Origin of the sequence: Virgibacillus sp. CM-4, assembly GCF_000445495.1 — a bacterium.
GTDB classification, from domain to species: Bacteria; Bacillota; Bacilli; order Bacillales; family Amphibacillaceae; genus Virgibacillus; species Virgibacillus salexigens.
The window spans coordinates 1,095,759-1,211,101 of record NZ_AUQA01000002.1; the positions used below are offsets into that span (position 1 = coordinate 1,095,759).

Below are 115,343 nucleotides of genomic sequence, written 5' to 3' on the forward strand. Positions count from 1 at the left end.
GCTTTCATCAAGGTAATGCATTCTGACCCGTTCCTCTGAATGTCCAATTAACAACCACGTTACCTTTGGGTGAAATGTAATTAACAATAAACTTCCCTCCCCTTTCTATAGTCTATGATATAACTTTCCGGTTGAAACAAGTCTAGCTAATAAATCAATCTAACTAGCACATAGACAGCAGCCCATTCATACAGTATTACATAAATGAAAAAGGAGGGTTTAAGTTGAAAGAAGGTCATTCTCGTAACCAATTTCCATCTGAAGAGGAATTACGTGATATACGAGCGTATCAGAAATGGTTTGAGGAAAACAAACAAACAGACCCCTATCCGCTCTATCCTAATTATGGAAAAATCACTCGCTATGAAGACATACCTTTAAGTAATCCAGAACAACGCCAATTAAGTCAGCCAGGGCATGAAGACTTCATGGTACCAAAACCAATCATTGAAAATCCACATTATCAAGGGAGTAATAAATTAAAGGATAAAGTTGCTTTAATTACTGGTGGAGATAGTGGTATAGGGGCTTCGGCTGCAATTGCCTTTGCAAAAGAGGGAGCAAATGTAGCAATTGCTTACTTAGATGAACAGAAAGATGCAGAACGAACGAAAAAACGAATTGAAGCTCATGATCAGAAATGTTTGTTAATACCAGGTGATTTAACAGAAAGACAACATTGTAAATTAATCGTAGATAAAACCATCGATGCTTTTGGGAGATTAGACATACTTTGTAATAATGTTGGTATTCAATTTCAGCAAAATGATTTATTAGATATTACAGATGAACAATTTGATACAACATTTAAGATAAATATTTACTCGCATTTCTATACAACAAAAGCAGCCTTACCCTATTTAAAACCAGGAAGCTCAATTATTGGGACTACATCCGTAGTTACATATGCAGGGGAACCGTTATTAATTGATTACACTGCCACCAAAGGCGCTATTGTAGGCTGGACTAGATCCCTTGCAAAAAATGTGGCAAGCCAAGGTATTCGTGTGAATGCTGTAGCTCCGGGAAGAATTTGGACGCCACTAATACCAGCAAGCTTTTCATCTGACATGAATGCCCTGCATGGCACAAACTTATTTAATCGGATTGGTCAGCCATTTGAACTAGCACCTACTTATGTTTACCTTGCATCAGATGACTCAAGACTAGTTACAGGGCAGGTCCTGCATGTGGATGGTGGGGAATCTACAAATTCATAACCATTTTTCTAGGGTGTTTTTTGTCCTCATTTTTTCAATCATTTAAACATATTTCCCTTCGTCATTACATACATATACTAGTGCAACCAGATTGGACAGAAATGAGGAATGCTAATGGCCGTTGTCAAACATACAGATAAGGATGTAGCACTCCTTGCAAGATTAATGCGTGCAGAGGCAGAAGGGGACGGAAACTTAGGTATGCTAATGGTTGGAAATACCGGAATTAATCGTGTCATTTCCGACTGCCTTGATTTCACTGATATTCGCACCATTAATGATATGGTATATCAAAGTCCTGGCGGATTTGAGGCAACCCAAAAAGGGTATTTTTATCAACGCGCTCGAGAGTCTGAGAAACGTTTGGCAAGAAGGGTGATTCAAGGAGAACGGCAGCACCCTGCTACCAACTCCTTATGGTTTTTCATGCCAGCAGGGGCATGCCCTGCTCAATGGTATGGTCAATCAAATGTTGGTAGATTCAAGTCCCACTGTTTTTTTGCACCAACAGCGGAAGAATGCCCAAGTGTCTTCCGTTAGTTCAAAAATTCAAAAAGATGTACAGGAGGTTTTTAAATGAGTGATAACCAGGAAAACAACAACCAGCAGGCAAATGCCTATCAACAACCTTATCCATATTACTATTACCCAGCGACATCTCCAGCCTATTACCCTGTTTACAATATGAGGCAATCAACCCAACCACCAATGCAACAATCTATGCAACAGGCACAGCCATACCCAACAAGTGGTGGTAACGGTCAAGGAATGATGCTACCTGAACAAGAATCGTATATTGAAAACATCCTTCGATTAAACAGAGGAAAAGAAGCGACGGTCTACATGACATTTGAGAATAATGAGCAGTGGAATGCCAAAGTTTTTAGAGGAATTATCGAAGCTGCTGGAAGAGACCATATCGTTTTAAGTGACCCTCAAACAGGAAAGCGATATTTACTATTAATGGTGTACTTAGATTATGTAACCTTTGATGAAGAATTAAATTACTCCTATCCTTATGGAAATACATCCTATTCTCCAAGATAATTATAGCTAAGAAAGTAATTGGAATGATATTTCTTCTAAGAAAGAGGGATGACACTTCATTCTATTGTGTCATCCCTCTATTTGTACCATTAGAAAGGTGTAGAGAGGTTGATTATATGAAACGACCTTATGAAAAATTTATCTTAATAGAGCTCATCTCTCTAATTGGTGCTGCAGTTATTGGGTTAATCGCGATGATTAAAGCATACACTGTACTTATTTTCTTCTGTATCTTACTTGTTATTGTAAGTCTTGCTTGTGATGCGTGGATAGATTGGAATACCTACAAATCACAACATGCATTAAAACAAGCTGCACGTGCATTATTGATATTGCTGTTTTCAATATTTTTTGTTTTCCAACTATAAGGATTGCTTTCTATAATACTATAAGTGTTTTACCACGAAGGTTCCCAAAAGTATCCAACCTATTAAAAACGCAACTCCTCCAATTGGTGTAATCATAGCAAATGTTTTAATAGCCGTTGTTGAATAAATATACAAACTTCCCGAGAATAAAATTATCCCAAAGAAAAACATCCACCCAGCCCACATGATACCTGCTGAATTTGCTTTCATCATTAAAATACCTGTTACTAATAAAGCCATCGTGTGGAACATTTGATAGTTCACAGCTTTTTCCCAGGTTGCGATCGCACTTTTAGAGATTTTACCTTCCAATCCATGAGCTCCGAATGCGCCTAATGCCACAGCTAAAAACCCATTGATAATACCCAATAATAAGAATAGCTTCATGTTATTTTACACCTCTTTATTTAAAATTCAAATAGTGATTCACCATTCGCTCCATCATGATCGGCGGTAGATTTGTAAATTGATTCGGCATGCGTTTTTGCTTTCATCTCGCCAAGCATAGCCTTCATCTCCGCAGCAGAGATATCATTTATAGCTGTTTTAGTTGGTTTAGAATTTTCTTCTATATCTTCTTCAAGGAATAAATCACATAATAAACGAACATTACTAATATGTTTATACATTTCCTTTGAATGTTCCTCTACCTGCTTTGCAGATTGTAGTTCATTTATCATTTTTTGAATGATAGTGGAGTTTGCTACTGCCATCTTTTTATGTACCCCTTCCTTGTTTTTCTTCTTCTATTATAAAAGGATTTATATCTATAAACAAACAGTTTACTTCCCATTGTTTCTGTCCGTTAATTCCATGAATAACCCCTGGTACAATTTATACTTTTAGGCAATAAAAAAGCCCTGTTCGACAGGACCTTGTTACTGGTTTTCATTTTTATCAACTCGATACCTATCATATGAGACCCTATTATCCATATCCATTACCCTAAGTATTCCAATACACTTTTAGGTTGTTCCTCTATATAGCGTTTATACACCCATTGCAAAAACTGTATTTCCTTCTCCTGCAATTTCCTGCCAAGCTTCTTCTCTGTATCATCACATACCTGTAAAAAGCTAACCATACGCTTAAGATTCCCCCTACTAATACCGAGTTAATATGCTATTACATTGTACCGCTGTTTATGGCTATAATCAACTACAATATAAAAAATAGGCAGAATTTACAGATAACTACTGTTTTTGACAAAATGGAAGAAATATAACCTGACACCATTCCTTGTAAGTATACTTTTTTCACCCTAATTAGAGATATGGTAAATATACCAACAAAATGATGAAAACCCAAACGACATCAACAAAATGCCAGTAATACGAGAAAATGATTTGTTTTTCCATATACAAGGAATAGGATACCTTAGGTCGATAGTAATGAAGGAATAATACAATCATCCAGCCAATGCCAAAGGCAACATGCGCAGCATGCAGACCTACGAGAACATAGAAAGATGCTAAGAATATGCTGGTAGTTATACCATACCCTTCCTGTACAAATGTATAAAACTCATGAATTTCTAATCCAAGAAAAGCGAAAGCGCATAATAAGGTAGCACCTAGCCCGACGATCACCTTTGTTTGATTCTTCTTTTCTATTCCCTTTTCAGCTATAAGCAACGTCCCACTACTAGATAAAAGAAAAAACGATGAAAGCAAAACCGTCCTCGCTTCAAACACTTCCGTAGGATAGGGTCCTTTAGCTGCTGGTGTAAAAATAAAATATGTCGCAAACAAAACAGCAAACATAATTGCTTCCACACCCAAATATATAAAGAAGCCAATCTTCTTATCTTGAAATAACGCTGCTTCTTGACTATTCATACGGATCTTCCTTCCCATAGAAACTTTCTCGTTCATCTGTAAAGGATCGTACAATGAGTAGCGAAAATAATAGTACTGCCCCAGCTATCGTCAACCAATACCATGTAAATGTTAGTCCTGTACATATTACTAGCAATGCCATGGCAATGAAAAATGGTTGAATCGTTTCTTGCTCCAATGGCTTTATTCTAACTGCTAAAGTAGTTGCTAGCGATCTGTTTTCAATTTTCGCAAACCAGAAAACGTCTATTTCATCGACAATTGGCATTGGTTCAAATGTATGTTCCGGGGCAGGTGAAGCTTCGGTCCATTCTAATGTACGACCATTCCATGGATCATTCCCAACTTTTTCACCTTTTTTATGTGTTATATACACATTCCAAACAGCAAATAGCATGCTTATTCCCATTAAAAAAGCACCCACTGTACTTGCAGCGTTTAGAAGAAAAATACCGTCTGCTTGGGTATATGTGTAGACACGACGTGGCATTCCCTCCAATCCCGTAATATGCATGGGGAAAAAAGTTAAATGAAATCCAATGAGAAATGTCCAAAAATGCCATTTGCCTAACTTTTCGTCTAAAATATAGCCAGTGATCTTAGGGTACCAATAATACAATCCAGCAAATACACCTAATATCGTAGAAGCAATAATCACATAGTGAAAATGAGCGACCACAAAGTGTGTATCGTGGAATTGAAAATCTGCAGCAGATACAGAAAGCATTACCCCTGTTACTCCACCCATTACAAAGGAAGGAATAAAACCTAACGCAAATAGCATTGGTGTTGTAAAATGAATAACCCCACCACGCATTGTAAATAGCCAATTAAAAACCTTGATTCCTGTAGGGACAGCAATTGCCATGGTGGTAATCGCAAAAAATGTATTTGCCATTGGTCCAAGTCCTACCGTAAACATGTGATGCGACCAAACCATAAACCCTAAAAATCCAATTAAAGTAATAGATACGACCATAACTGGATAGCCAAAAATACGCTTTCGAGAAAACGTAGCAATAATATCAGAGAAGATGCCAAAAGCTGGCAATGCCAGAATATACACTTCAGGATGTCCAAAAATCCAGAATAAATGCTGCCAAAAAATTGGATCGCCTTCTTCTCCAGAGAAGAACCCCGTTCCAAATAATCTGTCAAACATGAGAAGATATAGGGCAATTGCCAATACCGTAAAAGCGATTAAAATTAGAAAGGAAGTGATTAAGGTTGCCCAAGCAAACAAGGGCATTCTTGTATACTTCATTCCTGGTGCTCGATGACGCATAATCGTAACAATTAAGTTAAGTGCTGTAAAAATGGTACCTAACCCGGATATTTGCAAACCAAAAACATAAAACTCTGTTCCTGCACCAGGTGTATATTCAGCCCTTGATAACGGTGTATAGCCTGTCCAACCAACTTCTGGAGTCATATTTATAAAAAATGCTATATTAAAGAAAAGGGAACCAGCGAAAAACAGCCAAAACCCTAGTGCATTTAAAAATGGAAATGCTAAATCTCTTGCACCAATTTGCAAAGGAACCGCAATATTCATGAGTCCCAACAATAGTGGCATGGCAACAAAAAAGATCATTAATGTACCATGTGTTGTAAATACTTCGTTATATTTTTCGCCTTGGAAGACCCAAAAATCATTATTTGGTATTGCTAATTGAGCTCGAATAAACAATGCATCTAATCCAGCCCTAAAAAAGTAGATAATACCAAACAATATATACATGATTCCTATTCTTCGATGATTCATCGTTCTTAGATACTTCCAAATCATGCTAAACTTCCGCTTCTTTATGATGAAGAATCCAATGATAATAGCTAATAGGATAGAAGTAATCCATGCAGCTATAACATCAGAAGGAATCATTACATTTTGTCCAAATAAGGATAGCTTCATAAACGTTCACCTCATACTTATTGCGATTCCTGTATTAGATATTCCTGATAATCTTCTTTAGCTACTACCTTTGTTTTAAAGGTCATATTAGCATGAGCAAGTCCACAATATTCCGCACACTTCCCTTGATAAGATCCTTTTTCTGGTTTTTTTATTTCATAAGTTATTTCTTTTCCAGGCATAACATCGACTTTGCCACCTAATTTAGGAGCCCAAAAGGAGTGAATGACATCTTCAGAGGTCAAATGAAAAATAATTGGTTCTCCTTCTGGGATCACCAGTCGATTCATTTCTTTTTTGCCATTTTCATGTTGAAATGTCCAACTGAACTGCTTACCTATTACATCAATATGTACTCCGTTCTTCTTTCTATCTTGCGGTGCTTTGGCTGATTGTTCATAAGTAATGGCAATTGTTGGTACAGCTAAAACAATGAGTAATAGAATAGGCAACACAATCCATGTAATTTCTAACTTCCGATTTCCTTTTACATCTTCTGGTAGATCGTCCTTCCTTTTTTCCGTAAATCGATATTTATATACAAAACGAATAAATAAAGTAAAAACCGTAACCACAACAATCATCATGAGCCAAAAACTAAAATTAATTAAGAATGCTTGTTCACTAGCTGTCTCACTTTTGGGCTGCAGTACGGTAATATTACATCCAGCTAAGAAAATCAACATAAAAAGCCATACTATTTTTTTCATGATACATCCAACCTTTTCAGGGAATGAATACTTCATGTACCGTTACCCCAAAGATACGACATCAAAACTTTATCTTCACCCGCCCATTGCAAATGGCGCGAGCGCTGATCAATAATGTTGGCTTTCATCACGAAGCGATGAAGTTTCTTTTCCATAATATAAGTATTTCTTATCGTAAAAAATTCTCATTTCTTATAAAAAACGAGCGACACCAATGTATGGCCGCTCGCTTTTGTCCTTGCTTATTCTTCTTCTAATTTACTTTCCAATTCTGTAATTCTTGCTCTTAGTTCGTTGATATCTTCCTTCGTAGCTAATCCAAATTCTTTAGCTAATTTTTGTGTTTGCTCGTATTGTTGAGAGTTCCATTCGTCCTTCTTCATTTCACCTTTATCCACGAAGTTTTGCAGCACTGTTCTCGCTTGTTCTTGAGTAAGTTCATTTTTATCAACCAGCTGTTTTACTTTACTTTCAAACTTTTCTTTACTTGTTACAGCTGCACCTAACCCTAATAGAAATCCTTTTTTTAGAACATCATTCACGTTAACACCCCCTTACATTTTATCTCGAATGACGTTGTAATGTTTATATAATAATCCCACTAGCAGAATGGAGAATAACCCGATTCCCCAAAGTGCTATATGGGTAACGAGTTGCAGCTGAACATAATAGCCTACAAAACTACAACCGATACTCACAAGCAGCAGGATAAAATGAATGATTTCTAAAAAAATAAAATAGTGATGCTTTAAGTTTTTTTGCTGTTTTTGATTATCCCACTGTCTATCTTTTTCCCCATTTTCCAACCAGTTTAACATTGCTTTTGGATAAGATAAAACTGGTTTGACTGTATCTTTCACATATTGTTTATAAATGGATTCGGCTAAGTTCCGTCCGCCGAACCATTTTTTTATTTTTGGTTTTGCCCATTTTTGAATATCCACATCAGGATAAATAGCTAATAATATACCAAGTACAATGGAAATAGCTCTTCCTAAATAAGCATATTCAGCGGATAACTGAATTGGTTGATCCTTAATAAGTAACCGAATATCTTCTTTTAATTGTTCCATTGTATTCATATCAACCATATGAAATGCGCCATTTTGATAAAGCTCAATCGTATCTCGGATCAGCCGTTTCAATTTTCTGCGATCCGCGTTTGGAAGAAGGAAATCCATTTCATCTAGAATTTCAATTACTCGATCATAATCATCCATGATAATATTTTGAATGAGGCGCTTAAAATAGTGTGTGTCTTGTTTACGCACTTCACCAACCATACCAAAGTCAATGATAACAACAGTTCCATTTGGCTGGATTAATAAATTCCCTGCATGCGGATCAGCGTGGAATTTACCAGGATTGAGAAACTGCTCTAAATAAAAGTCAAATATGGTTCTTGCAATATGCTCCGTTGATAGTTGATGTCGATACATATAATTAGTATCTGTAATTTTAGCTCCATCTACCCACTCTATAACAAGCACTTTTTTTGTACAAAGATTTTCCATATAGTATGGGATATGGATAGCTTCATTATCCTCAAATCGATCTTGAAAATAATGAGCGTGATTCAATTCCTGATCAAAATCAAGTTCCTTATTCATGACGGTAACTAGTTCACGATATAATGCTGGTAAATCTGCTTTCTTACCAAAAGAAGTAAATACAGAAATCAACCAAAAAACGATTCGCAAGGCTTTGAAATCTTTATGAAATATTTCTCTAACACGATAACGCTGCACTTTAATTGCTACTTCTGTGCCGCTATCTTTTAATTTGGCATGATAAACTTCCCCAATCGACGCAGATGCTACCGATGCAAATTGAATTTCATCTAAATAATGATATATATCCTCGCCCCATTCTTCCTCTAATAGCTTTCTTGCATATGTAAACGGCATAGGTGGAACCCGGTCGACCAATCCGCTTAATTCTTTGATAAACGCATCTGGCATAAAATCTGTTCTAGTACTAAGGAATTGTCCTACTTTAATTAGCACGCCGCCCAGATGTATTGCCTTCTCCCGATATTCTTTAGCCATAGTAGTAACTAAAGCATTCCACTTTTGTAACGTCCGCTCATCCCATACACGGTTTTTAAAATAAAAGAAATAAATTTTAAAAATAAATTTAATTGTCATCCATACCATTACACTAGAGCGATAGCTCAACTTATATTTTAAACCCTTATTCACCCAGAACACCTCATTATTATTTACCCTAACCTGAATCTCCTCTAAACATCGTCTCCGTTAATTTTTAGTTGGACATCAGCTATATTTCCCTTATAATAAAGAAGAATACGGAACGCTGGGGGTTCTTATGAAAAACAATAATTATTCCATAACAGATCACTTGAAATTTATTATACCATCCCTAATCGGTATCTTCTTATTTATGTCTCCAATGCAGACGGACGAAGGATTAACGATTCCTATAGCGATCCTTGCTGGTTATGTCCAAGATTTGTTAGCCGATCAATTATCAGCTATTATGATGATTATTATCGTTATTACTGCAGTCATGAGTGTGCTCGCTAAAATAATAGGACGGGATCGATTAAATCGTACACCTTTCTTTCAACAGCTATTTCATGTTAGTAGCTTTTGGACAATTACGCGTGTACTAGCGGCTATTTTTGCGATTATGGTCTATTTTCGACTAGGGCCAGCATTCATTCATGGTGAAGCAACAGGACAATTATTACTTGATGATCTTTTACATGTGCTGTTTGCTGTGTTTCTTTTCGCTGGCCTATTCCTCCCTTTACTTATGAACTTCGGATTACTTGAGTTATTTGGGACGTTAATGACAAAAATTATGCGTCCGCTCTTTCGTTTACCAGGACGTGGGTCCATCGATTCCTTAGCCTCTTGGGTTGGAGATGGCACAATTGGTGTCTTACTTACTAGTAAACAGTATGAAGAAGGTTATTATACGAAAAGAGAAGCAGCAGTAATCGGAACAACCTTTTCGGTCGTATCCATTACCTTCTCACTCGTTATCATTTCTGAAGTGAATCTTGGCGATATGTTCCTCCCATTTTATGGAACAGTATTAGTTGCTGGATTCGTAGCTGCTCTAATTATGCCGCGTATTCCACCACTTTCTCGAAAAGCAGATACATATGTTAACGAGAACGCTGATGGAATAACAGAAGAAATACCCGATGGAGACAATGTTCTAACTTTTGGTTATAAAAAAGCCTTAACTCGTGCACAAAAAGAAAAAAGCATCTATCAATTCATAAAAGAGGGCGGCCAAAATATCCTCGACATGTGGATGGGTGTTGCTCCAGTTGTCATGGCATTTGGACTTATTGCTTTAATAATTGCTGAAAACACACCTGTATTTCAGTGGTTAGGTGTGCCATTCATTCCATTATTGGAACTTCTACAAATCCCATCTGCCCAAGCTGCCTCTGAAACAATATTAATTGGATTTGCGGATATGTTCTTACCAGCAATTTTTGCCTCCTCTATTGAAGAGGAAATCACTAGATTTATTATTGCAGCTTTATCTGTTACTCAGTTAATTTATATGTCAGAAGTAGGTGGTTTATTATTAGGTTCCAAAGTACCAGTTTCGTTTAAAGACCTAGTTATAATCTTCCTATTACGTACAATTATTACACTACCAATTATTACATTAATCGCTCATATTATTTTCTAATGAAAAAACAGTTTTGTGCTGAAATAACCCAACCGTAGCTTGTAGAGAAACCCCGTGTTTTTCTACAAGCTTTTTTGATAAGTAGCGCCTTTTCTCTGTTCCACTTAGGATCTAAATGGTTCCCTTTTCCCTGATCGAAACCAAATCATCATCGTCTCTAGAAATTCAATCTTAAGAATAAGGCTGTCGAGTAAAATGTGGAAATAAGCCTCAAGCATTTTGTTCTATACTCAAAGTGCTATGGCCGTTTTTTCCTTTTTGAATCTTCGTAGATATATTCATCTATGGCTTTTGAAAGATTCTCACATGTGCCATATTTTTGCGTATAGAAAAACTCCCCTTTAGATAAAACAGATTGTATTTTTTATCTGTTTACCTTAAGGGGAGATACCACGTTCTCAACCATCTTATATTACGTTTTTTGTTGTTTCATTAATTCTTTTATTTTTTCGGTGTGCAAGGAAGTGTTTTTAGGGATTTCTTGATCAACCTCTTCTTCTTCACTAGCTTTTTCCACAAAACCAGGGTCAAATCCTAATTGTTCTGCTGTTAACCCCATAAATTCATAAAAGCTTTTTGGTTCTGTAGATCCGGCATTAAACACTCCTACTATATCATTACTCACCATTTCTACAATCACTTCTGCAAGATCTTCTACATGACAAAATGTCCGAAACAAATCATCTCGAAAATGAATGGCCTTTCCCGCCCGTAAATGATAGGATAATCGATCGGTTCGTTCATCCATTTTCCCGATTTGATTTTCACCAAAAACCGGACCAACTCGCACTATTACATAATTGGTTAACTCATTTGCAATAAACCGCTCTGCTTTTACTTTGCCATTGGCATAGTTACTTAATTTATGTTCATCAGGTAATGTCGTAACCGGATCTGTCTCTGAATAAGGACCTTTACCCGCACTGTAGACATAGTCAGATGATATATAGACAAGTTTCGTTTCAGGGGTAATGTGTGTTAATAAATGCATTAACCCTTGTTCGGTTAACTGTTGTTCTTGTGGACCGCTCATTACAGACCATACAATTACATCTGGCTGTTCCGCTTTATAAAAGTCCGAGAATGATTCTGGTTCATTTATATCTAACCTAGTTAAATCGTCAAATAACGGTGGCTCATCCAAATAGGTACCACTTACACTTACTTTGGGGATTTCTTTTAATCGTTTGTAGACAGAACTTCCAACATAACCACTTGCTCCAAACACACAAACTTTCATGAATATCTTTCCCCTTTCCTAGCCGTTTTTTTAGGATTCCGTTTTTGGATGATGCTTAAACTTATGATTAAATGCTTGCTTCATTATCGATGCCTTTCCTTCGATAAAAGGCTGCCAAATACCCAATACAGGACGACTTGACAAGACAAGAACAATCAATAATGATAGTGCGGCAAGACCGATAAAGTCAATGACGCCATTAATTTCGAATAACTCTGCTTGACGGAAAAACTGGATAAAAAATCCGTGTAATAAATAAACATACAGTGTCCGAGCTCCTAATGCTGTCCACCTAAACTTCCTTGTCGGTATCCATGCTAGAACACTAATTACCATTAATCCAGCAGTTAAATAAACGAGTAATCGGGCAAGCCCCCCAAATTCGGCCAAACCTAGATCTCCATAGGATTTTGAAGCTAGCAGCCAACCTGAATTAAAGTCCGGTAAATAATAAATAGCTGCTGCAATTCCAATCATGACGATTAAGGATGCAAGCTTCACTCCTTTATTTTTCAAGAGCATCATTTGTTTTTCTGTAACCAAATATCCAATCAAGAAAAACGGGAAGAATACGAACGTACGAGATAAGCTGAATGTGTGTCCTATTTCGCCGAAGTACCCCACAATAAGACCTAATTGAACAGCAATTACAACGCTCAATACAGGTGGAAGCTTTTTAAACCAATATAAGAGCATATGCCAACAGAATAAACTAAATAAAAACCACAATGCCCAATGTGGACTAAATAAATCCGTTTGCCACCCTGATTTTCCAATTAAATAGTAATAACCAGAGTATAAAATTTGAAAAATCACATATGGAATTAATAATTTTTTTATTAAGTTAAAGATATATTTTATATTCCCGGATCCTTTTGCAAAAAAACCTGAGAGCAAAATAAACGCAGGCATATGGAAGGTATATATCCACATATAAAGTGTGTTAATGGTTGTAGATTGGTCTGTGAATGGTTGAATCATATGTCCAAAGACAACCAGAACAATTAATATTACTTTCGCATTATCAAAAAAGGCGTTTCTTTCCATCCATGCTCATCCTTTTTTAAATGAAATCATTCAATTAAATAAAATTATTGTGCACTATCCACTTTACCCTTTTTTTATGAGAAGTATATAGGTTCATTGACGATTTCATAGACTTGTTAGAAGTTTGTAAACTAGTTGCAAAATTACCACCAAAATTACCATTTGTGTTTATGAAAAATCTGAAAACAAAAAGTGCCTCCATTCATAGGAGGCAACCCTTTTAAGAACCAGTCTTTTTCTTTTTGGTTGTCTTTGTTTTTTGTTTCGGTTTCGTTGGTTGTTTAGGTTTAGGCTTATCTTGCTTGGCACGATCTAATGACGCTTGTAGTGCATCCATTAAATTTGTAGCTGCTTCAGGTGAAGGTTTATCCGCAGCTGTAGCCGTTTGGTCATCATTCTTTTTCTGCTCGATTAATTCCAGCAATGCATTCCTGTATTCATCTTCATATTTTGTTGGGTCAAACTCACTTGTAAGTTGATCAATAAGCATTTTAGCTGTATCAAGTTCACTCTTGTCTGTTTCTACTTCATCAGGAACATTTGGAACATCTTGTACGTTTCTTACTTCATCTGGAAAATGTATCGTTTCAACTACTAGTGTATTCTTGTAAACACGAATAACGGCAAGTTGTTCTTTGGAGCGAATAATCATTTTAGCAATACCGATCTTTTTCGTATCTTTTAATGCATTACGGAGTAAACCATATGCTTTGGAACCACCTTCATTTGGTGATAAATAATAACTCTTCTCGAAATAAATTGGATCGATCTCCTCTAGTTGAACAAAATCAACGATTTCTACAGCTTTGTCTTCCTGCTCTTTTTTTAAAGCTTCCAAATCTTCTTCGTCTAGTACAACAAACTTGTTTTTTGCATATTCATAAGCCTTAACAATTTCATTATTTTCAACTGGCCGATCGCATACTGGACACGTCCGTTCGTATTTTATTGGCGATTGGCACTCCTTATGGAGCTGTCGTAGCTTTACATCTTTATTCTCCGTTGCAGCATGCATTTTCACTGGTATATTTACTAAGCCGAAGCTGATTGTTCCTTTCCACATTGTATGCATGAAAAAACCTCCCTTTTTTATAGTTTGTCGGGAAAATAAAAATTTATCCCATTGTTTAAGAACCACGTACGGAGTTAAAACTACGGGTAGCAATATCAGGAGGGAGGGAACAAACAAATGATGAAACCTATTGCCAGCAAAGCTATCCCAAAAGGGAAAGAATGGCTCTATGAAGTGAAATATGATGGATTCCGCTGTACATTACAGTGGGATCAGGCGTCGATCCAATTAATAAGTAAAAACAATAAAGATTTAACAAATAAATTCCCTGAAATTATAGCAGACTGTCGCTCACAACAAGAGGGGTTGATAAAGTACCTACCTCTTCAACTAGACGGTGAATTGGTAATAATGAACAACAACATACAAGCAAACTTCGGTTGGGTACAAAAACGAGGAAGGATGAAAACAAAAGAAGTGATTGAAGAAGCAGCACGAAACCGACCAGCAAGCTTGCAACTATTCGATATCACAAAAATACAAGGAAAACCTTTAGAACAACAGACGTTAACTCAAAGAAAACGATTTCTTACGCAGCTATTTAAAGAAGTGAAATTCTCAAGGCTGCATAATGTTCCATGCGAGGAAAACTCCCACTTTCTCTGGGATCGTGTCTTTATGAATAAGGGCGAAGGTATTATTGCAAAGCGAAAGAGTAGTGCATATAAATTAGGAAAAAATCATCAAGACTGGTTCAAAATTAAAAATTGGAGAAAGCTACACGGTTTTTTAACAGCTTTTCATACAGCTAATAGTTACTTTACGGTGGGTGTGTTTGATGGAAATAATGTCCTTGAGATCGGTAAATGCAAACACGGCTTAGAATCAAAAACATTTCAAACCTTAACAGACATATTCCGATCAAAAGGAGAGAAGCAAGGAGACAAGTATATACTGCCACCGGCTATTTGTGCAGAAATTCATAGTTTAGATTTATATGAACAAGAGCTGCGTGAACCTGAATTCGTTGCTATACTACCCGATATGAATGCACAAGACGTTACGTTAGAGCAGTTACGCATAGATATGGCAATGTTGCCTGAGAAGATTGATTTGACTAACACAACGAAAACGTTTTGGCCAGAACCTGATTACACGAAAGGCGATTTACTAACTTACATACGTGAAATTACGCCATATCTGCTTCCTCATGTTCGTAATCGCGCATTAACCGTTATTCGTGCACCAGATGGAGTTGAAGCTGAGCACTTCTTTCAAAAACATTTGCCAAATTACGCTCCAGCCTTTATTCCCAGACAAATGAATAAGGAAAGCAGCCTCATTTTATGTAATACATTGGATTCGCTCATTTGGTTTGCTAACCATGGAGCAGTTGAATTTCACGTTCCCTTTCAAACAATCAACCGCGAAATGCCGCAAGAAATTGTATTTGATTTGGATCCACCTCATCGAGATAGTTTTCCGCTTGCAGTGAAGGCGGCACAAATTATGAAACCACTACTAGATGATTTAGATTTAATCAGCTTTGTAAAAACGTCAGGTAATAAAGGATTGCAGATCTATATTCCAATTCCTCCAAACAGTATGACTTATGAACAAACAGCCTTATTTACACAATCGATTGCTTGGACAATGGAAAATGCTTATCCTGATCTATTCACAACCGAACGAATGAAAAATAAACGGAAGAACCGTTTGTATATTGACTATGTGCAACATGGAAAGAACAAAACTATTATTGCTCCCTACTCACCTAGATTAGCACCCGAAGGAACGGTTGCCACGCCATTATTTTGGGAAGAAATAAACGCTGAACTAACACCTTCATTATTTACAATTAGCAATGTGGTTGATCGTGTTAAATCTTTAGGCTGCCCGTTTTCTTCCTATGAAGATGCCAAAAAGAAACAAAACCTGGAAAAAATCTTACAATTATTAACAAGATAGAACGTGACTGGGACATAAGTAAGTATAACTTCCGTGCTTCTCGAGCATGCTTATCTGTTTGGATTTTCAACCATAACTGTCACCAAAGAAGACTCCATTTCTCTGTTTGAATAACTTGATTTAATTATTATATAAACAACAAAACCCGAATCTGTCTGGTATTCGGGTTTATTTAAATGGTTTAGCTAAATAACTCTTATTGCACGTATTATGGAACTTAAGCGATAATATTCTTGTAAGACGATTCATCACAAATAATAAATAAGGTTGCATTATCTGGAATGGGTTGTTTTAGCTGATGAATCACAGATAAATCGCTTCCGTTTGAAAGTAGCATTGCTCCATGATTAGCTAAATCTTTCCGAGCATCTTCATAGGTTTGCCATGTAGTCTTTTTATCAATTGAGTAAAGGTCATACCCTGTATTACTTGTTAACTGCCTAATTATTTCACTGGAGCCGTTATATAAAATGGACCGAGCAGCCAAGTGAGCTGTTGTATCATTAGCAGTTATAAATTCCTCGACGGAAACATGTTGGAAAGCTTGAATATGTCTAGACTCTAACACCTCACAAATGGTATATATATTCTTATCATACGCTTTGCCAATCCCCTCAATAATCGTTGCAATTAATAGGGTTTGCCCGTCAGCCTGCGAAGTTGCCACTGTATCTTCTGATGAAAACACCATTACCGATTGACTTTCTATCAGATTTGCTTGCAAGAGTACCTCTTTATTTGCAGGATTTCCATGAACAAACTCAACCTGTTCGTGTAACAGAGGTGTTTTAGTCAGTTTCTCATCAATAATAACAATCGCTATATCATCAAAAGTCTTCAGCAATTCTTCAAGTGTAATACTTGCTTTCTTCGTCCAATTTACTAAGATTATATGGTCTTTTGTTGCTATCTTCAATTTACCTTCCTCCTTTAACCGTTTGCGAACACTTAAGAAATCAACTGCCTTTCCAATGAAGATGGTCATTATACCAATACCAATAATATATAAAAACATGGCAAATATTTTCCCAAGCACCGTTGTTGGTGAGACATCCCCATATCCCACAGTAGTGACCGTTGTCATTGTCCACCAAAGTCCTTCAAACGGACTTTCAAACGTTGCAGGCTCTAAAAAGTAAATAAAATAGCTACTCACTAACACCAATGTTATTGTCGAAAGCAGCAGAAACCAATTATTTAAGCGAATAACTTTTACAAATAATTGTTTAAAGAAAATCACTCTATCCCCCCTTTTTACCTATTAAGATAGTAACATAAATTCCGAAGAAAGGCTTGGAATGTTTGGATCAGATTAACTTACAAACGACTAAGCTTACCTTCAAATAATACCAGAACTGCTTTCCCTTTACGTCCATGTAAAAAAGCCGCCCTATACCTTAGGACGACTCTCTATTTTCACCTTTATAAAGATGTAGTTTCTTCAATAGCGGTTTTATCGTTATACGTTTTTACATTCATTTTATTTAGTATTCGAGATGTTAATGTACCACTAACCATAGATCCATTAACATTTAAGGCTGTGCGCCCCATATCAATAAACGCTTCAATTGAAATTAACAACCCAGCTAAGGCAACTGGTAAATTCATGGAAGATAATACAATCAATGCAGCAAATGTTGCTCCTCCACCTACCCCAGCTATTCCAAATGAACTAATTCCTATAATGAGCACAAGTTGTATGATAAATGCAGGTGATAATGGATCAATTCCAACTGTCGGTGCAATCATAACTGCTAACATTGCAGGGTATATTCCTGCACACCCATTCTGCCCCATCGTTGCCCCAAATGAAGCAGACATATTTGCTACACCTTGATCAACACCTAGAGAATTTCGCTGTGCTTGAATATTCAATGGAATGGTACCAGCACTGGAACGTGACGTAAAAGCAAATCCTAATACCGGAATTACTTTACGTAAATAAGTAAATGGATTGAGCCCAAATAAACTCACCAATATCAAGTGGATAACAAACATTACCAACAAGGCTGCATACGAGGCAAGCACAAATTTTCCTAATTCCAGAATACCTGCAAAATCAGTGGTTGCGACCGTATTTGCCATTAGCGCTAGTATTCCATAAGGGGTAAGACGTAGAATTAATGTTACAATCCGCATAACGACAGCATAGAAAGAATTTACAATTTTTGTAAACATTTCGGCCTGCTCTGGATTTTTTCGCCGTACACCTAACACAGCTATTCCAACGATAACGGAGAATATAACAACAGCAATGACAGACGTTGACCGTTCCCCTGTCATATCTAAGAAAATGTTAGATGGAATAAAGTTAAGGATTTTCTGCGGTGCAGATTGTTCCTCCACTTCCCCTAACGTTGTTTCAAGCATGTTCCCTCGCTCATCTTCCGCTTGCCCTGCTTCTATCTGCTCTGCACTCAAATCAAATACAGTTGCAGAGACAATACCAATTAGAGCTGCAATCATTGTTGTTGAGATTAAAATCCCGATAATCCATGCAGACATCTTTCCTAATTCCGCTGTCTTCTCTAAATTGATAATGGATTGAATGATGGACACCATCACAAGCGGAACAACAATCATCATTAGAAAACGAATATATCCACTCCCAACAATACTATACCATTCGGCTGTTTCTGCTAGGACATTGGAACCTGCTCCGTAAATCAGCTGTAAGATAGCTCCTAGAACAATCCCAGCCCCTAGTCCAGTAAAAACACGTTTAGTAAATGAAAAATGTTTTTTCTGCATCCAAATAAGTAAACCAATTAAAATTAATAAGACCGCAATATTTATAACCGTATAAAGTATATCCATGATTCGAACCTCCCTTTTATTATTACAGATATGTTGTGCATATAAAGCTGAATTTATCATATGCGTATCTATTTTTATCGTTCCTGCTAATAAACAATTAATCCGATAAAAATAGTAAGACTTATTTAAAATACAATGGTTTAGCTATTGTGTCAAGGAAATGATTTACACTAAAAAAACTACTGTACAATATGTACAGTAGTTAACCAATGATTGGAATTAATTCAATTTCTACATTCCCTTTGATCGCACGGGAAATCATACAGCTCTGTTCTGCTTTTTCTACTAATTTACGAAGTCGACTATACTGTTGATGCAAAGCTTGCTCTTCCAATTTTACTTTCGGCCGATGGATAATCTTTTTATAAGTAAATACACCTCTAGTTACATCCACAATTCCTTCTGAATCTAAAGACATCTCTTTTAATGGTAAATCTGCTCGTTCAATCATCGCAGCTAGCGTAATAATATAACAGGTTGCAGCTGCCCCTAGCAACATTTCATCGGGGTTTGTACCTATTCCTGGACCATCCATTTCAGGTGGGATAGATATCGCGGTTTTCAAGTTTTCTGCTTCAATATAACCTTGACTATCTCTGCCGCCAGGCCACTCTGCTCGTAAATGAAATTGATGTTCTGCCATATTTAATCACCTCTACTTTAGCGTATCAAATCGTTTAATATTATTAGAATATTTATGCCTGAATTATATAACATTTTCAGATACAAAGGGAACGTTTTTTCATTAAGGCTAACCATTCACATAACAAAGCCTTATACATAAATGATAAGTGCCACCGCTTCCCTCTTTATGATATCATGTTGGCTAATTCAAAAGAAACTGTTAGAGGTTAGGTTTCTTGTCACTCGTTAGGTGGTAATGTATACTATTAATGGGAATGCAATATGATGTGGATTCCTCTATATAAAGGATGATTGAACTAGTGGAAACAAGAACAATGGAGTCATCAATAGCCAGTGCAGCTGGCAAACTATTACGTGATCATTTTGGTAAGGGTCCTGGATCTTTATTTGTTACGGTAGAGAAGCCCTTTATTACGATATATTTAAAGAATTTTCTCGCTCCGATGGAGAACGTCTTATTAGAGCAAAATAATGCACTAAAGGTTCAGGAAACAAGAGATCTATTAATGAGTAAAATAAAACCCGATTTACAAGTATTACTTTCAGCGGAGACGAATCACTCCGTAGGGACTATTCGCTATGATTGGAATTTAGAAAAAAGGACAGGGATTCTTTTTGCCGAATTACAAACCAATCCAAACGAATTTGAAACGGATCGGCTTGACTACAAAGCCAAAAAAGAAATACATGAGGAAATTGAACGATTTACGAAGAAGGCGCAAAAATCTCCTCGCAATATCAAATCATTTAAGCTAAATGATCGTACAATTATTTCAAAGCGAGAGGATATTCTTGTATGTATTGAAAATGAATTAATCAATACTGGTTTTGAAGAGCAATTAAGGCTGTCGAAACGGAAATTGGAGAAGCACTTAATTCAAACAACTTATCTTGAAACTGTTTTAGAACAAGCTATTGAAGATGTATTTGTAGATTGGGATTTTGATAGTGATACAGGTTATGTAATATTCATATTACATGCTCCAAATAAATAAGGTGGGAATGTCTAGACAATAGCGCTAAGACATAAGCCGAAAAGGATAATTACCTTTTCGGCTTTTTTTATTGAATTGTAACAACAGATAAGGAGTGGAGAGATACGATGTATAAAATAATAGCAATTGGAACAAACAATGTACGTGCTAAACTTGCCATCGATGAAGAAGAAATGATATTTGAAACGTATGAAGAAGCTGAACAATTTCTCCAAGAAACGGATAAAGCGAATATTTTACCTGATAATTATCAACTAGTAATTGAAGAGCAATAATTCGATCTTAAAAAAATCGCCCCCTATTAATTTATAAGGAGGCGATAGGTATGAAATGAAATTTAATCCTGCATCTGTGCTTTAGAACCTTTATCAGAATTACCCGATTTAAACCAGCCAATAACAGCGATAGCCACTAATACGACATAGAAAATGGTTTTCCATAGCGTAGAATGTGGAAAGTCATGTGGGATGAGAGCAATATCTTCATGCGCAAGTACGATTAAAGCAAGCTTAACACCAACCCAGCCGACAATAACAAACGCTGCAATTTCTAAACCTGGACGCTTGTTTAACAATCCGACAAAAATGTTTGCCGCAAAACGCATGATGATTAAACCTATCATTCCTCCAGCAAAAACAACGAAGAATTGCCCAGTATCCAGACTTCCAATTTCACCTAGACCTGTCGGCGGTAACGCCACTGCCAAGGCAACTGCAGCCAATATAGAGTCCACTGCAAAGGCAAGGTCTGCGAATTCAACTTTGAGAACAGTCATCCAAAAACTACTGCCCTTTGACTCTTGGGCTTTTTCTTCTAGTTCGTCTCCTTCATCCTTAGATGACTTAAACTTATCATATAAATTCTTAAACGCGATAAATAATAAGTAAATTGCTCCTAATGCTTGCACCTGCCAAACATCTACTAGGAACGAAATAATAAATAATGATCCAAATCGAAGTATAAAAGCTCCAGCTAATCCATAAAACAATGCTTTTTTTCGTTGTTCCTCCGGAAGGTGCTTAACCATGATGGCTAATACGAGCGCATTGTCTGCTGCCAATAATCCTTCAAGACCAATAAGAACGACTAATACCCAAAGGTATTCGATTAATAAATCGGCACCCATCTCAATTCTCTCCTTTCAACGTCACCAATAACGATGACTTCTGCTGCAGGTGTGATTACCCTACTATTACCTTTAGTAACTTAGTGAAAACAAAAAAGTTCCTACCAATAGGTAAGAACCAATAAAAAAGACCCTTACCTTATATTGGTAAAGGTCTCGCTAACAACGATCGTTGCCAATTCAGCCGGAGAATGTTCTCGTAATGACGACTAAAATTGTACAGCTACTCCCCTTTAAACAGGAATATTTCATTACTTCTTATTAAACCGTTAAAAGCAATAAATGTCAAATGAATCAATTGCCATCATTCACAGTTTCATCGCTTGGTAGATAAGTTCAACTGCTCATCCATTTCTTTCTGTAAAGCTGTCAGCTTATCTTTACTATCTTGTACATTTTTACCGCAAACCCCATAATAGCATTTGATTTTCGGTTCTGTACCAGATGGACGTAAGCAAACCCAGCTATCCTGTTCTAAAATGAATTTCATCATGTTTTCATTTGGCAGTTCGATTTCTTCTACTTTTTCTTTTTCATCTACGATTATACGTTCTCCAGTCAAATAATCTTCTATTTTTTCTACTTGAAAATCAGCGATAGACTCCATAGGATGTTGACGAATCGAATCCATAATGGCAGAAATTTGTTCCGATCCTTCTTTCCCTTTAAATGTCAGGGAAGTCATCCCTTCTAGATAAAAACCATGCTTCTCATACAGACCATGGAGCACATCCAGTAACGTCTTATCTTGCTTTTTCCAATAATATGCCATTTCACATGCCATCATTGCTGCTTGTACTGCATCTTTGTCTCGAGCGAAACTACTAATTAAATAACCATAACTCTCTTCATAACCAAATACAAACGATTCCCCAGTGGCATCAAATTCGTGTATTTTTTCACCGATATACTTAAAACCTGTTAATGTATTAATTGTCTTAATGCCATAACTATCTGCGATTGCTCTTCCTAGTTCAGATGTGACTACTGTTTTTAACATTCTTCCACTTTTTAAGAGTGCCTTATCGCTATGGGATAAAATATAATCTAATAGTAATGCTCCAAGTTGGTTTCCAGTTAATACTTGGTAATCACCTGTATGTTTCTTCACAGCGACACCTAATCGATCAGCATCTGGATCTGTTGCTAATAAGATTTCTGCATCTATGGTTTTCCCTAACTCCATTGCCATACTAAACGCCTGATGTTCCTCGGGATTTGGTGATGTTACCGTGGAAAATTCTGGATCTGGCAGAGCCTGTTCCCCTACAATATGAACATTGTTGAAATTCAGCTGTTTTAATCCACTTGTAACCAACTCATAAGCGGTTCCATGTAATGGTGTAAAGACGAATGGCATCTGCTTTGCCTCAGCTATCTCATCTGAGTGTAATTTAGAGATTTGTACAAGACGCTCTAAATAAGCATTGTCAATTTCGTCTTTAACCCAATTTAGCAGCTCTTTTTCCTCCAATTGATCCTGCTCTAAATAAGGTACCAATAACTCATCCTGCGTTTCCCCAATATAGGATATTATCTTAGAGGCTTGATCTGGTGTAATTTGTCCACCATCCTCATTATATACTTTAAATCCGTTATATTCCGGTGGATTATGACTAGCAGTAATCATTACCCCAGATACAGCACCTAAATAACGAACTGCAAATGATAATAGCGGAGTAGGTCGTAAAGATGTGAATACGTAAGCAGTAATTCCATAGGCACCGAGCACTTTCGCTGTTTCTAAAGCAAACTCTCTTGACATATGTCTAGAATCATAGGAAATAACCACTCCTCGATCTTTCACATTGACCGTATGCTCTAATAAGTAGTTTGCTAGACCGTTGACAGCTTTTCGAATCGTATATACGTTCATACGGTTTATCCCAGCCCCTATTACACCACGCATTCCACCTGTACCAAAAGATAATTCTTTATAGAAAGCATCTTCCAATGCTGTTTGATCTCCTTCCAACTGATCCAATTCTTCTTTCAGACTTGGTTCAAGTTGTTGAAATGAATTCCACTTCTCATAAACACGTTCCCAACTGGTCATTACTTTGTCCTCCAACTAGTTTAATCTATACGAATTTTAGCATATTTTGTTGAATTATTCTATGTTTCCACAAACTTCGTTTACACCCTCCTAAAAACGGTTATCATGAAATCATAGAGAAGCTTCATTAAGTACTGCGATGTATATTAATTAATCATGAAGGATTTACTTTCTATTATTCTTGGAACAAGGTAAAATAAAGCATATATGAATTGGGAAAGTTGGGATACGATTGGTAAATAAACGATGGTTTCAATTTTTAGTGTTTTTTATATTAGTATTTTCTTTAATCTTGCTTATTTCCGTGACGGATTTTATCTTTAGCCCTTTTGTTAAAATTATTGGTGCAGTTGCTGTTCCAATAATTGGTGCCGGTATTCTGTACTACCTAACGAAGCCGATTATGTACTTTCTTGAACGATTGAAAATAAATCGAATCCTATCCATTGTTCTTGTATTTCTTTTGTTAATCCTTATTGGTTTCTTTGTATATATGTACATCGCACCAATTGCACAGCAGCAATTTAGAAATTTAATTGACAATATACCGACAATGGTTAATTGGGCACAAGACTTGATTTCATTATGGCAGTCTAATCAAACTGCGATACCAAAAGAAATAGACAAGGCGATTAATGACTTCACCAATAATTTGCAATCTCATATTGATAGCACGTTAAACTATCTCTTCGGATTCATTGGGCAACTAATTGGTTTTATTACAGCACTTGTACTTGTTCCATTCTTTTTATTTTTTATGTTAAAGGACGGAGAAAAGCTAGTACCATTTATTACGCAAATCTTCTCTCAGAAAAAGGCAGCAAACATTCGGTCACTGCTTTCTAAAATAGATAGTACGTTAACTTCTTTTATTCAAGGGCAATTGATCGTTAGTTTTGCAGTAGGTGTGCTTCTTTTTATTGGTTATTTAATTATCGATCTCAAATATGCCCTTACATTGGCTTTATTCGCTATGGTGATGAATGTCATTCCATTTGCTGGTCCATTTATTGCTGTTATTCCAGCCTTGATTGTGGGGGCATTCCAGGATCCTATGAATCTTTTCTGGGTTTCTATTGTTATGATTGTTGCCCAGCAAATTGAGAGTAATTTAATTTCACCAAATGTGATGGGGCATGCTTTGGATTTGCATCCATTAACTGTTATTACCGTAATTCTTGCTGCAGGCAGTATCGCCGGATTCCTAGGTATATTATTCGCCGTACCGTTTTATTCGGTCGTCAAAACCATTATTATACATTTCTACGAAACCTATGTAGATTCTAAGAAAAATAGAGAAGATGCATTGATTTAATTAGGGATAATCCTAACGTAAACAGTAACCGATAGCATAAAAATCCATTTTTCACATCGTAATCTGAAATAGATTAGAATGCGTTCAACTAAATCGACTAAGCGAAATCCGCTTAGTCGATTTAGTCTATGGACTTGAGTAGTTTTTGTACCCCCTGCCTATGGTAATTAACGAGGCCAGCTAAGAAACGATTAAAAAACGGAATCCTAGCTGGATATAACATTTGCATAATCGGTTCATCGTTCGGATATTTTTTTATATGTTCCTGTTGCTTATACCTCATCCTGTTTCACATTCATAAACGATAGCTGAGCCAATTTCCTTATAACCGATCCTCTTGTAGATGCGATTGGATGTTGGATTACGCTTATCTGTAAATAGACAACAGAACTGAAAGCCTTGATCGAGGAACTTATAGCTAAGTGCCGTGACAATACTCGTTGCGAAACCGTTTCGTTTAAACTCGTCTGGTGTGTAGACAGCATTTATTGTCGCACCATGTTTGGTTTGCCTTGATTTATTCGCCATGGATACTTTTTGATTATCGACTTGCCAAAAGTATGCAGATTGATTGCGAATGAACTCTGTCGCTAATGTTTTGGCTCGAGATTGGGTGATTTTCTCATTTGCTTCTTTTCCAAAGGCAACCAACCAATGATAAAGCAGTGTATAATCATCTTCTTTTGCCAGAATAAGCTGTCCACTTGTTGGAAGTGGTAGTTGCACTTGATCCAATTGATAAATTAATTCTTTCATATGGATGACAACTCTATCGCCTGTTCGTTTTTCCCATTCCTTTGCAAACGCTGTGGCATACTTATCAGGTCCCAATACTCCTGGTACATCCAAATTACGCTTACCCAATTCACCAACAATTAAATGAATAACATCTAAGTCGATCGATGCTACAGCTGGTAATATCCAATTATGTGGCGGTGTACGTAAATATGCATAGATTGCTTCACCGTCTTCTTCCACCCAACCCAGCTGGCATTCCGTTCGATAAGTCTTCAAACGATGTAAAATACCAAGCATTAAATTATTGCATGCTTCCTGCTTTAACAATAATCTTTCTGTTTTTTGGATAAATAATTCTATTGAAGCAGTCATTACATTCTTCATCTAATCTCCCCTATCATTCTTTTAATTATTCGATATAAATCAAGGTTTTCCCTGTTTTATAAGTAGAAAATTCGCTACACTGGAATTAGAGGTGATATGCGATGTCAAAAAAACAATTACAAGCCAAGCTAGATGAACTAAAATCTGATTATGTCCGGATTCAAGGAGATCTAGATAAGCTAGAATACGTACGTGGAAGAGTATCGTCGGCAGAAGAACAACTCATTCGTTTAGAAAAGGAAATTGCTGAAGTGAATAGACAGCTTCGTGAATGGAATGATTGAATGATATAAATAGGAATATAAGAGTGAGCAATGTTGCTTCACTCTCAGCTTGTAGAGAATTTTTCTACAAGCTTTATTTCTGCCACCAGGAGCAAAGTCTGTGCTCAGTGATCTTGGCTCACTCATTCTTCCCCGGAGTGGAATGGGTCTTCTCTCCTCGGAAGGTGAAGGGCATTTTCTTCATGTTCTGGCAGACTGCTGTTATCAACATTTGTTCCTTGCTTTCTTTTTACTCAAGCGCATCAATGGTTACCATTTTTCGACCTTTAAATCATAAAACAACAGTCGAGAATAACAATTGAGTAGATTGAATTTCGGAAAAATGTCAAAAAACAAGACTGTCGAGAACTTCTCGACAGTCTTAAGAATGTGAAATGTTGCTTCACTCAACTTTCATGTTGGTGCCATTATTACGTTGGTTATCTAATTTTGCTTTAATTTTTGCCTTCTCCTTATTTGGTGGGGTAAGACTTACAATGGTATCGCCAACAGCTGGAACTGTACGCATTTCTTCAGAATAAAATTTCAGTTGGCCAGAAGGCTTAATCAAATAAAGAAATACGGTAGATTCATCTTTATCTGCCATATACTGTTTATAATTGTATTGTGACGTTAATGTCGTTTGTCTGAATACATAATGATTATCTAATTTATCCATTAAATCTTCCAACGTAAACTTCTTATCAAATAGTATCCTTCCACCCACTTTTGAAACGACATCTGTCGTATCTCCGCTCATGTGATCAATTGGACTAATTTTAAAGACATTTGTTCTGCCATACTCAGGCATAAACGTTGTACATACTAAGGAATTAAAAGCGTGATTTTCTGTTATAGTTAACAAATATTCATACGGAATCGTATCTAAATTATACTCCGTTTGTTCTGATAAAATATTCCCATGATAGAAATTAATGCCTGCTTCACGTACAGGTCGTAGCCTTTCCCAAGATGAATCCACAATAATAACCGGGAAGTTTGCCTTTGACAATGATTTTGCTAATTCGATCGTAAAGCGATTGGCACCGTTTATCAATGCGCCTGGTTTTCCTTCCATCGACAAATGTAATTTCTTCGAGAGCCAACCAATTGAAAAACCATGTGCCACAACCGTAAAAATCACAAGTCCGAATGTTAAAGTGGTTAATATCTGCGCATCTTCAAATCCTTGTTCGGTTAGCACCGAAGCAAAATAACCAGATACTGTTAACGCCACAATTCCTCTTGGTGCTATCCAACCAACAAGGGCTTTTTCATTAAAGGTTAGACTTGTACCAATCGTTGATAGGAAAATGGATAACGGACGAACGACAAACATCATTAATAATACATAACCAATAATATTGGGACTAAAGATGTGAAGTAAGGTTTCTAATTGTAAAGATGCGGTTAACATGATGAAAATGGTTGATATGAGTAAGATGGAAATATTTTCTTTAAAATGGCGCATGTCGGAAATAGAACTAATTCCCATATTGGCTAAAGTAATACCCATTGCAGTTACTGAAAGAAGTCCTGTTTCATGCATGATTTCATCTGCACCAGTGAAGCAAAGAATAACCACAATAACGACGGCAGGAGATTTCAAAAACTCAGGAATATGTCCTGTTTCAAACATCCAACCAATTCCTTTACCACATGCCCAACCAAAAACAGCGGCAAATAAGGAAGCTGCAAAGAAGAGCATTAATTTTGCCCCATCCGGTTCAGTTGCTGTCAAAAACGTAATAATTTCAAAGGCAAAGACAGCTAGCAGTGCACCTATCGGATCAACAATAATACCTTCCCACTTTAAGATTTTTGCAGGCCTTGGTTTCAATTTTGATTGTCGCAATAAAGGCATAATAACAGTAGGACCAGTAACAATAAATAATCCACCGATCACAAAAGCAACGGTCCAAGACAAGCCTGCAATATAGTGTGCAGTTAGTGATCCTAAGATCCAAGCGATAAAAGCCCCTACGGTTGATATTCGAAAGATCGGCTTACCTAGACCACGTAATTCTTTAAAACTTAGATTAAGACTCCCTTCAAATAAAATGATAGCTACTGCTACCGATATAATCGGGCTATATAAACTGCCAAAGTCTTCCTCCGGATTAATTAATCCTAAAATTGGTCCTGCTAGTAAACCAGTAATGGACATGACCACAATCGCTGGCATGCGATAACGCCACGCAATCCATTGTGAACCAATTCCCAAAAGACCGATTAGCATGATTTCAAATAATAAAGACGGAACCATGTCGTACCCCCCTATTTCAATATACATATGAGAAATAAATCTAACATATTTTTTCTTTCTAATCACTTTTTTTATACTACGTATTACAAGCGGGATAGAAAGTGTAACATACACATAGCCACAGGGCGCGGCAATATGTTTCGTCTAATATACGTTTTCGTGAGATAAAAACATTTTAAATGTGTATCGTAAGAATGTAAACAATTTTAATTTATTCCTTCGTGAAGTAATATTATTGAAAACATTTCCATTTTTATAACTTGTCATTGACATTTTAAAGAACAACCTGTTAATATTATGTCTGCTTTGCTGTATTTTCAGAAAACAAACTGAAAAATTACGTCAGTTATTGTCAGACTATATTGAAAATGGAGTTTATACAACTCCCTCTATTTATTTTCAATAATAGAAGGGATTCCTATATGATGAGTAAAGATATGTTTATCATTGGATTTATGTTATTTGCTTTATTTTTTGGAGCAGGAAATTTAATATACCCTCCTGTACTCGGAGCTGAGGCAGGCACTTCGTTTGTTGCTGCAATGACAGGGTTTATTATAACTGGAATTGGATTACCGATTATAGCGGTTACTGCTATTTCGTATGTAAAGAATGATGCAAGAGAATTAGGTAACCATGTACATCCACTATTTGGACTCTTATTTACTTGCCTTGTTTACCTTGCTATTGGACCATTTTTTGGTATTCCTAGGGCAGCTACCGTTGGATATGAAATGAGCGTAAAACCATTCCTTACGGATACCTCTACACAAGGGTTATGGCTATTTACTACCATTTTCTTTTTAGCTACTTTTCTTGTAAGTTTAAACCCTTCAAAATTAGTAGATCGAATTGGACAATATTTAACACCCATTCTTTTTCTAGCTATAACTATATTAGTAATTGGAGGATTCGCCTTCTTCGATCAACCATTAGCGAATCCGACAGGTGGCTACCAAGATACCCCATTTTTCACTGGTTTTATTGAGGGATATTTAACAATGGATGCTATTGCAGCACTAGCCTTCGGTATTATAGTGGTAAATACGTTTAAGGAAAAAGGCATTACTTCAAGAAATGCGGTTATCCTGTCCACATTAAAAGCTGGATTAGTTGCTGGTATTGGATTAATCGCCGTTTATGCCTCCATCGGTTGGCTGGGCGCAAAATTCACCGAAGGAGAAGCATATACCAATGGTGGCGAGATCCTAGCCCAAGCTGCATCAACCTTGTTTGGCACAACAGGAACATTATTACTGGGCGTCATTGTTACGTTGGCTTGTTTTACAACTTCAGTTGGGTTAGTTGTAGCTACTGCTCAATTTTTTTCAAAAATCATTCCATTGGCTTATCCATGGATCGCTAGTATAATCACATTAATCAGTTACCTAATAGCCAATCAAGGACTAGATTCGATTATTCGCTTTTCCGTTCCTGTATTAATTTTCCTTTACCCAATAGCTATTGTTCTCATTTTATTAACCTTTATACACCCTTTGTTCAAAGGTAGAAAAGCCGTATATAGAGGAGCAATCATTTTTACATCTATATTCAGTTTAAATGATGGATTAAATGAACTAAGTGTATCGCTCCCGTATATCTCAAACTATATAACCCTTCTACCTTTATTCGATCATGGTTTAGGCTGGGTACTTCCAGCCTGTGTTGGTGGGTGCATTGGTTATTTGGTATCTATTACTTTCTCGCGTTCCTATTCGTAATTCCCATTATCCATTTAAAAATAAGACTGTGTAACATAGACCATTAAACGAACGAGCCTTATTTTCTAAAACTTTTTTCTATGTTTATATGTTAGGATTAAAAATGGAAGAGGAGGATATACGAATGGGAATACGCGAAGAAGAATTATTACAGACATACTTTGGTTATGAAACCTTCCGTCCAGGCCAGGCAGAAGCAATCGATGCGATCATAAAAGGACAAAATATTCTTGCCGTTATGCCCACAGGTGGCGGGAAATCATTATGCTACCAAATCCCAGGGTTGGCTTTAGAAGGAACAGCAATCATAGTATCCCCACTTATATCACTTATGAAAGATCAAGTTGATGCCCTGCAGTCACTTGGGATTGTAGCAACTTATATAAATAGCTCATTATCCACAATGGAGCAACAAGATAGACTACGAGATATTGGTAAAGGTCGGTATACCTTTGTATATGTAGCACCGGAAAGATTTGAATCAACTATGTTTATGCGTGCTCTCAAGGGAATGAACATATCATTAATTGCATTTGACGAGGCCCATTGTATTTCTCAATGGGGACATGATTTTAGACCAAGCTATCGTTCCATTATTCCATATTTAAGACAATTAAATGATTTACCAACCGTTATGGCTTTAACTGCGACGGCTACGGAAGAGGTCATTGAAGATATTCAGCAACAACTACATATTCATCATGTTGTTAATACAGGGTTCAAACGGGAGAATTTATCGTTTCATGTCATTAAAGGGAAAAATAAATCCACTTATATCCAGTCTTTCTTGAAGGAAAGGAAGCATGAATCCGGAATTATATATACAGCGACGCGCAAACAGGCTGATGCTCTCCATGATCAACTAGAGAAGCGTGGTTACCAAGTTGGTAAATACCATGCTGGACTATCAGAGCAGGAACGGAAAGCTACACAGGCAGCATTTATCCACGATGAAAAATCACTAATGATTGCTACAAACGCATTTGGAATGGGAATTGATAAATCTAATGTACGCTTTGTGATTCATTATGCGATGCCAATGAATATTGAATCTTATTATCAAGAGGCTGGCAGGGCAGGAAGAGATGGTGAACCTAGTGATTGTATCTTATTGTTTTCACCACAGGATATACAACTCCAAAAGTTTTTAATTGAACAGTCTATGATGGATGATGTTACCAAGCAGGGTGAATACCGCAAGTTACAAGCAATGATTAATTATTGTCATACACATAGTTGTTTAACGACGTTCATCTTAAATTATTTTGAAGATATAAACCAACAAAAGATATGCGGCCGTTGCAGCAATTGTATGGAACGTCAAGAAAAGGTGGACATTACAGAAGAAGCCCAAAAAATCTTATCCTGTATAAAACGTATGGGAGAACGATTTGGTGTAGGGATGACGGCCAAAGTATTGAAAGGATCAAAGGACAAAAAAATTAGAGAAATGCAACTTACCAGCTTATCCACATATGGGATTCTTTCCGCTTATACAGAAAAAGAGTTAACGGAATACATTCATTTCTTAATTGCTGAACAAATCATTGCAACAGAGGAAGGAAAATATCCGATTTTAAAATTAAATCATCAATCGGTAGAAGTATTAAAAGGGAAAAAAACCGTTTGGATGTATACGGCGCCGATTCCCAACACAGAACCGACAGATTTCCAGGAAGACTTGTTTGCAGAACTACGTGAGTTACGTAAACAAATGGCAGATGAAAAAGATGTACCTCCCTATATATTATTTTCGGATGCAACGTTAAAAGAATTAAGCAGATACTTTCCAGTAACGAAAGAAGAAATGCTTGAAATTAAGGGTATCGGAGGAAAAAAATACGATCAATATGGAGAACCTTTTCTTACTTTAATTCAAAACTGGAGACATCGTCATCCCGATACGAAACAAGTAATTCGAATCAGTGATGGCCCAAAACCAAAGAAGCGGCAGGAGACCGACGATCAACCAAGTCACCTAGTTAGTTATCAGATGTTCCAAAATGGGAAGTCCTTAAAAGATATTGCTGTAATTCGCGATGTTTCTCAACAAACGGTAGAAGCGCATCTTTTCAAAGCTTTTAAAGATGGATACCCCATCTCATGGGAGATATTTTTTAACGAAGATGATGAAAGAACCGTTCTTGCAGCTCGCGCAACACTTGACGAAGTGAAATTGAAGCCATTAAAAGAAACGCTTCCAGATACCTATGACTATACGAAAATAAAAGCGGTACTCACAAAACATGGATATATGTAACAAGACCGAGTCAGAAGTAGCTTATTCTATAATAAACCGAACGGGTTCGAATGAACCTGTTCGGTTTATTTGTTTACCTATTTCAGTTGTGTCCCGGCCCTTTTTCACTGTGATTTACAAGGACGCGTATTACTTGTAACTATGTTATTATTCCCCTTTTACATTTAGTGCCCAGGTACCATTTCGAAATACTGCTTCTGTTGTGCCATCCGAGAACACACCATCGATATCCAGCTTTTCAGACCCAATCATAAAATCAACATGGCTTAAGCTATCATTTACTCCATGCTTATCCAATTGATCTTCATCCATCGCGGCTCCACCTTCTAAATTTGTAGGATAGGCTTTGCCAAGTGCAATATGGCAAGAAGCATTTTCATCAAATAATGTATTATAAAAAATCAATCCGGATTGAGACACTGGAGATTCATGTGGAACTAGTGCTACCTCCCCCAGTCGTTTCGAGCCTTCATCCGTCTTAAGTAATTGTTCTAATGTCCCTTCCCCTTGCTCCGCTTTATAATCCACTACTTTTCCGTCTTTAAACGTTAAAGAGAAATTATCAATCAGACTGCCTCCATAGTTAAGTGGTTTTGTGCTTGATACCGTGCCATTCACCCCATACTTATGTGGTAAGGAAAATACCTCTTCTGTTGGCATATTGGGATTGAAAGTAGTACCTCCTTCCGTTTTAGCTGACCCCCCTTTCCAAATATGTCCTTCTGGAAGCTCCATTTCCAACGCTGTTCCTGGTGCTTTAAAAATTAATTTTTTATAGTTTTTCCTATTCAATATCTCTCGAGCAGTTCGTAATGTATCATTATGCGCTTCCCATGCTGTAATCGGGTCCTCTTGATCCACGCGGACAATCTTCACAATTGCATCCCATAGGCTTTCAATAGCGTCTTCACGAGATTTCTCAGGAAAAACCTTTTGTGCCCAATCACCAGTTGGAATGGAGATAATTGACCATGCAATAATATCGTTCATGGTATATTTTCGGAAATTCTTCATTGCTTCGGCAGATGCTTTATTCGCTTTGGCCACTTTCGATGGATCAATATCCTTTAGTAAATCTGGATTCGTAGAACGAATATTTAACACAGCTGCACCATCTTCTGCAAATTCATCATGTAGTTGTACCTTCCAATCTGGGTAACTAGCGATTACCTCATCTGGAGCATATTCGTACTTCAATAAGGTTAATTCGTCATCAACCCAATTTATATGTACATTCTTTGCTCCTAACTCATATGCCTTACGCGCCACCTTTCGTGTGAAATCAGCACCTTCAATTGGCGCATTAATCATTAAAGCCTGTCCTTTTTGTAAATTTACACCTGTACGTAAAGCTAACGCTGCATACTTCTCTTGTACTCCTTGACTAACCATAGATTAACCTCCACATTAAATGTTTTCGTATATCTTATTATTTCATAAATTCAATTAAATTACCAAATAAAGTTGGACTATACAGTGCTCCTACATAATCCTACCAATGATTGGCATTTACACTTGTTAATCGCCAAAATTATGGTAATGATTGGATAGTTGAATACTCCCTACCCCTTACCTATTTACGCCATATCAAGAATATGTTATTCTAATAATAGGTTACTTTTCGTAATAACTGTTATTGTATGTAACGATAAATATAATCCTACCAACTGAGGTGATGATCATGGAGAACCTTTGTCCTCGCTTCGAAAAAGCTATGGGTCTTCTCAGCACTCGCTGGGTAGGACTTATTCTATTTGAATTATTAAAAGGTACAAAACGTTTCTCTGAAATGGAAGCAGATTTGCCTATCAGCGGGCGGTTGCTCTCTGATCGACTAAAAATGTTAGAAAAAGAAGGAATTGTAACACGTGATATTTATTCTGAATTTCCCGTACGAATTGAATACTCCCTTTCTGAAAAAGGGAAAGCATTAGAACCAGTTATTAAAGAAATTCAATGTTGGGCAGATCATCATGTGACACTAGAGGAAACGCAACAAGATAATGCTTAATATGTTCACTATCTATAAACAAAAGACCAAATCGTCATAGCGATTTGGTCTTTTGTTTGGTTTATTCTTTGTCTGTTGTTTGCTCTCTTCCCCAGAATTCAATTCCATTCTGATTATCAAGTGTATCACGATAAAAGATTGGATCCTTTCCCTGTTTTCGTTGATATCGATAATCCTGCAACACTTTATTAGCAATCTTAAACAGCCTTGTAATAGCGTAAAGGTTAATAAGCGCCATGATTGCCATGGTCAAGTCTGCCAATGCCCAAACAAAATCAAAGGAGGCAACAGCTCCAAAGAATACCATAGCTAAGGCTGCTAAACGATAAATAAACAATCCTGTTTTACTATCACGAATATATGAAATATTATTTTCCCCATAATAGTAATTGCCTAAAATAGAGCTGTATGCAAATAGGAGGATAGCTATTGCAATAAATCCACTTGCCCAATCTCCAATATGGAAGGCAAATGCATCTTGCGTTAGCTGGATGCCATCTGCTTCACTTCCTTCGTAACCACCAGCAGTAATTAGAATAAATGCGGTTGCACTACAAATTAATAACGTATCAAAAAATACTCCTAAAGCCTGGATAAAGCCCTGCTTTGCTGGATGAGAAACTTCAGCAGTTGCCGCTGCATTGGGAGCACTACCCATCCCTGCTTCATTGGAGAATAAGCCACGCTTAATCCCCATCATAATGGCTGCACCAAACCCTCCACCAGCTACTTCACGAATACCAAAAGCATTTGCGAAGATAATTGAAAACATATCTGGAATCGCCGTAAAATTCGTAATTAAAATGAATAATGATATAACAATATACAATATCGCCATAATTGGAACAATAACTTGGGTAACATTTGCAATACTCCGTAATCCACCAAAAATTACAATCGCTGTGAGAATAAATAAGATAATACCAATTATGTTTTGATTTAAATCAAATTGACCTTCAAATGCAAGACTAATTGTGTTTGATTGTACCGAATTAAACACAAGACCATATGTAAATGTAATGGTAATCGCGAATAAAACAGCGAGCCAACGACTATTCAACCCTTTTTCCATATAATAGGCTGGACCACCACGATATTGTTTATTATCCGGTACTTTGTATACTTGCGCCAAGGTGCTTTCAACAAATGCTGATGCAGAACCAAGTAATGCGATCAACCACATCCAAAATACTGCCCCTGGCCCACCAGCAGCAACTGCTGTAGCTACACCAGCCATATTCCCTGTACCTACTCGTGAAGCAGCACTAATTGCAAAAGCTTGGAACGATGAGGTCCCTTTTTTACCTGAAGCACTAATCGTTCGTTTATCAAATAGTACACGGAACATCTCCGGTATGTTTCTGAATTGAACAAACCCTGTCCTAATTGTAAACCAAAGTCCTAATCCAATTAATACAATAATTAATACATACGTCCATAACACATCGTTGACGGAACCAACGATACCCTCTATAATCCCCATATTACTTCCTCCTTATCTTTCATCATGTTGGTTTCAGGATGTACATTTACTGGAAAAGCATAACTATTTCAGTAAATCAGATTATCCTCTGTTCCAAGGATAATCTGTTCCGAAGATATGGGCAAATTCCTTTGATTGCTCTCGACGCTGTTTTCGCTGCTCCGCCCGATCTGCAGCTAAATGATGCAGTTTTTTCTCATGTTCCGATTCTGGGATAACCCCAGGCACAGGAGTAGGCTTTCCATTCTCATCAATTGCTACAAAGGTTAAAAAGGCTGTAGTACAAACGCTTCGTTCACCAGTCAGTAAATCCTCTGTCACCGCTTTAACAAATACTTCCATCGATGTATGATGCGTCCATGTAACAAACGCCTCCACACAAATGGAATGACCTTCTTTTACTGGAGCAAGAAAATCAACAGAATCAGTAGAAGCAGTTACTACCGGCTTCCTCGCATGTCTAGATGCGGAAATCGCTGCCACATCATCGATGTGAGCCATTAATTTCCCACCAAATAATGTCCCGAAGGAATTGGTATCTGGAGGCAGTACATGCGATGTTTTGACAGCTAATGAATTAGAACAGGCTTTTTTTTCCATCTTATCCTTCCTTTCTATGTTGCATATTATAATACCGGGGAGATCAACCTTGAAATCGACTCTTTAAATCGTATTCCCAAGGAACGTTGCTGATATAACTTTTTGGTCATCTGCGTTGAATGCTGGATATCATCTTCATATTCTGCGACTAATCGTTGAGTTAGATCCTTATCATATAAAAATGCATTAATCTCAAAGTTTAACCGGAAACTACGGACATCAATATTAGCAGTTCCTACGGAAGCGATTTTCCCATCTACGATAATGGTCTTCGCATGAAGGAAACCATTTTGGTAGATATAAACCTCTGCGCCAGCATCCAACAAATCGCCAATATAGGATAGTGTTGCCCAGTAAACAAATGGATGATCCGGTTTGTTTGGTATCATGATCTTGACATCAACTCCCGATAAAGCTGCAATCCGCAAAACATCACGCAGACTCTCATCAGGTATAAAATACGGTGTTTGAATATATATATAATCTTTTGCAGACATGATCATTTTTATATATCCATTTTTAATTTGCTCCCAATCAGAGTCGGGACCACTGGTGACAATTTGAACCCCCACATCACCATGTGGCAATGCATTATAATAACGATCCTCATATAAAATATCATTCCTAGAAGCTTGATTCCAGTCCAGAATAAATCTGGTTTGCATATGTAGCACAGCATCTCCATAAATCCGTAAATGCGTATCACGCCAGTTTCCAAATTTTTTATTTTGACCAAGATATTCATCACCAATGTTAAATCCACCAATATAACCTACTTTACCATCAATAATCGCTATTTTTCGATGGTTTCGGTAATTTATTTTAAAATTTATTTTGGGAATCTTTGGCGGAAAGAATGCTTCCACTTGAACACCGGACCTACGTAGCCGTTTAATATACTTACGCTTTAATGAACGTGACCCCATATCATCATATAAAACCCTTACTTCAAGACCCTCATTTGCTTTTTTAATCAAGATATCCGCAATGCGATCACCTAAATGATCACTACGGATAATATAGTAGAGCAAGTGGATATGATCCTTTGCTTTCTCTAAATCTTGAATAAGTGATTCGAATTTCTCTTTCCCATCTGTAAATATCTTCACACTGTTATCTTGCGTAAAAATGGCATCGTCATTACGTAAATGGAGATAAAACAAATCCTCATATTCGGCAATCTCTCGGTGCTTATATTCAAAATTACCTTCTTCGATTGCTCGTAACTGCGATTGTACAGCCGTCTTAACTCCTAGTCTGCTTTTAGTATCCCATGTGAAAATCCGCCGCTTACTGATCGGTTTTCCAAAAATCAAATATAAAAAGAACCCAGCAATCGGAATAAATAATAACACCATTAACCAAGCCCAGGTAGAACTTGCGTCTTTACGCTCCAAGAAGATAATAGATACACCTAAAGCAATATTAAATAAAAATATAAATCCTATAAAATATGACCATAATTCCAATGGTAAAATAACCTCCCTTACTCAAACGAGAGCGCCATCAACCTTTTTAGGAATAAACTAAAAAGGTTCAAAAATGAAATAGCACATGAATGAAATAATTATATATTATTTCCTCTTCCAACAATAATATAGCACAGAAAGATATTCCTCGTTAGTTTGAATGTTTATGCAATCGTTTCCTTTACTATTTTCTATTATAATAAATTATTGTACTGAATAATCCCCTTTTTATGTAAAATGAAAACATATAAAAACACGTCTATACCAATCTATTGTTGGAACAGACGTGATTATTCCTAATTACTTATAAGTTATCCAGCGCTTTCTGCAAGTCATCCCAAATGTCTATCCAAGATTCTAACCCAACAGATAATCGTACAAGTTGATCCGTAATTCCCATTTTCAGCCGTTCTTCTACGGGAATAACTGCATGTGTCATTGTAGCAGGATGTTGAATTAATGACTCCGCATCCCCTAGACTTACCGCAAGTTTTATAAAAGAAAGCTCATTTAAAAACCGCTGCACATCCTGCTTATCTCCATCAATTTCAAAAGATATTACACCGCCGCCCCGTTCCATTTGCTGTTGGTATATGGAATAATCTGGATGGTCGAAATGGTTTGGATAATAAACGCTAACAACTTTTGGATGCCTCCTTAACTGATCAACAATTCTTTCTGCATTATCGGCATGACGATCAAGTCGTATTGGCAACGTTTTTAATCCTCTTAATAATAACCAGGCATCAAAAGGAGAAAGCACTCCCCCAATATCTTTTTGTGTAGACATGGCAACACTATCTAAGAATTCCTTGCTGCCAACTACTAATCCACCAATAACATCGCCATGACCTCCAATATATTTTGTGGCACTATGGATAACAACATCACAGCCCAATTCCAGCGGTCGTTGGATATATGGGGAGCAAAACGTGTTATCGACAACCACGGGAATATTATATGCCTTAGCAACTTTTACAACTGTACGTAAGTTAATTAACTTCATCGTTGGATTAATTGGCGTCTCAATATAAATACAACTTGTCTCTGGCTTTATTTGAGCTTTGATTGCTAGTTCATTCTCCATTTGTGAAAAATCATGTTGAATATTGTATTTCTCCTTAAGCATGCTTAATAAACCATACGTACATCCATAGAGACCGGAAGAACATAAGATATGATCATTCGCTTTGGTTAAAGCAATTAAAACCGAAGATACTGCGGCCATTCCAGAAGCGAATGCCAGCCCTCGCTCGCCATTTTCTAATGCAGCGATACGTTCCTCCAATAATTGGACTGTTGGATTTGCAATTCGGGAATAGATAAATCCCTCTTCGTCTCCAGCAAAACGTCGTTCACCTTGTTCCGCAGTGTCAAATGTAAACGTAGATGTTTGAAATAGAGGTGCTGTTAAGCTTCCTAACATATCCTTTGAGTCATACCCACCGTGAATTACCTTTGTCTCTAATTGCTTATCTGTGCTTTTCATCGTCATCCCCCTATCTAATTCTTGTAAACTGTTTACCTACTATCCATCATATTCGAAGGACAACATGAATGAAAGCGTTTTCTAGAAAGTTCTGTAAGAAGATATTATTTCTCCCAAAATTTAGAACCCTTGGTAACGATAAATTGGTAGAGCCAATAACTAAAATTCATTTGCAAATCTTTGGTATCCGATTCAATACTAGAATCCCACCAAAGCAGGTAGTGATCATCCTTCGTTTTTTTGACATCAATAAGTAAATATTCGCCATTCCAGTCGCCAATCGGATAGCAATTCTCAGGAAACAATCCTGCCCTTTTCGTTTTACTAACTTTAATTAAACGATATAATTCAAATTGCCCTCCATACCATGGTTCAAACAGGGTCGCCCCATTATGTAAAGATAAGAAATAGAGGTAATCTGACGGTAATGTTATTTCCTCAAACTGCTCCACTTGATTTATTTCTTCTTTCGAAATTGGTTCATTGAATTGAAAATGCATTTTAACTGGTTGGCCATTTGAATTGGGAACGAGTAATATATTATCCTTTAACGCTTGCTTTAAATTAGAAATGGTTCGATATATTAGGCCCTCATTCATTTCAAACCCTCCTTTTTAGACAACTTGGATTCTGGGTTAAAAAGACCATTTATGTAGATTAACATAAATGGTCTTTTTCTTTTTGTCTAATAATTTGTCCACCAAGGCGTCACATTTTGTGAATGAAACTCCCTTTTCAGTGGAATTAAGTTATTAAAATAATTTGATCCTCCATATTCTCTCGGAATGATGTGATGTATATCATAATCTTTCCAAGCGAAGTCAGGGTCTTTTTTTGTAGGGTCACCATATCTATCAATATATTCTGCAATGTATTCTCCTCTTAATTCATTGTTCCATGGTACGCGATCTTCCGGAGGAACCTGACTCATCGTCGTCGTATCCGGTGTAAACATTACCTTATCAGAATATGGATCAGCGTATAATAATTGGGTAGTAAAGTCGCCGCCATGGCATTGACCAGGCACGTTTACTTCCCTAGGATCGAAATACCTGCATGGATATTCAAATGCTTTTTTATTCGCTAAAATAGGACCCACTGTTTCTGTTACGCTGTCTTGATCAGTTAAAAACTCCACATTTAAGTTCGTTTCTATTTCATAAAACTTTGTTTTTTCAACAGGCGTGAACGCAAATTCATATTCATATTCGTCAAACATTTCAAGGTAGTTCCAGTCTGCCTCCACATTGGCAAAATCCTCTGTGAAAGAACCTGTTTTATTATTCGAAGTATTAACATCTATATCCCCTTCGATACTCAAAGGACCAATTGGCCCATCCGTATCTGTTAACATTAAAAATGTTTGTACATGACCTTGTCCTGGGTAACTGTTATTTTGGCGCTCTGGAGGGATGAATACGATACCATGCGCGATAGTTGCTCCTTCTAAACGAATTCGTTGATTCGTTATCGGCTTCTCTTCATGAAGAGTAACAGCTTTCTTATCCCTGTCAACCTGAATATAGTCCTGATCAATATGAACAGTCATTCCATTAATTTCGACTTTTCCTTCTTTTCCTTCTGCAGTTACATCTTTTATTGCTTCTGTTACTTTTCCATTCAATTCGTTAGATGGTTTGACAACTTCTTCAGCGGCTAATACATTTTCAATATGCAAAGGAGTAAGCAACAGTACAAATGCGAAAATCGAAATATACAATTTTCGTTTCATTTTTTACCTCCTACAATATTGTTTGCCGGCATATATTTATCTTATCACCTGAATTTTCAGAAATAAATAGGAAATTTGTAATTTTTTGTTATTTTGTAACAGATAAATGCTCCTATGGTAGTGAGAATGAAGTAATAGATATTTCCAACTATTGCTACAGTAAAAATCTTCGCGAGAGCATTGTTATTGCTTTTTTCCATAAGTAATTCTAAACTTGCTTACTATATAGATAACATTCTTGGAAAGAAGGGAACATATGAATACAAAACAGGATAAGTCTGGGATGATTTATACTGCTGGAGCCTACATCCTCTGGGGGTTCTTGCCGATTTACTGGAAACTCTTGGACGATGTATCTCCAGGAGAAACGTTGGCTCATCGCATTCTATGGTCATTTATTTTTATGTTTTTAATCGTTTTATTTATGAGACGATGGCCGGACTTTATTCATGAGTGGAAACAATTGCTACACAATAAAAAGAAATTATTCGGAATATCTTTAGCGACTATTGTTATTAGCATTAATTGGCTTACATTTATTTGGGCTGTAAATAGCAATCATGTTGTTCAAGCTAGCTTAGGATATTATATTAATCCGCTTATTAGTATTTTACTTGGTATTATTGTGTTAAAGGAATCTTTCAGTTCACGTCAGGTTCTCTCTATTATACTAGCAGCTATAGGAGTCATTTATTTAACATTTAGCTATGGAGTATTCCCTTGGGTATCATTGTTACTTGCAGTTAGTTTTGGACTCTATGGGTTGCTCAAAAAAAAGGTGGATATTGGTCCCATGATTGGGTTAACGATAGAAACAATGCTTATCGTACCAATTGCTGTTTTATATTTGGTGTTACTTCCGAATAACACTTTTCAATTTGTTTCATTCCTTTCAACTACGAATCTATTATTAATGGGTGCAGGAATTATGACTGCTGTACCTTTATTACTTTTTGCTAATGGTGCGAAACGAATATCCCTAGCAATGGTTGGCTTTTTGCAGTATATTGCACCAACGCTTATGTTATTTTTAGGTGTATTTTTATATAATGAAACATTTACTTCCGCACATCTGATTGCTTTCTTATTTATCTGGATTGCTTTAATCAACTTTATGTTGGCTAGTTATCAACGACCGATTAGAAGAAATGCGAAAATCTAAGATAGAAATTTCTCAAAACGAGTTGACAAGTAGAAGCGAATGCTTATATAATATTCAGTAATTTACTAATAAAACATCTCTTATCAAGAGTGGTGGAGGGAATAGGCCCTGTGAAGCCCGGCAACCTGGAAGTGATTCAAAAGATTACTCTTTCGGTGCTAAATCCTACAGATCAAATCTGTGATCTGGAAGATAAGAGGAGGAACGGATAAACCCAAGCCCTCTTCTTAAGAAGAGGGCTTTTTCATTCTTCCTCTTCCTCCAGACCCAAATTTCAAGGAGGATTATTACATGGTAAAATTTAATCAACAAAATCCAGAAACAATATTATTGCATGGCGGGCAGGTGCCTGACCCTAGCACTGGTTCTAGAGCAGTACCAATCTATCAAACAACTTCTTATGTGTTCCGAGATACCGAACATGCGCAAAACCTGTTTGGTTTAACAGAACCTGGTAACATCTATACACGAATAGGAAACCCCACTGTAGATGCATTCGAACAGCGAATTGCAGCACTTGAAGATGGTGTCGCAGCTGTAGCCACTGCTTCCGGGATGGCAGCCATTACCTTTGCAATACTTAATGTTGCTAGTGCAGGTGACGAAATTGTAGCAGATAGTAATCTTTATGGAGGGACCTATAACTTATTTGCAAATACGCTTCCTCGATATGGCATAACCGTAAAATTTGTTGATGGCACAAATAAATCTGAAGTTGAAGCTGCCATTACAGAAAGGACAAAGGCTGTATTTGGAGAAATCATTACCAATCCAAGCTTACAGGTGTTTGATATAGAAGAAGTGGCCGGAATTGCACATGCAAATGATATTCCATTAATCATTGATAATACGTTTGCACCATATATTGCTAAACCCTTAGCTTGGGGTGCAGATGTTGTAGTTCACTCTGCAACGAAGTGGATTGGAGGTCACGGAACCGCAATTGGTGGTGTAGTTGTTGATGGCGGGAGGTTTAATTGGAATAACTCAAAATTCCCTGGTTTCATCGAACCAGATGAAAGCTACAATGGACTTAAGTTTGTTGATGTTGGTCCCGCTGCATTCGCAACCAAGTTAAGAGTGCAATTACTACGCGATATAGGGGCGTGCATTAGTCCGCAGAACGCATTTTTATTGCTACAAGGATTAGAAACATTACATTTGCGGATTAGTCAGCACAATAAGAATGCGAAAGAGATTGCAGCTTTTTTAGAAGACCACCCTTCCATTGAATGGGTAAATTATCCGGGATTAGAAAAACACCCTTCCTATAGATTGACGAAAAAATATTTTAGCGAGGGAGCCGGATCAATTATTACCTTTGGTATCAAAGGTGGGCGGGAAGCTGGAAGAAAACTGATTGATTCCATTGAATTGTGGTCTCATGTAGCTAATGTAGGGGATGCAAAATCATTAATAATCCACCCTGCATCAACTACCCATCAACAGTTAACTGCTGAAGAATTAAAGGATAGTGGTGTCACAGAAGAGACGATCCGATTATCCATTGGTTTAGAGTCGATTCATGATTTACTCGCTACTTTAGATCAGGCAATCGCCACAGCCACTGGTCAAGAAGCAAGCCTTGTCACTAAGGAGGCAGATGCAATAAATTGGTTATTATCTTCCCCGTTTGAACGAACAGATGGTGACATACGCAAAAAGACAATTGCGGTGTATGGATTGGAGCAAGCTAATCAAGAGAAGTTAAATCAAATAAAACAGTTACAATCGCTTGGTTTTGAATTAATTGGGATTGGCTCATCTCATTCATTAGAATTTTCTACTTATACTGACTTAACCAAAGCACCCGACATAGATGCTGTTTGGTTTTTGACCAGTGATCTTCCATCTGATGTGCTAGAACAATTTATCAATAAACAAGGGAAAATTCTGTGGATTGAACACCCAAGTAAAAAGGATGAAATATTAGAATACGCAATTGCTGCCGGAATTGCAGTCGTCACGAATAAAAACCCATTCAATGAACTAGAAGCAATTCGAAATCCGAACAGTCAATCAGAGGCCATTCAAGTATGATCAAATGAAATCCCAAAAGCATGGAAGCACAGGAACTTAACAATTCGATTTCAATTTAAGAAATCAGGTTTACTTTTCTATTGATTTGGAAAAATTATAAATAACCTTCCCTTACCGATCGCCTTATACCAGAAGGCGATCTTTATTTTTTGTGATACAGAAAACAGGGAATCAAGAGATATATTTGTTAGGATCATCTTCCTTTTTCATAGATCAAGTTATGATCTACATATATATAGGAAATACTTTCGAATATATTAATAGCAGAGACAATTTTAGAAATACACGAATATCATAACAGCATAGGTGTGGGTAAACATGAAGAAAAATGTGTATTATTTAGGAGCGATCTGTTTGCTTCTTCTAGGTATTACGCTTATTTTTATCGTAACCAGTCAATCTAAAGCAAAGCTTGATCATGTTACTATACCTGAAGAAAAAGAAGATGAGCACCAGAAACAACCGGATACCTCCTTACAGAATGATGAACAGACAAATAAAGAAACGATAAACGAAGACCAGCAGCACTTTTCCGAAATGGTAGTAAATGCAGTAGAGGAAACGATCAATTATTTTTCAAATAAAACACATATCACAGCTATTGGAGATTCTCTGACACAGGGCGTTGGTGACACAACGCAAACAGGTGGTTATCTTGGCGTACTAGATCGTGCAATAAATCAGGATGAGGAGCTTGTGTCAATTGATAATTATGGCATTCGAGGTAATCGTTCCGATCAATTATTAAAACGATTGGATAACCCAGATATCGTTTCCTCAATAAAAGATTCGAATATTGTACTAATTACGATTGGTGCAAATGATATTATGCAAGTGCTAAAGGATAATATTACGAATCTAAAACTAGAAGATTTTGTAAAAGAACGGGCAGATTACGAGCAACGATTACGAAATATCTTTGCTAAGATACATGATATAAACCCTCGAACTGAAATTTATTTATTAGGGTTTTACAATCCATTTGGTAAGTATTTCAAAGATATTAAAGAACTCGGACTTATCGTTAAGAATTGGAATGATACTGGGGAAAAAATTGCAGCTGAACAATCAAATGTATCCTTTATACCAACAATTGACTTATTTAATAACACCAATGAAGATTTATTCGCTGAAGATAATTTCCATCCAAATAATCTAGGATACAAGCGAATGGCCCAGCGTGTTTTAGATTTTATAACGAATGAAGATAAGAAAGAGGATGAATAGAAATGCCTGAGCGAAGCGAGAGGAGAAAAGGAAAATGGAAGCGTTGGTTTATCGCCCTCCTTTCATTTAATATTTTTATCGTTATTGTATTATTAGCGCTTATTTTTTGGCCTGTTTCCAGTGCTGATTACCCTGAGCAAACGAATGAGCAGACAGATGATAGCTCCGAATTTATCGTACGTACAACGAAAGAAAACTTAAATGAATTGGTGAATGCGTATATTGATCAAGTTTTAAATGATACCAACCACCATTACCGGATTGAACTTGGGGAGGATGTACATTTAATTGGGGAATTGCCTGTATTTTCTTCCACTGTTCCTTTATCTGTTCATTTGGAACCATTTGTCCAAGAAAATGGAGATATTATTCTTGAGCAAAAATCAATATCAATTGGCTTATTAGAATTACCTAACCAGAAAATCATGGAGTATATTGATAAATATCTTCCGATGCCCGAATGGGTAACTGTTAATCCTGAAGATGAAGCCATTTATGTTGCTGTAACGGATATGGAATTAAAAAGTAACTTCCAAGTTGCGGTTGAGCACATTGACTTAGAGGCTAATAACTTAGCATTTAAATTCCGTGTACCCTATCAAACATTAGGAATTGAATAATAAGAATAAAAAAGCTTCGTCATCGTTGAAAACATAATCTCCCTTACAGGAGATGATTATGATGACGAAGTTTTTTTATGGATTTAACGAATAACAAATTGCTTTACTTTCGATGATATTATAAATAAAAATGATTGCTTCTGTTGCTTCATGCTATGCACACCTTGTTCAGACACTTGTTCAACCGCTGGATAGTTCTTTAATAGCCCCTCATACACTAGTTCCATTCCCGTATGATCTCTAATATCTGCAGGAGTAACAAAACAAGTCGGCTTATTTGGTTTAAAAGATGGTACATCCTTTAATACTGTTGCAACAAATTGTGAACAAAACAACGCACATTTTCGATTTATTTCAATTTGTAATAAGATACCTAGCAGCCCAATGAAATTATATCTATATTTATGTTTTTGGCTTTTTATAAGCTTTATATTTTCGATTATTTTCTCACATTCTGTCTCTGATATGGTAAAACGATAGATCGCACAATTTGCATCTCTTAAAAAATCACTTCGTATATCCTCTTCTACAAAACCACCTATAAACGGATTTTTCGGCCGCTTGCGACCAAAGCTATATACTTCAGTCAATGCTTCATCGAAACCAATGGATACATGATTTAAGGATTGTTTAGTAAAATAGTTGATGGCCTTAGACAAATTTGTCCCTGTATCTGTAAAGAGAAAATAAATCACTTTCTTTCCCAATAGACCCCCTCCCCCCAATTGATAAAGAAGCATTTTAGGTAATCCCCTTATCTATTCTACTATTACAAATAATTGCTAATTATACAAGTTCTTTTTTTATTTCTTGTGATAATATACCTAGTCCTGTATAGATAGATGCTGCCTGATGTAAAATGAAATCGCAATGACAGCTAAATTAATATGTAAAGATTGACGAAAACCTTTAAATAACGTAAGCTAACCATGATTACATTTATTTTATTGGAGGAAATTAACAAGCATGATTAATGTATCTAATGTTAGTTTACGATATGGCGATAAAAAGTTGTTTGAAGATGTAAATTTAAAATTCACACCCGGCAACTGTTACGGATTAATTGGAGCTAACGGAGCTGGAAAATCAACCTTTTTAAAGATATTATCTGGTGAAATTGAACCACAGACTGGTAATGTATCCCTTTCCCCCGGAGAAAGGCTTGCTGTGTTAAAACAAGATCACTTTGCTTATGAAGAAAACCAAGTGCTTGAGACAGTTCTGATGGGTCATGAAAAACTATATGCTGTCAAACAAGAAAAAGACGCAATTTATATGAAAGGCGACTTCTCTGAAGAGGATGGTATGCGTGCTGCAGAACTAGAAGGAGAATTTGCGGAAATGAATGGTTGGGAAGCCGAGTCTGATGCTGCTGTACTTTTGAAAGGGCTAGGAATTCCAGAATCTTTACACGATAAGCAAATGGCTGAACTATCAGCAGATCAAAAAGTAAAAGTATTACTTGCACAAGCGTTATTCGGTAATCCCGATATTTTACTACTAGATGAGCCTACTAACGGGTTAGATATACACGCTATTCAATGGTTGGAAGAATTCCTTATTCATTTTGAAAATACCGTGATTGTTGTATCTCACGACCGACATTTCTTAAATAAAGTATGTACCCATATTGCAGATGTAGATTATGGAAAAATTGAAATTTATATCGGAAATTATGATTTCTGGTATGAATCAAGTCAATTAGCAAATAAAATGGCTCAAGAAGCAAATAAAAAGAAAGAGGAAAAAATAAAGGAATTACAGTCTTTCATCGCACGTTTCAGCGCCAATGCTTCTAAGTCAAAGCAAGCAACTTCCAGGAAGAAATTACTGGACAATATCACACTGGATGATATCAAACCTTCATCTAGAAAGTATCCATATATCTCTTTTACACCTGGGCGTGAAATCGGAAATGATTTATTACGAGTGGAAGGATTAACTAAAACCATTAATGGCGAAAAAGTACTTGATAATGTCAGCTTTATCATGAATAAAGATGATAAGATTGCCCTTGTTGGCAAAGATGATATTGCCAAAACAACCTTATTTAAAATCTTAATGGGAGAAATGGAACCTGATGCGGGAACATATAAATGGGGCGTGACTACGTCTCAATCGTACTTCCCTAAAGATAATGCTGCTTATTTCGAAAATAGCGACCTATCTCTAGTTGATTGGTTACGCCAATATTCACCTGAAGATGAAACAGAAACATTTCTACGTGGATTTCTCGGTAGAATGCTTTTCTCCGGTGATCAAGCATTGAAAAAAGCAAATGTATTATCAGGTGGAGAGAAAGTCCGCTGTATGCTATCTAAAATGATGTTGAGCAATGCAAATGTTCTTCTATTAGATGAGCCGACAAATCACCTTGATTTAGAATCGATTCAATCACTAAATAATGGTTTAATTAAATTTAACGGCTCCATACTATTTACGTCACACGATCATCAATTCATTCAAAGTATTGCAAACCGGCTGATTGAGATCACCCCTAACGGAATAATTGATAAAGAAATGAGTTATGATGAATACGTGCAGGATAAAGAATTACAAGACAAAATAGCAACGATGTATGCTAGCTAATTAACATAGCAAATAACTTCTGCAAAAGGGATTATTTACCCTCTGTAATAACAAAGACCCGTGTCAATCCGTGATGATGACGCGGGTCTTTTCTTACTTCATTACCCATGTATAGAGAAACATAATTGCAGCAATAGCTGTACCAATATAACAAATTAACTTGGATAGTTTTTGATATCTAACTGTGGTCATTTGGTGAGGTAATTTGGTAGAAAGATAGGTACCGATGATCCCAGCTAGACAGCCAATGAGGGTTAATACTTTTGGAAAAACTGGGATAAAGGCTGAGACAATAGCTACGAGACCTAATAACAAAGGGGTGTGTTTCTTATCCAATGGAGAAACCTCCTCCTGATTTATATCCAGTATATTTGTGTTCGTGACAAAATATGTTTAGAAAACAAGTAGGACCCTCTTATGAGGAGCCGCTTTCTGCTGTAAACTCATGTGGAATCGCCCAAAGCGCGTATCCAACAACACACAAATGCTCTGCCTTGTGCTTGGAGGTTAAGTATAAGCATGAGATAAAGGTATATTCCTCTGCTAAACACCCACTAGCTCTCTGCCCTCTTGTGAATACTTTTTAACTTAAAAAAAGAGGGTGCTCCTTTGGCACCCTCTCCTATATTACTTTACAAATTTATGACTCACTTTTTCTAGCATCTCGGCTGTCATTTTATCAATATCATACGTAGCTTTAAAATCCCATTCCTCTGCAGCTGCTGAGGAGTCAATACTATTTGGCCAGCTATCCGCAATTTTTTGTTTAAACGGATCTACTTGAAAATCCAGCTTAAATTCAGGAATATGTTTCTGGATAGCCTTCGCAAAATCCTCTGGTGCCGCTGAAATAGCAGAAATATTAAAAGCATTTCGATGCTTTAATCGGTTTGGGTCTGCTTCCATCAATTGAATAATTGCATTTAGAGCATCTGGCATATACATCATATCCATATACGTACCTGAAGCAATACAAGAAGTATATGCTTTCTTTTTGATCGCTTCATAATAGATTTCTACAGCATAATCGGTGGTACCTCCACCAGGTAAGGTTACATGAGATATTAATCCTGGATAACGAACACCACGTGTATCCACACCAAAACGATGGTAGTAGTAATCAGATAATAATTCACCTGAGACTTTGTTCACTCCATACATCGTCGTCGGGCGTTGTAGCGTATCCTGCGGCGTATGATCTTTCGGCGTAGAAGGACCAAATGCACCTATGGAACTAGGTGTAAAGAATTGCAAGTTCAATTCACGAGCTACTTCTAATGCATTCACTAATCCTCCCATATTAATATGCCAAGCCAATTTTGGATTTTCTTCTGCTTTGGCAGATAATAATGCTGCTAAATGCATGATTGTGTCGACATCATATTTATTAGCTACTTGATATAGCTGGCTTGCGTCTGTTACATCGACCACTTCAAATGGTCCTTCAGCAATGATCCCATCTGCTTCTCGGATATCTGTTCCGATTACCTGATTAACCCCGTAAATCTCTCTTAATTTCACAACAAGCTCTGAACCAATTTGTCCTAAAGCTCCTGTAACTAATATTTTCTTCATTTCTCAATATTCCTCTCTCATTCAACATACAAATTTCTAAAGTTGTGTTTAAATTACACCCAATTCTTTTCCAACTTTTTCATATACATCAAGCGCCTTATCTAACATTTCTTTTGTATGAGCGGCACTTGGCATATTGCGAACTCGGCCTGTTCCCCTTGGTACTGTAGGAAATACGATTGACTTTGCATAAACACCCTCTTCATTTAACCGTTTACTGAACGCTTGGGTGGCATTTTCATCTCCAATTACACATGGAGTAATTGGTGTTTCACTATCGCCAATATCAAAACCTAGATTTTTCAATCCTGCTTTTAAGTAATTCGCATTTTCCCATAGTTTTTCATTTAGCTCCGTGCTTTCCATTAGGATTTCTACTGCTTTCGTACTTGCAACTGCATCCGCTGGTGATACCGCTGTTGAGAATAAGAATGGGCGTGATCGCACTTTTAACCAATCGATAAGGTTAGCCTTACCTGCTACATAACCTCCAATAACTCCAATCGCTTTCGATAACGTTCCCATCTGAAAGTCAACTTTGTCTTGCAAACCAAAATGTTTAACGGTTCCTGCGCCCTTCCCAAGCACACCAGATCCATGTGCATCATCAACGTACGTGATTAGATCAAATTCCTCTGCGATTTCTACAATTTCAGGAAGCTTAGCAATATCCCCATCCATTGAAAATACACCATCTGTAATAATCATAATTTTATTATATTGACCAGATTCAACCGCTTCTTTTGCTTTTGTTCGTAAATCCTCCATATCGGAGTGATTAAAACGGATAATCTTCGCTTTCGATAGACGGCATCCGTCAATTATGGAAGCATGGTTTAATTCATCCGATAGAATAGCATCATGCTTATCCATGACAGCCGAAATAGCTGCCATATTACAATTAAAACCAGATTGATAGGAAATTACAGCTTCTGTATCTTTAAATTCAGCAAGTCTTTTCTCTAACTCTAGATGCAGATCTAAAGTCCCATTAATGGTTCGAACTGCTCCAGCCCCTACTCCATGAGAATCGACTGCTTGCTTAGCAACTTCTTTTAAGCGCTCATCTGTAGCAAGTCCAAGATAGTTATTGGAAGAAAGGTTTACCAATGTTTTTCCACCAATATTAATTTCTGGCCCATTAGGCCCTTGGACTGGATCAATCTCATTATATAAACCACGTTCTTTTAAGTCAGCAATATTTTTATTTAACAAAGAATCTAGTGCTTTACTCGTCATTTTCGTACGTCCTCCTTCTACTATATGCAAGTTTTGTATCATGAGAAAATAAACCCTTCATTGTTATAACATATATAAACGTTCAATCCTTTTTTAGTTTAACATAAAGCATTAGAAATGTTTAATAAGAGAAGATCGCTTTGATTGTCATATTTTGGAGAAGAACTTACGAATTTGTAAGATTTCCCTTGAAAAATGTCACCAAAAACTATGGTTATTGAAAGAAATTTCTAATATACTGAGGATAGCAATAAGAGATGGAGGAATAAAAAATGAAGAAAGTGCTTGTCGCCATTTTCGCTATGCTTATTATTACTTTCGGAATTTTCGGATATGTCGAAATGAATGACGATTCGAATGAAATTGTAGACGAAAACCCAAATTCGATAAAAGTCAATTCTTAATACCTTTCAACACATACTAAAACAACATGATCAACCACTTAATTATCATGTTAATAAATGTTTCAATTAAATATGTATATGTATTCCATCTTATGATTCAATGTTTTCATGAAGATGTTATATAGTTGTTCAAATATATAATGGAACGAGAGAAAAGATCTCTCGTTCCATTCTCTTCAACTATCTTTTATCATGTTTATTCAGTTATTCCACAATTGTTACATCAACTGATTTAACGCCCCAGTTCGTTGCTTCTTCTTCTGATTGAACATGAACGTCAATTTTATTTCCTTTAATTGCACTGCCGATATCAGCAGCAGTAGCATAACCATATCCCTCAACATGTACTTTTGACCCTAGCGGGATGACATTTGGATCAACAGCAATTACTTTTGCATCTGGATTCTTATTTAAATCCACGCCTGTTGAAGTAACTCCAGAGCAACCTTCACAATCAGCAGTATAAGCAGTAGCTTCTACTGAAATTGTTTTCCCCTCTGGATTCTCTTCTTTTGGTTCTTTTGAAGAAGTGTTCTGTGTATTCTTAGCTGTTTCTTTTGGTTCTTCAGCTTTAGCTTTTGGTTCCTCAGCTTTAGCTTTCTTTTCTACTTTTGCAGCTGGCTTGTCATCTTGTGAGACATTAACTCCTTCGATCGTTAATTCCTGACCAATGACAATGATATCTGATTCTAAGTTGTTCCAATCTTTAAGATTATCAACCGATACATCATATTCATTTGAAATACTAGTTAATGTATCTCCTTCTTGGACTTTATATTTATCATTTATAAATAATGTTTGTTTTGGTTGAATCATAGTTGATTTTAATTCATTTATGTCTACTAGATTTTCAACAGTCGTGTTGTATTCGTTGGCAATATCCCAAAGGTTATCCCCTTTTTTCACTTCGTACTCTTCTGCTGATACAGTGGAAGCAGCAGTGCCAGCAATGATAATTCCTGTTGCGAATGAAGCTACTAATTTTTTCATTCGTACTCCCTCCTTAAATTTCTGACATTGCCTATCGTACCACAGGGGGAAGGGCAATGCAGTTACAGAAGGTTTAAGAGTCAATTACAACAATTACTAAACTACCGACTTATGTTACAAATGTAATCTTTTTGTGATAAAAGTACTAGAGTTAATTGATTTTTCATTACATTTAAGTGAGATTGACATATTAGTAGAGATAATGAAATATATCTTTTAATGAACAAAAAATACAAGGGTGTAAAATAACCCTTGTATTTACTATACTTATTCATTATATAAATGACACGCTACCCAATGATCCTTTTTATGTTCCTTCCATTCTGGACTTACATTCGCACATATATCCATGGCATGTGGACATCTTGTTCGAAAACGACATCCACTAGGAGGACTCACTGGACTTGGAACATCGCCTTCAATGATAATACGTTCTCTAGTACGCTCCACCTCCGGATCAGAGATTGGAACTGCACTTAGTAAAGCTTGGGTATACGGGTGTAATGGTTCGGCATAGAGGTCATCACTTGTTGCAACTTCCGCCATCTTACCTAAATACATGACACCTACTCGATCACTGATGTGCTTAACCATAGATAGGTCATGTGCAATAAACAAGTAAGTTAACCCACGTTCTTTTTGCAATCTCTTCATTATATTTACAACTTGAGCCTGTATGGAAACATCTAGAGCTGAAATTGGTTCATCGGCTACAATAAATTGTGGACTAACAGCTAATGCTCTAGCTATTCCAATTCTCTGGCGCTGCCCGCCACTAAATTCATGAGGATAGCGATTACCGTGTTCCTTATTCAAGCCAACAATTTCTAGCAATGCATGTACTTTATTTAATCTATCATCTTTGGATGAAGCTAACCCATGAATATCAATTCCTTCAGCAATAATATCTTTAACCGTCATTCTTGGGTTAAGGGAAGCATATGGGTCTTGAAAGATCATCTGCATATTTCGATTAAAACTTTTTAATTCTTTTGCGGACTTCTTCGCATGTACATTGTCTCCATTAAAATCAACTTCACCTTCTGTTGCCTCATAAAGACGCATAATTGTTCTACCTGCAGTAGACTTTCCACAACCAGATTCTCCAACCAACCCAAATGTTTCTCCCTTATATATATCAAAGGATATGCCATCCACAGCTTTTAAAGTCTGCTTTCTACTCAATTTAAAATGTTTCTTTAAATCCTTAATCTCTAAAAGTTTTTCTTTTTCTTCTATACTATTCATGAACTTTTGTACCTCCTACCATTGCAGATTCAGGTGCCTCTACATCTGGAGCACGCTCATCTAATAACCAGCATGCTGTCTGTTGTGTCTCAGATAAATGGGTATATTCTGGCATATGGTTTTCACACACCTTCATTGCATATGGACACCTTGCCGCAAATGGACATCCTTTTGGAGGGTCGGCTAAATCTGGTGGTGAACCAGGTATAGCTAAGAGCTCTTCATCATCCCCATCAATTTTTGGCATCGAACTTAGTAGTCCCCACGTATAAGGATGTTTTGGATTATAAAAAATTTCATTTACATTACCTGTTTCGACAATTTTCCCACCGTACATAACAGCAACCCTATTAGCAGCATTCGCAACTACTCCTAAATCATGGGTGATTAAAATAATGGCAGTTCCTGTTTCTTCCTGAACATCACGCATTAAGTCAAGAATCTGTGCTTGTATGGTAACATCTAAGGCAGTTGTTGGTTCATCAGCAATGAGGATCTTAGGATTACAAGCCAATGCAATAGCGATCATCGCTCTTTGTCTCATACCACCGGAATACTCATGTGGATACTGATCAATTCTTCTCTCTGGATTAGGGATACCTACAAGTTTCAATAACTCAATACCCCGGTTATGCGCAGCTTTTTTCGACATATTTTGATGTTTAATTAAACCTTCGGATATTTGTTTGCCTATCGGCATCGTTGGATTTAATGATGTCATCGGATCCTGGAATATCATGCTGATATCCTTCCCGCGAATGCCTTCCATTTGTTTATCCGATTTTTCTACTAGGTCTTCTTCGTTAAACACGATGGATCCACCAGCGAATTTCCCTGGAGGCATCGGAACTAATCTCATTAGCGATTGAGCAGTAACACTCTTCCCTGATCCTGATTCACCAACAATAGCAAGTGTTTCTTTTTCATCTAAATCAAAGGTAACACCTCGTACAGCTTGTACTTCTCCACCGTAAGTATCAAAAGCTATAGAAAGGTCTTTTACTTCTAATAATTTACTCATTGTTTTATCTTCCCCCTTACTTACGTTCTTTTGGATCTAATGCGTCTCTCATTCCATCACCAATAACATTAAATGCCAGCATTGTTAAACAGATAAAAAAGGCTGGGAAGAAAAGCTGGAATGGGTAGTATTGTAGTGATTGCAAGGCATCTGATGACATGGTCCCCCAACTAGCTAAAGGTGCTGGTACCCCAAGTCCTAAGAAGCTAAGAAATGCTTCTGTAAAGATAGCATTTGGAATAGTTAATGTTAGCGTAACTAGAATTGGCCCCATCGTATTTGGGACAAGATGCTTAAATAATAATCTCGTATTACTTGCCCCTAAGGATCTCGAAGCCATAACATATTCCTCTGAACGCAACTGCATCACTTGACCTCGTACAATCCTTGCCATGTTGATCCAACCAGTGATTGTCATGGCAATAATGAGCGTCCATAATCCTTGAGGTAAAATAACCATTAAAAGAATAACTACTAGCAAATATGGTACTCCATATAATACATCTGCTACTCGCATCATATATTCATCAACTTTCCCGCCAAAATACCCAGCAATAGAGCCCCATATAATTCCGATTACCAAGTCAATTAGAGCTGCCATCAATCCAATAAATAATGATATTTTAGCGCCATACCAAGTTCTAGCAAAAATATCTCTACCAAGATTATCTGTACCAAACCAATGTTCACCTGATGGTGATTTATTCGCATTAAGAAGATCATTATCGAAATAGTTATGTCCTGATATCGGTCCTCCTATAAACGACATAATTCCCAAAAGGACAATCATGACAATTCCAAATAAAGCAAGTTTATTCTTTCTAAATCGACGCCATGCATCTTTCCAATAGGAAGTACTCTCACCTGCGATTTTCTCTGCTTCTTCATCATTTATTTGGAGAGGTTCGAAATCGCTATCTTTCAGCTGCGGTAATGCCATTATTATTTACCTCCCTTTCCGGCTACTTTTATTCGAGGATCTACTAGTCCATAAAGTAAATCGACGAGTAAAATAGAAACGAGCAGCAGCACACTAAAGAATACGGTCGTCCCCATAATGACGGTATAATCCCTGTTAGTCACACTGACAACAAACTCACTTCCAAGTCCAGGAATGCCGAAAATACTTTCAATAATAAAGCTACCTGTAAGAATTGAGACCACTAAAGGACCTAAATAGGATACAACTGGAAGAATTGCATTTCGTAGCCCATGTTTGTAGGTGACAACACGTTGCCCCAAACCTTTGGATTTTGCTGTCTTAATATAATCCGAATTTAAGACATCCAGCATACTTGAACGCATTAATCTTGCAATAAACGCTAAAGGTGTAGTAGCAAGTGCAATTGCTGGTAAAATCGTATGTGCAAATGATTCGAACCTAGCTACTGGTAATGCACCTAGTTTAATTGCAAAGATATACTGTAAAACGGTCGCCATAATAAAGCTCGGTACAGAAATTCCCAGAACTGCAATTACCATCGCAGTATAATCTCCGAACTTATTATGTTTGACTGCAGCTATAACCCCTAAAAGCACCCCTATAGATAAAGCGATAAGAATGGATTCGATTCCTAATATTAAGGAATAAGGGAAACTCCGGGTAATGATTTCAATAACATCTTGTCCAACATATTTAAATGATGGTCCAAAATCAAAAGTAAATGCATTAACAAGATAGTTAAAGTATTGTTCATACAGTGGATCATTTAAGCCATACGCTTCATTCATTTGTTCTTCAAGTGCAGGAGTTAGCTTTTTTTCTGAAGCGAATGGCCCACCTGGTGCAGCCTGCATCAGAAAGAATGTAATCGTAATGATAAAAAACAGGGAAACAATTATATACGCTAGTCGTTTCAACAGATATTTGGCCAAGTCATTACACCTCCATATATTATTAATAGCCACTATTTTAAATTTTTGTTTTTTTCAAAATAAATAAGGGGTGATACATTATCACCCCTTTAAAACTGTATATTTTCTATTTCTTGCAGAACTTCATATAGAAAATACACCTAAATAAACTGAATACCAATTGGCATTTTTCTATTTATCGTAGAAGTCTCAAGGAGTTTATACATTCTTGTTGTCTTTTCTTTTTCTTCTATCGTTTAAGACTATTATTCCTCTACTAGATAGCCCCATTTCAGTTGAACACTACCCAGTCCTGAGATTTCAATATTCTTCACATAATCTTTATTCAACCAAGTATTCGTATAGAAATATACAGGCGCAATTGGCATATCATCCATAAAGATTTGTTCAGCTTCCCGTAATACCTCTTTACGTTCATCTCCTGTTAATGTTCTAGATTCTTCTAGAAGACTAGCATACTCTTCATTCTCCCAGTTCGTATAGTTGTTACCACCGACAGATTGGAAGATTTCTAGGAAATTAATAGCGTCATTAAAATCAGCTAACCATCCCATTCTACCCACTTGGAAGTTTCCGCTACCCATACTATCTAGATAAACATTCCACTCTTCATTATTTAGTTCTACTTCGACACCTAGATTCTCTCTCCACATATCTTGTACAGCCTGAGCAATTGCCGCATGGCCTTCATCTGTGTTATAAGAGAGACTGATTTTCGGTAATTTATCTAATCCTAATTCATCTAAACCTGCTTGTAAGTATTCTTTCGCTTTTTCAGGATCATTATCTTTAAAATATCCTTCTTTGTTTTCTTCCCAAATTGATGGTGGCACTAAAGCCATTGCAGGCTGTTCTTGCCTTTGGGTAATACTTTCTACAATTCCTTGACGGTTAATTGCTGAAGCAAAAGCTTTACGTATATTCACATTATCAAAAGGTGATTCTTCTGTGTTAAATGCGTAATAATACACTCCAGCAAGATCTGAGATATTCAAATTACCTTCCTGCTTTAATGCTGGAATTGACGCCAATGGAAGTGGACTGCTTGGGTCACCTACCCAGTCTAGCTCTCCACTGTTATACATCTCTAATGACGTATTTGCATCGTCAACCATGTACATATTTACAGTTTCTAGCTTCACTGTTTCAGAGTCCCAATAATCTGAGAATTTATTAAGTACAATTTGATCTTTATGTGCCCATGATTCAAGTGTGAATGGTCCATTAGTTACATAGTTATCTGAAGCATCTTGTGCCCATTCATCATTTCCATCAACAACATTATGATTTACAGGATAATACGTATAGAATGCGGTTAAATCAAGGAAATATGGTGTTGGTTGTTCTAGTTCAACTACTAATGTTTTGTCATCTTCTACTGTAATTCCTACATCATCTAATGAAGCGCCTTCTTCTTTTGCTTCCTGCGCTCCTTTAATTGGATATAGTTGATAAGCATAATCGGTGTCTGCATTATCAGGATTCAATACCCATTTCCATGCATATTCAAAATCTTGTGCAGTTACAGGATCGCCATTAGACCAATTTGCATCTTCACGGATTTTAAATGTATACGTTTTTTTATCATCGGATATTTCTACACTTTCAGCCATTGCTTCTTCCGGCATCCCATCTTGATTAATTCGCATTAAACCTTCAAAAATCTGGTCTAATACAATACCTGAAGTCGAATCAGAGGCTGTACCTGGATGGAGTGATGGTGGCTCAGTCTTAATATTTATATCAAATGTTTGATCGGCTGCTAAAGTTCCTTCACCTGACTCTTCAGAATTTCCTTCTGAGGAATCTCCTCCTTCACTACTTTCTTCATTATCTCCTCCACTACAAGCAGCAAGAAGAAGACCCAGTGAAAGTACTAATACTAGTAAAAATACCCACTTTTTCTTAAAACTCATTAATTTGACCCTCCTAATAGCACTGGTGTATTTGACAGACAATTCTAATTATCTGCATTATCATTATACTACTAAAAATCATTTATTTCACCATTTTTTTAAAAAAATTTAACTTAAAGTTAAGAAAAGTAGTAGAATTTGAGGATGAAAAAAGCAGTGTATCCATTGCCTGCCAAGGCATAAGGACACACTGCTGATTATTACAAAATTACTAAACTATTACTATTTAATTAAATAATCCTTTAAAAAAGTTACTTAATGCCTGGAACATATCGCTAAAGAAATTAGCTACTTTTTCCCAGAAGCCTTCATCTAATCCTAGTTCGTCTGCTTTATCTTTGATCGTTGATGCTATATCCTCTAATTGGTTTTTCACTTGGTCGAAATTAATATTCAAATCTCGCATTTTATCAATTAAGTCAATGAGCATTTGACGATCTGCTTCACTTAAAGAGATTTCTAATTGATCTAACTGCTCCTGAACGATTTGCTCTACTTCTTCTTTGGTTGCTGGATTTTGCTCAGCAATCGTTTTTTTGATATCCGTCAATAATTGACTTACCTTTTCCTGACTCATTCCCTCTTTTTCTGCTAATTGCGTAGCGACATCAAGCTCTTCATTCGCTAATTCCATTCGTTCCTTATCAAGTTGTTCCCCTTCAACATCATACGCTTTATAAATTCCAGTTAATGCAGAATGGCCACTTACTTTAACGGGTGAGGCAACATCTACCGTAGCATTTTCAACACCTGCAGTTAACAGGGCATTAGCATACATTTCCTTTGTTACTTCCGTTATGTTCTCTGGTGTGACAATATTAATAGTGAGTCCATTCCCGGCTTCTTGCCGAGTAATCTTCGCACTTGAATACATATTGGAATTTGGGTTTCCATTGATATAGGTCGCTGCATCTTGTCCTGAAACATCATGTTCTTCAACCATATCTCCATCTTGTACATTTAATAGTTCGCGAACCTTCGTACGTTGATCAGTAGACAACTGGGCACCATATACAACAATGGGGGAACCTAATTTCTCATTAATACTATCTGTATCACTTGCTCCACTATCTGCTTGTACAGGTAAACTTATCCCAATGGTTAATAAAACAATTATCAGGCTCAGTAAGAATTTCTTCATTTTTGTTCTCCTTTTATTTGTTCTTGCTCTATCCTATGATTCATTTAAAGCAATTATCAATCATTATCATTATACCTGTTTTTGTGGCATATGAATATATTTCTTTAAAAAAATAAGCCCTCAGAAGTATAAGCAAATTAGTTTCTTTTATTAAGTAACTCCTATATTATTTAGGGTAGCGAAATAATTTCAAGAAGGAAGGTCTTTATCATCATTGACAATCATCCTATCGTGAAGCGGAATTTAGCAATCATGTGGTTTGCTAACTTTTTTATTGCTGGAAGTATGACGATGGTACTTCCCTTTATTTCTTTATATATTGAATCGATGGGGAATTTCTCTGATTCATATGTACAAAATTGGTCAGGGTGGATTTTTGCAATTACCTTTGTAACTGCTTTTATTTTTTCACCTATATGGGGGCGCATTGGTGATAAATACGGGCGTAAGAAGATATTAATCTTTTCTGCAGCAGGGATTGGTATTTCTATCTTATTAATGGGATTTGCTACAACCGTATGGCAATTATTCCTACTCCGATTAGTTATGGGAGTAGCTACTGGGTTTATCCCAATGTCACAAGCATTTATCTCCACCCAAACACCAAAGCATATAGCAGGAAGAGTATTAGGGACATTGCAAACCGGAAGTATTACTGGGACGTTAATGGGACCTCTATTAGGGGGAACACTTGCTGATGCATTCGGATATTCCAACACATTTAAGTGGGTTTCAATAACTGTTTTCATATCAGCTATTATCGTAATTTTAGGTGTAAAAGAATTACATTTGAAGCTCTCTGAAGATGAGCAAGATGAGCAGTCCTATACAAGAAAGCAAGTCATTCAGCATATCATAACAAACCCTGTACTACTAGTGGTCATGCTGATTTCAACATTAGTTCAAGTTGCACATTTCAGTATCCAGCCGATCTTGTCTCTTTTTGTTGCAGATATACATGGTCCAGAAAATATTGCTTTCTTTGCAGGTATCGCCTTTTCTGCAGCCGGACTAGGTAATCTTTTGATGACTAGAAAATGGGGACGTATTGGAGATAAAACAGGCTATATAAAAGTACTTATCTTTTTATTATTTATGGCAGGAATCGTTTACTTCCCAGGTGCGTTTGTCACAAACATTTGGCAGCTTGTTGTTTTGCGATTTTTACTTGGAATTTCGATCGGAGGAATTATTCCTGTAAGAATTGCTTATATAAGACAAACAGCGCCTCTTTCCATGCAAGGAGAAGTACTCGGCTATAACACAAGCCTTCGTTTCCTAGGAAATATTATTGGTCCGGCACTAGGGGGAATGCTATCTGGCTTTTTCGGATTTTCAGCTGTTTTTTTCGTAACAAGTGCTTTACTAATTTTAAGTGGCTTAATTATGTTATTTTGTTGGTATAAGTACGAATACAGACCAATAAACAATCGCTCCTTAACTGCAAATAGAGGATAAGTACTTATCAAGTAAATCCAAAAGTTCGTTCATCATTTTCTAAGTTATCGTTAGCCTATCTATCGTACCCATTGTAAGTGGTAATCAAGGGTAACAAAGTTGAGTTAATTGATTATTTTTAAAGATTATGCTAAAACTAACAGAGTCACCCTTAATAGGGATTACCTTCTAAAGAAAGAAAGTGATAGCAATGGGAATAGTCGTAGTAGAGGTCTGTGACGGAAATGCAATCACTTCTGTTAATATAGAAGAAATTCTTGAAGAAGAATTTCCTGAAGTTGCTGTACTCATGAACGAATGTTTATCCTTCTGTGGCTTATGTAGGGTTAAACCTTATGCGCTCGTGAATAATAAACGCATTTTCGGTAACACGCCTGAAGAATGTTTGGATAAAATCAGAACTGCAATAAAAGAAGAACTGGCTATTTATCAATGATAGCCAGTTCTTCTTTTTATATTTATGAACATTTCCCGGGAAATATGTCGTTATTTGTTGGGTATATCTTTACAAACTAGCACGAAAAATCTCGACCGAATCTTGTCTCGTCAATTGTTTGAAGTTACCATACGCTGGCCGAGCAATCACCGTCTTATCTGCCATCTCCTCAATACTACTTTCATCAATGGCGTAGTCAGCAAATTTGGATGGTGCTCCAATTGAGTTCCAAAATTCTCTTAATTTGTCAATTCCTTCTAAAGCTATTTCTCTTTCAGTTTTTCCGATAGTGTCTACATTAAATACTCGAACAGCTAGTTGTTTAAATCGAGATGCATTATCATCATCAAGTACATGTTTCATCCAGTTCGGAAAGATAATTGCTAATCCTCCACCATGCGGAATATCATGCACTGCTGATACCGCATGCTCTAAATTATGCGTAGCCCAATCACCTCGGAATCCCATACTTAACATGTCATTTAATGCAAGTGTACCACTCAACATAATCGTCTCGCGATAGTCATAATTCTCCAAATCCTGAAGTAGTTTTGGCGCAGTTTCCATTACAGTTAGCAAAACAGATTCACAGAAGCGATCTTGAATTGGGGTATTATCCGCTTGGTGGAAATAGTGTTCTAACACATGTGACATCATATCAACCATACCATAAATGGTTTGGTCACGCGGCACAGAAAAAGTATGCGTAGGGTCAAGAATCGAGAATTTAGGACTAGTATATGGAGATCCCCACCCATGCTTTTCATTTGTTTCCCAATTCGTAATAACAGAACCACGATTCATTTCTGAACCAGTCGCTGCCAATGTAAGTACAGTACCAAATGGAAGCGCATCTGTAGCATGTGCTTTTTTCGTCACAATATCCCACATATCAATATCTGTTTTGGCTCCTGCAGCAATAGCCTTTGTACAATCGATTGTACTTCCTCCACCAATTGCAAGTAAAAACTCAATACCTTTCTGTTTACAGATTTCTACCCCTTTACGTACTGTAGAAATACGAGGATTTGGCTCAACTCCTCCTAATTCAAATATATTTGCATCGATCTCTTTTAGTTTTTCAACGACATTATCAAAAATTCCGTTTCGCTTAATGCTTCCTCCACCATAGACAAGCAGAACTTTTCTTCCATATTGGCCCACTTCTTTAGGAAGCTTATCTAATTGGCCTTTTCCAAAGATAAGTTTCGTAGGATTATAATACGTAAAGTTTTCCATTTGATAAACCTCCTAGGCGTTCGTATATACCGTTACATCCATTTCTACAAGTGCATGCTTTGGCAATTGACTAACCTCAATTGTAGCTCTTGCTGGATATGGTTCCGATAAATAGCTGCCATATATTTCATTTATTGTTGCAAAGTCTCCCATCGATTTCAAATAAATTGTAAATTTAACTGCTTTTGAAAAATCCGTACCCGCTTCTGTTAGGATAGCTTGAATATTTGTTAGTACTTGTTTCGTTTGCGCTTCGATCCCTTCCACAATTTCTCCAGTGTTCGGGTCAATTCCCACTTGGCCAGATACATAAAGAAAATCACCTGCTTGAATTGCTTGTGAATATGGCCCCAACGCTGCCGGAGCTTTATCTGTATGAATTGCTTTTGTCATACGTATTCCTCCTCTTCATTTATAATTAATCATAACATGTTTGGACTTTACTCTTCTGCTAATTTGTTTCTATATGTAATAACTGATTTTACATAATAGATATCCCCATAGCATGCATCTATTTCTTTGGCTTCATCACGAAGACATCGATACTTCTCTTTATCTGGGTCATTTGCATACATTTCTTGAGAAAAAGTTATGGCAGCTTCTTGTGAATAGTCTTTTTCCTTATCGTGTATATATTGAATAAACCCTTTACCGAAATTATAAGATTGAACAGCAAGCTTTATATCCCCATTTGCTTCCTCTAGCGTTTGAGAAAAATAAGAGACTCCTTGTTTTATAGAAAGCTCCGGATCTTTAATACATTCACGCTCCCCACAATAGCTTTCAGAAGCTTGCATTGGATCCTTCCCACGTCCACCTGATTCCTGCATCATCATCCCGAGGATGGTATCAACATGTTCTGTTACACCATAATCTGCAGCATACTTTTCCACTAGCGGACGGTAATCTCTTACTTCTTCACTAATCACTGGTTCAGCTATTTGCCTCGTTGATTCCTTGTGTCCTTTTGTGTTTAGCAAGGAGATTGCAATAAAAAGAACGGAGAACAGGAATGCTATAAATAGAGTTTGCTTGATAGCTCTATAAAACTTCTTTTTGTATGTCATCATCATCTATTCCCTTAACATAATAATAATCAAACCGCCGACAATAACGCCGTATATCATATGGGCACCAACCCAGTATAGAAATGCTTCTCCATCAAATAGATTTGGCGTACGCGGAGAGAATACGGTAGTCGTATACAATACTGTTCCTATGAAACTACTACAAAAGAAATAAGCAAGGATATTTCGAGATTGATTCATTTGTAGTAATCCGATATACAGCATTGGTACTAATAAGATGGAGACAAGTAAATGAAGGATCACTTCCCCTAATTCATCAAAAGACAAGTCTTTTAAAACTGGGATATAATCAACATTTAAAAGTAATGTATATACTTGTTTCTCAGTAAAAGCTTGGATGAGTTTTAATACAGCAGCTATACCTAGTCCTGCAGCCGCTCCAATAATAGTTAATGTTATCCATCTCATCTTCCTATCTCCTTAACTACTAGTTTAAAATGAATTATTCCTGAATTAAAGTTTTATTACTCACTTATTTTGTTAAATTACTCGTCCAAGGAAAGTAACGACTGTGATATTATTCTCCAAATTAAGAAGACACCTGCCTAACTCTAGTATCGTTGATGAAATGGAAAAGAACAAGCTGCACCTAAAAAAGATGATCCCACTAGGAGATCACCTTTTTTACTTCGTTGGTTTTTTACTGTCCACTTGCGGATTTTTGAACTTCACCTTTGTTGCCAGGATTGGAACGATTAATAAACAGTTGTACAGCAATCATGACAACAAAAGCCCCTACACCATATAAATCAGAGTTTCCTTCTGGATAAATGAGTAGTAACCCAATGGCAACAGAAAGTATTCTCCCAACCCAATTCAGCTTTAAATACCAGAAGCCAATTAAACCAGCTCCTATTGCAATCATACCAGCAATCGCTGTTATTAAAATCCAGCTTATCTCCAACAAATTAGTATCGATCATAAGCAATTGCGGCTGCAATACAAACATGTATGGAATGATAAATGCTGCAATAGCTAACTTTGCTGCATTGACACCTGTACGAATCGGTTCACCACCAGATATCCCAGTCGCTGCAAACGCTGCAAGTGCGACAGGAGGCGTAATATCAGCTACAATTCCAAAATAAAATACAAACATATGCCCTGCTAGCACGGGTATAGCAACCTCTAATTGATCATTTAAAGCTAAAATTGCTGGTAAAGCAATGGTGGATGTGATTATATAATTCGCTGTGGTTGGAGACCCCATCCCCAGTATAATTGATGTTATCATCGTAAATAGTAATGTCAGTAAAAGTTGCATATCTGCAGAACTTGCAAGTGAACCCGCCATACTTACTAAACTATTACCAAGTTTCAATCCAAGTCCAGTTTTTGTTACAACACCAACAATAATCCCTGCACAAGCAGTAGCTGATGCCACACCTAGTGCTGTACGTGCACCCGAAGTAAGCGCAGTGACAAATCTAGCTGGAGTAATACGCGTATCTTTCCTAAATAAACTTACTAAAATAGTGATACCGATTCCATAAAGCGCTGTTCGTTCAATACTGAAGCCTTCAAATAACAACCAGACAATAGCGACAATCGGCAAAAGTAAATGAACCTTTTTGAAAACTTCCTTTTTAGGAGGAATTTGTTCTTTCGGTAAGCCGTGTAAACCTGTTCGTTTTGCTTCCAAATGTGTCATAATCCAGATGCCAGAGAAGAATAAAATTGCTGGAATTGTAGCGGCTTTGGCAATTTCCCAGTAGCCAACACCTGCAAACTCAATCATTAAAAAAGCAGCTGCCCCCATAATTGGCGGCATAATTTGTCCTCCTGTCGAAGAAGCAGCCTCAACTGCCCCCGCAAAATTAGGACGGTACCCTAACTTTTTCATCATTGGAATAGTGTAGGAACCGGTTGTTACGGTATTGGCGACGGAACTCCCACTGATGGTTCCATTCAATGCACTTGAGAAAATAGCTACCTTAGCAGGTCCACCAGTCCGACGACCGGCTAACGAGATTGCTAAATCATTGAAATAATTCCCTACACCAGTTTGTACGAGAAACGCCCCGAATAACAGAAAGAGAAATATATATGTGGATGAAACCTGCAAAGGGGTTCCCAATATCCCTTCTGTCGTAAAGAACATCGTTTCGATTAGCTGCTGTAAGCTTAAGCCACGATGTGCAAACATACCTGGCATTTGCGGTCCAAACAAAGCATAAATTAAGAAGACAATAGCAATAATGGTTATTGGTAGTCCTACTGCCCTTCGAGTAGCTTCCAAGACAAGCACTATAGCAAGGCCACCAATGATCGTTTGCACCTGGGTAATGCTTCCAATTTGCTGAACAAGAGAATCATAAAAAAACGGCCAATAGCTACATACAATAATGGATAATAGTACAAGTATGTAATCATACCATGCTATCTTCTTCTTATTCCCCTTTTTCCTCGCTGGAAATAACAAAAATATTAATGAAAGCGCAAATCCTAAGTGTACTGTCCGTTGTATATAAGCGGTTTTTTGGCCAAAGGCGCCAGTGTATAATTGAAAAAGAGAAAATGCTAATAATCCAATAAAGACAATAGCAGCAGCAACGCCTACTAGTTTTCGAGTATTTGATTCCGTATCGTATTTCTGTAGCAATTCCTCTTGTTGTTGTTGACTTAATTGATCTTTTGAATCACTCATGGATCCTCACTCCTTTCCAATATTCCCATAACGTTATATTTTCAATCTTTAACGTAAACCAGGCGCCCGGGTTAAAATATTTATTCAGGTATATCTCTTTATCCGCATTTTCACCCCAAACTAATCGATTTTTTGAAACCGTCTTTCCATTTCGCAGATTAATCTTGGGGAATACATTGGACAAATTTTTAATATGATACTTCCCATTTTTATAAGTGAATTTTTCATTCCCATGCGCGTTCGATGGCATGCCAATACCAAACTCCTCATACACAATCTCTGTCTGTTTAATTGTTTGATCATCATTTACAACATACTTTTCTACGACATCGGTTAAATGAATAGAATGTTTAAAAATTAATTGGAAATGCTCCCCTTTATTGATAGGGAGATATGCTGCAATATGATCGGTGTTCTCTTTATAAAACACGAGCGAACTTCGAAACGGAAAAAACAGGATAAAGACTAAACTGATAACTATCACGAGTAGCATAATCACGAATATGTTGTATTTCTGCAATAATTTCATTACTGTTCACCTTATTTGATAACAAACTTTTCATCTATACACATGGAAGAGCCGGCAGCAAATTCCTGAGACACAGGATTACAGCCGGCCCTAAGACTTTCCTAACGTTGTCATTACTCAGATGCTGAAATGCCCTCTTCATCAAAGTACTTCTTCGCACCTGGATGCAAGTCAATACCAATACCGTCAAGCGCAGAATCTTTGGTGATGAACTCTGCTTTATCATGAGAAATCTTATCCGTATTCTCATAAATCGCTTTCGTTATATCATACACGACTTCTTCTGAAAGTTGATCAGATACAGCAAGCATTGCTAATACTGCGACAGTCGGTACATCTTCTTCAACTCCATACGTACCTGCAGATACAGTATCTCCTGCATAATAAGGGTATTCCTCTACTAATGCATCTACTTTATCCTGTGCTATTGGTACGATACCTACATCAACTTGTGCAGATAAACCTTCGACAGCACCAGTTGGCGTACCCGCTGTAATAAATGCTGCATCAATATTTCCATCTTGAATACCACCAGTAGACTCGCCAAAGTCAAGGTTTTGAGCTTCAATATCATCCATAGACATGCCATGAACTTCTAATATCTGCTCTGCATTCACATATGTACCTGAGCCAGGTGCACCAACGGATACAGTTTTTCCAGCTAGGTCTTCAACGGAAGTAATGCCAGAATCTTTTGTCGTTACAATTTGAATGGTCTCTGGATACAAAGAACCAATTGCTTGCACATTATCTACTGGATTATCTTCAAAGGAATTAATCCCTTCAATCGCATTTGCTACAACATCAGTTTGAACAAATGCTAATTCCGCTTCCTCTTCTTGCAAAGCAACTACATTATCAGCAGAAGCATTTGATGATTGAGCTGTTGTTTCAATTCCAGTTTCATCAGAAATAATTTTTGCCATTGCCCCACCAAGCGGATAATAAGTGCCACTAGTTCCGCCAGTAAGCATGCTTAGAAACTCAGGAGCTTCGCTATCTCCTTCATTTGCACTACCTTCTTCATTATTGCCACCACATGCGGCTAAAAATAAAGCCAACACTAGTAACAAAGCCATAGAAAATATAAGATTTCTCTTTTTCATACAAACTCCCCCTTGTACATCCTAACGTATGAAATATATTTTACCTGTAATTCTATAATATTGTCAAACTATTGCTAACAGAACTAATTTGATTAATTTTTAAATCTGTAAGCGCAGACATGCTATTCGCTACTTCATTGGAGATTGCGTTAATTAAATGGGTAGGTAAAAATAACCATATCATGATGATATATCCAATAAAGATCTAACGAAAACATGAAACGTTCCTATTTAACTTTATTTACTAACTATATATTGTTTTTCATTGACAATTATTAGAAAATTCAGGTACTATATTGCTATTACCAAAAGTTATTGATCGTTGGACAAATAATTATTCCCTCATCATCCTTGCCAAGAAAAAGGTGGCCTAGCCATGGATTTTAACGAATTAGAATGGAACATAAAGCAAAAATTAAAACCTTCGATGAAGTATTTTTCAATTTACATTGAAACCCCTGATGGAATTATTGCTATTAATGAAGATAAACAAATGACTGCAGCTAGTCTAGTAAAACTACCAATTTTACTAGAAGGTTTCAGGCAGCTAGAAAACAACCATTTATTAGAAGATAAATTAGTTTATATAGATAAAGATGAGATGGTTGGCGGTGCGGGAGTAATCAATTATGTGTCTAAATCACATATCTATAGTTACAAAAATCTAATGGAACTAATGATTATCGTTTCTGATAACACTGCCGCTAACCTATTACTGAAATTATTTGGGATGGCTGCTATAAACCAATTTATAAAATCAATAGACTGTGAACAAACATTGATATCAAGAAAGTTTATGGATGTAGAGGCTAGCGAGAATGGAAAAGAGAACTATACAAGTGCAAAAGACATGATAAAACTATTTAAGCTAGTATCGAAAACAAACCACCATTTAACTGATTCTAGTAGAAGAATGATTCTAAAAATCCTTGAAAACCAGCAATTTACTCATAAACTTCCTAGCTATTTAGATAAAGATAAATCAATTAGGTTTTTTCATAAGACGGGTGAAATGCCTGGTGTTTCTCACGATGCAGGTATTATCAAGTACGAAACAAAGACCATTCATGTGGCAATATTATCAGAAGGGGTGGCACATAATACTGTAAGTGAAAGAATAATTGCTGACATTGGTCACTTATTGAGCAAATACATAAAAGAAATTGAATAGTTTACAGTTATGGGGGAGCGCTTGATCATGAAATATAAAATTGCCATTTTTGGAAGCCAGCCTTTTATTGAAAGAATTAAATTTTTTATTGAGATTAAAAAAGATGTAGAATTCGTTTATTTCCCTTATTCAAAAGCTGAGGACGTCAAAGATTTAATCGAACAAGCCTTCTTATGTGACATCTATGTATTCTCTGAATTACCGGCTTATATTTATGTTAAACATAAACTAAATAAAAAAAGGTTGCCTAGTCTTTTAATGTCTATAGATGCTTATACGATCGTAACCTCCTTATTTCGTTTATACCAAAATCGAGTATATGAGCTGGATCGCATCTCCATAGATATGTTGAATGATCAGCAAGTTATGAATGCTATGTCAGAATTCACTTTATCCGATAAGGAAGTATATATCTATTCGTTTGAAGAACAAGATATAACTATGTTAGATAAGATTGTTAACCATCATGAACAATTATGGAAACAGGGGAAGATAGATTATGTACTGACATCTATCAAAGAAGTTGCAGCTTGTCTCAATGATAAAGGTATCCCAGCAAGTTGCATGGTTATCCCCAAATTAAATATTGAAAATACATTAAAAGAGGCAAAGAAGATTGTACAACTAAATCCGTACCAATCAAATACGGCACAAATTGTAGTAGGATTTATAAGGCTAAAAAATAAATGTGATTTAGAAACGGAGCATGATAGTCGCTTTATTGCTAAGCCCCTTCAACAGTTGCATCAATTAGTAGAGGAATTCGGAAAGCAGACAAGTGCAACCGTAATCCAAAACCATGAGAACCAAATTATTCTTATTGGTACGAAGTCCGTCCTAGAAAACATTCAAAACCATTATAGGGATTTTCCATTATTACATACTGTGGAAAGGGAATTGCAAAGACCTGTCGATATTGGTTTCGGACTTGCTTTAACAGCCATGGAGGCAGAACAAAATGCAAAATTAGCATTAGAGATATGTGATTCGACACTCGATAGCAGATGTTATATTGTAAATGAGCGACAAGATATTATTGGCCCAATTGGAATCGAAAAAGCCTTTGATAAATCGAAATTATATCAATCCCTGATACACAAAGCACGGCTAAATAATGAGCTTTCCTACAATTTTATAAACTTTATAAGCAAGCGAAATAATGAACCTTTCTCTTCCCATGATATTGCTTCTCACTATAAAGTTACAAAAAGAAGTGCAGAACGCACCATTAATAAATTACTATCTGGGGAAGTAATTAAAGTTGCCGGAGAGGAAAAGCCCTATCTAAAAGGGAGACCGAGGAAGCTATTTAAATTAAATCAATAAACCCAATGAGGGAGCTCTAACTCGTTATATTCGATGCATTCCGAAATATGAAAGGGGCCATGCTTTCCAAAAGCACGGCCCTTTCATTTGCATTGACTTTAGAGTAAACAATTCCATTTCTTAAGGTAGTTATTACCCTTTTTCAAATCAAAGGTTTAACAATCTCAACTACTTTTCGAATATAACTTCGATATGCACAGGAACAGGTCTATATGGCAGCTTTTTTAAATACTTAGTAACTCTCGCACATCCTCTTCTGTCAAACTCGATAGCATTGTTTCTCCAGGTTGAATTACTTGATCAATTAATTCCCTTTTCTTTTGTTGAAGTTCATATATTTTCTCCTCAATGGTACCTTCTGTTACTAGACGGATCACTTGCACTACATTTTTTTGACCAAACCGATGTGCCCGGCCTGTAGCTTGATCTTCTACTGCAGGATTCCACCATAGGTCATACAAAATAACTGTATCTGCACCCGTTAAATTAAGACCCGTTCCCCCTGCTTTTAGTGAAATTAAAAATATATCATTTTCTCCATTGTTAAACCGTTCACTCATCTCCACTCTTTCTTGAGACGGGGTTTGACCATGTAAATAAAAATAGCCAATGTCTTCTTTCACTAATTGGGAGATAATAATCTCATGCATCGAAGTAAATTGGGAGAAGATTAACATTCGTTTTCCATTACGCAAGGCATGATGGATCGTATCCATCAACTGTTCCAGTTTTCCGGAATCTCCTTCGTAGTTTTCAATAAATAGGGAAGGATGACAGCAAATTTGCCGCAATCTAGTTAAACCAGCTAAAATCTTCATCCGATTCTTTTGAAAACCATTTTCCTTCATAGATTGAGCTGCTTCCTCTTGTAATTGACGATGATACCCAATATATAAGTCTTTCTGCTCTTTTGTTAACGCTGAGACAGAGACCGTCTCAATCTTATCAGGTAGTTCACTTAACACTTCTTGTTTTAAACGTCGCAAAATAAACGGCTTTGTCATCATCGCTATCTTTTCATATGACATTTGTTTAAATGCTTGATGATTCGGCATCAATCCTGGAAGAATAACCTGGAAGATAGCCCAGAGCTCATCAATGGAATTCTCAATTGGCGTACCGCTTAACGCAAATTTCCTTCCAGCATGTATTCTTCGAATGGCTTTTGATGTTTTCGTTGCATAATTTTTTATATATTGCGCCTCATCAAGAATTAAAGTTTGAAAGAACAGGTTCTCATATAATTCAATATCCTGTCGCAGTGTCGCATAAGAGGTTATCCAAACATCCATGCCATTTGATTCTTCTAATTTGAGCTTTCTCTCCTGTGGTGCACCTGTTAAAACAGCAATGTTCAGCGATGGAACAAACTTCCCAAATTCATTTTTCCAATTATATACCACTGACGACGGTGCCACGATTAAATGTGGATGATCCCCTAACTCTGATGCGATAAATGCAATACTCTGTAACGTTTTACCTAATCCCATATCATCTGCTAAAATACCACCTAAATAATAATGGCTCAACGATTTGAACCACTGATAACCTGTTTGCTGGTAGTTTCGAAGTGACGCCTGTAATGTATCTGGAAGTGGATAGACTTGTTCTTCTGGATACTTTAGTTGATGTAGAAGCTTTCGAAACGATATATCATAATTTTTATTTGTTTGTAAGAGTTCATCAACCTGTGTCCCACGATATACTGGAACTTGGATGGTTCCTTCCTCCATATGGTTTGCATCCAAATCCATGCCATCAAAGAATTGCTTAATCGAAGAAAATCCATCTGATTCTAAAGATAGCAATGCTCCACTATCCAGACGATAATACCTTTTCTTTTCGATGACTGCCTCGAGTATTTTGTTTACTTCGGTATCATTAATTCCATCAATGTCAAACCCGATATCTAAGAGGTTTGACGCGTTTTCCAATTGTACGCTTGTATGCGTTGCAGGTTCTTGTTCCACAATTAGATTTCGTATCTCAGATGTTAGAAGAAGCTCCACATATTCTTCTAATTTCGGAAGCATATAGTAAATAAAATCATACATTTCTTCCTCATTATCCATATCAATATAAAGTTCTTTCCCATTATAATGAAAATCAGCATGTTCAATTAACCGCATGATTTGCAGTTCTTTTTCTACATCTCGAATAATGATAACATCATTTTTTTCTCTCCCACTGAAGGGATCAATTTGCTCCTCACCATAATAGTATGTTAATTTACCGACGATCCAAGCCGCTTTCACTTCCAAATAGAGTTTGGCTCTTAAGGGAACCTGAATAATGTCTTTAGCTACCTCTTCAGCAATCGTGACATCTCCTACTTTTTTTAAAGATGGGACAACCGTTGATACAAATTCATCTGCCTGATTTTTGGCAATAGGTAGGCGAAAGTTTTCATTGCCGAAGCGACTGAGCTCTTGGATAATAGGGACTTGATTATTGTTAGGGAAATAAAAAGTTCCATCAGCAAATAAACATTCATAAGCATCTAAGTAGACGAAGTCTCTTATCTGCACCATTTCCAGCAGTAAATCATCTTTCATACTAGTTGATAAAGAGAATTGAAAAGGCAAATCGCCTACTTTGATCGCAACCGCCGGATAGCTTCGATCAGATGTATCGACTGTTAAGGACCGTTCAACCATTTTTTCCAGTAAGTCCTTTGCCTCCAACGGGGGAATGATAATAGCACGTTTATCCGATGTATCACCTTGATAAAATGGGTTGGCATGGTATACGCGCTCATTTTTAATAACTGCGGACAAATTTTCAAGTATCTCCAAATCCTGTGCATCAAGACGATGCATATCAGGGTTATATGCGAATTTCTTCGTTATTTGGTACTCCGATCCTTGAAGAACATGATTTAAAAAATCAGCAACATCCTTAATAACAAAGCATCTTTTTTCGCCAACTTTTAATTCCGCCTTCAACTGCCTATCTGAGTCAATATGACAAACGTACTCCACCAATAATTCGGATTGCGTTGGCAATGGACTTAGATCATTTTCCATATGTGAGATGTTAGCCACTGCATCCATGAATTTACTTGTTATTTTATAATCATAAGGAGCAAAGGCCGGGACACGATCATTGTCCTTATTTACAACACTGATCAATACCGCAGCAATATGCTTGCAGGAGCCAAATGCATCGAATGCTGGACAATCGCAATACGTATCAATGGTACCTTTAGAAAAGTCCTTCATATTAATCTCAACAAAATAATTTTCCGATCCTCGTACACTGGCCGTCCATACTTGATAGTTCTTATCATAGGAGAGATCACTTACTTTATCGTGTAAATAATAATCTAATCCCCGCTTATAAATAACCGGGGGGAATAACTTTTCCACATTGATGTTACGGACACTTTTCAAAATAACAAATACCATCCTTTACCAATTCTTATTTCTATTGTATACGAGTTTTTCCTGTTTTTAAACTGTAGATACTTGTAGAGCACAAGCTGTCTGAACGAGTTTTCAAATACTTACAAATCTGTAAGCTTGCTGAAAGGAAAATCCATACCTACCTTCTCTCATTAACGATAAACTATCGATAGAAAATAAGATGGAGGTAGGATAATGAATCAACCAGTATTACATGTAAGTCATTTAGATAAAGTGTATGGAAAGAAAAACGAGAACCAATACCATGCTTTAAAAGATGTTAATTTTGATATTCAGAGCGGAGAGTTTGTCGGAATTATGGGACCTTCTGGTGCAGGGAAAACGACATTATTAAATGTTATCTCCACGTTAGATCAATCTACTAGTGGTACGATTGAAATTGCCGGCACCAATATAACTGCGATGAAGCAAAATCAATTAGCAGATTTTCGTTCGGAACAGTTAGGGTTTATCTTCCAAGATTTTAATCTTTTAGAAAATCTGACCGTCTACGAAAATATAGCGCTTCCTTTGTCCTTAAAAGGAGTTCCTTCAAAAGACATTAAGCCAAATGTATTAAAAGTAGCCAGCAAACTTGGTATTCAAGAAATCATCGATAAATACCCAGTAACCATATCTGGTGGTCAAAAACAGCGAGTGGCTGCAGCTCGAGCACTTGTGCATGAACCAGCAATGGTTCTAGCTGATGAACCAACTGGGGCATTAGATTCAAAAAACGCCAAAAGCTTAATGGAAACCTTGGTACACTTAAATGAAAACCATCATACGTCCATAATGCTTGTAACGCATGATCCGTTGAGTGCAAGTTATTGCCAGCGAATTTTGTTTATTCAAGATGGTCAATTATATAAGGAAATTCATCGAGATACAACAAGAAATAGCTTCCATCAAGAAATACTTGATGTACTTGCTGAATTTGCAACTCCGAATGAATTGGATTAGAAAGTAGGTGATAAGATGTTAGTAAAATTGACTATTTCTAGTATGCGAAAGATGTTTAAAGATTATTTAGTATTATTATTTGGACTTACGATATCCATTGCGATTTTCTATATGTTTCAGACACTTGCACAGAATAAAGCCTTTATCGAATCGAATGCAATGATTAGTTCGGTTGTGTTTATCTTTCATGTAGGGTCGGTGATCTTAGGGTTTATCACGATATTCTATATTTTCTACGCAACTTCTTTTATTCAAACATTGAGACAAAAAGAAATGGCTATGTATATGACCTTAGGTGCAAAAAAAGGAAAAATTACGCAATTAATGTTTTTTGAAACATTTTTTATTGGTGTTATTTCCCTTGTTGTAGGAATTTTCCTAGGCATTGGATTGGCCGTTGGAATTGCTGAATTGTTTATGTGGCAATTAGATTTTCAAGGGGAGGGATTTAAAGCAATCTATCCTTCTTCTATTCTTACAACAGTTATTTTCTATATTGTATTATTCTTGCTTACCTCACTTGTCAATGCATGGCAAATTGGTAGAAAAAATGTATTAGATTTATTAAAAGCTGAACAAAAACAAGATATTGTAAAAACAAACGGTATCAAGACGTTCATCGGTGCACTCTTAGCCATCATTCTAATCGGAATCGGCTACTACGCCATGACGGAAATAGAAAAACTGCAACAATTTGGGGTGATCCTGGCAACCGTTACGATTATACCCGGCACCTATTTTATATTCATTTCTCTTCTGCCGTACGTTGTGAAAAAGCTAAAGCAAAACCGTCGCTTAAATGAAACAGGAATAAATTCATTTACGCTTGGTCAATTACGTTTCCGAATGCTTCATTTAACCCAGGTGCTTGGTACAGTAGCAATGTTAATTGCTCTTGGATTAGGTGCAATGACTGCCGGGATTTCCTTTTACCATAATATTGAAACCCAATCCTCCATGTACCATGCAAATGATGTAGTTATTCATCAGCCTACGGAGGAAGATTTGCAGACTCTAAAAGAAATGACGATAACCGAACAACACGCTTATTCGTATAAAATAAATGACAATGGCATCTATTATTTAAAACAAGATTTAGTGGAAAATGCCCCAGAAGTAAAAGCATATGATGCAGAATTTGAATTACCTAAAACCAAACGAGTGAATGAACCATTGCCTGCAGCTCGTTATTCCTTAAATGGGGAAGAAGGAACAGAAGAATTACCAGAAAATTGGTGGACAGCAATTTCGACAGAGCTTAATACCAGTTATAATATGTTTGGGTCTCTGCCAGTATATGTATTAAATGCAGAAGAATACCAAAAAGTTGAAGCCGATGAGCAATCCGTTATCTTAGTGCAAGTGGATGACTTTATGAATTATTTGTCGCAATTTGAAACCATTAATGACAACCAGACGGAACTAGCCGAAACCTATTTAAGAAAACCCGTTGAAAACAATGGGGGTAAATACGGCAATTATTTGGCTTTTAAAGGCATTGCAAGTGGTACTATCTTTATGGGACTTTTCTTAGGTGTAGCTTTCTTAATGATGATGGCAAGTGTATTGATGTTTAAATTACTTTCAAGCGCTGGCGCCGACGTTCATCGTTATCATATGTTACGGAAAATCGGTGTGCGAAGATCATTATTAAAACGATCCATTTACCGTGAGCTATTCTTATTGTTCCTGTTCCCTGCATTAGTAGGTTTAGTACATGTTATTGTCGGCATGCAAATGTTCTCTTTCATCATTATCGAACCGTATACAAAAATTTGGATACCCATCAGCATCTTTTTTGTCATCTATGGAATATATTACTTGATTACCGTTCATCTATATAAACGAATTGTACTACCAAAAGAAGTGTAATCCAGTAGACCAAGTAAAACCTTTGGTAATAAATGGCGCTGTCAAGATTTGTTTTTCAAGATCTTTGTTAATAACACTGCTCATGCTCTCTGAGCTTTCAAAAAAGCTGCCTAGTAAACCGTTGTTACCTGACAGCCCAAGAGTCTCTTCCTCGTCTAGCTGGGATAGCCAATTAGATGGAGGAGGAGTCTTTTTATTCTGCTTTAATAGGAAAGAACAATCGCCACAAGTCGTATTAAATATTATGTGATTGTTTGGATCTACGGATCGCCATAAATAATAAATATAAATATAAGAGAACTGATAATAATACGGAACCACCAGCAGTTAGATAAATAACAGCATAGTTGAATACTGAAGCTATCTGCCCAAAGATGATTGCACCTAAACCAACACCTAAATCAAAAAACGAGAAAAAGGTGGCATTTGCCATCCCTTTTCGATTTCCTGGTGCTTTCTCAACTGCCCAAGCTTGCAGAGCTGGTTGTACTGATCCAAAACCAAGCCCATACATACCTGCAGCTATCAGCATTACGAACGTATTTGGCAGCCATGCAAGTAATAACATCGCTCCAAAGATGAATACCGTTCCAGGGAGAAAGACATAAATATGGCCTTTCTGATCATAAATCTTCCCTGCAAATGTACGAGAAATCATGAGAAAAACAGCATAGACTAGAAAATAAGATTCAATACCGGCAATACTTTTCTCAGCTGCGTGTAATGGCAAAAAAGTTGCAATGCCACCAAAAGTAAATGTAATAAAAAATAAGAGCAGTGCTGGTTGTATAGCAGTCTTCTCAAAGATATCAAATTTCATTGTCACGGTTTTATCTTTTGACTCCTCTACTTGCTTATACCGGATGCGGCTAGAAAGGATAAATGCAACCAATCCCCCAGAAGCGCAAATTAGGAATAGCTGCGGGAAGGTAATTACATCAACCAATGTTAATCCAAGGGAAGGTCCGAATGCTAAAGCTATATTTCCAGATAACCCAAAATAGCCCATTCCTTCTCCACGACGCTTTTCCGGAATGATATCTGTGGCAATTGTCCCTGTTGCTGTTGTCGAAAATCCCCAACCAATTCCTTGTAAAATACGGATTAACAATAAAAATACAATACTTGTTACAAAAGCAAAAGAACCAACTGAAATTACAAATACAGCAAGACCGAACATATAAACAAAACGTCTTCCTTTTGACTCCAGTGCATGACCAGCATAAGGCCGCATCAGGAGTGCAGAAAACGTAAAAATCCCTACGATAATTCCCACAAGTTGGTCACTTCCGCCCAACTCTTTCACAAACAAAGGCAGGGTGGGCAATGTCATTTGGAAACCAAGGAAAATGAAGAAATTTGCTAAACAGATCAAGACGAAATCGCGTGTCCAAATCTTTTCAGGTTGTTTCTTCGTAACAGCTTGTGGTGCATCCATGATATCCCTCCTTTTTCTTCGATACCCGAAATATATTATACAGAAAAGGAAAGAGAAAGCAATGATAAGATATTACTAAAATCATCCAAACTCCTTTTATCTCGATCTCCTTTTTTAATTGTTTTTCTCCCACCCTCTTCATTTTTAAAACAACAAAAAAGCTTATAGAAAATCATCTACAAGCTAGGATTCTTGAACTGTAGCTACACACCTAAACGACAACATGTTGTTCAGCAAGTTCATTCAGTTTCTGAACAATCTTTTGTTCAATAGAGGAACAAAATGGTATGGTTTCTTTTGCAAAAGGTGCCAATTGGTGATGATGGCCAATCATAATTGAATGGCTGGCATGTTGAAACATAGTGACGTCATTAGCATCATTACCAAATGCGACATACGCTTGTTCCTTTATTTCTAATTGTTGGAGACCACTCCATTTATCTACTCCTTTTGGACTTATATCTAATACCCGCTCCCCTTCATGTCTATGTATAACTACATCTAATTTTTTTAATTGCCTCTCTACATCATTCATGTTGGATGATTCCAGTAATACTACTTTGATAACCGTCTCTATCTCCATCTTAGGAAGGTTACGTGCTAATCCGTTTGGGTCCACCTTCCCTCTGATTGGATGATCAATTGCCCCTGTATAGGAATAATTCCACAAACCATCTATTAAATATTGGCTTGAGAAATGTTCAATAATTTCTTCGATACGTTGAAATGTATTTCTATCAAAGCAGGCTGTCGATGTGACTTTTCCATTATCTTGAACGATCGCACCATTTCCACCTATCAGTTGATGGTGATGAAAACGACTAGGAAGTACTGGGAGTAAATCTCTTATTGGTCTTGCAGATGCAAAGATTAATTCATGCCCTTTCCTTTCTAATTGCTCTAAACCTTGAATAATAGGTTCTGATATATACTCTCCGTTAAAACAGATTGTTCCATCTAAATCAAATACAAACTTCACTATAATCCCCCCTATAACCGTTTTAACGATATAGCTTTTCGCATATCTTGCAAAGCCAATTTTGCGTCTTCTCCCTTAGCAATCATGACGTTCGTATAAAGAACATCAATCAAGCTTAATTCCGCAATTCTAGATGACAGTGCTTCCGACCGGAATTCTGTTTCTTCTGCTGCTGTATACAGTAAGATGTCCGCTTCCTTGGTTAGTGGAGATTTAGCAAAATTAGTAATTGCAATGGTGGTTACTTGCTTCTCTTTTAAAACATGTAATAAATCCATCATATCCTTGGTAGAACCAGAATGTGAAATTAATACAGCAACATCTGCACTACTCAGTTGAGATGCTGACATTAGTTGCATATGTGCATCGAAATTTGAGTTTACATGAATGCCACTTCGAATGAATTTATGATAAGCATCCAACGAAACGATGGCCGATCCACCGATTCCAAAAAACTCTACCTTATTTGCTTGAACCAGTGTCTGTACAGCTCTATCCATCGCATGTACATCTATGATTTGCAGTGTGTCTTCTAATGTTTTTATATTGGAACGAAATACTTTTTCCCCAACCGTTGCAATGTTATCTCCATCGCTTATCTTTTCGTGAATATCTTTCATCGGCGTAACTATCTCTGCAGCCAATGCTATTTTTAAGGCTTGATAACCCTTAAAACCAATCCGCTGACAAAATCGAAACACGGTAGATTCTGCAACTTCGAGGTCTTCTGCCACCTGATTAATCGTATGGTGAATGATATCTTGGGGATGTTGCAAAATATAATCAGCGATTCTTTTTTCTTTATCACTAAATTTACCATAATGACTGCGGATCCTCGCCAACCCATGCTGTTTTTTCTTATCCATCTAGGAGTACTCCTTCTTCTCAATCTATCTGGTATCTATTATATACGAAAAAAATTTCTTTTAAAATAATTGATTACGGAAAAATTTTTGATATAATGAATCCGTTACACACTAAAATGTACATCATGAGGTGAAAATATGGAAATCGGTATCATTGGACTTGGAAAAATGGGGTTAAACTTAGCCCTTAACTTATTAGATCATCATCACCATGTCTTTGGATATGATGCGAACCCGGAAAGTGCTACAGCAATTTCCCATAAAAACTTTCAGCAGCACCATTCTGTTCGGGACATGATCCAAGATATGGAAACACCCCGTACCATTTGGCTAATGGTGCCTGCTGGCGATATTACAGAGAGAGTAATTGCGGAGATTACACCATTATTAGATAAAGGAGATACCATTATCGATGGTGGTAATTCTAACTACAAAGATACAGTGAAACGTCATCAACAACTATCTGAAAAAGGCATTTATCTATTCGATTGTGGTACAAGCGGCGGAACTGATGGAGCCCGTAACGGTGTATGTATTATGATCGGCGGTGATGCTGATAAATTTAAAGAGATTGAACCGTTATTTAGCGATATCGCTGTTGAAAACGGCTATCTTTATACGGGAAAATCAGGAAGCGGTCACTTTTTAAAGATGGTTCACAATGGTATGGAATACGGCATGATGCAATCTATTGCTGAAGGATTTGATATTCTTCATAAAAGTGATTTTGATTATGATTATGAAAAAGTTGCTAAAGTATTCAACCATGGTTCTGTCATCCGTTCATGGCTTATGGAATTAATGGAAAATGCCTTTTCAAAAGATGCTAACCTGGATGAAATTCGTGGTATCATGCATTCATCTGGAGAAGGGAAATGGACAGTAGAAACAGCACTAGACTATCAAGTTGCTGCACCTGTTATCGCATTATCCCTTATGATGCGCTACCGTTCATTAGAAGATGATACGTTCACCGGCAAAGTCGTCGCTGCACTCAGAAATGAGTTTGGCGGACATGCTGTAGTTAAAAGTTAATATAAATAGAAATAATTGGACTGGACATTACGATAGCTGCAAACTTAAAAGACGATATATAGGATTAAACGCCTGATCTATCGTAAATAAAAGAAATCGTTGTTGACATCTCGAAATGTCCACCCCGTGCTTAATCACATTAGCCTTGGCATACCCGTGCGTGAAAAACAAATTTTAAACAGTAATCGGGTCTATGAGGGTCTGAATTTTATAAGATACTGGTTTAAATTCGAGCATTGTTTTACTTATGCTAATACCGAATCCCTATTTGTAAGCGTTTTGTAAAATAGGATGGATGGCTACGAGTAGAATATCGTGATTGGTCATTAATACAATAAAACTATTCCATTTGTTAAAACCAATCGTAATAAACATAAAGAGGGAACATATTGTTCCTTTTCTTTTAGAGGTAGAAGGAGGAACAGCAATGAGTCAGGCAACTTATTATCTTGGTGTAGATATTGGCACGACAAGTACGAAAGCCGTACTTTTCAATAAACAAGGGGAAGTTATTACCAATCATACAATTAATTACCCATTACACACACCCAATCCTTTAGTTGCGGAACAAGATCCAGACGAAATATTTAATGCTGTCTCTACGTGCATTCGCGAAACAGTCAGAAATAGTGAAATCAATCCTGGACATCTCCAATTTGTCTCCTTTAGTTCTGCTATGCATAGCTTTATCGCAGTAGACAAAGAAGGCAAACTCTTAACGAATAGCATTACTTGGGCTGACACCAGAAGTGCGACACATGCTGAACAGATTAAGCAAAGTGAATACGGCCATCTTATTTATCGCCGTACAGGGACACCGATACACCCAATGTCCCCACTATCTAAATTAGTATGGCTAAAAGATGAGAAACCCGAACTATTTAATCAAGCTGCAAAGTTTATCTCAATTAAAGAATATGTTTTTTATCGTTTATTTGGGAAATACGTCGTTGATCATTCCATTGCATCTGCCACTGGACTATTGAATCTAGAGAAGTTAGATTGGGATACAGAAGCTTTAGAAGTTGCAGGAATTACTTCAAAACAATTGTCCACCCTTGTACCAACTACAGAAGCATTTAGCGGGTTAGACGAAGAGTTAAGCAATTATATGGGAATTCATAGCACAACTAAATTCATCATTGGTGCTAGTGACGGCGTGCTTTCTAATCTCGGAGTGAACGCTATTGAACCTGGCGTAATTGCGGTAACAATTGGTACAAGCGGTGCTATCCGTACCGTATCTGACAAACCACGCACGGATCCTAAAGGCAGGATCTTTTGTTATGCCTTAACGGAAGATCATTGGGTTATTGGTGGACCAGTTAATAATGGAGGGATGATTTTACGTTGGCTCCGCGATGAGTTTGCAGCAGCGGAAGTAGAAACTGCGAAACGTCTAGGTATTGATCCTTATGATGTGTTAACTAAAATTGCATCCGGTGTAAATCCAGGTTCTGATGGTTTAATTTTCCATCCATATATGACTGGTGAACGCGCACCATTATGGAATGCGAATGCAAGAGCTTCTTTCTTCGGTTTAAGTATTCATCATGAAAAGCAGCATATGATCCGTGCTGTCTTAGAAGGTGTTATCTATAACTTATACACCGTATTGCTTGCGTTAGAAGAACTAACCGGGGAACCGAAACGAATTCAAGCGACTGGTGGGTTTGCTCGTTCAGAAATGTGGCGACAACTTATGGCAGATATTTTTGATAAACCAGTCGTTGTACCAGAGAGTTATGAAAGCTCTTGTCTTGGTGCAGTAGTTCTTGGAATGTATGGTACAGGGGAAATTAGTGATTTCCGTATTGTTTCAGAGATGATCGGCCACACACATACACATCATCCAAATGACGATACAACGACGATCTACCGTGAGTTATTACCTATCTTTATAAGGTTGTCTCGGATTCTAGATGATGAATACAAAAGCATTGCTGATTTTCAACGTAAGTATTTAAGCGATAAATAATAAATTAAAACGAGACCGGTGATTGTGACCAGGTCTCGTTTTTCAATATAATTGATATTAGGACCTGTTTCAGGTAAGAGTTCAAGCTCGTTAAATAGAGTAAAAACCTAACTAAAAAGGGATGGGGTAAAAGGTTTATTACCTATAATTGCTCAATTAACAAATAGATACCGGTGAATAGTAATAGCACATAGGTTAGCTTTTGAAATAAGGCTTGGTTTATTCGCTTAAATAAAAGCTGACCTAATAGTAAACCAATAGCAACTAATGGAAGTGCAGATATACTTGATAACCATATTAATTTCGAAGTACCAGCAGCAACGACCTGGATGGCTAGGCTAACAAAGTAGATAAATAAGTAAAAAGCCAATGTTGTTGCGCGAAGCTTCTCTTTTTTTGTGTGTGTTCCTGAAAAATATAATAGAATTGGCGGTCCAGGCATTCCAATACTTGTCGTAAACGCACCAGAAAAACCACCTGCTATATAGTCACGTTGCTCCGTTTGGTTCATTTTAAAGCGGAGTAGTAATAATGCCGTTAACAATAAAATAATAATACTAATGATTATCTTAAGAACATTCACTTCCATATACAAAAATACGGCAAGACCAAGTGGCAGACCTAGAACACTTCCCCACGCAAACCTTCTCACAATGCCAACATCAACATCTTTTTTGATGTTATTTATTAAAGCAAAAGAAATGACGAGCGAAATAATTAAATTGATTTGAATCGCTTCTCTCGGTTCAAAAATTAATAGCAATAGCGGAGTTGCAATAATTGAAAAACCAAAACCAGTACTTGTTTGTAAAATAGATGCAGCTAATATAATTATGGAGAAGAGTAAAATTGATGCCAAAGGTCCCACCTGCTTTATTATAATATACATTATATATGCATTATTGTATCAGAGATACGGTGCAGATGTCCTTTAACAAAACAAATCCGAGTCATATTGACACGGATTTGTTTTGAGTCCTATTCTTCTATAACTCCACAGGCAACACGGTCTCCCGCATCACCAGATGGTTGTGATTGATAGTCATCTTCACCAGCATGAATAACTAATGCCGTACCACCATCTTTATAAAGGGAGTTGTCTTTTCCTTTTTCTAACGTGACCATCTCTGCAGTTGCTTCTGTATTGACAGTACCATCTTCTGCCACTTCTATATTAGGGAGATCTCCAGCATGGGGGCCTTCCGGATCGTCTTTACCATGATTCGTGTTGGTTGGATTAAAGTGCCCACCTGCTGATTTGAAATCAGGTGCTTCACACGAACCTGCCTCATGAATATGGAAACCGTGCATGCCTGGAGAGAGATTTTCTCCTTCTAGATGGATATTGACGCCATTTTCACCTTCAGTTAACGTCGCTGTCCCAACTACTTTGTTATCTGCATCCTTCAACGAAACAAGTACTTCTTCTTCTTTTGTAGCATTATCTGGATCGCCTGTTGTATCTCCATTCGTTTCTTCCTCACTTGTATTATTATCTGTTGCACTATCCTGTTGTTCATCATTCGTTGACCCACAAGCTGCTAACACCAATACAAGGACTCCAATAATTAGATAAAGGTACCAACGCTTCATACCTTAAACGCTCCCTTCGACGATGTTTATAAACATCATTCACGTTTACATAGGAGGTTAAACATAAATGAGACAGATTGCTTCCAAAGCCCTATTCCATTTTCGGGTTTCTTTACTAGATTAATTGGGTACATCTTAATTAGGAGGGATTTATATATGGGAATATTTGATAGCATGATGGGGAATGCCTCAGAACTTGATACGGCAAAAGCAGAACAGGAAGTAGCAGAACTATTAGCAACGTCTGAACAAGTAGAACATGCCTATAAGCTTATTCGAGATATGATGATTTTTACCAATAAGCGACTGATTCTGTTAGATAAACAAGGTGTGACCGGAAAGAAGATGGAATACCATTCACTTCCATATAAGAGCATTACCCATTTTTCCGTAGAAACAGCCGGGACTTTTGATCTAGAGGCAGAATTAAAAATTTGGATATCAGGCAATGCTGAGCCGATTCAGAAAACATTTAATAAACAATTGAACATTTATAAGGTGCAATCGGTGTTAGCTAATTATGTATGCGGTTAATGAATGTGATTAAACGATGACAGTTTGATCGTTTCCCTTTTTGAGGATACGACCGACTCAGCCGATGATGTAACTATTTTACCTGCTTCACCATTTTAATCGGATAAAAATAGCAAAGTACCCGAATCTGATTGTAAGGATTTGGGTTTAATTTTGGAGTTTATTTAGCAGTACTCTCTACTGTATGCATTGCTTTTACAATAACTGCATATCTAATCCATTTATTCTTTAACATCAATGAGATAAATTTTATCTTCAAAGGCGCCTCGTTCTTCTGCTTTTGCCTTGCGGATATTATCCAGCTCTTCAAAAGATGCTCCATGTACTTGTGAAAGAGCTCGAATCAATTCAAGGATATCAGCCAGTTCTTCAAGCGATTGTTCATCTTCCGTTGTGTTTAAGTATTCTTCCAGTTCTTCTGCTATTTTTTCACGTAATTGGTGAGCAAAGGCTTCATCTGACAGGGTGATTGTGTTTGCTTCTTTTCCAGTTATCGCTATTATAGCAGGCATTTTATCACGAATTAACTTTCGATAGGTTGGCATAGGCTCCTCCTCTTTCCACTAATTAATCATTATATACTTCTTCATGGTAACGTATTTGTACTCTTTTTACGAACAAAAAACAGCCAAGATATCGCTTAGAAGTCTTGGCTGGAATAGTAATCTCCAAACTCACGCTAATTTCATGGTATGTTTCCTTTTTGTTGTTTTGCGTTTTAGAAATGGAATTATCCATCTGTCGAGACCATATCTACCGGCATTGTAGCCAGCAATTAATAAGAAGATGGTTAATAGAACCATTTGCGCATTAGTACTTACTGTACCACTAAAAAGAAAGGCAAAGTTCATCGTTATTCCCATTAGAGCTGCAAAATTAGTAAAGATACCTAAAATCAGTGCAATCCCTACAAGTAGTTCACCCCACATCACAAGAACCGTAAATAAATCTGCATTTGGTAAGGCTACTTTTTCAAGAAATAAAGGCCACCAACCTTGGACAGCGGGGTGATCACCTCCGGCACTAGCAATTGCACCTTGTAAGAAACCGGTGGCATCAAATTGACCACCCGTTAATTTTCCATACCCCGCTGTAAGCCACTCGTAACCAATATACAAACGAATAAAAACTAAAATACCTGCTGCTACATAATGTTTGCGAATGAAATTCATCAACATCTTCTACCAACTCCTTCAAATTTGAATGCTCAACATTTCACAAGTTAGTATAACTCTCTTACACTTTTAGTTTACAACAGAAATATAAAACATCTACAGATATGTGCACTATTTCACAATTAATCCATAAATTTTCGTCTAATTCATGAAATATAAGAAAGCGTCTTGACATTTACACCCATTCACTTATACTGTGTATATAGATATACACAGTATAACAGTAGGAGGAGGTTTAATCATGAAGGATTGGAAGGAAGCGTATCAACTGGCAAAGCTCGAATTAAGTCAGTCTTGGCAGGGTTTTGTTTTTACCTTTTGTTTTTACATGTTCGTGCTGTCTTATCTTGCCGTTTCATTGGAATCTTACTTAGAAAACGATTTTATGGGCTATGATTTCTTTTTTCTTCTTCTATTTTCGATAGCGGGCATGTGGATGAAGCCAAAACAGTTTCAAGTGCAAAAACAAACGGAGGGTTTTTTAGCAGCTCCAATACTCTTAATGCAATTACAATTGCCAATAAGACAGGAAATTCTTATAAAAAGTCGATTTATCATTTATTTCTTTTACTCTTTTCCTTGGCAAATTATTTTATTGGGAGTGTATTATTTCATCACTCCAATCCAAGACGTGTTATCTTTAGTCTCTTATATCGCATTTTGTCTCATTTGGTTGTCTGCCAATGTTTATATTGGCACTGTTTTTCCCATAAGTGATGCAGGTGAAAAAGGATTTACTACTACAAAACTAGGCACAGCTTTAACTGTAGTGATAAGCTTATTCGCAGTATTTCTTCTATTTTTGATAATCTATGCGCTCTCGGATCATGGTGTTGTCTATTGGACAATTGTATTCGCAGAAAAATGGCCGTTAGTATCTTCCATTATATCTATTATTATTGCATATTTCGCCTTGCAAGCACACCAAATTTATATGAAAAAAGTAATCAACAAAGTGGATTATGTATAGGTTAGAGAGGAGGTATAATCATGGAACTACCGATACGTCTTTCTAAATCATCTCGAGAACCTATCTATCATCAGATAGAAAATCAGTTGAAGGCATTAATTGCTGGTGGTCAACTACCTGAGGGAACACCTTTGCCATCTATACGAGCACTATCTAAAGATCTTGAAACAAGTGCGATTACCATTCGACGAGCTTATCAAGACCTAGAATATCAAGGATTTATCCAAACAACACAAGGTAAAGGTACGTTTGTAGCCCAAGTTGAGGATTCGATGAAACAGCAAGTAAAGGTCTCAGAGGTGTATCAAACAATTGAAAATGCTGTAGAAACTGCACTGAGCTATGATTATACCATTGAACAAATTAAAGAAATCTTTACAGAAGTCATTGACTCGCATAGAAAAGGAGGTTCTTAAACACAATGAAACCCATCATGGAATTCACAAATATTGAAAAACGACTCGATTCGCTCCATATTGGACCAATTAACTTATCGGTTGAACCTGGAACAATCACTACAATAGTTGGTACAAACGGAGCTGGCAAAAGTACTTTATTGAAGCTTATGATGCATCTTGTAAAACCTGACCAAGGGAATATCAAGTTATTGAATTCATTTGTTCATGGTCCGGATGAGAACTGGAAAAAAAATATAAGCTACCAGCCACAAACTGCTGTAGGATGGAATGCATTTACAGGAAAGTCACTGAGGGATTTTATTGCGCCTTTGTATCCGAACTGGGATGAAGTGTTATTTAAACGAATAGTAGAAGCTTTCAATATTCCACTAAATAAAAGTTTTGTAGCATTATCACAGGGTATTCAGCAAAAGTTAAAACTCGCCCTAACTTTACCCAGAAATACATCCTTACTCCTATTGGATGAACCGACTGCTTATATGGATATTCCTGCTAAAGAACAACTGATGAATTTTATCGTAGAGTGGATGGAGCATGGCCACCGCGCGATCGTGATGGCAAGTCACCAATCTGCAGATATAATGAAACTTTCTGATTATCTCGTCGTATTAAAACAAGGAAAACTAATAGATATCTTTGAAAAAGAGACATTAATCGATACGCACAAGCAATATTGGTTTAATGAAGCCCTTCCAGTTGAGAAAGTACCAGGGGAGTTGTTTCGGAAAGCAACGCAGCTGATTTCTAATAACCCAGAACGAACAGAAGCCTATCTCCATCAACATGGTATCGCTTGGACAGCTTTAGAATCATTAAACCTAGAAGAAATTATTACTTTAATATTAACCAAGTAAAGGGGAGGATTTTATGGGGACCGTTCTAACAGTAAAGGATTTAGGCAAGGCATTTAAGGAACGGAAAATTATTTCTAATATCTCTTTCGAAGTCAATCAAGGAGAGATTATGGCAATACTCGGCCCAAATGGGGCTGGGAAATCAACCACAATTCGTAATATCATGGGGATCATGTATCCAGACGAAGGTACAATTACATTTCACCATCGTCAAGGAGAGACAATACCTAGGAATAAAATTGGGTATTTGCCTGAGGAAAGAGGGCTATATAAAAACGTGAATGTAATGGATATCCTCTTGTATTTAGCTGAATTAAAAGATTACCCTTTAGACAGAGCAAAACAAAGGGCGTTAACGTATTTAAAGAAATTCGACCTGGAAGGGAAAGAAAAAGTAAATGTTGAAGAACTTTCAAAGGGAATGGGGCAAAAAGTCCAATTTATTGCTTCCATCATCCATGAACCAGAGCTGTTAATACTCGATGAACCATTTTCCGGACTAGACCCTGTAAGTCAAGAATTATTCAAACAAGAGATCTATCAATTAGCCAAAAATGGCACATCTATCCTTTTATCTTCCCATCAAATGAACCTAGTTGAAGAAATGGCAGATCGACTATTTATGATTCATCGTGGCCAAAAAGTGATATATGGAAAAATGGAAGATGTTAAAACAGAATATGCCAACTTTAAATGTACCATTAGGGGCTTTAATAATAAGGCAGCCCTAGAGCAGCTGCCAGATATCAACCGTTTGGAGCAAGAAGGAGATCAAAGTATTCTCTATCTCAATAAAGATGTACATCCAGCTAAATGGTTACAACAACTACCAGCTGATCTGCAGATTCAAGAACTGACCATAGATCGGGTCTCCCTTCATGAAATCTTTATTGATATTGCCACAGATCGCAATTTATTACAGGAAGAAGGTGACGTATATGCATAATACGAAGAAAGTTGCCAAATGGGAAATAAAACGGAATTTAAAAAATAAAACGTTTATTATTGGAATGTTCTTAACCCCTATTCTTATCGTTGGATTTATGCTATTAGGAGATTTATTTGGAGGGTCAGATGATGATAACCAAGAGACAACAAACGTATTCATTAATGATCAACTAGCCATCTTTTCAGAATTAAAACAAACCGTTGAATCGGCGAATATACCTTGGGATTTACAACAAACTGACTTGACAGAGGAAGAAGTGAGCAATGCCTTAGCGGATACAGAAGATACTGCTTATTTATTTTTAAATGAACAGAATTTAAATCAAGGAGTAGTCCCAGCATATACTTCAGAAGATATCGCCCCCTACTTTATGGATCAAGTACAAGTAGTTACTGGGCCACTTCAAGCTTTGCAAATACAAGAATTAGGTTTAACTGAAGACGAAAAAAATACACTTACACAAGGAATTCAAATTAAAGAAATTACAACAGAAGAACTACAAGCACAGAATCAAACAACAAGTGAAACAAATCCAATGGAACGAATTGTACCTGGGGCATTTGCTGGTTTTATCATGTTATCCATTGTATTTACAGGAATGGCAATCTTTCAAAGTGCATCACAGGAAAAGAAAGATAAAATTGCTGAAATTATTTTATCTTCCGTAACCCCAGCTGATTTAATGCAAGGTAAGATTCTTGGATATTTCGTGTTAGGTCTTTTGCAAGCTGTCCTATCTATATCCATTGTATTACCAGTGGTTGCATGGAAATTCGATCTCACGATTCTTGAATATTTACTCGTCCCTGAACTATTCTTGTATATAGGGATCGCTATCTTAGGTTACTTACTTTTTGCTTCTATATTTGTAGGTGTAGGAGCAACGATGGCAGATGTTTCAACAGCTGGAAACTTTCAAGGTATGGTCATGATGCTACCATTTTTACCATTCATTTTTATCGGACCAGTTTTGTCTGATCCTAATGGCTTAATGGCACAGATTGGAACCTATATCCCGTTTACCTCACCTGGAGTATTGTTATTACGACTTACAAACTTAGAGCAATGGCCATGGATGGAGATCGGTATTTCTCTCATCATTTTACTGCTTAGCGTGTGGTTCTTTATGAAACTAGCTGGGAAAATTTTCAAAATAGGAATCTTGATGTATGGTAAAAATGCTACTCCAGCAGAAATTTGGAAATGGATTAGAGCATAATGAACAGGAAAACGCGGAGAGATATGATACTTCCTCCGCGTTCCTTTAATACCATGATTTCAAGATTAAAATCACAAATCTTCCTATAAACTTCACTGCTGAAACGAATAAATTAGCTGCTTCAATAATAAATCCTTCTAACCAATCCCTGTCTGTTTTCTCTTGCTTCCGCTTTATAAACACTCCCCCTTATTTTGATTATTATATGTCTTTTTTTGCCTTTTGCTTCCTTTTCCTCTTTCTTAAATAATAAATACTGATACTAATTACAAGGAATAAAGATACAATGAATGTATAACTTGGAACAGGTCGAACGTTAAATGCATATATCCATTGATCAAGCAGATAAATGTCGTTCCGATCGGTAACAGATTGTGGTGTAAAAACCACGAATTCCTTCCAATTCTCTTTCAGCATTAGATAAGATCCAATCCAAGAAGTCAAAAAGAAAGTGTAAATCATGATCAATACTAGAATCAAAAAGGGAATTATTTTTTTCATAAGTCATACTCCTAGGACGCTATTTTCACGAAAAGGCTTGATTAATACAACCATCATGCCTGGGAACTTTCGTACCCATATTATTATGCCATACCAACTGTACCTCTCTCTAGTAGGAAGACAAATTGTATGAAAGGATACGAGGCAAGAGTGAGTGTATCTGAAGTACTCTTCAGACCGTCATTCCAGTTAATGAAGACAATTGCAAAATACACCGCTTAATTATTATAAAAATCATAACTTGTAAAGTCATATCGAACACACTATTTCCCCGGAAATAATCTTGTAGATCGTTTATTACTAATCCCTTTATATTTAATAAGATTCTTGTCTTACTTCTAAATCCCCTGCAAAAGAATACAATTTAAGAAAGAAATCTTTCCATATTCTCTATGGATTACAGGCCATGTAATTCATTCTAGTACATGTCACGAGGGAGGAAGAAACATGAAGATTGCCGTATTTCATGGATCCACTAGGTTCAATGGAAATACCGAATACTTAGCCCATCATGTCGTACCAAAAGAAAAAGGATCACATATTTATCTTCGCGATTACAACGTACAACCAATCGTTGATAAACGTCATTCTAAAGAAGGATTTCCTCATGTAGAAGACGATCATACTCAACTTATTGATCAAGTACTTGAGCATGACATTCTTGTATTCGCCACACCAATTTACTGGTACGGAATGTCAGGACCAATGAAAACATTTATTGATCGTTGGTCGCAAATTCTAAGAGACCCTGATTATACGCATTTTCGCGGCGCCTTAGAGGGAAAGAAAGTTTACCTTGTACTTGTCGGAGGGGATCATCCGCATGTAAAAGGGCTGCCACTTGTCCAGCAATTTAATTATATTTGCCAATTTTTTAAAATGTCCTTGGAAGGATATGTAATTGGGCAGGCTAGAAAACCTGGGGATATGGCTGAGAACAAACATGCACTTGAGGAAGCCTCTCGATTAATTAAAGAGGACTACCACTAAAATGTAAAAAAACCAACTGCAAAAATAGCAGTTGGTTTTTTAGTACGTTTTTTAACTAACAGATAAGTTTCTTTAAATTACTAAAGTTAAACGCAATGAAATCCGATATTAGAAGAGGTTAGCAATAAAGCAAAAAGGGTATGTTAATCGCTTGTCTTTATATTTTTTTGCTTATGCTGTATATCTATCAATCTTCCTGGACCATTTTTTTATTCTAGTACTTCTGATTGATTTTTAAGTTTTATAGTTTACTTGTAGAAAATCTTGGTAAATACTGTTTATTAAATACAGTTATTTTTAAGGAGGCAAGCTTACATTGAAATTTATCTATACTATTATTACGAGTATCGCGTTATTACTTGCTTCTACGTTCTTTTTTCCAAGCGAAGGTTATGCAGCCAATGGCGATGTATATCAAGTAGGAGGTATGGTTCTAAACGTTCGGAGTGATGCATCGACTGAAGCACCAGTTGTCGGGAAACTTCAAGCAGGTGACCAAGTAGTCGAATTCCAAGAAAAATATGGATGGATCCAAACCTACTATGACGGAAAAGAAGCTTGGGTTGCAAAACATCATTTGCGAAAGATTGGGCAGATGAAAAGGGTACAAGCTAATGAAGAAAACGTAACTGTAAAAGCAAATAGCACCAACATTCGATCAGGTCCAGGAACGAGTTATCCAGCTATTGGTTCGTCATCATCAGGAGATACATATCGTTTACAAAAAACAGAAGGCGACTGGCATCAAATCGTTCTTGCTAATGGGGAATATGGATGGGTGGCATCTTGGTTAACCGACACAAAGGGGGAACCAATCCCGGCTTCTAACGAGTCAGCAGCTACGGTTCAAGCACCAGAGCAGCAAGCATCCAGCACATCCTCAGATTTAACCTCACTTGATGGGTATAATATTATGCTTGACCCAGGTCATGGCGGAAGGGACTCTGGAGCTGTAGGAATTAATGGTGTACAAGAAAAGATGGTAACACTGGCTACAGCTCATGAGGTTGCTGAACACATACGTGATGCTGGGGCAAATGTAATCATGACAAGAACAAATGACAACTATATTTCTTTGGAAGAACGTGTGGAGATGAGTGACGATTACTTTACCCATGCATTTGTTAGCATTCACTATAATGCATTCCCAGATCCAAGTGCAAATGGAATGAATACCTTTTACTATTCACAGACTACGGATCAACAATTGGCTGAAAATGTCCATGGCTCCCTCGCATCTAAAGTTGATTTACAAGATCGCGGAATCCTTCGCGAAGGGTTCCGAGTGATACGAACGAATAATGCACCTTCGATTCTATTAGAATTAGGTTTTATTACAAATGCGAATGATCTAGCAATCATTCAAACAGATACATTTAAACAACAGGTTGGAGAAGCGATTACTACTGGATTACAGAACTATTTCCAAGCTAAATAACATAAAAGAAAATAAAGAGAGCTATCCTCATCTCTGGATAGCTCTCTTTATTTTCTTTTCAAATACATACTGTTCTCCTTTTCTACCAAACACTCTTTTTCTATTATCCTTGAAGCCCGCACATTTATAAACATATTGTGCTGCTGTATTCTTATGATTGACCCCAAGAACGATTTCATCTATTCCCAAAAAGTTCTGCCGTATAAAAGCATCTAGTATTTTAAGTGCCTGTTGAGCAATACCTTTTCCTTGCAGGCTATAATGAATAGAAAAAGCTCTGAGAGCGAAGGCATTCTGATTTGTGCTATACGCAGCTTCCGAGTCCCTTTCCAAAGTAAAAAATCCTGCTACTTGCTGTTGATATATAATAACAATAGGATATACTTCTTTACCTTGTTCGCAACTTTTTAATGCATCTTTTGGAATTGCCGTATACTGCAACTGATCTTCTGATAAATAATAAGACTCAATATCTTTTTCGTAGTTCTGTTGGTAGAACGCTAACAAAACGGTTGCTAACAATTGGAGCCACCCTCAATTTGCTTCTTAGCATAAATCATACTTAATATTGGATTAAACGTATAGGTTTCTACTTGATAATCATTTGTTTTAAACCAATCTATCAGAACAGATCGATCGGCATAGTACTCATCTTCTATTGAGTAAACAGCTACTTTATTGCCTGTGTTCGTAAAATGATCGATAACTGCTTTCCGATGACTCTTGTTTTGAAACATGAGATCCACCATACAAATTTCACCTTCCGGCTTTAAAACACGATCCATTTCTTCAAAAGCCATCAACTTTTGTTCGTCTTCAATATGATGTAATGCATAACTAGAAACAATACCATCAATTTGATGATCCATAACTGGTAATGCTAGAAAATGACCATTACGTGTGTCAATTTCTGGATGCTTCTTCTTACATTCATGTAACATATTTTTAGATTGATCAATACCAATTACATTCACTCCATGGGCTATAAATTTGGAGCCTAAGTTTCCTGTTCCAATACCAATATCTAAGCACGTATCCCCTTTTTTCAACTGAATGGTTTCTACTACTCTTTTTAAGGCTCTTGTATAGTCCTGATGAACATTAAAATGATACCCGTGCATTTTTAAGTTTTGATCATAATCGACTGCTTGACTATCAAAATTCCATTTATCTTCCCAGCTTTTTCGAATCGAATTTAGATTTTTTAAATGCTCGGACAATTCGAGTATCTCAGACATTTCGGTTTGGCCATCGTTTGAGCGTTCTAACATTTGATCAATCGTTGCAATCATGTCTTTCAATTCTAACCATTTTTCAAATAGTGCCGATCGTTGAATGTTTAAGTATGAGTTTATACTTCTACTCCCGTCATTTAATAATTGTTTAATCTCGTTAATCGTGATACCGATCTCACGCAATGCTAATATTGTGCTTATTCGAACAAGATCTTCCTCTGTAAATATACGGTATTCATTTTCTTGTTTAATCGGATGAATTAATCCTTTTTCTTCATAAAATCGAATGGTTCTTGTCGTTGTATTTAACTGTCTTGCCACTTCTTTAATTTGCATATAGTACCCCCCTCTGCCTTTAACAATAAACGTTTACGTTGCGTTAATGTAAAGGAGATAATTTGAGCATTTCCTATGTTTTTATCTATTATAAATGAAAACTTTCGATAACAGATGATATACTGAAGGAAATTAGGCAAAAGTGAGGTTCTATCCATGCATGAAAGTATACAACAACTTATTAGTCATACAGCCGAGCGGCTTGGGCTTCATACTTATTACTTGAAGCATCATTATTTCACGAAACAAAAAAATGCTATAGGTGAAATACAATATGAATTAACAATGGAATGGTTTCCAAATGACCATACAGATCACCAAGAAGACGAATTAAATCCACCGGGGACTGCTGTTGTTGATGTGGATATCCATACTGGAAAGATCCAAACGATTATCTTCGTTGAAGGTACTTCCTACTCCACGTCAGAATCGTTAGCAAACATAGCATCGAACAGCGAAGCCACAATTGAATGGATTGAAGAAATGACGGATTTGGAGTTTGGCAGACAATTCCAACTTATATCTGAATCAGAAAGAGAAATGCAGTTTCGAGCAGCTGTAGACAATATTCCAGTTTATCCAGGAGGGGTTATTCAGGTTGAATTCAATCAAGAGGGCCAACTCGTTTTATTCTCTATTAATGGTTCGTTTCCATCTGAACATCAGATTCATTGGGAACCATTTGCTTTAACACCTAGTATTGTTGAACCAATTGCAAGCAACCAATGTAAACTGTTTGAAATTCCAGTAGAATCAGCACAAGAATGGAAATCCATCTATGGTACAACTACTTTTTTCCTTACGAATAATGGAAAGACAGCATTAGCATATGAATCGGTGGAAGCATCTTCCTTCCAGTACCATATAGACCAAATCATTACATGGGAAGGCACTACCAATCAAAGTATCCCACTAAAAGAAATTGATTTATCTACAGAAGTAACGGAAGAACAAGCATTAACAAATCTTGCCGATACAGAGATATCTACCTTATCAAGTGCTAAGAAAACAAAGGCACGCGAGGCTGTACAGCGACTGCTTCAACAGGAATTTTCAGAGGATAGTGGTAAATGGAGATTAGCAACGATTTACCGTGAACATACCTATCTTTTTGCTGAACTACGTCCTGTCGAACCCGGTCACCGTATCATTGAACCAAAGCTTACAATGATACTTGATGCTTCCACTTTAGAACCATTAAATTATACGGATAACCGTATACTAATGGAGATTTTTCAAGACTTTAAAGTTGCAGATACACCTGTGATTACGAAAAAAGAAGCATTTGAGAAGCTTCATAACCACCTGGAAATCACACCAGTCTATGTATATCAACCGCATCAAAAAAGCTACATATTATGTGGAAAAATTGAATGCGCTAATGGTGTGGACGCAGTTACTGGTGAAGTAGTCAATTTAGATGAATAACCCTAAGGCGACGTGCATAAATAAAAAGAAATCGGCTGCGGCCGATTCCTTTTTATAAATCATCAAATCCGTTCAAGTCACTTGTTTTTGTATATTGGCGGGATTTCTGCTCAAAAAAGTCCGTTTTTGTACCATCGAAGTTATCCACATAGGCACGTATCCATTTCAATGGGTTATCCAAATGTTCTGGATAGATATCATGCAATCCCATCATTCGTAACATCTTATTCGCCCGATATTTAATATACCCTGCCATTTCATCTAAATCTATTCCTTCTACATTCCCAAGTACATAATTAGACCATTCTATCTCCAATTCTACCGACTCTTCAAAATGGTCATATATCCATTTTGTGAATTCTTCTGTATTATACTCTGGATTCTCTGCTAATGTGGCTCGGAACAATTCCGAGATAAATCGTCCATGCTCCAGTTCATCACGGTTAATATAGCTTATCATCGTGGAGGTTCCAACCATCTTGTTATGACGAGCTAAATTATAGAAGAAGGCAAATCCAGAATAGAAGAACATCCCTTCTAATAAGGAGGTGTAAACCATTGTTTTTAAAATATTCTCTATAGACGGATCGTCAACAAATGCATTATATTGCTTGGTTATATTTTCATTCCGCTTAAGCAAAATTGGATCTGTTCTGCCTAATTGGAAAGACTTATTTTGTTCATCTAACGATACAACAGATGACAATACATATGAATAACTTTCATTATGGACAGCTTCCTGTTGAGCAATGACTGCCATAATGGATTGAACCGATGGATCCGTGGCATATAACGATAGTAACAGTGCCGTACGGGTTTGCGGTGCATCTAGTGTGGACAATAGACCAATTATTTTTAAATAAGCATCCTGTTCCTCTTCCGTTAGAGAAGGGAATTGTTTTATGTCACTTTGCATATTTACTTCATCTGCTTGCCAATAATTACCGACAAGTCGCTTATACATTTTGTACCAATGTGGATAAGCAATATCATTCCAATTTAATATACCACTTGACTTTCCTCCAAATACCCCAGTGGACTTATTCGGATTTAATGGCTCTAATGTTTTTGCTTTTTCAAGCATAACTTTCGACATGTTGCAGTACTCCTTCCAGCCAGTCTTTCACTTTCTGTTCTTGACTACCTCTTGGGGACTGTTCTATTTTCAGTCCACTCCAGTTACTTTCATAAAATTTAGCGAGCTTATCAACTGCTTTACAGAACAGATCATCTCCACCAAATTGTGTATCACCAGTTCCAAATACTGCCACATTATCTGGCTTGTATCCTATTTCCAGAACAAATTCTTTTACCTCATCGGGGGTGCTCCCCTTTTCCCAAGTAAACAAGCCTATAAATACGATATCATAGTTAGAGGGATTTACTGGAGGGTCAATCCCTATGCGGTGCATCCCAGTTTCAATCCCTCTATATCGTAATTGACCTTCAATGAGCCTTGCTACCTCTTGCGTGTTGCCACTATAAGTTAGATAAGCAACTAATGCCCTCAACTTTGACACCATTCACATTCTTCCACCTCATTAGAAGTAGAACGAACATAATACGTTGTTTTCAAGCCTTCCTTCCATGCTTGTAAATGTAGGTCTAATAAAACAGATGCTCGAATTGTATTTGGAACATAGAAGTTAAACGATAAACTTTGATCAACATGCTTTTGTCTAGCCGCGTTTTGTCTTACAGACCAGCGCTGATCTACAATATAGGCAGAGCGACGGTAGACATCATACGTTTTGTAGGTTAAATCTGGTGCAGTCACTGGTATTTTAAAGTCTTTCTTTTCTTCATTATAGAAAGGTTTGAAAATCGGGTCGATACTTGCTGTTGATCCAGCAATCATTGCCGTTGTTGAATTTGGTGCTACGGCCATAAGGTAACCATTACGCATTCCATGTTCTTTCACATCTTCTTTTAAGGTTTGCCACTCGCCTTGATGATAGCCTTTAAGGTCGAAATAGTCGCCTGTACTCCATTTACTACCTTCATAAGCTGGATAGCTGCCTTTTTCTTTACTTAATTCCATACTTGACTTAATCGTTAGGTATGCAATTTTCTCATACAGTTCATCGGCAAACTTAACAGCTTCCTCTGTTTCCCATTTGACATTCTTTCTAGCTAATAAATGATGCCACCCAAATGTCCCAAGACCAATTGCACGATATTTTTTATTGGTTAGTTGAGCCTGCATGATTGGTAAATTATTAATATCAATCACATTGTCTAACATCCGTACTTGTATCTTAATCAAACGTTCAAGGATTTCATCAGGCACTGCTTTTCCAAGATTAATTGAACTTAGGTTACAAACAACATAATCACCGGACTGATATTTCTTAACAATCATGTTTTCGTTTTCTAGGAACTCTTCAATGAATTCAGATGGTGATTGATTCTGTGTGATTTCTGTACATAGGTTGGAACAATATATCATTCCATTATGACTATTGCTATTTTGGCGATTGACTTCATCACGATAAAACATGAATGGAGTTCCTGATTCTAGCTGTGATTTCATAATTCGTTTCATTATATCAATAGCAGGGATCTTTGTTTTTGTAAGGAGATCAGACTGTACACATTCCTCGTATTTCGTACGCCATGTGCCATTGCCCTTGGTCTCGTCATAAAAGTCCTCTAAGGAATAACCCATTACTTGGCGTACTTCATGTGGATCAAAAAGATACCAGTCTCCGCGTTTTTCTACTTGTTCCATGAATAGATCAGGTAACGTAACCCCTGTAAAAATATCATGTGCCCGCATTCGTTCATCACCATTATTCAATTTCAGGTCTAAGAACGATTCAATATCACGATGCCAAACATCTAAATAAACAGCAATTGCTCCTTTTCTTGTTCCAAGTTGATCAACGTTTACTGCTGTATTATTCAGCTGTTTAATCCAAGGAACAACACCACTAGACATGCCCTTAAATCCTTTTATTGAGCTACCTCGGCTACGAATTTTACCCATATAAACACCAATACCACCGCCGTTTTTCGATAGCTTGGCGATATCTGTATTACTATCATAGATCGATTGTAAACTGTCATCTACAGTATCAATAAAGCAACTAGAAAGCTGTCCATGCGTTTTCCCCGCATTTGCAAGTGTTGGGGTAGCAACAGTCATATAGAGATTACTCAATGCCCAATATGCCTCTAGAACATGCTCAGAGCGTCGTGACTTATCTTCGTGTTGCATTAATGTCATTGCAATAACCATCCAACGTTCCTGTGGTAATTCAAAGACTTTTTTATCATGGTCTGTAGCTAGGTACCTTGTCGCTAGCGTGTATAGACCAAGGTATGTAAATGATAAATCTCTCGATGTATCTATTTGTTTCGCAAAATAATCAATTTCCGCTTTCGAATACTTTTGCAGAAGGGTTTCTTTATATATCTTTTCCTCCGTTAGTAATTGAATTAATGTATAGAAATCACCGTAATATTGTTCTTCACCATAATAATTCCGGTTTACACTAGCTTGACGATATAGCTCTTGTAAATAAATACGACTAGCTAAAAACGTCCAGTCAGGTGCTGATTCATCAATGTTTTCTAACGCATTCTTGGTGAGTATATCAATCGCTTTTTCAATCGGTGTATCTTCTTGGATGGTTTTAAATGCCTTTTGCTTGTACGCGTCTGTGTGGATATTCAGACCGTTCGCAGCCTTATCAATTAGTTCTAGAAGCTTGTCTTTTGTAGATGTCATCTCAATGATCATCAATAGTCCTCCCTTTATATACTTAAAACATTTATGCCTATCATTATTGAAGGAAACATGGAATCCGATTTTCCCCTACTAAATGATTCTACTAAAATCATCCCATAAACAAAAATAAAAAAACCGCTTCTTTTAATGTGGTCAATTCTTGATACCAAACGGGCTCTCAACAATCTAAATTTTCTAATAAGAAATCGGTTGTGTAATTGTCACAAAACACTATATATAGTATTTATGTTGTTTTTTATTTACGATATATTGTGTTAAAAGCTTAGCATATAACATCATGTAATGCAATTAATTTTTAATAAAAATAGCTTGCTTACCATTTGAAAATGATTGGAAATAGAGATATAACAATGGAGGAAGCAATCAAAAAAATTTAGTAGAATTAATTAGATTCGATAGACTCCATTTTATCAAATTATTATGTATGAACCTAGCCCTATTTGTGTACTTTAAAAATAGTGGATTTACGATTATCCATGAGGGATATTAATTAAATACACCACTACATGTAGGTGAAAGGAAGGTTATTCTATTGAAGTCACATTTAATTGATTGGCGAACATTTGTCAGCTCCTTAATTCTTCTACTGCTCGTTTGTATCCCCCTTATTATCTATCCTGAAACTGGCGCAACAGTTATTAATGCAGCCAACGACTTTATGACAAGTAACTTTGGTTTTCTTTATTTAGCACTTGGTATCATCTCATTTATTTTCTTGATTTTTGTCGCATTTAGTAAATTTGGAAATATTAAACTAGGAAGTAAAACCGATGATAAAGAATTTGGAACGTTTTCATGGGCAGCAATGCTATTTGCTGCGGGTATTGGTTCAAGTATTCTTTACTGGGGAATGATTGAATGGGCATTTTATTACCAAGGTCCTCCTTTTGGTATTACACCAGAATCTGATGCTGCAATACCATGGGCTTCCTCCTACGGTATATTTCATTGGGGACCAATTGCTTGGGCCATATATACATTACCTGCTTTACCTATTGCCTATTTCTATTATGTTCGAAGAACCTCTGTACTAAAAATTAGTGAAGCAGTAAGACCTGTGCTTGGCCGTTGGGTGGACACTCCACTAGGAGTCATTATTGATGTGCTGTTTATTTTTGGCTTATTAGGTGGGGCCGGTACCACTCTCGCTTTAGGAACTCCGATGATCGCAGAAGGAATAAATAATCTTACAGGCATTCCAGTTACACTAGGGCTAAAAGCTGTTGTCATGCTGATTTGTACATTGATATTTGCTATAAGTGCGTATTCAGGATTAGCAAAAGGAATTAAAGTACTAAGTGACGTTAACCTGTGGCTAGCTATCTTTGTGCTTATCTTTATATTCATATTTGGCCCTACATTGTTTATCATGGAAACTACTTTCACCAGTATCGGTCAGGTAGCAGATAATTTCTTTCGAATGGCGACTTGGCTTGAACCTCTTGCAAATTTATCAGGATTTGAAGAAACAAAATTTCCAGAGACATGGACCGTGTTTTATTGGGCTTGGTGGGTTGTTTACGCTCCCTTTGTTGGTTTGTTTGTAGCCCGTATTTCAAGAGGAAGAACAATCAGGGAAATGATACTGGGAACAATGATATACGGAACATTCGGTTCTATCTTGTTTTTTGGTATATTAGGTAACTTTGGTCTTTATTTACAACTTACTGGACAATTCGACGTATTAGGATTCATGAGTGATAATGGTGCTCCAGCAGCTATTATAGCCATTTTAGAGCAGTTACCCATGGCAAATATCATGATCGGCTTGTTCACCATTCTGGCGATAATTTTCTTGGCAACAACGTTCGACTCTTCTTCGTTTATTTTAGCAGCGGTCGTTCAAAAGAAAATCCAGTCTGAACCGCTACGCTGGAATCGATTATTCTGGGCATTCACGCTATGCTTATTGCCATTAGTATTGATGTTTGTAGGGGATCTGCAGACATTACAAACAGCTAGCATTGTTGCCGCATTCCCAGTAATCTTTATCATGGCATTACTTGGATGGTCATTTATAAGAGCTGCTAACCAAGATATAAGATCATCAAAACAATACCGTGGAGGAAAAACGATTCACCTTACGAAAACCGACCACTCTGATGATAATGAATAACATGACTTCATCATTAAAATTGACCATAGGAAAGCACGCTCTAGATAAAGCGTGCTTTTATTAGTCTAATTGCTTTGGCGGCTGATTTCCTTGCCCATGCTTTCGATTCTCTACTTCCTTAAATAATTTATTCTGCTCTGGTGGCTGATTACTATACGTGATATGTTCTGCTGATACAAGCAATTGTCTTAAATTATCTATTTCTGTTTGTAATTGCTGGAACTCACGTTTCGTTACTGGTTGTGCTTCTTGTTTTAATATAAACCCAACTTGTCCATTCGGCTCTAATGTCGCCCATTCAATATCATTAATGTTACTTACATTTTTTTGTCTTAAGTTCATTTCTAATTGATCGACGGTCAATCTTAATTTTTTAATTTCCTGTTCTTGAATAACCCCATTATGTATTAGAATTTTTGATTTCCCAGTTACAATATTCTCAAAGAAATCCGATTTTATCTGTAAAAACTCCATGATGATTAACGTAACAACTAGAATCGCACCGACTCCTAAAGTGACCCAAATATTCTTTCCTGCTAACGGCTGAATAAGTAATGAACCAATTCCTACCATAATCACTGTTTGGGTTAATGTCATTTGCGATATTGACTTTCTTCCTGCGATACGTAAAAGAAGTGTACCTCCTAGAACAATTAATACTGATTTCCAAATCCATGCAATTTCCATCTCTTTCCCTCCTTATTCCTGCACTTAGTTTAACTAAGAGCTACCAATTTATTCTTTCTGTATATATTTGTTATTCCCCATTAAAAATAGAGCTGCTCAACAAATGAACAGCTCTATTTCAGCGAATATCTTATTTATTCATACTTGAAAAGAAATCCTTTAATGGGTCTTCTTCCTCCTCTTCCTCTACTTCCACTGGCTCATCATGAGTCTCAAGTGCATCCATACTTAGATTTTCTAAATCTATCTCGTGGTTTGCGATTGGAGTCTCCAATTCTTCCTGAGAATCTTCTGTAACGGAGACAGCCTCTTGTAAGTACAATGCTTCATCAATATTTGTACTATTACTATTTAGGGAAGCCAGTAAAGTCGTAGCCCGCATTGGATCACTCAGCAAATGGTACAAAATCGAACCAATTAGTGCTTCAGAGTGCTCATGCTTTAACCAACTTTTTTGTTCTTTTGTTAATCGTTTAGGAAGAGGAACCGTTATGGTTTCACGTTCTTTTGCAAAACTTTCACTTAAGCCTTTTAATACAAATTGAGCAATCTGACTGGAGAAATTCCTTCTTTCTGTTTCCTTCAACCGTTGCATCTGTTTTAACAGGTAATCAGGTGTATCCGAAGGGACACGAAATGTGATTGATTGCCCGCGTTCAATTGTGTTTTTGGCCATGATATCACCTTATTTTGCCTTCGCTTTTACTTCTTCCTTTTCCGCCTTTTCACTCTTTGTCTGTTTAGAAACAAATTCCGAAATTAGCTTGTAATATGCATTTGCCATCATCCAAATACTTTCCTGTTCATCTTCGAAGAAATCGATGTTAAATCCATCAAGTTTGTTATTAAGTGCCTTTATATAGTCTTTTAATACTGCTGAACCACCGCCTACAAAATAGCAGATTTCCGATTGTGAATTCTTTGCCCAAACATTACGTAAGAAACGATACTCTTTCTTTGCTAACTCAAGCAGGATATGGTCTGTGATATCATGAACACTTGTCCGACTTCCTTTTACCATTATATGGTGACGATCATTTTTTCTCGTAATGATATCAACTACATCCCGACGACTGTCTAATTCAACACCGTGTTTTGTCCTTATTTCTTCTCTAATTTGTTCCAAAGATTCCGATACACCTAGATTAAACCCTTGAGCTTTATCGTCGTCAACATTACGGTTACGGATTACAGCAATATCTGTAGATAATCCGCCAATGTCTTGAATAAGTATTTGTTTATCAATTAAGTCTTTATTAATGACTTTTAAGTCATTATCCATAATTAGGTTCACATAGGCTGCGAATCCCTCTGGATAAACTTTGACTTCATCAAATTTAATATTTATTTTTTTGCCTTGGTGATTAGGTGTTACAAGAAACTCGACCTGATGGACAGATCCTAGCAACTGCGAGCGATAGCCCACATCTTTTCCTTCTTTCACTTCACGAAGCGGTAATCCTGTGCCAAGTGTGTAATTTGCGTCAATGACTTTATTTTTTTCTGTAAACGCTCCATTTTCCACGGCATCTAGTGCCAGAGAAGCAAAAAGCATGATTAACGTTTGATCTTCTTCTGCTTTACTGCTGCCTGGATCCAATTCGGTAGAATTTGTTGTTTTTGTTGCTAGATTTCCAACACGATAGATTACATTATTTTCTTCTAACGCAGGAGAGTGTACGCGAATATGAATATTATCTAATACCTCTTTTTTATCTAGTTCTTCAATTCCAATCACAGGACGATCCTCGAAATCTTGTGCTACTACATTAGGTATATAAAGCTCATTTTCCATTTTACCGAAATTTGCTTTCAATGCATCATTACCAACATCTACTGCAGCAATTCTAGTTTTTGTCATTTCAAAAACTCCTCTCATAAATAATCCTTTCTACTTAAGGATACGTTTTTCCTATTAAATACGCAATCCTACTTTTTTCGTATTCTTATTTGTAAACATGCATACATTTTCGAACACGTTAATATACTAGTATTTACACATATTTGTATACATGTTTACTTTTTTGAATACACTTGTTTACTATTTTGTTTACATGTAAACAAAATAGTAAACAAGACTTAAAATGTAATAATTTGTTAATTAATAGTGTCAAGATAGTTAACAATCTCCCCTTGATTAATGTAACTATGTATGAGTAGATTACCAATATACTTAAAAAAATTACTGAATCAACTTTGAGATCCAGCAGATGATAGGAGTGAGAGAATAGACCCTCCAAAAAAACGAAGGGAGAGTTTCCCTTCGCTTCGCTTCAAGTTATCTTTAGTAGATTAACTGACTTCCCTATCCCAGAATCGATGTGCAGCAACTGCTTGTGAAAAACGGCCTATGAATCTATTAATCGCTGCTTCTAGAATAACTCCTGGCTTATTTGCAATTGCACTATTTTCAATTAATCCCATCCCTTGATTTGTAGCCCCAATTGGCTTGTAATGAGCATAAGCTTCTTTTACAAAATCCATCGCTTTTTGTTGAAAGTCAAGGTCTTGATCTTCCCCACCAACGACATAAACTGCGTCATATAAAACAGAATCGACAGTTAAGAAGCTATGATCAGCATTAATCGAATTTCCACTATTACTAGTAATTTCACCACGTTTTTTTCCGACAAATTCTAAATGTATCCCTTTATCTTGAAGTCCCCTCACAGCCAACATCACATCCTCACTATGAAACTTCTCATCTACTAATATCGCAACTGTTCTTGTCTTTGCTTTTTTTATTGTATTTTCCTGACTAAGAGCAGGAGAAGACTTAGTAACATCTGAACCGCCCGATTGTGGTGGTGCTACACCAATGTTCTCTGCAACTTCCTGCGCCATTTTCAGATTAACATTTGCAAACATATCTACAACCTGCTGTCTGACCGCTTCACTTTCTACTTTACCTAATTCAAAACTAAACGCGTCTTTAATATGCTGCTTCTCAATATCACTCATGCTATTCCAAAAAAGCGTTGCCTGAGTAAAATGGTCTTTGAAGCTTTCACTTCTTGCTTGTACTTTTCTACCCTCTACCTTCTCTTGATAGTGCTGGTATCCTCCATTAGCTGGAGCTACAGGCTTAGGTGTGTTATTTGCTAGAGAATTGTTATGGTAGCTAACCTGACCCGTATTTAATGTGTGTCGACCATATCCGTCTCGCTGATTATTGTGAAACGGACAAACAGGGCGATTAATTGGTAATTCATGAAAATTAGGCCCACCCAAGCGAATTAACTGGGTATCTGTATAAGAGAACAAACGCCCTTGCAATAATGGATCATTCGTAAAATCAATTCCTGGTACCACATGACCAGGGTGAAATGCTACTTGCTCTGTTTCTGCAAAAACATTATCAACATTACGATTTAAGGTCATTTTACCAATAATTTTGACTGGTACATCCTCTTCTGGCCAAATTTTTGTAGGATCTAATACATCAAAATCAAATGTATGTGCATCTTCCTCTGCAATTAATTGGACACCAAACTCGAATTCTGGATAATCGCCATTCTCTATCGATTCATATAAATCAGCACGATGAAAATCAGGATTCTTACCATTTATTTTTTGTGCCTCATCCCATACGGTAGAATGAACTCCCAGTTTTGGCTTCCAATGAAACTTCACAAAATGAGCCTTTCCTTCTTCATTTACAAATCGGAACGTATGAACACCAAAGCCCTCCATCATTCGAAAGCTACGTGGTATTGCACGATCAGACATCTGCCACATGACCATATGAGCCGTCTCTTGATTATTAGCAACAAAATCCCAAAAAGTATCATGTGCGGAGGCTGCCTGTGGAATCCCATTATGTGGTTCCGGTTTAACAGCATGTATTAAATCTGGGAATTTCATTGCATCTTGAATAAAGAATACAGGAATATTATTTCCTACGAGGTCATAATTCCCTTCTTCCGTATAAAATTTCGTGGCAAATCCCCTCACATCACGAGCAAGCTCTCCAGATCCTTTTGAACCAGCTACTGTTGAAAAGCGGACAAATACAGGGGTTTTCCTTCCTGGTTCCTGTAAAAAATCAGCTTTTGTATAGGGCTTCATTGATTCATATAATTCAAACTCTCCATGAGCAGCGTAACCACGAGCATGCACAATCCTTTCTGGGATGCGTTCGTGATCAAAATGCGTCATTTTCTCTCGAAATTGAAAGTCTTCCATTAACGTCGGACCACGCTCACCTGCTTTTAAAGAAAACTCATCTTCCGATACCTTAAGACCCTGATTGGTAGACATTTCTTTGCCACTATCATCTACGCGGAACTTATCTAATTGTTCTTGTTTACGATTTTCATTATGCTTTTTAGACATAAATATCGCTCCTCCTTATCGAAGTAATTATAGATAACACGCCTTAGGCTTTGACCGCATGGATAACTTTCCTAAAACTGTTCCCTGGGTAATGATTGATTAAACAAACAAGGGGCTGGGACACACCGAAATAGGTAACCCAAAAGCATGCATTAAACATACAGGGGGGTGATAGAACATGTTTTTAGTAAACAAAAAATCCGAACAGATTCGACTGAAATCGTTCGGATTATTCTAGGTATAAGCTGCTTTTGTCTTCGTCTCAATTAATGACTCGATCCCAATGACGATGGGCAGCAACAGCCTCTATAAAACGTGCTGCAAATTGTTTTGCGCCTTTTTCCTCAATTACTCCTGCTCCAACTTGGATATTACTTGCCTTCAGCCATTCCTTTCCTTCTTGTGTAGCCCCTAAGGCCTTATAGTGACGAAAAGCTTCCTCTAAATATTCCGTTGTGGAACGATCAAATGCCTGATTGGTTTCTTTCCCACCGCCAGCATAAATAGCATCATAAAGAACAGCGTTTGTTGTTGTAAAAGTGTGATTGACCATCAAATCTGTCCCATTTTCACCTGTCACCTTGCCTTGATGATCACTAATAATTTCATATTGAATGTTACTGGCAGTTAACTGATCAAGTATTTCTACAATCTCTTGATCGGAAAACCCATTCGCTAGTATAACTCCAACTTTTCTAGTTGCAGGGGAAAACGCAAAATGGGTTTGACTCAATGCTTGGGAGGATTTTTGATTATCTACTGCATGCTTATTCGGAACGGTTACTCCAACTTTTTCAGCAATATATGCAGCCAGTTCGTGTTCAATATTAGCAAACATATCAACTACTTGCTGCCGTACATTCCTATCCTTCACTTTCCCAACTTCAAAGCTAAACGCGTCTTTAATATGTTGCTGCTCAGGAGGAGTCATACTATTCCAAAATAATTTTGGTTGTGTGAAATGATCGTTGAAGCTCTCACTTCTTGACCGTATTACGCGGCCTTCCACCTTTTCCTGATAATGTGCAAAGCCCCCTTGTTGCTCAGTGGCTGGCATTGGCGTATTTGCTATCAATGAATTGTTGTGATAAGCCACTTTTCCCTTATTAATCGTTTGTCGGTGGTAGCCGTCTCTCTGGTTATTAAAAAATGGACATACAGGGCGATTGATAGGGATTTCGTGGAAGTTCGGCCCCCCCAAACGAATCAGCTGGGTATCTGTATAAGAAAATAATCTTCCTTGTAAAAGTGGGTCATTCGTAAAGTCAATACCTGGTACGACATGGCCTGGATGAAATGCGACTTGTTCCGTCTCTGCAAAAAAGTTATCTACGTTTTTATTAAGGGTCATTTTCCCAATAACTTGGATAGGAACATCTTCCTCAGGCCAGATTTTCGTCGGATCTAAAATGTCAAAGTCAAATGCAAACTCATCTTTTTCTTCAATCACTTGAACTCCTAGTTCATATTCTGGAAAGTCTCCGTTCTCAATTGCGTCGTATAGGTCCTGTCTGTTAAAATCTGGATTTTTACCGGCGATTTTTTGTGCTTCGTCCCATACTAGGGAGTGTACTCCTAGCTTTGGAATCCAATGAAATTTCACAAAATGGGTTTTCCCTTGATCATTTACAAAACGAAATGTATGGATACCAAACCCCTGCATCATTCGAAAACTCCGTGGTATAGCTCGATCGGACATTAACCACATCACCTGATGTGCGGACTCCTGATTATTCGCAACAAAGTCCCAAAAAGTATCATGGGCAGAAGAAGCTTGAGGGATTTCATTGTTTGGTTCCGGTTTTAGAGCATGAATAACATCAGGGAACTTAATACCGTCCTGTATAAAAAATACAGGCATATTATTTGCAACAAGATCATAGTTTCCTTCTTCTGTATAGAATTTCGTCGCGAATCCCCGAACATCTCTAACAGTATCTGCAGAGCCACGGAATCCGACCACCGTTGAAAAACGGACAAATACTGGTGTTTTTTGCCCTGCTTTTTGTAAAAATCCTGCCTTCGTAATATCCTTCATCGATTCATACGTTTCAAAGTGACCATGTGCAGCAAATCCTCTAGCATGAACAACTCGTTCGGGGATACGCTCATGGTCAAAATGTGTCATCTTCTCTCTGAAATGAAAATCTTCCATCAAAGTCGGTCCACGTTCACCAGCAGTTAAGGACAATTCATCATTAGTTACTTTTAGACCTTGATTCGTCGTCAAATGCTTCTTTGCATCATCAACTTTAAATGGTTCTAATTGTTCTTGCTTTTTATTTTCGTTTTTCCTTTCATCACCCATGTACAAACACCCTCTCATTGTATTTGTACTTACTATTTCCAACTCCTTCAAAACTATGAATAACCAGAAACAGCATGTTATAATTTAATTAAGGAACAGCTTTATTCCATAAGGAGTGAGCGAATATGAGCAAGATTATCCTATTTGACGGTGTTTGTAACTTTTGTGATCAAAGTGTTCAGTTTATTTTAAAACGCGATAAGCAAGAACAATTTAACTTCGCCTCCATTCAGGGAGACGCTGGACAGGAACTACTAAAAATAAATCATGTGCCAACTGATATAAATAGTTTCATCCTAATTGACGGGCATCATACGTATTTTAAATCAACTGCAGCTCTGAAGATATGTAAAGAATTAAAAGGTGCTTGGAAGCTGCTATATGGATTTATTATCGTTCCTAGGCCAATACGGGACTTCCTATATGGGATTATTGCCAATCACCGATATAAATGGTTCGGACATAAACAAAGCTGTACGTTACCTTCTCCTGAGACGAGGAAACGATTTTTATAATGAATAAACCCTAAGTGTCACGTGACACTTAGGGTTTATTTCTAACCTACGTTCTTTTTCTTTATTTGTTTACTACGTAACTGCCCGCAGGCTGCATCAATATCTGCACCGTTCTCCCAACGCACACCACAATTAATCCCTTGTTCCTTCAAGGTCTCAAAAAAAGCTTGGATAGAAGTCGATTCACTACGCTGATATTGGTTATGTTCATCAACGGAATTATAAGGAATCAAATTCACATAGGCTAAATGCCGATGATCATATAACAGCTTCGCTAATTGCAAAGCCTCTTCTTTATGATCATTTACATCTCTTAGCATAATATATTCATACGTAATTCGACGATTGGTTTTCTCTAAGTAATAATCTACAGCCTTCATCAATTTTTCAATTGGAAATGCTTTATTGATCTTCATAATCTGCGTACGCAGCTCATTATTTGGAGCGTGAATAGAGATAGCAAGGTTTACTTGAATACCGGTATCAGCAAATTCATAAATCTTATGGGCTAATCCACTTGTTGAAACTGTAATATGTCTAGCACCAATATTTAGCCCACGATCATCATTTACAACATATAAGAAGTCCATCAAGTTTGTAAAATTATCAAAAGGCTCACCAATACCCATAACAACAATATGACTTACCCTCTCATCTTCTCCACGAGAATCCAAATGCTTTTGTACATTCATAATTTGTTCTACGATCTCACCACTTGACAAGTCTCGATTCTTCTTCAATAATCCACTAGCACAGAATGTACAACCAATATTACAGCCAACTTGTGTGGTCACACATACAGACAATCCATAATTAAACCGCATCAACACCGTTTCAATTAAATTGCCATCAGCTAGCCGAAACAAATACTTAATTGTACCATCTTTAGATTCTTGTTTAATTTCCTCTTCTAACGTTCCTAATATAAAATGATCCTCGAGTAAAGCGATCGTTTCTTTGTTCACATTGTTCATGTCAGAAAAATGATTGACACGTTTCTTATATAGCCAATTCCAAACTTGATCCACGCGAAAACGCTGCTGGCCATGCTCTATCAACCAATCTGTAAGCTGTTCGTATGTCAGTCCATAAATGGATGGTTTACTCATTATCTACCCTCATTTCTAGAAAATCTAGTCTTCTTAACAACGCAAAGACATTGATTTACCGTTCCACCGTAAAAAGTTTTCATTCACCTTACTATCTTACTGCATCTATGATCTTGTTGCAAACACAGGTTGGCTAATCATGCAGCTATTCAAAAAGAAAAAGGTGCCAATATCCTTTAGAAAAGAATATTGATACACCTTTTACACTTGTTATGGTAACATCGTTTCTCCCATAAGATATCGATCACATTCTCTTGCAACGCCACGACCTTCATTAATCGCCCAGACGATCAGGCTTTGGCCTCGGCGCATATCACCGGCTGCAAACACACCTTCTACATTGGTTCTAAAATCATCATAATCAGCAGCAACCGTAGATTTTGCGGTTGTTTCTACTTGCAGCTGATCGAGTAGATCTTGTTCCGGTCCACTAAACCCAATCGCTATTAGCACAAGATCAGCAGGCCAAACCTTTTCTGTTCCCGGTATTTCATCACGCACTTTATTTCCTTCTTCATCATAACGAAGTTTTACATTAACTGTATGCACTTCTTTAACATGGCCATGCTCATCACCTACGAATTTCTTCGTCATTACAGCATAGGCACGAGGGTCTTCGCCTAATACACTCGCTGCTTCTTTGTGTCCATATTCCACACGATGAATGGTAGGGTATTGTGGCCATGGATTGGTTTCCATATCACGAACCAATCCTTTTTTATCATAAATATCAAATTGCGTCAGACTCTTACAATTATGCCTTACAGACGTAGCTAAGCAATCTGTTCCAGTATCGCCCCCACCAATTACAATAACATCTTTATCAGCAGCAGAAATATAATTCCCATCTTGCAAGTCTGAATCTAATAAGCTTTTCGTATTAAGGTGTAGAAAATCCATCGCACGATGAATACCTTTTAAATTACTACCTTCTACTTGAATATCTCGGTGTACAGTAGCACCTCCACATAAAATAGTTGCATCAAAGTTTTGCCTTAATTCTTCCTCGGTTATATCCTTACCAACCTCTGTATTCGTGATAAATGTAATTCCTTCTTTCTCAAGAATTTCCACTCGTCGTGTTACTACTTCATAGGATAATTTCATTTCAGGAATCCCGTATGTGAGAAGTCCTCCAACACGATCTTCACGTTCATAAACCGTAACCAAATGTCCAGCTTTGTTCAATTGTGCAGCAGCAGCAAGTCCAGCTGGGCCTGATCCAACAACAGCCACTTTTTTACCTGTACGCTTCGGTGGTAGTTTCGGAACAACCCATCCTTCTTCAAACCCTTTTTCAATAATCGAACGCTCGACCGTACGAATTGCAACCGGAGGTTCATTGATACCTAGTACACAAGCCCCTTCACAAGGAGCCGGGCAAGCAATACCTGTGAATTCTGGAAAATTATTTTGCTCATGTTCCCGAGCTAGCGCTTCTTTCCATTTCCCTTCATAAACAAGTTGATTCCATTCAGGGATGAGATGATAAACCGGGCAGCCGGAGGTTACCCCATTTATTTCCATTCCCACATGACAAGTAGGTACGCCGCAATCCATGCAACGTGCCCCTTGTGTTTGTACTTCTTGATCTGTTAATGGCACCGTGTAGTCGTACCAATCCTTCGTACGAATCGAAGGTTCTCGTTCTCTTCTTACTTGTCTGCTGTATTCCATAAACCCTGTCTGTTTCCCCATCAAAGGCCTCCCTTTCCAAACACCAGTACAATCAATTATTTTGATTGATTCTCTCGTTAGGCAAACAAATTATTGCAAGGCACCTACTTCTTTTTTCTCTTCTTTCACTGGTTGTTTACTCTCTTCAAAAGCTGTCATTTCAGCGTCATACTTGCTCATACCTCCAGCTCTTAAGGTAGTAATTCGTTCATTTATCTCAACAAATGCTTTTGGAATAATCTTTACAAATTGACTTACATATTTATCCCAATACGTTAAGATACGTTCTGCATGCGTACTATTCGTTTCGTTCACATGCTGTTGAATAATTCGATAAAGTCGTTGTATTTCTTCTTCATCTGCTAATGATTCTACATTTACCAATTCCTTATTAACGTTGTCACGGAAGGAATTCTCTTCATCGAATACATAAGCAACGCCACCAGACATACCAGCAGCAAAGTTTCTCCCAGTACTACCTAGTACAACCACTGTACCGCCAGTCATGTATTCACAGCCATGATCACCTACACCTTCAACAACGATGGTTGCACCACTATTCCTAACAGCAAAACGTTCACCTGCAAGCCCGCGGATATATGCTTCTCCCCTTGAGGCTCCATAGAATGCAACATTCCCTATGATCGTATTTTTTTCCGGAGGGAAGGTAACAATCGGATCTGGATGTACAATGATTTTCCCTCCAGAAAGTCCTTTACCAACAAAGTCATTTGCGTCTCCAATCAGCCTTAGAGTCATTCCAGGCGGAATAAATGCCCCAAAGCTTTGACCGGCAGATCCATTAAAATTGAGTTTAATCGTATCCTCAGGTAATCCTTGTTCTCCATAACGACTTGTTATTTCGCTACCAAGTAGGGCACCTGTTACACGGTTGATATTACGGATTGCTGTTGTAAATTCGACTGCTTTCTTCTTTTCAATTGCCTGTTTACAGTTTGGAATCAGCTCCTGATAATCAAGGGTCTTTTCAATTCCATGGTCTTGGCTAATCGTTGCATAACGTCCGACTTCAGCGGGAACATCTGGTTGATATAATAGGGCAGTTAAATCAACACCCTTTGCCTTCCAATGATCAATGGCTTCATTAAACTGCAATACATCCGTACGTCCTATCATTTCATTAATTGACCTAAACCCTAACTCAGCCATTAATTCACGAGCTTCTTGTGCAATAAACTTCATGAAGTT

At 37.0% G+C, this 115,343-nt stretch carries 107 protein-coding genes and 1 riboswitch (2 of these 108 cut by a window edge); of the genes, 38 read left to right on the forward strand and 69 right to left on the reverse strand.

The annotated features are described in order from the left end of the window. Positions 1–87: the 5' portion of a hypothetical protein gene (locus M948_RS43450; protein WP_021289868.1), read on the reverse strand. It extends 78 nt beyond the left edge of the window; 87 of the gene's 165 nt are visible here — the first part of the coding sequence; the start codon lies at positions 85–87; the stop codon falls past the left edge of the window. A gap of 191 nt (positions 88–278) precedes the next feature. On the opposite strand from M948_RS43450, the gene M948_RS28660 reads away from it, so the two are divergent. The 4 genes from M948_RS28660 to M948_RS28675 all read left to right on the forward strand — a co-directional run bounded on the left by M948_RS28660 (position 279) and on the right by M948_RS28675 (position 2,635). Further along, the gene (locus M948_RS28660; RefSeq protein WP_369759835.1) at positions 279–1,220 is read left to right on the forward strand and encodes an SDR family oxidoreductase; all 942 of its coding nucleotides are present in this window, start codon (positions 279–281) and stop codon (positions 1,218–1,220) included. Between the two features lie 114 nt (positions 1,221–1,334). Then, positions 1,335–1,760 (forward strand): cell wall hydrolase, encoded by a 426-nt coding sequence (locus M948_RS28665; RefSeq protein ID WP_021289870.1) that lies wholly within the window; start codon positions 1,335–1,337, stop codon positions 1,758–1,760. Positions 1,761–1,796: 36 nt separating this feature from the next. Continuing rightward, on the forward strand, positions 1,797–2,267 hold the full coding sequence (gene gerQ, locus M948_RS28670) for a spore coat protein GerQ (RefSeq protein ID WP_021289871.1): 471 nt from the start codon (positions 1,797–1,799) through the stop codon (positions 2,265–2,267). 116 nt (positions 2,268–2,383) lie between these two features. Further along, positions 2,384–2,635, forward strand: a complete 252-nt coding sequence (locus tag M948_RS28675) for a hypothetical protein (RefSeq protein ID WP_021289872.1) — start codon at positions 2,384–2,386, stop codon at positions 2,633–2,635. 18 nt (positions 2,636–2,653) lie between these two features. Here M948_RS28675 and M948_RS28680 read toward each other — a convergent pair whose 3' ends face one another. The 8 genes from M948_RS28680 to M948_RS28710 form a co-directional block, all read right to left on the reverse strand. Then, positions 2,654–3,022 (reverse strand): DUF423 domain-containing protein, encoded by a 369-nt coding sequence (locus M948_RS28680; RefSeq protein ID WP_021289873.1) that lies wholly within the window; start codon positions 3,020–3,022, stop codon positions 2,654–2,656. 20 nt (positions 3,023–3,042) lie between these two features. Further along, on the reverse strand, positions 3,043–3,348 hold the full coding sequence (locus M948_RS28685; protein WP_021289874.1) for a YwdI family protein: 306 nt from the start codon (positions 3,346–3,348) through the stop codon (positions 3,043–3,045). Between the two features lie 227 nt (positions 3,349–3,575). Then, on the reverse strand, positions 3,576–3,719 hold the full coding sequence (locus tag M948_RS43455; RefSeq protein ID WP_021289875.1) for a hypothetical protein: 144 nt from the start codon (positions 3,717–3,719) through the stop codon (positions 3,576–3,578). A gap of 181 nt (positions 3,720–3,900) precedes the next feature. Then, positions 3,901–4,473, reverse strand: a complete 573-nt coding sequence (locus tag M948_RS28690; RefSeq protein ID WP_021289876.1) for a cytochrome c oxidase subunit 3 — start codon at positions 4,471–4,473, stop codon at positions 3,901–3,903. Then, positions 4,466–6,262 (reverse strand): cytochrome c oxidase subunit I, encoded by a 1,797-nt coding sequence (locus M948_RS28695; protein WP_369759837.1) that lies wholly within the window; start codon positions 6,260–6,262, stop codon positions 4,466–4,468. Before M948_RS28695 ends, M948_RS28690 begins: the two co-directional genes overlap by 8 nt. Before the next feature lie 140 nt (positions 6,263–6,402). Next, complete coding sequence (coxB, locus tag M948_RS28700) at positions 6,403–7,095, reverse strand: cytochrome c oxidase subunit II (RefSeq protein WP_196806069.1); 693 nt, start codon at positions 7,093–7,095, stop codon at positions 6,403–6,405. A gap of 242 nt (positions 7,096–7,337) precedes the next feature. Continuing rightward, a complete protein-coding gene (locus M948_RS28705) occupies positions 7,338–7,637 on the reverse strand; it encodes a phasin family protein (protein WP_021289879.1) in 300 nt (99 codons plus the stop codon). Positions 7,638–7,649: 12 nt separating this feature from the next. Continuing rightward, on the reverse strand, positions 7,650–9,296 hold the full coding sequence (locus tag M948_RS28710; protein ID WP_021289880.1) for an ABC1 kinase family protein: 1,647 nt from the start codon (positions 9,294–9,296) through the stop codon (positions 7,650–7,652). A 127-nt stretch (positions 9,297–9,423) separates the two neighbouring features. Here M948_RS28710 and M948_RS28715 point away from each other — a divergent pair, with 127 nt between their 5' ends. Further along, positions 9,424–10,773 (forward strand): YjiH family protein, encoded by a 1,350-nt coding sequence (locus tag M948_RS28715; protein ID WP_021289881.1) that lies wholly within the window; start codon positions 9,424–9,426, stop codon positions 10,771–10,773. 238 nt (positions 10,774–11,011) lie between these two features. Here M948_RS28715 and M948_RS43980 read toward each other — a convergent pair whose 3' ends face one another. The 4 genes from M948_RS43980 to M948_RS28730 all read right to left on the reverse strand — a co-directional run bounded on the left by M948_RS43980 (position 11,012) and on the right by M948_RS28730 (position 14,132). Next, the gene (locus M948_RS43980) at positions 11,012–11,134 is read right to left on the reverse strand and encodes an IS3 family transposase (RefSeq protein WP_148530707.1); all 123 of its coding nucleotides are present in this window, start codon (positions 11,132–11,134) and stop codon (positions 11,012–11,014) included. 51 nt (positions 11,135–11,185) lie between these two features. Then, positions 11,186–12,013, reverse strand: coding sequence for a sugar nucleotide-binding protein (locus tag M948_RS28720; protein WP_021289882.1), 828 nt, complete (start codon positions 12,011–12,013; stop codon positions 11,186–11,188). A 30-nt stretch (positions 12,014–12,043) separates the two neighbouring features. Beyond that, positions 12,044–13,060: an acyltransferase family protein gene (locus M948_RS28725; protein WP_021289883.1), complete on the reverse strand. Its 1,017-nt coding sequence runs from the start codon at positions 13,058–13,060 to the stop codon at positions 12,044–12,046. A 220-nt stretch (positions 13,061–13,280) separates the two neighbouring features. Next, positions 13,281–14,132 (reverse strand): non-homologous end joining protein Ku, encoded by an 852-nt coding sequence (locus tag M948_RS28730; protein WP_021289884.1) that lies wholly within the window; start codon positions 14,130–14,132, stop codon positions 13,281–13,283. 117 nt (positions 14,133–14,249) lie between these two features. Between M948_RS28730 and M948_RS28735 the strand changes: the two genes are divergently transcribed. Continuing rightward, positions 14,250–16,040, forward strand: coding sequence for a DNA ligase D (locus tag M948_RS28735; protein WP_021289885.1), 1,791 nt, complete (start codon positions 14,250–14,252; stop codon positions 16,038–16,040). Between the two features lie 217 nt (positions 16,041–16,257). On the opposite strand, the gene M948_RS28740 is transcribed toward M948_RS28735, so the two are convergent. The 3 genes from M948_RS28740 to M948_RS28750 all read right to left on the reverse strand — a co-directional run bounded on the left by M948_RS28740 (position 16,258) and on the right by M948_RS28750 (position 19,500). Then, positions 16,258–17,280: a potassium channel family protein gene (locus tag M948_RS28740; protein WP_021289886.1), complete on the reverse strand. Its 1,023-nt coding sequence runs from the start codon at positions 17,278–17,280 to the stop codon at positions 16,258–16,260. Between the two features lie 182 nt (positions 17,281–17,462). Continuing rightward, positions 17,463–18,857, reverse strand: coding sequence for an L-cystine transporter (locus M948_RS28745; RefSeq protein ID WP_021289887.1), 1,395 nt, complete (start codon positions 18,855–18,857; stop codon positions 17,463–17,465). A gap of 202 nt (positions 18,858–19,059) precedes the next feature. Then, on the reverse strand, positions 19,060–19,500 hold the full coding sequence (locus M948_RS28750) for an OsmC family protein (protein ID WP_021289888.1): 441 nt from the start codon (positions 19,498–19,500) through the stop codon (positions 19,060–19,062). Positions 19,501–19,801: 301 nt separating this feature from the next. Here M948_RS28750 and M948_RS28755 point away from each other — a divergent pair, with 301 nt between their 5' ends. Continuing rightward, positions 19,802–20,497 carry a Na-translocating system protein MpsC family protein gene (locus M948_RS28755; protein WP_021289889.1) on the forward strand — a complete coding sequence of 232 codons (696 nt, stop codon included), beginning with the start codon at positions 19,802–19,804 and terminating at the stop codon, positions 20,495–20,497. Positions 20,498–20,604: 107 nt separating this feature from the next. Beyond that, entirely contained in the window at positions 20,605–20,772 is a 168-nt protein-coding gene (locus tag M948_RS43165) for a hypothetical protein (RefSeq protein ID WP_021289890.1), read from the forward strand. Between the two features lie 62 nt (positions 20,773–20,834). Here M948_RS43165 and M948_RS28760 read toward each other — a convergent pair whose 3' ends face one another. Together M948_RS28760 and M948_RS28765 are read right to left on the reverse strand one after the other, a co-directional pair. Beyond that, entirely contained in the window at positions 20,835–21,623 is a 789-nt protein-coding gene (locus M948_RS28760) for a TerC family protein (RefSeq protein WP_021289891.1), read from the reverse strand. A gap of 316 nt (positions 21,624–21,939) precedes the next feature. After that, positions 21,940–23,679, reverse strand: coding sequence for a phospho-sugar mutase (locus M948_RS28765; protein WP_021289892.1), 1,740 nt, complete (start codon positions 23,677–23,679; stop codon positions 21,940–21,942). A 232-nt stretch (positions 23,680–23,911) separates the two neighbouring features. Here M948_RS28765 and M948_RS28770 point away from each other — a divergent pair, with 232 nt between their 5' ends. Beyond that, positions 23,912–24,994: an AI-2E family transporter gene (locus M948_RS28770; RefSeq protein WP_021289893.1), complete on the forward strand. Its 1,083-nt coding sequence runs from the start codon at positions 23,912–23,914 to the stop codon at positions 24,992–24,994. Between the two features lie 279 nt (positions 24,995–25,273). Here the strand turns inward: M948_RS28770 and M948_RS28775 are convergent, their stop codons facing one another. Further along, positions 25,274–26,116, reverse strand: a complete 843-nt coding sequence (locus tag M948_RS28775; RefSeq protein WP_021289895.1) for a GNAT family N-acetyltransferase — start codon at positions 26,114–26,116, stop codon at positions 25,274–25,276. 101 nt (positions 26,117–26,217) lie between these two features. Here M948_RS28775 and M948_RS28780 point away from each other — a divergent pair, with 101 nt between their 5' ends. Beyond that, complete coding sequence (locus tag M948_RS28780) at positions 26,218–26,400, forward strand: SE1832 family protein (RefSeq protein WP_021289896.1); 183 nt, start codon at positions 26,218–26,220, stop codon at positions 26,398–26,400. A gap of 382 nt (positions 26,401–26,782) precedes the next feature. On the opposite strand, the gene M948_RS28785 is transcribed toward M948_RS28780, so the two are convergent. After that, on the reverse strand, positions 26,783–28,645 hold the full coding sequence (locus M948_RS28785; protein WP_021289897.1) for a cation:proton antiporter: 1,863 nt from the start codon (positions 28,643–28,645) through the stop codon (positions 26,783–26,785). 422 nt (positions 28,646–29,067) lie between these two features. Here M948_RS28785 and brnQ point away from each other — a divergent pair, with 422 nt between their 5' ends. Continuing rightward, positions 29,068–30,366, forward strand: a complete 1,299-nt coding sequence (brnQ, locus tag M948_RS28790; RefSeq protein ID WP_021289898.1) for a branched-chain amino acid transport system II carrier protein — start codon at positions 29,068–29,070, stop codon at positions 30,364–30,366. 124 nt (positions 30,367–30,490) lie between these two features. Continuing rightward, entirely contained in the window at positions 30,491–32,626 is a 2,136-nt protein-coding gene (gene recQ, locus M948_RS28795) for a DNA helicase RecQ (protein ID WP_021289899.1), read from the forward strand. A 147-nt stretch (positions 32,627–32,773) separates the two neighbouring features. Here recQ and M948_RS28800 read toward each other — a convergent pair whose 3' ends face one another. Further along, a complete protein-coding gene (locus tag M948_RS28800; protein ID WP_021289900.1) occupies positions 32,774–34,018 on the reverse strand; it encodes an aminopeptidase in 1,245 nt (414 codons plus the stop codon). A gap of 289 nt (positions 34,019–34,307) precedes the next feature. Between M948_RS28800 and M948_RS28805 the strand changes: the two genes are divergently transcribed. Next, positions 34,308–34,637, forward strand: coding sequence for a winged helix-turn-helix transcriptional regulator (locus M948_RS28805; protein WP_021289901.1), 330 nt, complete (start codon positions 34,308–34,310; stop codon positions 34,635–34,637). A gap of 61 nt (positions 34,638–34,698) precedes the next feature. On the opposite strand, the gene M948_RS28810 is transcribed toward M948_RS28805, so the two are convergent. From M948_RS28810 to M948_RS28835, 6 genes are all read right to left on the reverse strand, one after another. Next, complete coding sequence (locus M948_RS28810) at positions 34,699–36,120, reverse strand: alanine/glycine:cation symporter family protein (RefSeq protein WP_021289902.1); 1,422 nt, start codon at positions 36,118–36,120, stop codon at positions 34,699–34,701. 81 nt (positions 36,121–36,201) lie between these two features. Beyond that, on the reverse strand, positions 36,202–36,720 hold the full coding sequence (locus tag M948_RS28815) for an acyl-CoA thioesterase (protein ID WP_021289903.1): 519 nt from the start codon (positions 36,718–36,720) through the stop codon (positions 36,202–36,204). Between the two features lie 26 nt (positions 36,721–36,746). Next, complete coding sequence (cls, locus tag M948_RS28820) at positions 36,747–38,189, reverse strand: cardiolipin synthase (RefSeq protein WP_021289904.1); 1,443 nt, start codon at positions 38,187–38,189, stop codon at positions 36,747–36,749. A 304-nt stretch (positions 38,190–38,493) separates the two neighbouring features. Beyond that, complete coding sequence (gene megL, locus M948_RS28825) at positions 38,494–39,678, reverse strand: methionine gamma-lyase (protein ID WP_021289905.1); 1,185 nt, start codon at positions 39,676–39,678, stop codon at positions 38,494–38,496. 104 nt (positions 39,679–39,782) lie between these two features. Then, entirely contained in the window at positions 39,783–40,277 is a 495-nt protein-coding gene (locus M948_RS28830) for an SMI1/KNR4 family protein (RefSeq protein ID WP_021289906.1), read from the reverse strand. Between the two features lie 86 nt (positions 40,278–40,363). Beyond that, complete coding sequence (locus tag M948_RS28835) at positions 40,364–41,410, reverse strand: HNH endonuclease signature motif containing protein (RefSeq protein WP_021289907.1); 1,047 nt, start codon at positions 41,408–41,410, stop codon at positions 40,364–40,366. 256 nt (positions 41,411–41,666) lie between these two features. Here M948_RS28835 and rarD point away from each other — a divergent pair, with 256 nt between their 5' ends. From rarD to M948_RS28855, 4 genes are all read left to right on the forward strand, one after another. Continuing rightward, on the forward strand, positions 41,667–42,572 hold the full coding sequence (rarD, locus tag M948_RS28840) for an EamA family transporter RarD (RefSeq protein ID WP_021289908.1): 906 nt from the start codon (positions 41,667–41,669) through the stop codon (positions 42,570–42,572). Between the two features lie 77 nt (positions 42,573–42,649). Beyond that, positions 42,650–42,771: riboswitch (SAM riboswitch) on the forward strand. A 92-nt stretch (positions 42,772–42,863) separates the two neighbouring features. Further along, positions 42,864–44,612 (forward strand): PLP-dependent aspartate aminotransferase family protein, encoded by a 1,749-nt coding sequence (locus M948_RS28845; RefSeq protein WP_021289909.1) that lies wholly within the window; start codon positions 42,864–42,866, stop codon positions 44,610–44,612. A 318-nt stretch (positions 44,613–44,930) separates the two neighbouring features. Beyond that, positions 44,931–45,839 carry an SGNH/GDSL hydrolase family protein gene (locus M948_RS28850; RefSeq protein ID WP_021289910.1) on the forward strand — a complete coding sequence of 303 codons (909 nt, stop codon included), beginning with the start codon at positions 44,931–44,933 and terminating at the stop codon, positions 45,837–45,839. A 2-nt stretch (positions 45,840–45,841) separates the two neighbouring features. Further along, positions 45,842–46,459, forward strand: a complete 618-nt coding sequence (locus M948_RS28855) for a YpmS family protein (RefSeq protein WP_021289911.1) — start codon at positions 45,842–45,844, stop codon at positions 46,457–46,459. A gap of 83 nt (positions 46,460–46,542) precedes the next feature. Here M948_RS28855 and M948_RS28860 read toward each other — a convergent pair whose 3' ends face one another. Continuing rightward, positions 46,543–47,166, reverse strand: coding sequence for a hypothetical protein (locus M948_RS28860; RefSeq protein WP_021289912.1), 624 nt, complete (start codon positions 47,164–47,166; stop codon positions 46,543–46,545). Positions 47,167–47,425: 259 nt separating this feature from the next. Between M948_RS28860 and M948_RS28865 the strand changes: the two genes are divergently transcribed. Next, positions 47,426–49,048, forward strand: a complete 1,623-nt coding sequence (locus M948_RS28865; protein WP_021289913.1) for an ABC-F family ATP-binding cassette domain-containing protein — start codon at positions 47,426–47,428, stop codon at positions 49,046–49,048. Positions 49,049–49,141: 93 nt separating this feature from the next. On the opposite strand, the gene M948_RS28870 is transcribed toward M948_RS28865, so the two are convergent. The 3 genes from M948_RS28870 to M948_RS28880 form a co-directional block, all read right to left on the reverse strand. Next, the gene (locus M948_RS28870; RefSeq protein ID WP_021289914.1) at positions 49,142–49,384 is read right to left on the reverse strand and encodes a hypothetical protein; all 243 of its coding nucleotides are present in this window, start codon (positions 49,382–49,384) and stop codon (positions 49,142–49,144) included. A 291-nt stretch (positions 49,385–49,675) separates the two neighbouring features. Then, positions 49,676–50,623 carry an NAD-dependent epimerase/dehydratase family protein gene (locus M948_RS28875; protein ID WP_021289915.1) on the reverse strand — a complete coding sequence of 316 codons (948 nt, stop codon included), beginning with the start codon at positions 50,621–50,623 and terminating at the stop codon, positions 49,676–49,678. A gap of 48 nt (positions 50,624–50,671) precedes the next feature. After that, on the reverse strand, positions 50,672–51,862 hold the full coding sequence (locus M948_RS28880; RefSeq protein ID WP_021289916.1) for a glycine C-acetyltransferase: 1,191 nt from the start codon (positions 51,860–51,862) through the stop codon (positions 50,672–50,674). A 272-nt stretch (positions 51,863–52,134) separates the two neighbouring features. Here M948_RS28880 and M948_RS43825 point away from each other — a divergent pair, with 272 nt between their 5' ends. Beyond that, complete coding sequence (locus M948_RS43825) at positions 52,135–52,266, forward strand: hypothetical protein (protein WP_021289917.1); 132 nt, start codon at positions 52,135–52,137, stop codon at positions 52,264–52,266. A gap of 204 nt (positions 52,267–52,470) precedes the next feature. Here M948_RS43825 and M948_RS28885 read toward each other — a convergent pair whose 3' ends face one another. The 7 genes from M948_RS28885 to M948_RS28915 all read right to left on the reverse strand — a co-directional run bounded on the left by M948_RS28885 (position 52,471) and on the right by M948_RS28915 (position 60,457). Continuing rightward, positions 52,471–53,256 (reverse strand): 3D domain-containing protein, encoded by a 786-nt coding sequence (locus M948_RS28885; protein WP_021289918.1) that lies wholly within the window; start codon positions 53,254–53,256, stop codon positions 52,471–52,473. Positions 53,257–53,523: 267 nt separating this feature from the next. Next, positions 53,524–54,504 carry an ABC transporter ATP-binding protein gene (locus M948_RS28890; RefSeq protein WP_021289919.1) on the reverse strand — a complete coding sequence of 327 codons (981 nt, stop codon included), beginning with the start codon at positions 54,502–54,504 and terminating at the stop codon, positions 53,524–53,526. Beyond that, a complete protein-coding gene (locus tag M948_RS28895; RefSeq protein ID WP_021289920.1) occupies positions 54,497–55,525 on the reverse strand; it encodes an ABC transporter ATP-binding protein in 1,029 nt (342 codons plus the stop codon). The genes M948_RS28890 and M948_RS28895 overlap by 8 nt, the downstream gene beginning before the upstream one ends. A 16-nt stretch (positions 55,526–55,541) precedes the next feature. Next, entirely contained in the window at positions 55,542–56,465 is a 924-nt protein-coding gene (locus M948_RS28900) for an ABC transporter permease (RefSeq protein ID WP_021289921.1), read from the reverse strand. Positions 56,466–56,467: 2 nt separating this feature from the next. Beyond that, complete coding sequence (locus tag M948_RS28905; protein WP_021289922.1) at positions 56,468–57,400, reverse strand: ABC transporter permease; 933 nt, start codon at positions 57,398–57,400, stop codon at positions 56,468–56,470. Positions 57,401–57,645: 245 nt separating this feature from the next. Further along, positions 57,646–59,316, reverse strand: coding sequence for a peptide ABC transporter substrate-binding protein (locus M948_RS28910; protein ID WP_021289923.1), 1,671 nt, complete (start codon positions 59,314–59,316; stop codon positions 57,646–57,648). 226 nt (positions 59,317–59,542) lie between these two features. Further along, a complete protein-coding gene (locus tag M948_RS28915) occupies positions 59,543–60,457 on the reverse strand; it encodes a DUF1002 domain-containing protein (protein WP_021289924.1) in 915 nt (304 codons plus the stop codon). A gap of 252 nt (positions 60,458–60,709) precedes the next feature. Here M948_RS28915 and M948_RS28920 point away from each other — a divergent pair, with 252 nt between their 5' ends. Further along, positions 60,710–61,915 carry an MFS transporter gene (locus tag M948_RS28920; protein WP_038244755.1) on the forward strand — a complete coding sequence of 402 codons (1,206 nt, stop codon included), beginning with the start codon at positions 60,710–60,712 and terminating at the stop codon, positions 61,913–61,915. Positions 61,916–62,105: 190 nt separating this feature from the next. Beyond that, the gene (locus tag M948_RS28925) at positions 62,106–62,351 is read left to right on the forward strand and encodes a DUF1450 domain-containing protein (protein ID WP_021289926.1); all 246 of its coding nucleotides are present in this window, start codon (positions 62,106–62,108) and stop codon (positions 62,349–62,351) included. Between the two features lie 69 nt (positions 62,352–62,420). Here M948_RS28925 and M948_RS28930 read toward each other — a convergent pair whose 3' ends face one another. From M948_RS28930 to M948_RS43830, 8 genes are all read right to left on the reverse strand, one after another. Continuing rightward, a complete protein-coding gene (locus tag M948_RS28930) occupies positions 62,421–63,590 on the reverse strand; it encodes an iron-containing alcohol dehydrogenase (RefSeq protein ID WP_021289927.1) in 1,170 nt (389 codons plus the stop codon). A 12-nt stretch (positions 63,591–63,602) separates the two neighbouring features. Continuing rightward, entirely contained in the window at positions 63,603–63,983 is a 381-nt protein-coding gene (locus tag M948_RS28935) for a RidA family protein (RefSeq protein WP_021289928.1), read from the reverse strand. A 47-nt stretch (positions 63,984–64,030) separates the two neighbouring features. Next, positions 64,031–64,663, reverse strand: a complete 633-nt coding sequence (locus tag M948_RS28940) for a lysozyme family protein (protein WP_021289929.1) — start codon at positions 64,661–64,663, stop codon at positions 64,031–64,033. Then, entirely contained in the window at positions 64,664–65,086 is a 423-nt protein-coding gene (locus M948_RS28945) for a hypothetical protein (RefSeq protein ID WP_021289930.1), read from the reverse strand. Positions 65,087–65,318: 232 nt separating this feature from the next. After that, on the reverse strand, positions 65,319–67,325 hold the full coding sequence (locus M948_RS28950) for a TRAP transporter permease (RefSeq protein WP_021289931.1): 2,007 nt from the start codon (positions 67,323–67,325) through the stop codon (positions 65,319–65,321). Beyond that, on the reverse strand, positions 67,318–67,854 hold the full coding sequence (locus tag M948_RS28955; protein WP_021289932.1) for a DUF1850 domain-containing protein: 537 nt from the start codon (positions 67,852–67,854) through the stop codon (positions 67,318–67,320). Before M948_RS28955 ends, M948_RS28950 begins: the two co-directional genes overlap by 8 nt. A 113-nt stretch (positions 67,855–67,967) precedes the next feature. Beyond that, positions 67,968–68,960 (reverse strand): TAXI family TRAP transporter solute-binding subunit, encoded by a 993-nt coding sequence (locus tag M948_RS28960; protein ID WP_021289933.1) that lies wholly within the window; start codon positions 68,958–68,960, stop codon positions 67,968–67,970. A 52-nt stretch (positions 68,961–69,012) separates the two neighbouring features. Then, positions 69,013–69,144, reverse strand: coding sequence for a hypothetical protein (locus tag M948_RS43830; RefSeq protein WP_255326112.1), 132 nt, complete (start codon positions 69,142–69,144; stop codon positions 69,013–69,015). Positions 69,145–69,336: 192 nt separating this feature from the next. Between M948_RS43830 and M948_RS28965 the strand changes: the two genes are divergently transcribed. Both M948_RS28965 and M948_RS28970 read left to right on the forward strand, forming a co-directional pair. Then, positions 69,337–70,131, forward strand: coding sequence for a serine hydrolase (locus M948_RS28965; RefSeq protein ID WP_021289934.1), 795 nt, complete (start codon positions 69,337–69,339; stop codon positions 70,129–70,131). A 27-nt stretch (positions 70,132–70,158) separates the two neighbouring features. Further along, complete coding sequence (locus tag M948_RS28970) at positions 70,159–71,457, forward strand: hypothetical protein (protein ID WP_021289935.1); 1,299 nt, start codon at positions 70,159–70,161, stop codon at positions 71,455–71,457. 224 nt (positions 71,458–71,681) lie between these two features. Here the strand turns inward: M948_RS28970 and M948_RS28975 are convergent, their stop codons facing one another. Continuing rightward, positions 71,682–74,849 (reverse strand): DEAD/DEAH box helicase, encoded by a 3,168-nt coding sequence (locus M948_RS28975; RefSeq protein ID WP_021289936.1) that lies wholly within the window; start codon positions 74,847–74,849, stop codon positions 71,682–71,684. A gap of 207 nt (positions 74,850–75,056) precedes the next feature. On the opposite strand from M948_RS28975, the gene M948_RS28980 reads away from it, so the two are divergent. Both M948_RS28980 and M948_RS28985 read left to right on the forward strand, forming a co-directional pair. Further along, positions 75,057–75,824 carry an ABC transporter ATP-binding protein gene (locus tag M948_RS28980; protein ID WP_021289937.1) on the forward strand — a complete coding sequence of 256 codons (768 nt, stop codon included), beginning with the start codon at positions 75,057–75,059 and terminating at the stop codon, positions 75,822–75,824. Between the two features lie 15 nt (positions 75,825–75,839). Further along, a complete protein-coding gene (locus M948_RS28985) occupies positions 75,840–77,696 on the forward strand; it encodes an ABC transporter permease (RefSeq protein WP_021289938.1) in 1,857 nt (618 codons plus the stop codon). 235 nt (positions 77,697–77,931) lie between these two features. On the opposite strand, the gene M948_RS28990 is transcribed toward M948_RS28985, so the two are convergent. The 3 genes from M948_RS28990 to M948_RS29000 all read right to left on the reverse strand — a co-directional run bounded on the left by M948_RS28990 (position 77,932) and on the right by M948_RS29000 (position 80,979). Beyond that, the gene (locus M948_RS28990) at positions 77,932–79,134 is read right to left on the reverse strand and encodes an MFS transporter (protein ID WP_021289939.1); all 1,203 of its coding nucleotides are present in this window, start codon (positions 79,132–79,134) and stop codon (positions 77,932–77,934) included. A gap of 211 nt (positions 79,135–79,345) precedes the next feature. After that, on the reverse strand, positions 79,346–80,113 hold the full coding sequence (locus tag M948_RS28995) for an HAD-IIB family hydrolase (RefSeq protein WP_021289940.1): 768 nt from the start codon (positions 80,111–80,113) through the stop codon (positions 79,346–79,348). An 11-nt stretch (positions 80,114–80,124) separates the two neighbouring features. After that, on the reverse strand, positions 80,125–80,979 hold the full coding sequence (locus M948_RS29000) for a MurR/RpiR family transcriptional regulator (protein ID WP_021289941.1): 855 nt from the start codon (positions 80,977–80,979) through the stop codon (positions 80,125–80,127). A 138-nt stretch (positions 80,980–81,117) separates the two neighbouring features. On the opposite strand from M948_RS29000, the gene gnd reads away from it, so the two are divergent. Together gnd and gntK are read left to right on the forward strand one after the other, a co-directional pair. Further along, complete coding sequence (gnd, locus tag M948_RS29005; protein WP_021289942.1) at positions 81,118–82,014, forward strand: phosphogluconate dehydrogenase (NAD(+)-dependent, decarboxylating); 897 nt, start codon at positions 81,118–81,120, stop codon at positions 82,012–82,014. 427 nt (positions 82,015–82,441) lie between these two features. Further along, entirely contained in the window at positions 82,442–83,992 is a 1,551-nt protein-coding gene (gene gntK / locus M948_RS29010; RefSeq protein WP_021289943.1) for a gluconokinase, read from the forward strand. A gap of 142 nt (positions 83,993–84,134) precedes the next feature. Here gntK and M948_RS29015 read toward each other — a convergent pair whose 3' ends face one another. Both M948_RS29015 and M948_RS29020 read right to left on the reverse strand, forming a co-directional pair. Beyond that, positions 84,135–84,881, reverse strand: coding sequence for a sulfite exporter TauE/SafE family protein (locus tag M948_RS29015; protein ID WP_051170025.1), 747 nt, complete (start codon positions 84,879–84,881; stop codon positions 84,135–84,137). A gap of 89 nt (positions 84,882–84,970) precedes the next feature. Then, positions 84,971–85,585, reverse strand: coding sequence for a superoxide dismutase family protein (locus tag M948_RS29020; RefSeq protein ID WP_021289945.1), 615 nt, complete (start codon positions 85,583–85,585; stop codon positions 84,971–84,973). Between the two features lie 156 nt (positions 85,586–85,741). Here M948_RS29020 and M948_RS29025 point away from each other — a divergent pair, with 156 nt between their 5' ends. Beyond that, positions 85,742–86,119, forward strand: a complete 378-nt coding sequence (locus M948_RS29025; RefSeq protein ID WP_021289946.1) for a PH domain-containing protein — start codon at positions 85,742–85,744, stop codon at positions 86,117–86,119. Between the two features lie 221 nt (positions 86,120–86,340). On the opposite strand, the gene M948_RS29030 is transcribed toward M948_RS29025, so the two are convergent. Together M948_RS29030 and M948_RS29035 are read right to left on the reverse strand one after the other, a co-directional pair. After that, a complete protein-coding gene (locus M948_RS29030) occupies positions 86,341–86,664 on the reverse strand; it encodes a nucleoside triphosphate pyrophosphohydrolase (RefSeq protein WP_021289947.1) in 324 nt (107 codons plus the stop codon). A gap of 129 nt (positions 86,665–86,793) precedes the next feature. Continuing rightward, a complete protein-coding gene (locus M948_RS29035) occupies positions 86,794–87,297 on the reverse strand; it encodes a DoxX family protein (protein WP_021289948.1) in 504 nt (167 codons plus the stop codon). Positions 87,298–87,535: 238 nt separating this feature from the next. On the opposite strand from M948_RS29035, the gene M948_RS29040 reads away from it, so the two are divergent. From M948_RS29040 to M948_RS29060, 5 genes are read left to right on the forward strand one after another with little or no spacing between them, the layout of a single operon-like run. After that, positions 87,536–88,264 (forward strand): hypothetical protein, encoded by a 729-nt coding sequence (locus M948_RS29040; protein WP_021289949.1) that lies wholly within the window; start codon positions 87,536–87,538, stop codon positions 88,262–88,264. Positions 88,265–88,284: 20 nt separating this feature from the next. Next, positions 88,285–88,680, forward strand: a complete 396-nt coding sequence (locus M948_RS29045; protein WP_021289950.1) for a GntR family transcriptional regulator — start codon at positions 88,285–88,287, stop codon at positions 88,678–88,680. Between the two features lie 5 nt (positions 88,681–88,685). Further along, positions 88,686–89,537: an ATP-binding cassette domain-containing protein gene (locus M948_RS29050; protein WP_021289951.1), complete on the forward strand. Its 852-nt coding sequence runs from the start codon at positions 88,686–88,688 to the stop codon at positions 89,535–89,537. 13 nt (positions 89,538–89,550) lie between these two features. Continuing rightward, a complete protein-coding gene (locus M948_RS29055; protein WP_021289952.1) occupies positions 89,551–90,483 on the forward strand; it encodes an ABC transporter ATP-binding protein in 933 nt (310 codons plus the stop codon). Next, positions 90,476–91,705, forward strand: coding sequence for an ABC transporter permease (locus M948_RS29060; protein ID WP_021289953.1), 1,230 nt, complete (start codon positions 90,476–90,478; stop codon positions 91,703–91,705). The genes M948_RS29055 and M948_RS29060 overlap by 8 nt, the downstream gene beginning before the upstream one ends. 45 nt (positions 91,706–91,750) lie before the next feature. On the opposite strand, the gene M948_RS43170 is transcribed toward M948_RS29060, so the two are convergent. After that, positions 91,751–91,888, reverse strand: coding sequence for a hypothetical protein (locus M948_RS43170; RefSeq protein ID WP_021289954.1), 138 nt, complete (start codon positions 91,886–91,888; stop codon positions 91,751–91,753). A gap of 18 nt (positions 91,889–91,906) precedes the next feature. After that, positions 91,907–92,206, reverse strand: coding sequence for a DUF4306 domain-containing protein (locus M948_RS29065; protein ID WP_021289955.1), 300 nt, complete (start codon positions 92,204–92,206; stop codon positions 91,907–91,909). Between the two features lie 447 nt (positions 92,207–92,653). Here M948_RS29065 and M948_RS29070 point away from each other — a divergent pair, with 447 nt between their 5' ends. Both M948_RS29070 and M948_RS29075 read left to right on the forward strand, forming a co-directional pair. Further along, entirely contained in the window at positions 92,654–93,196 is a 543-nt protein-coding gene (locus M948_RS29070; protein ID WP_021289956.1) for a flavodoxin family protein, read from the forward strand. 316 nt (positions 93,197–93,512) lie between these two features. Continuing rightward, the gene (locus M948_RS29075) at positions 93,513–94,634 is read left to right on the forward strand and encodes an N-acetylmuramoyl-L-alanine amidase (RefSeq protein ID WP_021289957.1); all 1,122 of its coding nucleotides are present in this window, start codon (positions 93,513–93,515) and stop codon (positions 94,632–94,634) included. A 27-nt stretch (positions 94,635–94,661) separates the two neighbouring features. On the opposite strand, the gene M948_RS29080 is transcribed toward M948_RS29075, so the two are convergent. Both M948_RS29080 and M948_RS29085 read right to left on the reverse strand, forming a co-directional pair. Next, a complete protein-coding gene (locus M948_RS29080) occupies positions 94,662–95,156 on the reverse strand; it encodes a GNAT family N-acetyltransferase (protein WP_021289958.1) in 495 nt (164 codons plus the stop codon). Beyond that, on the reverse strand, positions 95,150–96,205 hold the full coding sequence (locus M948_RS29085) for a MerR family transcriptional regulator (RefSeq protein WP_021289959.1): 1,056 nt from the start codon (positions 96,203–96,205) through the stop codon (positions 95,150–95,152). The genes M948_RS29080 and M948_RS29085 overlap by 7 nt, the downstream gene beginning before the upstream one ends. A gap of 156 nt (positions 96,206–96,361) precedes the next feature. On the opposite strand from M948_RS29085, the gene M948_RS29090 reads away from it, so the two are divergent. Further along, a complete protein-coding gene (locus tag M948_RS29090) occupies positions 96,362–97,633 on the forward strand; it encodes a hypothetical protein (RefSeq protein WP_021289960.1) in 1,272 nt (423 codons plus the stop codon). A 52-nt stretch (positions 97,634–97,685) separates the two neighbouring features. Here M948_RS29090 and M948_RS29095 read toward each other — a convergent pair whose 3' ends face one another. The 3 genes from M948_RS29095 to M948_RS29105 are packed head-to-tail and all read right to left on the reverse strand — an operon-like array spanning position 97,686 to position 101,378. Beyond that, positions 97,686–98,729, reverse strand: coding sequence for a ribonucleotide-diphosphate reductase subunit beta (locus tag M948_RS29095; protein WP_021289961.1), 1,044 nt, complete (start codon positions 98,727–98,729; stop codon positions 97,686–97,688). Continuing rightward, on the reverse strand, positions 98,710–99,156 hold the full coding sequence (locus M948_RS29100) for a flavodoxin (protein WP_021289962.1): 447 nt from the start codon (positions 99,154–99,156) through the stop codon (positions 98,710–98,712). The genes M948_RS29095 and M948_RS29100 overlap by 20 nt, the downstream gene beginning before the upstream one ends. Next, the gene (locus M948_RS29105) at positions 99,141–101,378 is read right to left on the reverse strand and encodes a ribonucleoside-diphosphate reductase subunit alpha (RefSeq protein ID WP_021289963.1); all 2,238 of its coding nucleotides are present in this window, start codon (positions 101,376–101,378) and stop codon (positions 99,141–99,143) included. The genes M948_RS29100 and M948_RS29105 overlap by 16 nt, the downstream gene beginning before the upstream one ends. Before the next feature lie 541 nt (positions 101,379–101,919). On the opposite strand from M948_RS29105, the gene M948_RS29110 reads away from it, so the two are divergent. Further along, positions 101,920–103,503 carry a BCCT family transporter gene (locus tag M948_RS29110; RefSeq protein WP_021289964.1) on the forward strand — a complete coding sequence of 528 codons (1,584 nt, stop codon included), beginning with the start codon at positions 101,920–101,922 and terminating at the stop codon, positions 103,501–103,503. 60 nt (positions 103,504–103,563) lie between these two features. On the opposite strand, the gene M948_RS29115 is transcribed toward M948_RS29110, so the two are convergent. The 5 genes from M948_RS29115 to M948_RS29135 form a co-directional block, all read right to left on the reverse strand. Further along, positions 103,564–104,190 carry a DUF421 domain-containing protein gene (locus tag M948_RS29115; protein WP_021289965.1) on the reverse strand — a complete coding sequence of 209 codons (627 nt, stop codon included), beginning with the start codon at positions 104,188–104,190 and terminating at the stop codon, positions 103,564–103,566. Between the two features lie 130 nt (positions 104,191–104,320). Continuing rightward, a complete protein-coding gene (locus tag M948_RS29120) occupies positions 104,321–104,866 on the reverse strand; it encodes a hypothetical protein (RefSeq protein WP_021289966.1) in 546 nt (181 codons plus the stop codon). Between the two features lie 9 nt (positions 104,867–104,875). Further along, positions 104,876–106,051, reverse strand: a complete 1,176-nt coding sequence (locus M948_RS29125) for a ParM/StbA family protein (RefSeq protein ID WP_021289967.1) — start codon at positions 106,049–106,051, stop codon at positions 104,876–104,878. Positions 106,052–106,482: 431 nt separating this feature from the next. Then, complete coding sequence (locus M948_RS29130; protein ID WP_021289968.1) at positions 106,483–108,525, reverse strand: catalase; 2,043 nt, start codon at positions 108,523–108,525, stop codon at positions 106,483–106,485. Between the two features lie 262 nt (positions 108,526–108,787). Next, positions 108,788–110,833, reverse strand: coding sequence for a catalase (locus tag M948_RS29135; protein WP_021289969.1), 2,046 nt, complete (start codon positions 110,831–110,833; stop codon positions 108,788–108,790). A gap of 125 nt (positions 110,834–110,958) precedes the next feature. On the opposite strand from M948_RS29135, the gene M948_RS29140 reads away from it, so the two are divergent. Further along, a complete protein-coding gene (locus M948_RS29140) occupies positions 110,959–111,348 on the forward strand; it encodes a thiol-disulfide oxidoreductase DCC family protein (RefSeq protein WP_021289970.1) in 390 nt (129 codons plus the stop codon). Positions 111,349–111,389: 41 nt separating this feature from the next. Here M948_RS29140 and rlmN read toward each other — a convergent pair whose 3' ends face one another. The 3 genes from rlmN to gltB form a co-directional block, all read right to left on the reverse strand. Then, complete coding sequence (rlmN, locus tag M948_RS29145; protein WP_021289971.1) at positions 111,390–112,457, reverse strand: 23S rRNA (adenine(2503)-C(2))-methyltransferase RlmN; 1,068 nt, start codon at positions 112,455–112,457, stop codon at positions 111,390–111,392. A gap of 210 nt (positions 112,458–112,667) precedes the next feature. Beyond that, the gene (locus tag M948_RS29150; protein ID WP_021289972.1) at positions 112,668–114,155 is read right to left on the reverse strand and encodes a glutamate synthase subunit beta; all 1,488 of its coding nucleotides are present in this window, start codon (positions 114,153–114,155) and stop codon (positions 112,668–112,670) included. A gap of 69 nt (positions 114,156–114,224) precedes the next feature. Beyond that, a protein-coding gene (gltB, locus tag M948_RS29155) for a glutamate synthase large subunit (RefSeq protein ID WP_021289973.1) crosses the window boundary here: on the reverse strand, positions 114,225–115,343 show its end. 3,489 nt of this gene lie beyond the right edge of the window; the window shows 1,119 of its 4,608 coding nt (coding positions 3,490–4,608); the start codon falls outside the window, past its right edge; it ends in the stop codon at positions 114,225–114,227.

Bases quoted from the DNA above. Each gene is read 5' to 3' on its own strand.
- M948_RS28665 (WP_021289870.1), top strand. From the start codon at position 1,335: ATGGCCGTTGTCAAACATACAGATAAGGATGTAGCACTCCTTGCAAGA.
- gerQ (WP_021289871.1), top strand. From the start codon at position 1,797: ATGAGTGATAACCAGGAAAACAACAACCAGCAGGCAAATGCCTATCAA.
- M948_RS28675 (WP_021289872.1), top strand. From the start codon at position 2,384: ATGAAACGACCTTATGAAAAATTTATCTTAATAGAGCTCATCTCTCTA.
- M948_RS28680 (WP_021289873.1), bottom strand. From the start codon at position 3,022: ATGAAGCTATTCTTATTATTGGGTATTATCAATGGGTTTTTAGCTGTG.
- M948_RS28685 (WP_021289874.1), bottom strand. From the start codon at position 3,348: ATGGCAGTAGCAAACTCCACTATCATTCAAAAAATGATAAATGAACTA.
- M948_RS43455 (WP_021289875.1), bottom strand. From the start codon at position 3,719: ATGGTTAGCTTTTTACAGGTATGTGATGATACAGAGAAGAAGCTTGGC.
- M948_RS28690 (WP_021289876.1), bottom strand. From the start codon at position 4,473: ATGAATAGTCAAGAAGCAGCGTTATTTCAAGATAAGAAGATTGGCTTC.
- M948_RS28695 (WP_369759837.1), bottom strand. From the start codon at position 6,262: ATGATTTGGAAGTATCTAAGAACGATGAATCATCGAAGAATAGGAATC.
- coxB (WP_196806069.1), bottom strand. From the start codon at position 7,095: ATGAAAAAAATAGTATGGCTTTTTATGTTGATTTTCTTAGCTGGATGT.
- M948_RS28715 (WP_021289881.1), top strand. From the start codon at position 9,424: ATGAAAAACAATAATTATTCCATAACAGATCACTTGAAATTTATTATA.
- M948_RS28720 (WP_021289882.1), bottom strand. From the start codon at position 12,013: ATGAAAGTTTGTGTGTTTGGAGCAAGTGGTTATGTTGGAAGTTCTGTC.
- M948_RS28725 (WP_021289883.1), bottom strand. From the start codon at position 13,060: ATGGAAAGAAACGCCTTTTTTGATAATGCGAAAGTAATATTAATTGTT.
- M948_RS28730 (WP_021289884.1), bottom strand. From the start codon at position 14,132: ATGCATACAATGTGGAAAGGAACAATCAGCTTCGGCTTAGTAAATATA.
- M948_RS28735 (WP_021289885.1), top strand. From the start codon at position 14,250: ATGATGAAACCTATTGCCAGCAAAGCTATCCCAAAAGGGAAAGAATGG.
- M948_RS28745 (WP_021289887.1), bottom strand. From the start codon at position 18,857: ATGGATATACTTTATACGGTTATAAATATTGCGGTCTTATTAATTTTA.
- M948_RS28750 (WP_021289888.1), bottom strand. From the start codon at position 19,500: ATGGCAGAACATCAATTTCATTTACGAGCAGAGTGGCCTGGCGGCAGA.
- M948_RS43165 (WP_021289890.1), top strand. From the start codon at position 20,605: ATGTATAAAATAATAGCAATTGGAACAAACAATGTACGTGCTAAACTT.
- M948_RS28760 (WP_021289891.1), bottom strand. From the start codon at position 21,623: ATGGGTGCCGATTTATTAATCGAATACCTTTGGGTATTAGTCGTTCTT.
- M948_RS28765 (WP_021289892.1), bottom strand. From the start codon at position 23,679: ATGACCAGTTGGGAACGTGTTTATGAGAAGTGGAATTCATTTCAACAA.
- M948_RS28775 (WP_021289895.1), bottom strand. From the start codon at position 26,116: ATGAAGAATGTAATGACTGCTTCAATAGAATTATTTATCCAAAAAACA.
- M948_RS28780 (WP_021289896.1), top strand. From the start codon at position 26,218: ATGTCAAAAAAACAATTACAAGCCAAGCTAGATGAACTAAAATCTGAT.
- M948_RS28785 (WP_021289897.1), bottom strand. From the start codon at position 28,645: ATGGTTCCGTCTTTATTATTTGAAATCATGCTAATCGGTCTTTTGGGA.
- brnQ (WP_021289898.1), top strand. From the start codon at position 29,068: ATGATGAGTAAAGATATGTTTATCATTGGATTTATGTTATTTGCTTTA.
- recQ (WP_021289899.1), top strand. From the start codon at position 30,491: ATGGGAATACGCGAAGAAGAATTATTACAGACATACTTTGGTTATGAA.
- M948_RS28800 (WP_021289900.1), bottom strand. From the start codon at position 34,018: ATGGTTAGTCAAGGAGTACAAGAGAAGTATGCAGCGTTAGCTTTACGT.
- M948_RS28805 (WP_021289901.1), top strand. From the start codon at position 34,308: ATGGAGAACCTTTGTCCTCGCTTCGAAAAAGCTATGGGTCTTCTCAGC.
- M948_RS28810 (WP_021289902.1), bottom strand. From the start codon at position 36,120: ATGGGGATTATAGAGGGTATCGTTGGTTCCGTCAACGATGTGTTATGG.
- M948_RS28815 (WP_021289903.1), bottom strand. From the start codon at position 36,720: ATGGAAAAAAAAGCCTGTTCTAATTCATTAGCTGTCAAAACATCGCAT.
- megL (WP_021289905.1), bottom strand. From the start codon at position 39,678: ATGAAAAGCACAGATAAGCAATTAGAGACAAAGGTAATTCACGGTGGG.
- M948_RS28830 (WP_021289906.1), bottom strand. From the start codon at position 40,277: ATGAATGAGGGCCTAATATATCGAACCATTTCTAATTTAAAGCAAGCG.
- M948_RS28835 (WP_021289907.1), bottom strand. From the start codon at position 41,410: ATGAAACGAAAATTGTATATTTCGATTTTCGCATTTGTACTGTTGCTT.
- rarD (WP_021289908.1), top strand. From the start codon at position 41,667: ATGAATACAAAACAGGATAAGTCTGGGATGATTTATACTGCTGGAGCC.
- M948_RS28845 (WP_021289909.1), top strand. From the start codon at position 42,864: ATGGTAAAATTTAATCAACAAAATCCAGAAACAATATTATTGCATGGC.
- M948_RS28850 (WP_021289910.1), top strand. From the start codon at position 44,931: ATGAAGAAAAATGTGTATTATTTAGGAGCGATCTGTTTGCTTCTTCTA.
- M948_RS28855 (WP_021289911.1), top strand. From the start codon at position 45,842: ATGCCTGAGCGAAGCGAGAGGAGAAAAGGAAAATGGAAGCGTTGGTTT.
- M948_RS28865 (WP_021289913.1), top strand. From the start codon at position 47,426: ATGATTAATGTATCTAATGTTAGTTTACGATATGGCGATAAAAAGTTG.
- M948_RS28875 (WP_021289915.1), bottom strand. From the start codon at position 50,623: ATGAAGAAAATATTAGTTACAGGAGCTTTAGGACAAATTGGTTCAGAG.
- M948_RS28880 (WP_021289916.1), bottom strand. From the start codon at position 51,862: ATGACGAGTAAAGCACTAGATTCTTTGTTAAATAAAAATATTGCTGAC.
- M948_RS43825 (WP_021289917.1), top strand. From the start codon at position 52,135: ATGAAGAAAGTGCTTGTCGCCATTTTCGCTATGCTTATTATTACTTTC.
- M948_RS28885 (WP_021289918.1), bottom strand. From the start codon at position 53,256: ATGAAAAAATTAGTAGCTTCATTCGCAACAGGAATTATCATTGCTGGC.
- M948_RS28890 (WP_021289919.1), bottom strand. From the start codon at position 54,504: ATGAATAGTATAGAAGAAAAAGAAAAACTTTTAGAGATTAAGGATTTA.
- M948_RS28895 (WP_021289920.1), bottom strand. From the start codon at position 55,525: ATGAGTAAATTATTAGAAGTAAAAGACCTTTCTATAGCTTTTGATACT.
- M948_RS28900 (WP_021289921.1), bottom strand. From the start codon at position 56,465: ATGGCATTACCGCAGCTGAAAGATAGCGATTTCGAACCTCTCCAAATA.
- M948_RS28910 (WP_021289923.1), bottom strand. From the start codon at position 59,316: ATGAGTTTTAAGAAAAAGTGGGTATTTTTACTAGTATTAGTACTTTCA.
- M948_RS28915 (WP_021289924.1), bottom strand. From the start codon at position 60,457: ATGAAGAAATTCTTACTGAGCCTGATAATTGTTTTATTAACCATTGGG.
- M948_RS28920 (WP_038244755.1), top strand. From the start codon at position 60,710: ATGTGGTTTGCTAACTTTTTTATTGCTGGAAGTATGACGATGGTACTT.
- M948_RS28925 (WP_021289926.1), top strand. From the start codon at position 62,106: ATGGGAATAGTCGTAGTAGAGGTCTGTGACGGAAATGCAATCACTTCT.
- M948_RS28930 (WP_021289927.1), bottom strand. From the start codon at position 63,590: ATGGAAAACTTTACGTATTATAATCCTACGAAACTTATCTTTGGAAAA.
- M948_RS28935 (WP_021289928.1), bottom strand. From the start codon at position 63,983: ATGACAAAAGCAATTCATACAGATAAAGCTCCGGCAGCGTTGGGGCCA.
- M948_RS28940 (WP_021289929.1), bottom strand. From the start codon at position 64,663: ATGATGATGACATACAAAAAGAAGTTTTATAGAGCTATCAAGCAAACT.
- M948_RS28945 (WP_021289930.1), bottom strand. From the start codon at position 65,086: ATGAGATGGATAACATTAACTATTATTGGAGCGGCTGCAGGACTAGGT.
- M948_RS28950 (WP_021289931.1), bottom strand. From the start codon at position 67,325: ATGAGTGATTCAAAAGATCAATTAAGTCAACAACAACAAGAGGAATTG.
- M948_RS28955 (WP_021289932.1), bottom strand. From the start codon at position 67,854: ATGAAATTATTGCAGAAATACAACATATTCGTGATTATGCTACTCGTG.
- M948_RS28960 (WP_021289933.1), bottom strand. From the start codon at position 68,960: ATGAAAAAGAGAAATCTTATATTTTCTATGGCTTTGTTACTAGTGTTG.
- M948_RS43830 (WP_255326112.1), bottom strand. From the start codon at position 69,144: ATGATATGGTTATTTTTACCTACCCATTTAATTAACGCAATCTCCAAT.
- M948_RS28965 (WP_021289934.1), top strand. From the start codon at position 69,337: ATGGATTTTAACGAATTAGAATGGAACATAAAGCAAAAATTAAAACCT.
- M948_RS28970 (WP_021289935.1), top strand. From the start codon at position 70,159: ATGAAATATAAAATTGCCATTTTTGGAAGCCAGCCTTTTATTGAAAGA.
- M948_RS28980 (WP_021289937.1), top strand. From the start codon at position 75,057: ATGAATCAACCAGTATTACATGTAAGTCATTTAGATAAAGTGTATGGA.
- M948_RS28985 (WP_021289938.1), top strand. From the start codon at position 75,840: ATGTTAGTAAAATTGACTATTTCTAGTATGCGAAAGATGTTTAAAGAT.
- M948_RS28990 (WP_021289939.1), bottom strand. From the start codon at position 79,134: ATGGATGCACCACAAGCTGTTACGAAGAAACAACCTGAAAAGATTTGG.
- M948_RS29000 (WP_021289941.1), bottom strand. From the start codon at position 80,979: ATGGATAAGAAAAAACAGCATGGGTTGGCGAGGATCCGCAGTCATTAT.
- gnd (WP_021289942.1), top strand. From the start codon at position 81,118: ATGGAAATCGGTATCATTGGACTTGGAAAAATGGGGTTAAACTTAGCC.
- gntK (WP_021289943.1), top strand. From the start codon at position 82,442: ATGAGTCAGGCAACTTATTATCTTGGTGTAGATATTGGCACGACAAGT.
- M948_RS29015 (WP_051170025.1), bottom strand. From the start codon at position 84,881: ATGTATATTATAATAAAGCAGGTGGGACCTTTGGCATCAATTTTACTC.
- M948_RS29020 (WP_021289945.1), bottom strand. From the start codon at position 85,585: ATGAAGCGTTGGTACCTTTATCTAATTATTGGAGTCCTTGTATTGGTG.
- M948_RS29025 (WP_021289946.1), top strand. From the start codon at position 85,742: ATGGGAATATTTGATAGCATGATGGGGAATGCCTCAGAACTTGATACG.
- M948_RS29030 (WP_021289947.1), bottom strand. From the start codon at position 86,664: ATGCCAACCTATCGAAAGTTAATTCGTGATAAAATGCCTGCTATAATA.
- M948_RS29035 (WP_021289948.1), bottom strand. From the start codon at position 87,297: ATGTTGATGAATTTCATTCGCAAACATTATGTAGCAGCAGGTATTTTA.
- M948_RS29040 (WP_021289949.1), top strand. From the start codon at position 87,536: ATGAAGGATTGGAAGGAAGCGTATCAACTGGCAAAGCTCGAATTAAGT.
- M948_RS29045 (WP_021289950.1), top strand. From the start codon at position 88,285: ATGGAACTACCGATACGTCTTTCTAAATCATCTCGAGAACCTATCTAT.
- M948_RS29050 (WP_021289951.1), top strand. From the start codon at position 88,686: ATGAAACCCATCATGGAATTCACAAATATTGAAAAACGACTCGATTCG.
- M948_RS29055 (WP_021289952.1), top strand. From the start codon at position 89,551: ATGGGGACCGTTCTAACAGTAAAGGATTTAGGCAAGGCATTTAAGGAA.
- M948_RS29060 (WP_021289953.1), top strand. From the start codon at position 90,476: ATGCATAATACGAAGAAAGTTGCCAAATGGGAAATAAAACGGAATTTA.
- M948_RS29065 (WP_021289955.1), bottom strand. From the start codon at position 92,206: ATGAAAAAAATAATTCCCTTTTTGATTCTAGTATTGATCATGATTTAC.
- M948_RS29070 (WP_021289956.1), top strand. From the start codon at position 92,654: ATGAAGATTGCCGTATTTCATGGATCCACTAGGTTCAATGGAAATACC.
- M948_RS29085 (WP_021289959.1), bottom strand. From the start codon at position 96,205: ATGCAAATTAAAGAAGTGGCAAGACAGTTAAATACAACGACAAGAACC.
- M948_RS29090 (WP_021289960.1), top strand. From the start codon at position 96,362: ATGCATGAAAGTATACAACAACTTATTAGTCATACAGCCGAGCGGCTT.
- M948_RS29095 (WP_021289961.1), bottom strand. From the start codon at position 98,729: ATGTCGAAAGTTATGCTTGAAAAAGCAAAAACATTAGAGCCATTAAAT.
- M948_RS29100 (WP_021289962.1), bottom strand. From the start codon at position 99,156: ATGGTGTCAAAGTTGAGGGCATTAGTTGCTTATCTAACTTATAGTGGC.
- M948_RS29105 (WP_021289963.1), bottom strand. From the start codon at position 101,378: ATGATCATTGAGATGACATCTACAAAAGACAAGCTTCTAGAACTAATT.
- M948_RS29115 (WP_021289965.1), bottom strand. From the start codon at position 104,190: ATGGAAATTGCATGGATTTGGAAATCAGTATTAATTGTTCTAGGAGGT.
- M948_RS29120 (WP_021289966.1), bottom strand. From the start codon at position 104,866: ATGGCCAAAAACACAATTGAACGCGGGCAATCAATCACATTTCGTGTC.
- M948_RS29125 (WP_021289967.1), bottom strand. From the start codon at position 106,051: ATGACAAAAACTAGAATTGCTGCAGTAGATGTTGGTAATGATGCATTG.
- M948_RS29130 (WP_021289968.1), bottom strand. From the start codon at position 108,525: ATGTCTAAAAAGCATAATGAAAATCGTAAACAAGAACAATTAGATAAG.
- M948_RS29135 (WP_021289969.1), bottom strand. From the start codon at position 110,833: ATGGGTGATGAAAGGAAAAACGAAAATAAAAAGCAAGAACAATTAGAA.
- M948_RS29140 (WP_021289970.1), top strand. From the start codon at position 110,959: ATGAGCAAGATTATCCTATTTGACGGTGTTTGTAACTTTTGTGATCAA.
- rlmN (WP_021289971.1), bottom strand. From the start codon at position 112,457: ATGAGTAAACCATCCATTTATGGACTGACATACGAACAGCTTACAGAT.
- M948_RS29150 (WP_021289972.1), bottom strand. From the start codon at position 114,155: ATGGGGAAACAGACAGGGTTTATGGAATACAGCAGACAAGTAAGAAGA.